The following is a 111,120-nucleotide window of genomic DNA, read 5'->3' on the forward strand; positions in this document are numbered from 1 at the left end:
CCCAACGCCGTGATGAAGTAGGCAGTGCACAATGGGCCGAGCTTGATACCGGTTCGGGACTCTGGACACTCCCAGCCACCCGGACCAAGAACCATCGCGAGCACGTGCTGCCATTGGTTCCCGCCGCGTTGGCCCTACTCCCACCCCGCCGAGATGGCCGAGACTTCCTCTTCGGTGACGGACCCCGACGCAGTGGTGACCCACCCCGTGGTTTCTCGGGCTGGTCCAAGTCGAAGACTGCACTTGATGCGCGGATCGCGGAAGCCCTGGGCGAACCACTGCCTCATTGGACCGTTCACGATCTTCGGAGATCAGCGTCCACGGTCATGGCCGACCAGCTAGGCGTCTTGCCACACATCGTAGAAGCGATCCTAAACCACGTCAGCGGTCATCGGGCCGGCGTTGCCGGGGTATATAACCGCGCTCGGTATGCGAGCGAGATGCGCGAGGCACTTCAACGCTGGGCACGGCACGTTAAGGCTCTGTCAGTCCACAAGCCGGGAAAGGCTGCAGCGTGATTGCGGGCTTTCGGCCCTCTGGTGGGCTCAGGGGGCTCTCCTCGATCAAGGAGCTAGCCTACCAACGGCCGGGATCGCCGATCGGCGGCTTGCTACCGTAGCCGGTCACGCACCGGATCAGCCGCTCGAGTACCACTCCAATCACCGATCCCACGACGACATCGCTCGCCCAGTGCGCAAGCAAGAACACGCGGGTCGATATCAGACAGGCCCCGAGCGCGCGGACCATTCGACGCTCGCCTGGGGGAAGTCGGCTCGCGGCCGAGCTGATGGCGCCGACCTGAATGGCGTGGCCGGACGGAAACGCATCCTTCGCCCTGCCCGATATCGGAACGCCATGAAGGTGCCCGACAACGGTGAGCCGGTCGGGCCGCTCCTGGTCGAAAGCCGATTTCAGCAGATGCGGAATAAGCGACGCGGCCAACGCCGTGACCAGAAGGTGGTCGCTCGCCAAGCGCTGGGGCTCGGATTTGCGGCGGCACCATAACCACCACCCCAGTGTCACGGCACAGACGACGTGCTCGTCAGCCATCCATGTCAGGATCGAGGCGGCGCGCTCGGTTGGCGGTGTCGTGTTGCGCGAGATGGTGTGCGCAATGGCAATATCGGGCGTTGTCGGCCGGACCGTGATCGGCATGGAAATCCGTGGTTAGGGGCGATGACAACATCCTCCAACGCTGGGCATCAGCCACCGTTCCAGACCGCACAAGGCTAGGGCCCCGTCAAAGGCGGGGCCCTTCGAGTACAGCCTCATTCACCATTTCTGGCGGCCGTACCAGTCGTTCACTTCCTTGGTGGCCTGGTCCTTGGCATAGCCGTAGCGCTGCTGGAGGCGGCCTTCGAGCTGGTCCTGCTTGCCGGCGATCACGTCGAGATCGTCATCGGTGAGCTTGCCCCACTGCTCCTTGACCTTGCCCTTCATCTGCTTCCAGTTGCCTTCGACACGATTCCAATCCATCGCTGTCCTCCGTTGAAAGATGAGCCCCTCCAACGGCTGCGCCGAGGCTTCGTTCCTTGACGACCTTGCGGCAAAGCTACGCGATCGCCGATGACGGATGCGCCGGCGCAGATAGGAACGAGGTCCCGGAGCGCCGGTTGTGGGTGCATATCAACCCGCAGACACGGAGCAGACCAATGCCGGAGAAAGACCTCAGCGCCCTCTTCCTCGATACCCTCAAGGACATTTACTACGCCGAGAAGCAAATCCTCAAGGCGCTCCCGCGCATGGCCAAGGCCGCTGGCTCCGACCAGTTGCGCGCCGCGTTCGAGAAGCATCATGACGAGACCGAAGGACAGATCGATCGGCTCGAACAAATCTTTGATCTGATGGGCAAGCCCGCACGCGGCAAGAAGTGCGATGCCATCGAGGGCATCCTCGACGAAGGCAAGGAGATTATGGAGGAGTACGCCGACACGCCGGCACTCGATCCGGGTCTGGTCTCCGCGGCTCAGGCGGTCGAGCATTACGAGATCGCCCGCTACGGCACCCTAAAGGCCTGGGCGGCCAAGCTCAGCATGAAGGACGCCGTCAAGCTGATCGACCAGACCTTGGCCGAGGAAAAGAAGACGGATGAAGCCCTCACCAAGCTCGCGGTCAGCGCCATCAATGCCGAAGCAGCTTGAGGAGACGCGCTATGAAGCGAACCATCATGGCGATTGCCATCGGCTGTGGGTAGCCCTCGCGGCAAGACAGTTGAAGTCCGGTTAGGCTCCGAGAGAGGACATAAGAGCCGGACGAACGCAATGCCCGCGAAGGGCCACGTGCAGAAATTCGCGACCTCGGCCGCGTCGACGCAGCCGGCGAGCTTGATGGGTTGGTTTGCCGAATTCAAAGGCGTGGCCTTCGGTTGATCGAAACAATGTTCGACAAAGGTTGCGTGAAGACCTGACGAAAATCGCAGCTCTAATTTGCTTCCCCGAGTGATCGGTGGAACCAACTCTTGGCAAGGCATTTCGTTCAATAGGCCACCCGTTATACAGATTTTAGTCTTGAGGTTGGTCCGATAGCAGTACGAACATCGAGCGGACGAAGTCGGCAGATGGTGGCGAGAATTTTAGCAAATAGTGCGCCGCCAGCGGCTATCACGTCAGACCTGTGCGGTCCGGAGCGAGCGGCCATTGCGACACAATTTTCGGTGGCCAGTTAGGGCCGCGCTGCGAAAAACTTAAAGTCTCCCTGCTGTGTATACTTTTGCACAAGGGCGGACCCAAACGGCTGGGACGTGGCTAGGCGCGCCCGAGAACTCGACCCCGAATCCCTGTTGTTTACATGACTGGAGACCCAGCAGATCAGTGACCGTCTCTCGGCGTGCCTCACAGCGTGCTATTAAATATGCCTTTCGCGCCAGCTCAGATCGTTACTGCGGTAGCGCAACTCCCCAATGCACAGCCGCCCGGCGCTTACATGACAAGATTCGCCGCTTTAACCCAGTTGCTTTACTGGGAATATCCACCAAAGCAAAGAATCCTCGCGCGTGCACCGCTTGCGCGCTGCTTTCCATGCGTGTCTCCTCCTCGTTCCTCCGTACGGACACTCAAGTTCTGCAAGCCCTCACACCTCTGAATCGCGGATTGATTCGGCCGGCATGATTTCTCCGTCTATCCAGATAAGGCACTTCTCGACCTCTTTGATATGGCGCTCGACAATCTTGTCCGGATCATCCTGCAAGGAAGTCCGGACCATCGAATCGATGTCCATGAAGGCCGAGGCGACGGATCCAGACGGAAGTTCATCGATCTCCTTTCGGCGGTCCTGCCGGCGATCGAGTTCGTGCGGATCCGCCTTTTCCAGAATTGCGAGCATCTTGTCGTAAAGTACGCCGTAGCGATCCGAGTTTCGGAAGTATGGTTCGACTACCTGCTGATCGAGGTAGTCCTGGACCGTGCCTGCGTTGCCGTACACGCCCTCCGTCTGCGGGTGCGGCGCCAGGTGCCCGAACGACTCCTCGCCTTCGGCCGAAACCCAGCGGGCGAGCGGATATATCCTGCACGCGAGCGGACGATCCGGATGCACGGAACAGCCTTGTTCGTTCAGGAAGACACAGTTGCCGTCTTCCGCCGAGCGCAAGACGGTGCCACCGGCTTCCGTCTTGCGCTCAATGAACTCGGTCGTCGAGAGTCCCAAGCGGCGCGCCAGCCGCAGGACCTCATATGGATTGACCCGGATGGCCTTGTTCCTGCAGCAGCGCTTGCAAGCGTGACAATTGTAAGAGAAGGAAGACGCGCGGGTCATATCGAAATCGACGCGCGCGACGAGGTCGCCATAAGCCATGTCGCGCTCCTCAAGCTACTTCGGTGCCTTGATCCGATCAATGATGTCGCGCGTGATGTCGGCGCAGCTCCGCATGGATTCATCGGCGGCGCAGCGCACGTCGACGGCAGTCGTGCCGTCGCTCGCGACGTCGACCTTTATGCGGCCAGCCTTGCCGTCCCAGCGCACCTCCTTGCCGCCGAACTTGCCTTCACCTTTACCTTCTCCCTTTCCCTCGCCTTTGCCTTCTCCCTTGCCCTCGCCTTTGCCTTCACCTTTACCTTCGGCCTTTCCTTCGCCCTTGGCGTCAGCCTTGCCTTCGATCTTTGCATCCGCCTTGCCTTCGCCCTTGCCGTCGGCTTTGCCCTGCGCGAACGCGGTCGAGCGCATGCCGAGCGCGACGCCTAACGCGGCGACGCCGGTGGCCAGAGCAAGAGTACGCCGAGACAGGCCGGTCCGATCGCCACGGTTTGATTCACTGGTCATGTTTTCCTCCAAATTGCACCGATCGGCCGATCGGCTCTGGTTGCTAGTCCTCGCTCCGACGAGTGAGAACGGGTGTTGCTGGAGCGTCATCGAGGCGCCACCAGCGAAAGCGAAAAAAGCGAAAGCACAAGACTCGGCGGCATCACCAGGAGGCCGAGCTTCAGAAAACGCACGGCGCTGACGTTCTCTCCTTCGCGGCGGAGCGCGATGAGCCAGAGGATCGTGGCAAGCGAACCGGTCACGGAGAGATTTGGTCCGAGGTCCACGCCGATAAGGATGGCCGCCGTTATTTCATGCGAGGCCTGAGCCGCGTGAGACGTAGTGGCCGCGATTAGGCCCATCGGGAGATTGTTGATAAGATTGGAGGCAAACGCCGATATGATGCCACTGCCCCACGCCGTCGCCTTCGGCGCATCGGCGGCCGCCTGCTTCAACATGTCGGCAAGGGCCGGAAGCACGCCGGTATGGTTCAGCCCTTCGACGAGAATGAAGAGCCCGGCGACCAGCGGCAGAACGGACCAGGCGACATCCCGAAGAACCGGCAATGGAGATTTCCGCCCGAGCACCAGAACGATCGCGGTGACGATCGCGCCACAAACGAACGTCGGCAGTCCGAGATCGCGGCCGAGTGCCGATGCGACCAAAAGCGCGACCGCCGTCGCGCCGATGCCGAGCGCGACGATCGCAGCAGTGCGCGTCAGCACAACACTCTTCGCGTCGCTTTCGACGCTGCCTCGGAGACTGTCACGCTGGCTGAAGCGGAGCAGCAGAAACGTCGCAGCAATCGCGACCACCGACGGCAGGCCGAAGTAGCGCAGCCATTCGATAAGTGTCGGCATCCGCTCGCCGAAGACGACGAGATTGGCCGGATTTGAGATTGGCAGCACGAAGCTGGCCGCATTGGCGATGAAAGCGCAGACAAATAGATATGGCAACGGCTCGACTTTGGCCGTACGGGTCGCCGCGTAGACCGCGGGCGTCAGGACCACCGCCGTGGCGTCGTTCGACAGGAAGATCGTGACCACCGTACCGACCGCATACACGATCGCGAACAGCCGGGATGCCGAATGGCGGGATTGCCGCACGGCCTGCACGGCAAGCCAGTCGAACAGACCCTCCTTGCGTGCGACCTCGGCGAGCAGCATCATCCCAACAAGGAAGAAATAGACGTCGACGCCCTTGCCGGCTGCTGTCAAGGCTTCGCGCCACGGCAGCAGGTCGAAGGCGACGAGCAGCACCGCACCCGTCACTGCCCAGATGAATTCGGGCAAATTCCACGGCCGAGCGACCACGCCGAGAGTGGCGAGTCCTGCGATGCCCCATGTCGCGGTGGCTGCGTTGAACATCAACCTGCCCCTGCGACCGCAAGTTCGGGTGTCGTGCGGCCCGGCCTCCCGGTACAGGCCGGCTTGAGCAGCGAGCCGAAAGCCAGCCAGAGCCCGACCGACACGGCGGCGAATGAGCCCAGAATGAGGAACATCGATCCGTAGCCCATCTCCTGCGCGATCCACCCGCCGATCGCCGGGCTGCTCGAGGCGCCGATGCCCTGGACGGTCATAACCGCGCCCTGGCCCGCATTGACGCGGCCGGTGCCGTCGAGAATCCGAGCCACCAGTCCGGGAACGGCGACGCTCTGCAGACCGGCTCCGATGCCGTCGAGGATCTGCACCGGGTAGACGCCCCATTTGCTCAGCAGCCAAGCCGCGATGACGCCCCGGATCGGGAGGGCGACGAAGGAGACCAGCAACACCAACCAGTAGCCTTCCTTCTCTGCCATCCGCATCGCGGCCAATGATGTCAGGATCATCACCCCCTGGGCGATCACGATCGTCATGGCGACGAAGCTTGCGGGATCCGCATGCTTGTCGGCGACCACCGCAAGTCCGTAGAGAGGCAGCATCGCGGCGTTGCCGAGGTGGAAGAACAGCAGAGCGGCCGAGAGGATCAGCAGCGGCTTAGATTCGACGAGGACCTGCAGCCCACTGACGTGGCCTTGCTGGCTGTCCTTCTGCTCGAGACCACGGGCGGCGTCATCGTCGATGGCATCGCCGGGGATCATCAGCACGGATATGATCGAGAGCACGCCGAACGCCGCCGACAGCCAGAACACGGCCGTGAAACCGTATAGCCATCCGAGCAGGCCGGACAATGCCGCGCCGACCATGTTGCCCGCGTGATTGTAGGCCTGGTTCTCTCCGTTCTGACGGTTGAAGCCGGCTTGGCGCACGATACCGAGCGTGATGCCGGCTACCGCAGGGCCGATCGCGGCGCCGGCGATCGCGGTCGCCACCTGGGATGCCGCCACCAGCCAGAATTCCTGCGACAGCAGCACGATGCCGGATGCGATGACGGTGCAGACGCCCGGAATGATCACGTACAGGCGCTTGCTGCGCGTCGAGTCGATCAACGCTCCTGCCGGCGTGGTCATCAGCATGCCGGCGACGCCGCCCGCGGTCATCACGGTTCCTATCCATCCGCTCTGCCAGCCGTGGGCGAGGAGGAAGACGCCGAGGAAGGGGCCGATGCCCGCCTGCATGTCAGCCATGAAGAAGTTCAAGGCGAGCAGTGGTGCGAGGGCTCGTTGTTGGGATTGCGCGAGCGTCATTCGGACCTCCCCTCAGAACCTCGAGATGAGGGCGATGCCGGCCACCATGAGGATGGCGCCAGCAATGCGGCCCAAGCTGAGCTCGTGGACCGTCATTCCGAACAATCCGTACTTGTCGATGATCAGCGACATCAGGATGTTCGCCGTGATGGTCAGGCCGCCGAACGTTCCGGCGCCGACCTGGCCGACGAATATGAGGCCCGCCACGACTGCGAACGCTCCGATCAGCCCTCCGAGCGGGGCCCACCATGGCATCGCAGCGATGCTTTCACGTGTCGGAAACGGATGCGGTTGGCACATCCACAAGACGGAGAGAAAGGCGACGACCGGCAGGAACGAGATGATGCTCGACAGCCAGGGGTTCTCCATCGAATTGCGCAACGCGTTGTTCATCGGCGGTCCCCACGCCTGCAGCGCGCCGCAAACGAGAATGATCGGGTAAAGCCAGGCCGGACTGATGTTCTGCATGACGTCAAATTCCACCGAGAAAATGGTTGTGGGCGATCACCACTTCCGCCCGTTTCGATTGGGACCAAGCTGCGTTCCAAATAAATGGCGTTCTGGCCATGCACCAATCGAGTTCGTATCGCTGCCGCTCGACGCGCGATCACGATTGCCGTCTGGGTCCCACTCGATAACGTCGCGTTCCTGTGAGCCGTTTTGGTCAGTTGCTCTCACTTCGAGGCGACATGGCGTGTCCGAACGGAGCGGCGCGTTGAATTGGCCGCCTTCGATGCTCGACATCCGAAGCCAGGGACCGTCGTCGATACGGAGATCCGCATGCGCTGTCGTAGCCGCGCCCCAGACCGTAGCTCTCACCTCGGCCGGGGTCGGTTGGCCATCGCCGTGGATCGAAAGGCGGCGGTCCGCCGGCGACGTGATCATCACGAACGGCCACGGCGACTCGAGCGGCTTGAACCGCCAGCTTACCGCGTTGCCATCAACGGCCATGAACGCCAAGCCGACTGGACCTTCTTCGATCTGTCCCGTCGACCTCGTCGCCGCATAGACGGTCCGGCCATCGTGCGAAATCTCGTTGTAGTGGGTATGGCCCATGGCGACGAGCAGCGTATTGCTCTCGTCGAGCACCCGCGTCAGTTCTTCCGCCTCGTCGCCGAGATCGGCGGGATAGGCGTGCATCAAGACGACGCAAGTCTTGCCCTCTTGTTTAGCGGCAGCGAGCCGAAACTTGAGCCACGTGAACTGTTGCTGACCCAGCCTGAAATCGGGGCCACCGGTTCCTTGCGAGACCACGTCGAGGAACAGACAGACGCAGCCCTTGATCTCCTCGGCGAAAGGCAGCTTCGGGACGTACAGGCCGTCGTAGAATCTGGTCAGCGACCTCGGCTTGAAGTCGTGATCGCCGGGGATCGCGCGCCACGGGAGCCGGAGCCTCTTGAGGCCGTCGCGCACCAGCGCGAACTGTTCGCTGGTCCCGTCATCGGCATTGTCACCGGGCAGATAGACGAAGTCGATCTTGCCGCCGACATTGTCGTTGAGCTCGTCGACGATCCGCAGAAAATCCCGATGGTTCTGCAGGCCATGATCCGTGGCGTGCAGATCTCCGATCTGCACGAAACGTAACGGTCGGGCGTTCGAGATGTTTTCCATTTTCAGCGCTCAAGCGTGATGGCCGGGACGATGATGCTTTTCGTGATGCTTGGGCTTCTTGTGGCCCGGGCCGTGCTTGGGCTGCTTCGGGCCGCCGACGGCCTTGAGTTCGTCCGAGGAAGGACCGATCTCCCTGGCTTCAACCACAGTTCCGAAAGATGTGGTCGCTCCTTCGCCTTTCGCCGCGATCTTGCGACCCGCGAAGAACAGGTCGGAAAACCGCTCGGCTTCGTGCGGCGGGAGACGGATGATACGACCATCCTCCAGCACCGCGCCTCTGGTCTCACCCTTCGGTCCGTGGATTGGCTGGCGAACGACACCCTGGACGTTCATGGGTCCGTGCTTGGCTTTCTCGAATTCGTCCTCGTCGGGCCGATGATCCGGACCCTCGTCCAGCAGGCGGCCCTTGGGCGTGTCGATAGCGACGGCCGCGATCATTTCGACGGCGCGCGGGCGCACGCCACGGACGCGCACCTTGCTGCCTGGGCGGACGTCGCGCAGCAGGCGTGGCGACAGATGTGGGGGGACATGAACCTCGCGGCCGTCGGTCATGAGGAAGCCGTCGGCTTCGCCGTGTTTGTTCACGAGGAATAGATCGACGGTTCCGACGACTTCCGGCAGATGATCGGGATCGATCCAATGCATGAGACGCTCCTTGCTATCGATGATGGCGTACTAGCCTTCGCAAGCCGCGTGCCAACGGCCGAGGCCTTGAAATCACTTCGCAAATTCTCACTTCGTCAGTTCCGGATCGTCGGCTTTGAAGACACCCCGTCCGCAATCACGACGCCGGTCGCGGGGTATGCGCTGGGACGGATTTCCGTTGAGGAACCGCATTTGCGCCGGGAGAAGCCAATTGGCGATGCTCCTGGTTGAAGGTTCGCCCACGGCCAGGATCCAACGATGCGCGCTACGCAGCTGCTGACACGACGACGAATGATCGCTTCCCTCCCGGTCGTGGTCGCGATCGTCATGAGCGGCGCGATCTCGTTCGGGTACAACCAACTTCTGAAAAGCTATCGCGCCGACGTGGAGCACACGTTTCGCATCATCACGGCTATCGATCAGTTGCAGATGAAGCTGCAGGACGCGGAGACCGGGCAACGCGGGTTCATCATCACCGGAGACGAAAGCTATCTAGGCCCGTTCGCGGAAGGTAGCGTGTCCATAATGGATACCGTGGCTGAAATCAGAAGGTTGGCGGAGGACAACGCCACGCAGATCGCACGGCTGTCCCGGCTGGAAGAACTTACGACGGCTATGCGTTCCTATTTCTGCGTGCGCTGACGTTGCTCAACGCCATCGCGCCGGCAGACAGCCGCGGCGGAGTTCTCTCAGCCGTCTATCTGGTCGGATACGTCTGCATGGGCATTTGCGCGCTCGCGTCAGGCGTGGTCGCGCGCAAATGGGGATTGGCCACAGCAAACGCGGCGTCGGTCGTGCTCGCTTCGCCAGGAAGTGCAATGTTCTTTTTTGGTCGCGACGCGCTGTCCGACAATGGCCGAATGATTGCCGGCCCGCTATTCGCCCAACGCCAGCTGCGCTGCCGCACAAACTCGCGCGATAGGCAACTGCGTCTGTCGTATCAAAATTACTGGCTTAATGAGCAAGCGGCCCAGCTAGAAACCAGGTATTTCGACGATGCTAGTTTCCCCCTCAGCAACCGTTGCCCACCTGATCAAGTCCGTACTTGGTTATCTTCGAATGAAGCAGTTGGCGATGAATACCCAGCTTCCGAGCCGCCTCGGCCCGGTTACCCTGACTTTGCGCAAGCGCGTTGGAGATCATCTTTCGCTCGAGCTCTTCGAGAGCGGCAGGCAACTCCGTCGTTCCAACCGTTGCATCACCGTGGGCAATGGGCATGGGCGTATCGAGGAAACCGAAATCATCGACGTCGAGGACGTCGCTATGGCTGAAGATGGCGGCGCGCTCCATGGCATTGCGCAATTCGCGGACGTTGCCCGGCCACGGATGGTCGATCAACCGCTTTTCTGCTTGGGGGGACAGCACAAGTGACCGCGCGCTCGCGAGGCGCAGGAAGTGCTTGGCCAGCGGAAGGATGTCCTCCGTCCGCGCGCGAAGCGGCTGAAGCACGATCGGGACCACGTTCAGCCGATAGAACAGGTCTTCTCGAAACCTGCCCTGAGTGACCCATTGCGCAAGGTCGCGATGCGTGGCGGCGACGATGCGCACATCGACGGGCTGCGACCGTCCTCCGACCGGCGTCACGACGCGCTCCTGGATCGCACGAAGGATTTTCGCCTGCATCGCCAGATCCATGTCGCCTATCTCGTCAAGAAAGAGCGTGCCTCCGCTTGCCTCCCGGAACGCTCCCTTGCGCTCGCTGACGGCGCCGGTGAACGCGCCCTTGACGTGTCCGAACAATTCGCTTTCCAGAAGGTCGGCCGGTATCGCTGCGCAATTGAGCGGGACGAACGGTCCGGTCGAGCGCGCCCCCGCGCGGTGGATGGTTCTGGCCACCACCTCCTTGCCGGTCCCGGTCTCGCCCGTGATCAGCACCGTTGTATCGTTGTCCGCAACGAGACCAATGGTCTTCTGCACCGTCCGCATGCCAGCGCTGGATCCGATGAGATCGCCATCCGAGGAGTCGGCTTCGACAACGCGCGCCGGCTCTCGGATGGAAGAACGAGCTCGGGTCATACGGCGCAACAGGGAGGCAAGATCGTCGCGGCCGACCGGCTTGGTCATGTGATCGAAAGCGCCGAGACGCATCGCTTCGATCGTGTTTGCTGCGGTCGCATAGGCGGTCATGATCGCGACCGGCGGCTTGGCGCTCTCCGCCCGATAGTGGCGGAGGACATCGAGGCCATTCATGTCGGGCATTCGCAAATCGAGCAGTATCGCGTCAGGTCGGCACGTGGCCGCAAGACTGATCGCCTCGCGCCCGTTGGACGCGGCGCTCGCCTCGTAACCGAGGTCTCTGATGGTTTCGCAGAGGGCCCCGCGCAGCGCCTCGTCGTCGTCGACGATCAACACTCGGGTCATCAGGACGCTCCGCCCGGCAGTTCGATGAGAAACGTGGTCCCGTCCCCTCGATGCTCAACCGTCGCGCGGCCCCCATGGGCCTCCGCTATTTCGCGGACGATCGCAAGGCCGAGGCCTGTACCGTCGGCACGCCCCGTAGTGAAGGGTTCGAACAGGTGATCACGGATTTCTGCGGCGACGCCGTTGCCGTGATCGGCTACCGCGATCTCCAAACCGGTCACCGTTGACTTGGCAAAGACCCTGATCGGCGCGCCCTCCGGGGAGTTCTGGATGGCATTCAGGATCAGATTGTCCAATGCACGCCCGATCTGCGATGGGTCTAGATGGGCCGGAGGATCGAGCGCATCAGGGGCTTCCACCGAAATCGGCCTGCGACCAGCCTGCTCGGAGAACAGTTCGGCGTGCTCCTCCAGCAGACCTTTGACATCGGAGATCGCCTCGCGACGAACGGCGGAACGTTGGACAGAGCGCAAGAGATTCTGCATCAACTGCTCCATCCGGGCGACCTGGTCGACCACCACGCGCAAGGCATCCTTCGCGCGCAACGGATCGGCATTTTCGGCCAGCGCGTTCTCAGCCTTTAACCGCATGGCAGCCATTGGGTTCCGTATCTCATGGGCGACCCCTGCAGCTACCCGACCGAGCGCGGCGAGGCGCTCGCCTTCGGCGACCCTTTGCCGGAGTTCTTCGGAGCGTTGCCGCGCCTCCGCGGCCGCGATACCGGCCCCATTGATGGCTCCGACGATGCGATCGAGGTCGCGCTGGCCCGTGAGCGCTAGGACCGGCAGATCCGCCGATCCGCTCGCAAGTGCCCGCTCGATCGAACGGAGGCGCAGCGACCACCTCCACAACACGCGGGCGAGCAGAGCGGCTGAGCCCAGCAATACGACGAGCAGCAGAGCAAGGCCCGTCGTCGCCAACAGGAATGGCCGACCACCGACCGTAACGACCCGGGTCATGGCCCACGCAGCAAGATCGGGCTTGCCCGGGATGGGACAGCCCTGCAGCATCAAAACCTGCGAGGGCGCATCTCGCTTCCAGGCGACAGGCCGATCGGCGGCAACTGTACTCTCGGCAACCTGACGGATCGTCCGCTCCTCCGCTTGCGGGAGATCCGTCTTGACGCCAGTGCCTTCGTAGGAAGGAAACGCATAGGCTATCGACCCAACGCCGGCGCGCCATATCCCACCTTCCACTCCCGCAAATGCTTCGAGCGCGTGAGACGCGCTGCGGCTCGGATCATCCGCCGAAACAGTCACGGCCGATCCGGCGGCCTCCCGCGCGACCGCGTCGCAGGCTCTCACCAGGACGGTCTCCGCACGATCTATGCGCTGGCTGTTCGTCTCTATGTAAAGGGCGATCAACATCGCCCCGACCACGACGGCCGCGATCAGGAAAAGGCCCCAGCAAAGAACGAACCATCCGACGATCGAGCGGGGAAAGGGCAGTCTGCGATCGGTAATCTGGCGCCTCCACGACTGGCGAGGGGTCTCAAAAAGTGTCGACGTAGGATCGGCACCTCTCACGCACGTCCGGGTCCACCTTCTACGCGTTCGAGGAGAGGTTTGCGACCCTGCATCGAGGCGCTTAAGTCAGATTATGTCGGCACCGACTGCGGGAGCGCGTCGGCCGGGCTTCCGGAAATCGGATAGATCGCTCCGTGTCATGTCGCGATTCCGGACTGATGGTGTGCATTGACGACGCAATTTCCCGAGCCATGAGGTTTATGGGAGAATATTCACATCTCTGCAGCGTTGTTGCCGAGCGTCGATGAGATGATGGCCATGTTGCCCCAGTCCTGCGCGACGGCGGCGCCTGCCACCGAGGCCAGCAAGCATCCGAGCAACGCACAACTCATACACTGACAATAAAACTAAGCCGCTGAACTCTGTTGCTGGCTGTCTGCTTTCGCATCAGTGGCGCAGGAGTTCGTTCCTGCTCGGGAACGGCATGCATTCCTTAGCTCGGATTGCAACTTCCTCTGGCGCGTATTTGCCGGGTTCGAGAAACCGACTAAGTTGCATGTACATTCCCAGCCATTTGCCGGTGAAGAGATAGCAACCATCTTCGGCGCTCCAGCAGAGTCGTTCGGCAACAAGGTCACGGTCGTCGAAGTACTTGCAGACGACACAAAGACGACGCAGACCTCGATTGCGCGGGCCAGGGCGCGTCAGGCGATAACCTTGATACTCGCTTCCTTTCCGGAAGGTCGGACTGCCGAGGTTCTGGTTATCAGCTTGACGTCAGAGCAGGGAAGACGCTCGAAGAACTCGATCTTCAGTACGGAGATGTCCACAAAATCAGCTGACCGGATAACGCCGCTGCGTGACGTGGGATTTAAGCTGTTGAACAGCTGATTGGGTTCCGCTCTCACCTGGCGGGCGACAATCCGACCTATCTTTCAGGATGCGAGCGCGCCTGCGAATCCGGCATCATCTTCCACTGGAAGTCATCTCCGATTAATCTGCCGGTCCATGTCAAGAGCTTTATCGGCTTGCCCCTCGCGCAGCTGCGATTCGACGGATTGCCCATCACTCGATGATGATCGGAGCCGCGATGTGCGACGGGCCAAAAGCAGACAAAGTGATCCAGTCAAGGATGCGTTGCTCTAGAAGTGCGCAAATTCGATCCGTTCGCGGACACGATTGGATGTCTTTCGCTTCTCAACCCAGATTGACCGCGGCAGCGCCCCTGTTCCGATCGACAATCGAATTCGATCGTCTCTTCGGCTTGGCAGAAAACAGATCAGCGGGCCACCGTTGGTTCACGGTCCCTTTGCCTCCGTTTGGCTCCCAGCGGACGTCTCCGCGGCCGGTCCGCTTTCACTGCTAAGGCAGATTACGTCATGAGGCTTCGCTGACAGCGGCATCGGAGCTGACGGTGACTGCTTGCCGCCCTGCATCGGCCAGCATCAGGCCGACAGCTCTGAAGCTCGACGGGCCCGCCGCCGACGCGAAGGCTTTGGTCCTCGTAGATGCTTGATGGCTTCGACCGCTATCGCGTTTTCATCCCCTCTTCTGCCCTTAACAAATTCGACTACCCGCTGTCTGGCAGCAGCTTCTTCCTCAGGGGTAAGGCTAATCATCAACCCATAAGTGCGGATGACCCGCTCGACGATGTTTTCCACGTGAACTCTCCCGAAAACCGCCTAACGCAGCCAGAAAACCATTGTTCCCTTACCGAAGAGCGGCACTTGCGGACGGCCAGCCCGTTTCCGACTGGCTCCGCCAACTCCTCGGCCCGGCTCAACAGCCCTATTTTCCGCTAGTCGAATTTTCTTTGCACCGCCCCTTGACACTGCCAAATCCCAATCTAATTCGTTGCTCGTCGGTCCATCATGGTCCGATATCCTGGGCGCCAATCGGGTCCAGGACAGGGGCACCGGTCGTGTCCGGTGCTTCTCATACCCATCTTGCTCTTTGGAGGATTTGGCTATGCGCACGTACGATTTCTCTCCTCTCTTCCGGTCGACAATCGGGTTCGATCGCCTCTTCGACCTCGCCGAAACAGCCCAGCGGGCCACCGAAGACAACTACCCTCCCTACAACATCGAACGACTTTCCGAAGACCGCTACCAGATCGCGCTTGCGGTCGCAGGCTTCTCGCCGGACGAAATCTCAGTAACCGCTGAGCAGAACGTGCTTACGATCGAAGGCAACAAGGTCGAAAAAGCTGAACGCGACTACCTGTATCAAGGTATCTCGACCCGTCGATTCCGGCGGCAGTTCAGCTTGGCTGACCATGTGCTGGTGAAGAATGCCACCTTCGACAACGGCCTGCTCAAGATCGAGCTCGCGCGCGAAATTCCGGAGGCGATGAAACCGCGTCGGATCGCAATCAACGCGACGCAGCCGAGCCGCCCTCACCAGCTCGAATCCGCCGCGGCCTGACACGCGCGAAGCCGCGTCCGCATTCGCCGCACGCGGCTTCAACCACAGCAATTTTCGTCTTGGAACGGAGGCAAACATGCGGCCGACGACCGCCAATGTCTTTTCGCTGAATGTATCTCACCGCAACGAGGCGCAATTCAATCATCCCCTCGATGTCCTGGCAGACCTGTCTATGACCAAGGAGGAAAAGCGCGCACTCCTGGCGTCCTGGGCATCTGATGCCGCCGCGGTCCCATCCTGTCCGGGCTTACGGGCGCCTGCGGATTTAAGATCACCAGTCAAGATCGACGTCATTCTCGACGCCCTTTGTCGTCTTGACAACGATCCCCACCATCCGCCGGGAGGCAAGCCCTATCGTCTTCGGTCAACCTTTCGGCCTCTGGCAGCCTAGGAGGGTGACATGGACGACATCAACCTTCCGAAACACATCGTGGACAGAATCGAGGCCCGCTGGTGTGCTCGGCGGCCCTCGACAACAAAAAGGCGCGAGATCGTGGATCGCCAACTCGAACAACTGCGGGCACGTCGCAACAACGTCCGACGTTATCGGTGGCTGCTCAGCACAAAGCTAAACGACCTTGAGCGCAACTTCATCGAACGACGTCTCTCCGAGGAATCCTCGGCGATAGAAAATCTGGTTGCTGAGATTCCCCTTCTCGTTCGTCAGCAGCCGCTGCTCGACGCCGGCATCGAACCAGAAGGTGCCTCACCATGAGCACGACGCAGTTTCTGATTCATGGAAGCGAGAAGATAATCGGCCACTATCGGTTTTTGCTCGACACGGCGAAAACGGAGCAGGAGCGGAAGGAGTTTGCGGAAAGGATCGAAGAGGAGAAGCGCAACCTGGAACGGCTGCTTGCCGAGTTCGCTCAGCCAGCGCAAGCGGCCTGATCGGTTATCATCCCACGCGAACATGGATGGCGAGGGTCAGACCATGAGAACGCCGATATCGGCAAGGGACCTGGAGTTGGTCGCTTTACGCGAGATTCGCAGCTTTCCCGGCGGCGAACATGTGTGCCACGTGGAGGTCGTTCAGGCCAATCCGGATTGGAAACTTCATGCCACAGTCAGGGACGGCGCCGATCTCGAGCGAATCCAGCACGCCACGGGAGCCACGGAGTTCAGATTGAAGCATCGGTATCAATTGCGAACCGACTGGTGAGCGAACCACGGCGCAGGCCTCTTCGGTTAAGCCCGTAGTTTTACGGAGATGCCATGGCACAAATTGCACATATTCTCGACGCCTGTCAGCGGTATTCTGAAGCGCCCACATCTCGGAGTTGAGCCATGGCAGCGAGCTCCTTAAAAACTTCTGCATCGTCCTTTTTGGACTGAGCCCCTTCGTAATCATCGGCATAGCGATGCTTGCGCAGTAAGCACGACCTGGCTCGCACGCGCCACACGAGCCGGTAGAAGGCCCAGCAACTGCCCCTAGGCCCCCATAGGTTGCTGGGGCCGCTCGCCTCCAGGACGTTGCATGTGCGAGAAATGCATTGAGTTGGATAAGGACATTGCGCGGTACACGGAGCTTTCCGGACGCACCTCGGATCAACTTGCCCTGGATGTCATTGCAGCCCTGTTGGGCAAGCTCCAGTCAAGAAAATCGAAACTGCACCCGGAAAGGCCAGACCGGGAGATAGCAAAATAAGAGGGCTCCGTTCGAGATGCACATCATCGTGCAAATCACGGTATTCGTACTGAGAAATGCTTCCACGCCTGAGCATTGGGGGCTCTGGGTGTTAACTATGAGCTCAGCCGAAGTCTTGACAGCAACAGCGCGCATTCTACGTCTTGTGGACACTTACATCGCAGGACCGATATTCCACCTTCAGAGTGACGATAATGACCGATGAGCAAACGGTGCGCCTCCGAGCGCGCGACGACAATATTGGCCGCTACCGCCGACTTCTCCAAACCCAGATATCGGATGTCGAGCAGATTTATATTCAAAGCCGCTTTGCCGAAGAACGGAAGGCATTCACGGCGGTGGGCTCGATCACCATCGCTACAAGAGCTACCCAATGAGTGATTTGACAGCACTTCCGCTTGATGAAGTCATTCGGCTTCGATGGGTATTGCGGGACATTCGAGCCAAGCGGTTTACCCTTAGCCCGGTTAGCTCGTCTGACATGGAGACCCTGCGCGATATGGGCTATGTCGAAGTTGTAGGCGAGTTGCCGGTACTGACACCCAAGGGTCAGGAGCAAATCTAGTTGCAGCATTTGCAGCGTCGGAATGAGCCTATGTTACTGCGAGAGGCCAAGCTTTGCTCGTTTTCGACACTCCCGACCAGGGGGCTTCCGATCAGCGACGCTGAGGCCCTCTCAATTCTGATCATCTCCGGCGACCGAGCCACCTGTGGATACCACTAGCCAGTCATAATCTGGATTGACGTCGCCCTAGCAAGCTTCACGGCGAACCGAGGCGACGAGGTCGTATATTGAGGAACTAATCGCATCGGCCGGCGTTACGCGGGTTCGGAGCATTTCGCGGGGGAGCGCAGTGAAACCCGAGCGCCTGCTTCAGTTCGCCATCTTTGGGCTGTTCGTTTTTTCGGCCGTCCTGGCGTCTCTGTTGGTCTTGAGTCCGCAATGAACTTAAAGCATCCGTCGATCGTCCTTAGCGTGTCGAGTCCCACCGCTGTTTCACGCGGCGGCAGCATCATCGTGCTCGAGGGCACGGCCGAGGACGACGCCATGAATGTGGCCGCTAAGATTGCTCAGGAAACCGGGCGCTCCGTCACGGTGCGCGGTGTAGATATGCGCGTGCTCGCCACGATATCGGCACCTTCGATCAATTGAACTCGTAAGGACAGAAGCCGACCCCAACTTGCACTGAGGGCGAGCTATGGCGGTTTGACTGGGCTGGGGTCGGACCACTGCCGCCCGGCCCCGGCCAAGGATCTCGCGCGCCGCGATAGACGCTTCGGCCATCAATAGGGTGCTGATGGCGAGGATTGCCCCGGCCACTTGCGCTCCTGTAACCTCTAGGAATGAACGATTTCCTACGCCTCTCCGATATAGCGGGCGACAAGCTCGGGGACCGCTCATGAACGACCCCACAGCCGAGGCAGCCCGCCTGATGAAGGTCGCCGAGGCGATCGTGTACGAAATGGACCGTCAGGGAGTTGCCGACGCCGTTGCTGATCTCGGGTTCAACGTGATGGAGCTCGCCAAGGTGGCTATCCGCGCGGCAGAGGGAGATGTGATCCCGTTTCGAAAGCCGCAACCCTGATACACCTTTTCCTCCCCCATGCCGTAGCCAGCGCCCATGCACATGACCGAAGCTGACACCGCCAGACTGATGAGGGTGACCGAGGCGATCGTCCGTGAGCTGGACCGCCAAGGCATCGCTCATACGCTGGTCAATCTCAAGTTCGATGCCCTAGAATTGGCCAAAGTTGCGATCCGCGCAGCCGATGGTGTCGTGGTCCCGTTTCGAAAGCCGCTGCCCTGATGAACCTCGTCCTCTCCGCAGTCATAGCAAGGACCTACAACTTGGCAGAGGCTGGTCGGCGCCGCTCACGCGTCTGACCGAACCGCCTGTCGTTTGATGCGTCTTTGCGCGCCGGTGGTGCCCGCGCTCGGCTTTCAGTCCTTGCAGATTCCAGCGAGTTGACGCGCGCGCTCAGCGCACCGAGTTGGTCAGATATTAGCTTTCGCTCACCCTGCTCGGCGGTAACCTTCTGCTGAATGTTACCGATGAGCTGCCTAGCTTTTTGGTCGGCTTCAATCCCCTGCACCGCCTGTTGTACGACGCTGAAGTCTGCTTCTCCGCAAGGGCGGATCCGTTGGAGGTGCGACGGCCGCTCGCTAAATGCCGCGATATGTCGCGCCGCGCAGATGGCTCCGGCCGCGGCCATGCTATTCGCGGTCATTAGACAAAGAATGAATTGCGTTACCATCGTACGGTCAAGCGGCTGAGCCGAAAGTGTGGTTACCGTTCCTTCGATCCATCTGGACCTTTCAGACAGGCTCCTCCTGCCAGCATCGCGGACTGCACCTTTTCAAATGACCGTTGCTCGATTTGGCGGACACGCTCGCGCGATATTCCGTACTTTAAAGCAAGCGCTTCGAGCTTCAGGGGATCTTCACTCAAATAGCGTGCCGTGAAGATGTGCCTTTCACGGGGGCTTAGCTTCTCAATGGCTGCTGTTAAAGCTTCGCGCCGTAGAGCCAGTTCCTGGTTCTCGGCCAACGTCACGTCATGAGTGGGCGACGGATCAACCAGCCGTTCAAGGGCATCGCCGACGTCTCCGGCATCGTGACGTAAATTCAGGGACAGGTCGCCACGCAGGCGACGGTCCATATTCACGACTACACGTTCGGGTACCTTGAGGTGAGTGGCGATCGCCTTGACCTGTTCCGGCCTCAGATCCCCCTCCTCCAAGGCGGAGATCGCACCCTTCGATTGCCTCAGTTTGAAGAATAACTTCTTCTGAGCAGCGTCCGCCGTGATCTTCACCAGCGACCAAGAGCGAAGAACAAAATCCTGGATCGTTGCCTTGATCCACCACGTGGCATAAGTGGAAAGACGGATCCCCCGCTCCGGATCGAATCGTCGTACGGCCTGCATCAGGCCGACATTGCCCTCGGAAATGATATCGGCAATGGGTAGCCCATAACCTCGATATCTCATGGCAATTTTCGCAACGAGACGCAGATGGCTTGTCACAAGGCGATAAGCCGCTTCACGTTGCCCGTGGTTTCGCAATCGGCGGCCAAGGGTGGTCTCTTCATCCTGAGTGAGGATGGGAAATTTTCTAATCTGCGCCAAATAGTTGGTCAGCCCGTTGCCGAGCAACGGCAATTTCTGAGAAACAGTTTGAGACATTTCCCCTCGCAGTGCTGAAAGATATTTCCACCCCTGCCGCGCTCTCGTCGGAGTCGCGGCAGAGCAACAATAAGGATCGATCTACGGGGCGGGACTATCGTTCGCCTCATGGCTGCCAAAACGTCGGCCTTTTTGGTTGGAGCGATCGATCTTCCGATGCGAACCCAACTCCAGAAGGCGTAAGGCGTCCACGATGTCGTCGAAACTCACAGCGCCATCGATTGTCTGGTTCGATTCTGGATCGTCTTTCACTGCGCAAGCATCCGCGGCCCAGGACGACAGAATGGCCCGTTTCTCGTACGATGTAAGGTCGCAGTCATCCACAACGTCCATTGGATGACCGAAAGCCTCGGCTGAATGTAGCAGCCCGGCCATCTCCAAGTTCGTTGTCCGGCGATCCATCTGCAGCGAGAGGCGATCGGGAAACGTCTCGTGCAAAAGAGCCTCCACGGAACGCTGCTCTTCGCTTATTCGACGTGCGATATAGGTTCGCTCCAGGTCCGAGAGCCGCGTCGCGAGCAGCCTGCGGTAGCGCCGAATATTTGCGCGATGGGCACGCAGGCGTTCGAGATTTCCCTCGATCATAATTCGTTTCCTTCCGGCTCACGCGGCCAAGGCACGTTCGGTTGAGCGCAACCGACAAGGTTTTCCACCCGGAGGATTTCGGGGGCCGCCGTCGAGTTCGCACAGCGCCTCGAGGATTTCGCCGATCGATACGGGCTTGTTCAGTCCAGCGGGCGAGCGGAGCGACGGGCACGACGCTATCGCCGATGCGTCGGACGCCCAGGCTGCCAGAATTGCCCGCTTCTCGGCCGTCGTCAGGCCAGCGTGGCACACGACATCCCGGGGACTTTCGAAAGCGGAGCCGGGATGCAAGAGCACGTTGAAGTCAAACACGTTGTCGTCAGCGGTCGTCGGCCGCATGGTAACCTCCCTTGCATTGACGACGAGCGGCAGCCGCGCGAAGCCTCGCGCGGCGCCGCTCGGAGCCCGCTCAGGCTGCCTTGGCTTCCAATTTCTGGACGTTGTCGGTCGACACGCCACTGATTGCGATACGGCGCGGCTTCATGGCTTCCGGGATTTCCCGGACCAGCTCGATCTTGAGCAAGCCATTGTCGAATGCGGCGCTCTTGACCTGAACGTAGTCCGCCAGGCTGAACTGCCGCCTGAAGCTGCGGGTGGAGATGCCGCGATAGAGGAATTCGCGCTCGGCCTTCTCCGACTTGCTGCCCTCAACGGTGACCACGTTCTGTTCGGCCGTGATCGCGATCTCGTTGGGCGCAAAACCCGCGACCGCCAACGAAATCTGGTAGCGGTCCTCAGTCAGTCGTTCAATATTGTAGGGCGGATAGTTGTCCTCGCCGGCCCGTTGGGCCATTTCCGCAAGGTCAAAAAGGCGGTCGAAGCCAACGGTCGAACGCCAGAGGGGCGAGAAATCATAAGTGCGCATAGCCAAATCCTCCAAAGAGCAAGATGGTTACGAGCGGCACCGGACACTTCCGGTGCCCGTCTCTACGGCCTGAACCCATGGGGCGCCCAGGCACCACCGTCCGGTGGTGACGGAAAAATTAGCAAAGTCGTTTTTGGTTTCAAGAGGGGATCCCAAAATTTTTAGGGCTTGGTCCCCGCTGACGTCCGCCTCCAGCGAGTACTAAGCGACTTATGCGCCCGAGCCCGCAATTCGGACAGCGAGGTTGAGCCACAGCCTCGCTGCCCTCGAGAGCCAGGGCTGAAGGCTGCATTCCCGGCTCATCCACTCAATCGAATCCAGATAGGGATGGACGGAAGCGGTGGTAGTTCGCGCGCTCGGGCATCTACTTTGAGGGACTCTCCAGGTTCTAGGCAACCGCCGGGAGCAGCATTGCCGCAAAAGCGAAGACGCCCGTTCGCAATCTCGTTGTTCATAGCCTTCACCTCCATGTCGGGACGGAGAACGAAGGCGTATCCAACTCGCAGTTCAACCACCTCGATGCGGCCGATCGAGAGAAACTGCAACCGAGGGAGCCGAGTGAGGAAGTGGGACTACTCATGGGGCAATATTCAGGGATCAGGAGGCCTTCGACGAGGCTCTCCAGCACGTTGCGAAGCGCGGCAGTCGCCTCGTCAGCCGGCACGCCTTCGGGCGGCTGTTGCCTGGCCAGATCGACGGCGCGATCGCGGGCGTGCGGGTCGCCTCGGTCCTTGGCCCCGTGCTCCTCGCATTCGTGGATGGCGCCCACCTCCTGCAGCACGTTGATAACCCAGCCTCGCACCGTTCGGATCGCTTTCGGTCGCTCTTTCGTCATCAGCACCGAGATCACTTCTGCCTGGATGAATCTTTCCGCCGCCCGCTCGTTCCGGGCGATTTGCACGCATTAGGGATTCCAGTGGGGAGGGCTCGGCGGCGGGCTTACTTTGCCCGCTTGAACACGAACCCCAACGTAATGCCGGCCGGGGTGCGCGGGTTCGTGAATTTCAATTCATCGTCGCTGATCGAGGTTATTACCCGTCGTTGATTTGGTGCTCCGACGAGATTGGGGAACGAGCTCGTCTCGATGTTGACGTGGATCGTCTTGGTGTTTTCATCCAGAGTGTACGTGCCGGTATATGCGATGACACCCGACGCGATGGCCATGGCCTCCTCCGGCGAGGGGCGCGCGGAGTCGCCCGATAAATACTTCGGAGCGTCAGAGCGCACGGTAATAAAATGAAAACGCCCTTCGGCAGTATAGGTGACGGCGCCTTGCAGCTTTGGCCGCTCTACGGCGCTACCATCCTCGCGCGTGGCGGTGCTCGATGCGTATATCCAGGTGCCTACCACCTGATCCTTGAGAGTCTTGCCTTGGCAAATTCCGTCCTTCGGGAATCCTACGATCGAAATTGTCGCCGCCGCGAAGAGGCCGAGTGTATGCCGCCTGTTCATGAGACGCTCCCGCTTCCTGACAATGCCGGCAGCTTACGTGGCGCAGCGATCTCCAGCAACGGTCCGGAAGCGACGCGACCGTAGGCCTCAGCTTGCGGTGCGTCGCCCTTCTCGCCTGCGGTGCTACGACGGCGTGACGATTGGCGACTCGGTCGCCGGAATGGTGTGGGACGACGAGCCTGACGCTGTCCTTGGCGACAACCGTGCGATGTTCTTGCGTGCCCTCAAGGCGATGCCGAGGGGAAGGACGCTCGCGCTGCGAAGGCGCTCCTCTCTCCACAGAGTCTCCGCGATTCGATCGTGGCCTTTCTGAGGTGCGCCGTCGAAAGTGCGACCGAGAAAGGGTCCGCACGGGGCTGCCTTTGATTTGCGTCGCGCCGCTCGTGGACGACGCTGAAGTCCGGAAGTTCCTGCAAAGCGCCGCCGCAGGCGGCGCGGCGCTAGTGGAAGGCCGATTCCGGGACGCGATCGCCGCCGGAGAAATTCCGTCAGACTTTCCTGTAGCCGTGCGCGCGAGCCAGACCTGGGCCGCGGTCTGACCATGCGGCGCAGATGGGTTTCTCGCGCAAGGAGCAGGTCAAGACGCCGAGGAAGCGGCCGACTTGGTGCTCCTTCCGCGGCGTGGCAATCCAGAACCGTGATGCCGATGGCGATAAGGTCGAACCGAACAACCGACCAATTGGCATCTAGCCTCCCCAGCCAATTGCAGGTGCCCTTCTCGCAAGGGAACCGGCCTTCAGCGTGCTCGCATGGTCTATGACTGATAACGATACTATAGCCCAAAGCCGAAGATTGCCGACAGGCCCGCTCCTCAGAAGTTAGAGATCCAAGCTTATGGCCTGCGGCTGCAGCAGCCGCTAGATTGAAGACGATAGCAACCAGCGTCGGGCCTCCGAATTGGAAGGCATGGCAGAGTCGTTCGGCAACAAGTTCACGGTCGTCGAAGTGTTTGCAGACGACACAAGGACGACGCAAATTTGGATTGCGCGGGCCAAGCCCCGTCAGGCGATCACGTTGATACTCGCTTCTGTTCCGGAAGGTTGGACCGCAGAAGTTCTGGACATCAGCGTGACGTCAGAGCAGCAGAAAATGCTCGAAGAACTCGATCTTCAGCCTGGAGATGTGCACAAGATCAGCTGAGCGGATAAAGCCGCTGAGTGATTTGGGCTGGGTTCGAGTCTTTCGGGGTGAAGTCGTAAAGCGCCAAGCCGTTAATGCCTGCTCGGTAGTTCGCCGTTGACCAGATGCGGATGGCTTTCGCACACCAGCCGAGACTATGGCAAATGGGGCCGTTGGGGTTGATCACAGCGTGTCGGTGTCCGCAGCGGCGAGGACTTATCCTCGTTCAATAGCTCCTGCTCGGCCAAGCACCAAAACTCTTCGTCCCGCCCTTCCGGTTTTCCCGCCTTCTCCCACAGCTCGTAAGCGCGGGCGGCAACGGCCTCATCGACCTCCTTGTTCATGCGGCCTCTCGTCTGGTCGCCCGGTAGACGTCGATGGCGCGGTTCGCCAGCATGAGCTTGCGTCGCTCACCAGTGAGCGCCATTCGGCCAACGGCGCTCACAAGAAACTGGCTGGTCTCGTAGCCATCGATGATCTCGCCAGAGCGTTCGAGGAAATCCCAAGCGATCTGGACAGATTCTTCGACCAGGATATGTAGTTCACTCATGAATAGACAACGTGGCTTGAGGTGCGCCGTTCCTAAAGCAAAAGGCCCCCGCCGGATACGGGGGCCCCTAGGACTTGGAGGAAGGAGATGCCTCGAGCCCTATTTCGGCGACTGTAGCCCCGATGAACTCATCCACTCGTCGAGGTGGGCTGCGGTGTCAGCCTGCCGGGCCTTCTTCACGAGCTGGTCTCGTTCTTCACCTGCCGGCATCTGGCTAGCTTGTTCGCGGCTATCCGCCGCGAACTTCCTGAGCCGTTCCTGGAGGGTTTCTGTTTGTTTGAAACGACGCCGCTTCTTCATGGAGCTGCTCCCTGTTGGTGTGGGGCGGGAGCGCTGTGATGGGCGATCTCATCACCGGTGGTTGCCTTGGATCTCACGGTGGTGGATCGAACGTAAGGTCGGAACACGATATTTTCCACAACCTAAGTTACTTTCTTGAAATCGCCTTGAACGAACTGGCGCGGAGCAATCCTTCCGACGTGATGTCGCGGTATTCGATTTCCACTGAAAAAACAGGCTCGACCCACGTTGCTTTCGGTTTCCTGAGTGACTTACTCAATTTGCTCTTTGGGCCAACTACGCTGTCTAATCCTTTGCGGATGCTTGCCAAGGTCATCCGATTCCAGCCCGTGCCGACCTTACCATGTAGACCGGACCCTTGCCTCTCTGCTTGCCGAGCTAAAGCGCCGCGAGACCGGACGGGTCTTTTTGTGCTGAACGGGCTTTAATTTTGAGCCATGCCTCGTTGCGGTCGGACCGGTATAGCGCATCCGTCTTCTTCGAGACGATCCCCTCCTAGTTGAGCTTGGGCAGCCATTAGGTCATGTTCACCAATCCGATGGCCTTGGCCGAGAACTTCGTCGAGGCTGGTCGCGACTAACGGACGATGCGCCCGACGCGTGCGCCGCCGGCATGGAGATAGTCCGCCGCGACACCGTGGCGCGGGCAAAGCTTAAGGACCTTCTCCCGGTCTTCGATGAAGGGTGGCGCGACGGCCTATGGAAGGATCTCGCGCTCCCGCCGAAGCCGAGGGCTGGGCGAAGGTCCACCGGCCATCAAAGATGGCGAAGCTTGGCGCTCGCCGCGCGCGTCCGAGGCTCTTCGGCCGGCCTCCAGCCTCGGCCAAACCAAGCGAGACAGTTCGGTAAAAAACGTCAGTTGGCCTCAATCCGTCATCGAAATCCAAATTAACCAAATTGTTCCCGGCGTCTCGTGGTCTGCGTTGGATGTGGGCCCCGACGTTTGCCAGCAGCGTCAAAGTCATTTTGCGTGGGATTAGCAAGTCGCGTTCTCTCCTACACCGTTGTCCGGAGTGAACATGAGCTACGTCATCTCGCTGCAATCACGCTTCGCCAGAACAGGCACGCGGATGGTTCCAGCGCCCACGGCGGCCACAGACAGGGCCCGAATGATAGCCAAGGCGGCCATCGGGACGACATTTACGAGATCGTTCTGTTCGGACCTCACGGCTGAGAACTCTGCGTAAGCGCTGGTCCCTAGCTTCCACCGACACAAGGGTATCAGATAATGACCGACGCTGCGTCGCAGCTCGCTGAGACCGGCCGCCGGCTCGATGCCATCGACCGCCAGATCCTGACGGTCCTTCAGGAAGACGCCTCGCTCTCGGTGGCCGAGATCGGCAACGGGGTCGGCCTGTCATCCACGCCGTGCTGAAGCGCATCCAGTGGCTCGAGGCCGACTGCGTGATCCTGCAACGCATTGCGCTGGTCGATCAGAACAAGATCGGCCTCGGCCTTTCGGTGTTCGTCTCGGTCGAAAGTTCCGATCACTCCGACGCCTGGCTGAAGCGTTTCGCCGCTGCCGTCAGCGCCATGCCCGAGGTGATGGAATTCTACCGGATAGCCGGCGACGTCGACTACATGCTGCGCGTCGTCCTTCCGGACATGCCGAGCTATGACGTCTTCTACAAGAGGCTGATCCACGCCGTCCCGCTCTAGAATGTCGCCTCGCGCTTTGCAATGGAGAAGATCAAATCCATCACGGCTCTGCCGGTGCCGCCGTCAGCGGACCAGGGCGGTAGTGGGAAGCGACTCCCCCGCAAGCGTAATGGCTGGGCGAACTACAGCACGGTGCCATTGCGCACGCGTGCATAATGCCTACCGGTTGTCCCACTTGTTCGTCGCAGTACCTGATTCTACGATGAGATTGCTGCAGACCTACTCGAGTGGGAGTCCGGGATCTAAATTAGGACGAAGGCGGAAGGAGACTATTTCCAAACGCGCCAAACGATTTCGTGGCGATGGGGCTGCTTATCCAGCGCATTCAGCAACTTAGCTGCTGTGGGGCGGGAGGGACCGAACAAAAGCGCAATACCGCGTCGCGACAATCACTTTGGACGGCCATGGACGATCCGACGCGAGAACATCGGCCGGCGACCCGCGGCTGCGTGTTGCCTTATCCGTTTGCACAAGACCAAGACCCTGAGCGGATAATCGCATTGCACCGGGCGTCCAATGCCACTGCGGTTGCGGCGTCTTCGGCTCGGAGTTTCCCATCCTACCCGGATGTTCACTTTTGAACCAATCCGCTCTTCCGTCTGTTGACTCATGAATGGAGAGCCCCAATGTCCCGTTACTACTTTCATCAGCATGTGCGCGGCGAAAAGACTGAAGATGAGCGTGGGGAACTATTCCCGTCAAACGCAGCGGCATGTCATCGAGCCAAACAGCGTATGCCGGCCGCCCTGAAACGAGCTGCGGTGCGTTCCCGCAATACCTATGTCGCCACCGAGGTAACGGACGGCAAGCACACCCTATTTATAGTGAGGGGAACAGTCATCGTTGAACAGCGGTAAGACCGATGTTCGCAACGTGGCTCTACGTCAGCTCCAGTTTGCTAACGCAGAATGCTGACGCCGAGATCGCCAATATTCGAAGTATCGCGGAAGCTCGAAATTCTGAACTTCGGCTGACGGGTGTTTTGCTGTTTTCCGGACGCCACTTTGCTCAGTTTCTTGAAGGCACAGAGGCTAATCTACATATCATGAAGACTTCGATTTGTCGCGATCATAGGCATACGGGCATTGTGACGCTGCCAACAGACCCTGTCGAAAAAAGAAGGTACGGGCGTTGGGCATTGGCTTATTCGGGCTGGGCCACCCATATTGACAGGGTCCTTTCTGACGCCCTGCGCAAAAATGACGCGCGAAAATTACTGCGCTACATGGACGAGTTGTAGCGAAGCGTCACTGAACTCGATGTTCCATGCCGCGGTGCATGAGTCCGGAAATGGCCCATCTCCGACGTCAAGCTCAAGCGAATTGTCCGCTTCGCGCCGAGAAGGGCCCTAGTCTTCGATAATCGGACGCAATCGACCCTCACCTCTGAGTGAGCGGCTTCAGAACGGCAATACGGCTTCTGAGCTCGCCCAATTGAGCTTCCACGTTCTTGAACGAAACCAATATGTTCAACCGAGTGATCGCGATCACCCTCTATTTGGGTTTTCGAATTCTTATCAGGGCGCGGGCGCCTCATCGACCCATGATATCCCGAACTTGTCGAGGCCCTCGGCCAAGAGATCGCCCAACAGCGGCTCCCCGAGCAGGTAACGGACGGTTTCCCACCGCGGATTGCGGTATCCGCTCCGCCTCTCGGCTGCCTGGCTACGCAGATCATCCCACTCGTTGATCGTGCCATCGTCACGTCCAAGCCACATCAACGCGACAAGGTCGATCTGTTCGTCCTCGTTCAACGCCCTAATGAAGCTCGCCACCTCGGCAGCGACAGAATCGCTGCCGTCGTCCTGCAATACGTCGACTTCAGCATCGTCAATAGGATTCGATCCAGAGTCCTCGTCGGCCGGCAGATCCTTGACATCAAACTCATGCGCTTTTTCGATCAGAAAGCCGACCTTATCGCGTGAAACGGTTAGCTCGGGCATCGCTTGCTCCTTTGTTGCGGGAGTTTCGATCAACGCGCCGGACCGCAGGATGATCCATTGTGGTCAAGAACGTGCGCCGCACGATCCAACCACCTACTACGGTCAACCGAGAAGGATGCACGGATTATCCCTCGCCAGAACAGGACCGCAGCAATGCCAAAGGCCTGTGCCGATATGCATTGGAGGTGACGTTCAGAGCGGATGGGGTGCCACGCCATGAAAAAGCCTGGGCTCGCCAGGGGCGACATAGTCGCGCGACCGACGGGGCTCATTGAACTTTGACGGCAAAACTGATGACCCTCAATGAACATCGAGCAACGATGCCCGATGCTCAGTGCCACCAAGGAGGCGCTAATCTGAGGAGCAAACCCGAGATGAGGATATTGATGGTACTAACCTCGCACAGTCGACTCGGGGACACCGGCAAGAAGACCGGCTTCTGGTTCGATGAATTCGCTACGCCCTACTACATCTTCAAGGACGCCGGCATCGTTCTCACACTTGCATCTCCCGAGGGAGGCATGCCCCCGGTCGATCCGAGAAGCGAGTGGGCCGAGGCGGAAACTGCAGCGACGATTCGCTTTCAGAGCGACAGTCACGCGCAAACTGAGTTGGCGAACACCCGGATGCTGTCGAGCATTTCGGCGCGCGACCATGATGCCGCGTTCTATCCTGGTGGCCACGGCCCGTTGTGGGACCTCGCCAATCACCCTCATTCAATCGCACTGATTGAAACCATGTTCTGCACGGGGCGTCCTTTAGCGCTCGTCTGCCATGGCCCGGGCGCGTTGCGTTACACGATGGCGCCAAATGGCCGTCCCCTCGTCGCCGGAAGATCCGTCACTGGATTTTCCAACTTCGAGGAGGCTGCAATTGAGCTGACGGACGTCGTACCCTTCCTGGTCGAAGATATGTTGAGGAGCAACGGCGGCAATTATTCCCGGAACAGGAAGTGGCAACCCTATGCGGTCTCCGATGGCGATCTGATTACCGGCCAAAATCCAGCATCCTCGGCAGCTGTCGCCAACGCTTTACTTCATCGATTACAAATCAAGCGACAGGCCCGAAAGATGGCAACCTCGGCTCGGAGCGCCTGAATAGTACTGCGGGTTGGCCGGGGTGTGGCGCGATGGTCTCGCCACCACCGCGATGAGGGCGAGTTCGACACCGCTTCACCGACGAACCGGACTCCCCATGGGCTTACTCCCTGGAGACGAAATCGATGCCGTCGACGTCTGCGCACTACGCCGCCTTGGCCTGCGCGCGAGCCTTTCCTTCGATCACACCGAGGACGTCGGCCTCCTTGAGGATGAGCCGGTCCTCACCGTCCACCATTATATCGGTGCCGGCCCATTGGCCGAATAGCACGCGATCGCCGACCTTGACGTCGAGCGGAACGATCCGGCCGTTCTGGTCACGCGTGCCGGCTCCGACCGCGAGCACTTCGCCTTCCACTGGCTTCTCCTTTGCGGTGTCCGGGATAATGATGCCGCCGGGCGTCTTCTCCTCGGCTTCGATACGTCGCACCAGGACGCGATCCTGCAACGGCCTGAATCCTTTCATGATCGAAGTCTCCTGGTTGCCGTCATTGGCGGTCAGCATGCGCCGACGCGCACACCCGATCATTGGCAGTCATCAAGAAACACGCAATCAACAAACCGCTGCGGGGAAGCCCGCAGAGCTAGACGGCAACGTGCCGGTCGATTGCCGCCGCGAAGTCGGCGAGGTTGCGCTCCAATTCATCCATCCGCAATCATCGCGATTGAACGGATTCGGACCACTCGCGACAGTCTGACAATCGGATCGAGACTTCCGGGCACGCCAGACTTGACTCCCGTCAGCGCCCCCGGCGACAGCGCGGAAGGTGGCAAGCGCCATTTGAATCGCAAAATTGACCAACGTCAGCGCCGTCGCCGGTTATCTCGTTCACGCATACCGATCTGTCAAAATGAGGACCGTCGTCATGCTCGATCGCACGCGCCGTGCCGCGCTTCCAAAGCATCATTCGATGTCTGTTCCCCGGACGATGTTCGCCGCGGCCATCGACCGTTTCGGCGGCCCCGATTTGATCACCGGTCACGCGCTGCCAGTGCCAACGTTGGATGCCGGCGAAGTTTTGATCGCCGTTGATACAGCCGGCGTCGGGGGATGGGACGCCGATATCCGCGACGGACTATATGCCCCTCGCAAGCCGCATTTTCCTCTTGTGCTGGGCTTCGACGGCGCCGGCGTTGTCGCTGCCGTCGGAGCCGGGGTTCGCCGGCTCAGGGCCGGCGATCAGGTCTATTCTTATAGCTGGCAGAATCCGAAAGGCGGATTTTATGCTGAATATGTCGCGGTGGCCGCCGATAACGTCGCGCCGATTCCGAAGCGGCTCGACCTGCGGCACGCCGGCGCTATTCCCATTACCGGGCTCACCGCCCTCCAAGGCATCGATGATGCGCTCGGATTGAAGAAGGATGAGATCGTGATCATTCACGGGGCGTCAGGAGGGGCGGGAACCCTCGCTATACAGTTTGCAAGACTGCGCGGCGCTCGCGTGTTTGCCACGGCATCCGGCAAGGAAGGCGTCGAGCTGGTGCAAGAAATGGGAGCCCATGCGGCGGTCGATGGAAAACGTGTCCACATCGACGACGCCGCAAGGCGTTTTGCACCCGATGGCGTTGATGCCGTGCTGGCGTTTGCCGGCGGCGACGCGCTGGAGCAATGCCTCAATGTGCTCCGGCCTGACGGCCGTCTGGCCCATCCGAATGGCATCGAGCCAGCGCCAAAGAAGCGGCGCGGCATGACTTTGATCCGATACGACGCAGTTGCCGGGGTTCGCGAATTCGAGCGTCTCGGCTCGGCTGTTCAAGCTGCAAGGCTCAAGATCCCGATCGCCGAATGCTATCCGCTCGTCAAGGCTGGGAAAGCGCATCAGCGCCTTGCGGAAGGCCACGTGCTGGGCAAGATTGTGCTCGCAATCCACGGCACATGAATAGGCCCACTGCGGCACAGCTGAGAATCGCGATGAAAGGCAAGAAGGAAGCGTGCCGCGGTTCCTTCGCGTGGAAACATCTGCACTATGCGCCCTCTAATCGTTGACGCTCATCAACGGAATGTCGCGGATTTCGATGTACTCAGTGTTAAAGAAGCAGCCGATCATTGTGCACGCGGTATTTCGCGCGCCTTGTCTTGTCTTCACTTATTAATGATGGAGGATACGATTGCCGAAGATCTCCCTTGTTTCAATCATCAACGACGCAGCCTCCTCGCCCGAGGCGTGGCCGGAAGCGTTAAACACGTTGACTGAGGCGGCCGGCGTCGGTGGCGCTGCATTAATCATTTTGAACAAGACCACTCGACTGGTAGAAGAGGCCTGCTTTTCCGGGCTTAGCGCCGGGTTCAGATCCGACTACGTTCGACATTACGCTGCCGTGGATCCCTACGCGCCAATGATCGACACAAATTGGACAAGGCTTTCTGAATGTCTTCCAGCCTCGACGCTGCGGATAAGCGAGTGGTACAATGATTTCGTGCTGACGTGCGGGGTATCCGATATCCTCGGCGTCCGGCTGGCGGAAACGCCGCATCATCGGGTCATCTTCGGTATTCACCAGCGGATCGGCCGCAGCTTTTCCGGCGAGGTCGAGCGGGTCATCGATCTCGTCAACGTCTCGCTGAGGCATGCGGCCTTACGTCATGTCGAACGTCTTGCGCCGCCACGATGGAAACCATTCGGTCAGTCCCAAACGAAGGCCGCAGCTGGAGCGAACAGGTACTATTTCCACATTGAGAACGGCAGCCGATACCCAGACGAGACGGGATCTACTTTTTCTTCCCTTGAAGACGCGATGGCCAATGGAGTTGCCCTTGCGACGGAACTCGCAGAGGATGGCACCTGGCATGGTTTCTACGTCGTCGTGGCTGACCGGCAGGGTCGGGAAATTGGCCGAATCCGGATAGTTCTCTAGGCACCACTTCCAGAAGCTGTTGACGGCTGTCATGGACTGAAACGGGGTCACGCGCTTGGTAAGACCCGATGAACACCAACCAGCAGGAAGCAGGCCGGACCGCCGGGGTCGAACAGAGTTCGCCGTGGCCCCATGTGCGGTTGGCAGAGACTGATCGGCTTGAGACGTTCAGCGACAGCGTTCTGTCGATCACGATTACCCTTCTTGTCGCCGAGATCGTCCGGCCCGAACACGGTCCCGGCCAGCTTTTGGAAAGGCTCGCCGCCCAGTGGGCAAGCTACATCGCGTTTCTAGCCTCGTTCTGCTACACCGGCGTCATCTGGCTAAACCATCGTGCGGTGTTTGCGCGAGTGCGCTATTGCGACCGCAGCCTTCATCTGGCTAACCTCTTCCTGCTATTCACGTCGGCGCTGATCCCCTTTCCTACAGCGATCCTTTCGACGGCTATCCAGAGTGGCAACGAATTTGACGCCAGAATAGCAGTCGCCCTCTATGCCGGCATCGCCGGAGCCATGTGTTTGGCCTGGCTCACCCTGTTTCATGTTCTAAGCATCCATCCCTACTTGGTCGAGACTGGCGTAGACCAAGGCTTCTTTCCCAGAGAGCGCGTGCGTGCCACGCTTGGTGTTATCGCCTATACGGTCGCGGGCGCGGCGGGTTGGCTATCAACGCCAAAAGTCGCCCTGCTAATCTTTCTTGCGCTGCCGGTCTTTTACGGCATTACCAGTGAGGGGCTGACCGAAACAGGCATACGCCTTCAATTCGGAAAGGCCCGCCGAGCAACTCTCATCAGTCGCAGCAAACTTTCCGAATGACCGCTGGAATGGACCGCGGTCGAACGCCCCTTCTTGCAGCTTCCACAGCCGACCGCCAATAGGCCCACATCGTTTGATCGGCAGGCGATCGCATTTGGCAGCGAGTTTATCGCCATTCCAGACCTGCCTGAGCGGCTCCGCATTGGCGCGCAGAGGCGGCGCACGACCTAGGCGCGCCTTTCAGTGTTTGGCGAGCATGACGATGTGCTGGAGCGGGCATCTCCGGCACAGCAAATATCGGCTCACGCCCGCCCTGCAAAGCTCGCCAAGACCCAAAGCCGGACAGCCTCGGCGACCTGGTGCACACCCAACCGGTCCATCATACGTGAGCGGTGAATCTCGACCGTACGCACACTGATACCAAGATCGAAGGCAATGACCTTGTTTTGCTCCCCGGCCACGAGCGCCTCAAGAACCTGCCGCTCGCGTGGGCTGAGCTTACCGATCAACGCTGCCGCCATAGCAATATCATCGATCCGGCCCGCCGCCGCGCCGGTCTTCAGCGCGGACTCAATCGCCACTATCAGGTCGTCGTCGCTATAGGGCTTTTCAATGAAGTCCGCAGCTCCTGCCTTCATCGCTCGGACCGCGGTCTGCACGTCGCCTTGAGCCGTCACCACAATGACCGGCAAGTCCGGGTTTACCAGCCGAAGGCAAGCCTGAGCCTCGAAGCCGTCCATCTCCGGCATACGAAGATCCAGCAGAACGCAGCCGCCGGGTAAGCTGCCCGCGACGTCGAGGAACGATTTTGGTGTTGCATACGATGTCACCTGGAAACCGACCGCATCCAGCAGCCGCTCCAGCGATCGGCGGATCGCCGGGTCGTCATCAATAACGTAAATGAAACGTTCGGCTGCCACCGATTGACTCATTGTTCCAGCGGGACGGGCAGCGTCATGCGAAAGATTGCTCCACCGCCGCGATTGGGTTCATACCTCAGCTCTCCGCGATGGGCCTCGACGATCGAGCGGCAGATCGAGAGGCCCAGTCCCATGCCATCGATTTTTGTGGTGTGGAATGGCTCGAAGAGGTGTTCGACAATGCCGTCCGGCAGCCCCGAGCCACGATCTGCCACAGCGACCTCAATCGACTTGTGATCGAGGCGCGCCGTGACGACTTCCAGCTCGCGCCACTCGCTCTGCGCCATCGCCTCCTGCGCATTGCGTATCAGGTTAAGCATGACCTGCTGCAGTTGAACCCGGTTTGCAAGTACCGCATCGGCGCGCGGATCGAAGCGCAGCCGGACCTGCACACCGTGCGGCCCGGTTCCCACCAAGGCAAGATCAGTGGCTTCACGGATCAGCTCGGGCAGGTTTTCGATCCGCATTTCTGTCTCGCCGCGCGTAACGAAGTCTCGCAGCCTCCGAATGATCTCGCCGGCGCGCAGCGCCTGATCGGCGGCTTCGCCAAGCACATCGCGCACAGTGTCGACTTTGTGTGGCGCACCATTTGCCATCATTCGGCGCCCGGCGTTAACCAAATTGGTCAACGCGGTCAGCGGCTGGTTCAATTCATGCGCCAACGCGCCGGCCATCTGACCCGCTGCGCTCAGCCGGGACGCATGATAGAGCTCCGCTTGTGTCTGCTGCGCGCGGACATCCGCGCGCGCGCGCTCCTCAGCTTCTAGCGTCAGTCGTTCGAGCGCTTCCGCCAATTCCGATGTCCGTTCCGTCACCCGCTGCTCCAACGACTCGTTGAGGCGTCGAAGATCGCTCTCCAGCTTTTTTTGAGGCCTCAGATCTCGGCTGACGGTCGCCATGTTGGTAGGATGGCCCGTGCGCTTGTCGTCGATGAGGAACCAATCGACCAGGAATGGAATGATCTCACCCGTTCTGAAGTGGCGGAAGTGGAGTTCGCCGAGCCAGCGTCCAGTTCCCATCACCGTTGGAAGCACCTCGTGAAGCGCCCGACGCCGCTCATGGGGCGCCATGAAATCGAAGATGCTAAGCCGCTGCGCTTCCTCAGTGCCGGAAAGCCCGAGGAGGTCCCAGGACGCCTTATTGACGTATTGCGGCGTGCCCTCTAGATCGGCGAAACCAATGAACTCGGACGACCGCTCAATCACGCTCGCCAGACGCCGTTGCTCGGCCTCCGCGTGCCAGCGTTGGATAGCGAGCGTTGCATGGTTCGCCGCAATTCCGAGAAGGAGCCGGTCCGTCTCGCTCGGAAATTGCGGATTGACGGAACCTGCGACGATCCCGGCATCTCCGCCAAAGCCCATCGGCGCCGCCACGATCCGTAACGTTCCGTTCCCGAGCGGGTTGTCGATTACGGATATCTGCTCGCGCCTTCCGCGCGACGCACCGCGGAGGATGTGCTCAATGTGACCAGACGATGCGATGGATACCGCTTGGCTCGTGCGCATGACCTCGGCTACCGGTTCGTCGCGCAGCCCCGGGACAGTCACGTAAATGACGTCGGCATTAAGCATCGAGAGCAAGGCGGCCGCCGCGCTGTCGGCGATCTGCCGCGAATTGTAGTTTTTCCAGATTGCCGGCAGCGTCGAAAGCGCGACGAGATCGCGGATGCAGCGCCTGAGCTCTTGCGGCTCGGAAAGCTTGTCGACCCAAGGCATGTCGCCCGATCCAATCCACAACCACGCCGCCGAATGGGAACTACAATTGTGCCATCGACTGATCGGTGTCGGCGCCCCCTCTGCAAAGCACGGCTTCACGGGCTGGAGATGCGACTTAATGCCCGTAAAGACCTCTGCGGGAGTGCGTTGCGAATGCGATTGGCGCACTGAGACATGACGAGGCTCCCTGTGCAAGTTTGGCGGGAGCGCAGGAGCGTCTCTCAGCCACTGATGCCATTAAAAATGATAAACGATGTTAGATCTGCTGATCCGAAATAGCTAGCCTTTAGTTCCTAACGGACAGACAGCTCCTTGGGAAACTGAGTAAGATTCAGGCACCCAGCGAGTGCTGGGGCGGTCACGCGGGGGACGACCAGCAAGATGTCGCGCAAACGCGCTTTGATGCCCGTCGGATCGCGCTGGCAGGCATAGCAAAACTGATTACGTAGAATTACTTAATCTGCTTGGCCATTATCTCCTCTTACATTTACGCATCGTTCGGTCGCGACAATGTCGCCGCGGCACGGCCCGCGGGAGCAAAGGCGATGGCGAACCTCAAGGAGCCGCTCGACGCTGCAACTGGGCAACAAATCGCCCTCCTGCAGCGGCTGAGAAACTCCAAGGATGTCGGCGCGGACCTGCTGCAGGCCCTCGATATCGCGATCGGCATAATGGGTGCCGACATGGGCACGCTGCAGCGTTTCGACGAAAGAGCCGACTGCCTGACAATTGTTGCCAGCCGCGGATTCTCGGCCGAAGCCCTGACTTTTTTCGGCGTTGTGCGCCGCGACACTAACACCACATGCGCTGCCGCGCTCATGCGGCGCATGCGTGTGTTTGTCGAGGATATCTCAACGAGCTATCTGTTCGTGGGCACGCGCGAGTTCGATATGCTGCGTTCCAGCGGCATTGCTGCCGTACAATCCACGCCACTCATCAGCAGCAACGGCCACCTCTGGGGCGTTTTCACAACACACTTTCGCGAACCGCAGATAGAGAGCGAGTTCGATCATGCTCAGCTGGATCGGCTCGCCGTCCAGGTGGCGGACAGCCTGGAGCAACGAGAAGGCCTGGTGCCGCCAGCACTTTCACGGCAAGCAGGTCCCAGAGGACTTTGAACCGGGAGGCTGACATGAATTCAACTGCCGAGCCCATTCCTTTTGGACGATCCATGCTGCGCGAGCACCGGCATGTCTGCGCGTTCTTCAGTTCGACAGTGGAGGAATACGACGCGTTGCTGCCGTTCATTTGCGACGGCATCAACTGCGGCCAGCGCGCGTATCATGTCCTCCCTTCCCAGCACAGGGAGGAGCACCTCAACTGGTTGCGCAACGCCGGTGTAGACGTGGAGAAGACGATGAAAAGTCGCCAGCTCGAAGTCGCGTTGCCGGAGGATACCTATCTCAAGACCGGACGCTTCGACAAGGACGCCATGCTCGTCCTGATCCAGGACGCCTTGAAGGCCGGCGCCGAGCTCGGCTTTCCACTGACGCGAATGATCGCGCACGCAGAAACGGCCGTGGACGACTGGAAGAGCGGCATCGAATGGGCCGAATACGAGATGCGACTCAATAGCGTGCTGCCGAATTACGACGACCCGGTGATTTGCACCTTCGACGCCAATCTGCTGACGGCGCCGCATGCCTTCGATATTTTGCGAACGCACCCTATGGTCATCCTCGGCGGCGTCTTGATCGAGAACTCGTTCTTCTCGAGCCCGCAGGATTTTATCCGCGAAGTGCAGTCGCGAACCGGACCAAACCAGTCCTATCGGGCATAGCTCGACGAAGCCTCAAGTTCATGTCTGTCGCTGAGCTGCCGTCGCTTCTTGACCATCGTCAATGACAAGAGGGCTCGCCGGATCAACCCTCCTTGCATTCCGGCCGGTACAATGGGGGCGATGATGATCAAGAACGCCCGCTCGGGACGGAACTCCACTCGGCTGTCAAGCGTTTTCGCCCGATGTTAGAAATCAACAAGCCTCGTTCTCAAGAAGTCGCGGGCGAGCATCTGCGGGGTTTCGTCCGCGTGCGTGGAGCACGCGAGCATAATTTGAAGAGTGTCGATCTCGCCATTCCCCGCGATGCCCTAGTGGTGTTTACCGGCGTGTCCGGCTCGGGCAAATCGTCGCTGGCCTTTGGAACGCTCTACGCGGAGGCGCAGCGGCGCTATCTCGAATCTGTCTCGCCTTATGCGCGGCGTTTGTTTCACCAGATGGCGGTTCCCGAGGTTGACGAAATCGATGGCTTGCCGCCGGCAGTGGCCTTGCAGCAGCAGCGCGGGTCGCCTACCACGCGCTCTTCCGTCGGCAGTGTCACGACATTATCCAACCTGCTACGAATGCTTTACTCGCGCGCCGGCGACTATCCCCGGCACCAGGCGCATCTCGATGCCGAGGCTTTTTCGCCCAATACGCCGGCGGGAGCCTGTCCCCGATGCCATGGGCTCGGTCGGGTCTACGAGGTGACCGAACGCTCCATGGTGCCGGATGATTCCAAAAGCATTCGCGAGCGGGCGATTGCAGCCTGGCCGCCCGCCTGGCATGGCGGCAACCTGCGCGACATGCTGACTTCGCTCGGCTACGACGTCGATCGTCCGTGGCGCGAATTGCCGAAGAAAGCCCGCGACTGGATCCTGTACACCGACGAGCAACCGGTGGTCCCGGTTTACATCGGGTATGACGCGGATGAGGCGCGAAGGGCCATCAGACGCAAGGAGGAGCCCAGCTACCGCGGCAATTTCTCCAGCGCCAGGCGATATGTGCTGAACACCTTTGCCACCACCGCAAGCGCGTCGATCAAGAAGCGGGTATCGCGCTATATGGTAAGTACCGAATGCCCGCTCTGTCGTGGCAAGCGGCTTCGCCGCGAATCGCTGTCGGTCAAATTCGCCGGCTTCGATATTGCCGATATCTCCAGGATTGCGCTGGCTACGCTGGCTGACCTCTTGCATCCCTATGCGGAGGCAAGCGCCCCTACCCTGACCAAGCTTAAGGCGCAGCATCCGGAGAAGGCGTTGGTGGTGCAGCGGATCGCCGAGGACTTCGGTGGCCGCCTCACGGTTCTGCTTGACCTCGGGCTGGGCTATCTTTCGCTGGAGCGGAGTACCCCGACACTTTCTCCAGGCGAACTGCAGCGCCTGCGATTGGCAACCCAGGTACGTTCCAATCTGTTCGGCGTCGTCTATGTGCTCGACGAGCCGTCCGCCGGACTTCATCCCGCGGACACCGAGGCGCTGTTGACAGCGCTCGCCCAATTGAAAGCCTCCGGCAATTCGCTATTCGTGGTCGAACACGAGATCGACGTGATCCGGCACGCGGATTGGGTTGTCGATGTCGGGCCCGGCGCCGGCGAACTCGGTGGCCATGTGCTTTATAGTGGTCCGCTGCAAGGCTTCAAGCAGGTAGAAGACTCGCAAACCCGCCGTTACCTGTTCGGCGACTACAGCGTGCCAAACCGAACGCCGCGCTCGCCCAAGGGCTGGTTGCGGCTGCGTGGCGTCAGCCGCAACAACCTCCGTGAACTCGATGTCGATTTTCCGTTGGGAGTATTCACCACCGTGACTGGCGTTTCCGGTTCAGGCAAGTCGAGCCTGGTGAGCCAGGTCCTGGTGGAATTGGTTGCAAGCCAGCTCGGTCATCCCCTCCCCTCGATCGACGATGAAGGCGACGAACTCGAGCGGACCGTCGTGACCACGCTCGGCGGCCGGATCGCGAGCGGAATGGAGGGCGTCAAACGATTGGTGGTCGTCGACCAAAAGGCGATCGGACGCACACCACGGTCCAACCTCGCGACCTACACGGGGCTGTTTGATTACGTTCGCAGGATCTTCGCGGCCACAAAGTCGGCGCGCGCCCGTCACTACGACGCTGGACGCTTTTCCTTCAATGTTGCCAAAGGCCGCTGCGAGACCTGCGAGGGCGAAGGCTTCGTTTGCGTCGAATTGCTGTTCCTGCCCAGTGTGTATGCACCGTGCCCAAGTTGTCATGGCGCTCGCTACAACGCCAAAACCCTTGAAATCAAGTACCGCGATAAGAACATCGCCGACGTACTGGGAATGACGGTCGATGCCGCCTTCGCGTTCTTTGCTGACGAAGCACAGGTGCGCCGGTCCCTCGATGTGCTGCGGCAGGTGGGCCTCGGCTATCTTCGACTTGGCCAGCCCGCCACGGAGCTTTCCGGCGGAGAGGCCCAGCGGATCAAGCTTGCTACCGAGTTGCAGAGGACTCAACGTGGTCAGACGCTCTACGTCCTTGACGAGCCCACCACGGGACTACATCCGGCAGACGTCGAGAAGCTCATCACGCAACTCGACGGGCTGGTCGACGCCGGCAATACCGTCATCGTGGTCGAGCACGACATGCGCGTTAGCGCCGGCAGCGACTGGGTCATGGATATCGGCCCTGGTGCAGGTGACGAAGGCGGTCATGTGGTGGCGTTCGGCACGCCTGCCGAGGTCGCCGGGTCGTTCATAAGCCGCACCGCGCCATACCTGTCGCGGTTCAGGGCCCGGTTCGCGGCCGACGCGTCAGCGTCCAATCGCCTCCCGGCGCCTCAGTAAAATCGCGGAATCGGCCCCAAATGCGGTGTCTGTCGGCCCGAAAGATCGAACATCACTTCCTCGACGTAGCACCAGCCCCAGCCTTCCGGCGGATCATAGGCCTCGATGATGGGGTGGCGGGTCGCATGAAAATGCTTTGTTGCGTGCCGGTTCGGCGACTGATCGCAACAACCGACATGGCCACAGGTGCGGCAGATCCGCAGATGCAACCAGGGGTCTCCCGACTTCAGGCATTCCTCACACCCCGGCGCGCTCGGAACGACGTCGCGGATTGCTGATAGATGTCTGCAAAATATCGCCATGTCTTACTTCGCCGATTTGTTCGCGATGATACCCAATTTATGAATCTCCGGCTTCTTGTCGAACATGTCGCCTGCCTTGATCTTCTCCATCAACGCCGCGGCGACCTTTCCGTTGAGGTGCGCGTCGCGTCCAGCCTCGTCGTCGAAAGTATCGAAGATTGCAAAAGAGGAGGGTCCTTCCTGAATCGCATACCAAGAGATCGTTCCAGGTTCGTCGTTCACCAATGGAAGCGCCGACCGCAGAAAGTCCGCGACCTCTTTCTCCTTGCCGGGCTTGGCTTCAAGCGGAACGTACAGCGCGAACTTTGTCATTCTGTTCTCCTGTTCTGATATTCGCGAGTGTCGGCCAGCCTCCAATCGGATTCGTTAATGATAATATCGTGAGAACACGCGCACCGCGTTGACCGATGTCAAGATATCGCCGGACGCGATCGCTTCAATATAATTGGGGCCAGATTGGTGGTCGTTGCTCATGTCATACTGCCTGGCATGAAGCAGCGAATGGAGGTTCCGAGAGATCCCTTGATAGGCCACACCATCGTCCTACCGGCCCGGTTCGGCTCTGTGATCACGGCATCGTCAGGAACTTCGATCCATTCATTGTCTATCCGTACGCGGTAATGGCCACTCTTGGATTCCCAATCCGGGTCCAGAACAGCGAAACCATCTGCATCCGAACAGCATGGCCCCTTGCCGGATCTGAGGCTGTCAAACCATGGTTTGAGCGGCGACAGGGAATAGCGGCCGTCGTCGCGGGCTTGCACCGCACCGATGAATGCCGCTGCGAGAATGCCAAAGGCGGAGCCGAGGACAGGGATCTTGATGCTCACATTCGCCGCCTGAATCCTGCGTGCGGTGCGGATTCGATCCGCATACCTATCGCACCCACGCTCTCAATTATCGCCGAATCCTTTTCCACGTCCCCAGACGATTCAGCTGCGCCATCTGCGCGAGCCACGTGCAATTCCGCCCCGACGACAGCCCCCTCGCCGATGGCCGCTCCGACTCGCTTGACCGATCCAGACCGCACATCGCCGGAGGCGAACACTCCACGCATGCTGGTTTCCAGCGGCAGCGGACGACGGGATCCGTTGTTCGACGGGCGTGCGCCGGAGGGAGCGTCCGAACCAGTCAGCACAAAATTCTTGCCATCCAGAGCGACCCCGCTATCCCTGAGCCAGCCCGTTGCCGGTTCCGCGCCGATGAAGCAGAAGACATGGCGGATCGGCTTTTCCGTCTCTTCGCCGTTCACATTGTTGCGCCAGCGCACGCGCTCCAGTTGCTTCTCGCGGGTGCCATAGAGGGCAACGATTTCCGTTCGGGTCAACACCTCGATGTTGTCAATCGCCTTAATGCGGTCGATGAGGTAATGTGACATGCTCTCCGCCAGACTCGGACCACGCACCAACATCCGGATTCTTTTAGCGAAGCTGCGCAGGAAGACGGCGGCCTGTCCCGCCGAGTTGCCACCGCCGACCAGAACGATTTCCTCATCACGACAAAGCCGCGCCTCGATCGGCGAAGCCCAGTACCAGACTCCACGCCCCTCGAAATCACTGAGGTTTGGAACGTCGAGGCGTCGGTAGCGCGCACCTGTCGCCACGACCACGGTCGCGGCCTTGACCCGCCGGCCATCCGTGAGATGAAGGCCAAGCTCCGTTTCAGTCCGATCGAGCCGTACAACTTCGCAGGGTATCATCACCCTGGCGCCGAATTTCTGCGCCTGGACGTAAGCACGGCCGGTGAGCGACTGGCCGGAAATGCCGGCTGGAAACCCGAGATAGTTTTCGATACGGGCACTGGCTCCGGCTTGCCCACCGAATGCGCGCGTATCGAAAACGATCACCGAAAGCCCCTCCGATGCGGCATAGACCGCAATCGAGAGACCGGCTGGTCCTGCACCGACGACCGCGACATCATAGGTCCGATCGCCCTCGTCAATCGGCGCCATTCCGAGCGCGCGCGCCAATTCGGTTTCGTTCGGATTTTTCAGGATGGTCCCCTTCGGACATATTGCCAGCGGCAGATCCGATGGATTCGGGGCGTATTGCTCAACCAGCTTCGCTGCGTCCAGATCCTGTGCGGGGTCGAGCAGCTGATGGGGGTAGGCATTGCGCGCCAGGAAGCCTTGCAGACGAACGACATCCGGACTGTTTTCGGCGCCAATCAGCACCGGACCTCCGGCGCCGGCCTCGATCAAGGCAACGCGGCGCAGGATCAGCGCATGCATGATCCGTTCGCCGATTTCGGGCTCTTCAATCATCAGAGCGCGCAGATTTTCCGGCGGAATCAACAGAGTCTCGACATCATCGATCGCGTGAACGTCAACAAACGCCGGCTGACCTGACAATTGCCCCACGTCGGCGACGAACTCACCCGGTCCCTGCTCCACGATCGGAGTCTTGTGACCTAGAGGATCGCGGCGAGCGACACTTACTCTTCCCTTGATCAGCACGAACATGCCGGGAGCGACTTCTCCAGTCACAAGAAGAGCTGCGCCCGCTGAATACCGCCGAATTTGCCCGAATCGGCGCAGCCGATCGATTTCACCCGGCGCGAGCTTTGGGAACATTTGTTGGCGCTTTTCATCGATCGTCGACATTTTGAGCCCGTCGTTTTGATTTGATCGTTGCGGTATTAGTGCGCCATCAGCAGCGGAACCGGCGCGTCGTGCATGAGATCATAGGTTACCCCGCCGAGCAGCCGTTCGCGCAGGCGAAGATGACCGTAGCCTCCCATCACGATCAGGTCCGCCTTTCGCCTTTCGGCTTCCTCGCGCAGTTTGGCTCCGACTTCGCGACGGCGGCTCCCGACACGATGCAGCACCGCGTCGATCCCGTGATGCTTGAGATGATGGACGGTATCAACGCCCATGACCGCCTGCTCTTCGGTCGGGTGTTCAGCCGTGACTACTACAACCGCAACCTCGGCGGCCTTATGCAAGAACGGCATGCTTTCGCCCAACGCACGGGCAGCTTCCCGGCTGCCATTCCAGGCCACAAGGATACGATCGAAGGTGATCCTGAGACGCTCCGTTTCAGGCACCAGGAAGATGCTTCGTCCGGACCCGAACAAGACGCCCTCGACCAGATCGTCCGGGTCCATTGAGCCATTGGGACGAAGAGCTACGAACGTATCTGCAGAGCGCGCCTCTCGTGCTGCTACATTGGCGAGATCGTTAGTCAACACATCGAAACGCCGGATCTCAACCGGACGATCGATCAGGCTGAGCCGTTTTGCTAAGGCGGCCTCCGTCAGATCGCCGAATTTTCGCGCGCGATCAAGAATATCAGCCGTGATATCACCCTCGATCGCTCCCGGCAGCGGCAAAGGATTCAGGTACAAGCCGATCACCACCTCGCTCTCGAGCCGCCTGGCCAGGTCTTCCACGGCCGTCAGGCGAATTTCGTCGCCGACGCCTCCGTCCAGCCACACCATGACGTCCCTGATCATCGCTGCCTCCGGCCTCAACAACGCACGCCTCGATTGATTGAACTACAGGAGTAGATCGAAAATACGAAAGCACCGCTCCCAGTGCTCGCTGCGAGGGTTCTTCAGCTTGCTGTCGAGGAGCTTGAATGTGTGCGCAAGAGCCACACTCAAGCCACCTGCGACCTCGGGCAATCGGCTTTCGGTTTCATCGCTGTAGGCGAGATCGAGCGGCGGTCGGGCTGTGAGATGATCGAGAATAGGCTGCAGCTCGATCTCTTCGTCGATTTTCCTAAAGGCGTGAATGCTTTCCTGCAGGCCCTTGGTAATCGGCAGATCGAACGGCTCGATGATGACTCGACCGTTCGCCTCTGCGCTTGCCTGCGCTCGTAGCATCAAGTCATAGATCTTGTGATTGGTGAAATCGCCGTATCGCTTGAGGTCCTGCTTATCGACGTCGAGACCTGCCGCCCGGCGGAACAAGCGTTCGAATTTCGAGACGCTCATGACGTGGCCGACGACGTTGCTGCTCGCTTCGGTGGAAATCATGAGATCCGGCTCCTTACTCAATCGTGCGGCGCACTGATCGGCGTCTCATTGATGGGTATCAGCCTTTTCCAACTTTCTTCGCGGAGACGAAGGATTGACATTCGTCAGCGTGCCTCCAGGATTTCGCTCTATCCTGCTTTCGGCTTCCCACCTGGACTTCAAACGATGCCAGATGCCGCGGTTTACGTCGTTCCTGACGCCGATTTCGACGACTGGATCGTGCGAACCGACACCGGTGATGAAGTCGCTCATTATGCGACGCGCGAAGCAGCAGAGCTTGTCGCCCAACAGATTGCGCAAGAGCGGGCGATCGACCTGGTCGTTAAACTTCCTGACGGAAGAACCACGCGCAAGAGCTTCATAAAAGGATGGGTATCCAAGCTATTCGGGCGATAACTCGGGCTCAAGCTGGCCGCGGCCTGCGCCAAATCGGCGCCATGCCCTACAGAGACCGCACCTGCCCGGCCAAAAAATTACCAGCAACGGAATGTCATTTAGGCTCACGAGGTAATCCATCATCAGTTCGACCGGCCTGGACGTGTTTGACGGAGCACTGCACAAGACGAATGCCTGGCTCAAGGAAATCGGCGAGAGGCTAGGCTCTGATCGTCGCGGTGCATATCAGCCATTGCGCGCGGTGCTGCATTGCCTACGCGATCGCTTGACAACGGACGAGTCAGCTCATCTCGGTGACCAACTCCCGATGCTGATACGCGGTATCTACTATGAAGCGTGGCGACTAGCTGGCAAGCCGGAACGGGTTCGTTCACGCGAGGACCTTCTTGCCTGGATCGAGAGCCGCCTCCCGCCGACAGCGCGCACCAACCGCGAAGATGCGGCACGCGCCGGCTTCCAGACCCTCGAAAATCATGTTTCCGCCGGAGAGATCGGCGACGTCGTTCAGTCTTTGCCAAAAGATATCCGCACACTCTGGCCCGTCACCTCGGCGTCACCTGGCCCCGCCGCAAGGTAGCCAGCCGAGGCATGAATTAGATGGTGATGGAATGCTTGATGACCGAACGTGCCTAGCTGCGCGTCTCACGGTATGGTGTTCCATTCAGCCATTTTCTGCGACCAACCCTGGGTCCGCAGATCTACTTAAGTGGCCCGGCAGGTCAGCCGGCTATGGGCGAATGGCCGCCGTTGGATGATAGGGCTCAGGACTGCTCGTCCTCGAAGCTCTCTGCCGAGAGTTGATCCTTTGAAAACGCCGGTAAACGTTCTTTAACAGGCGTATGCCGATCGTCCACGCCGATGGCCCTGTTGGCAGAGGACGGAAACATCCGCCCGTGTGTTTGGTTCCGTTGAGGTTCGCTATTCGTTACCGGTGGCCGACCCCGATCCCGCCCCGTTCTCGAAGCTCAGCATCTGTGGCGTCTTTACTTCAGCATACACCGCGCGGAATCTCGCGATCGCCTTTCGAATCGTGGCCGTCACCTCGACATTGGTGATGATTGCCTTCTCGATTCTTGGCCCATGCAGGATGAGCCGAGCGTGTTTGAGCCAATGCATGCGATCGTTCAACCCGTCAGTTCTTTCTGCTGCAGCCCCAACTTCATGAAACCTGCTAATCCCTTTCAGTATCTGGAGGAAGTGCACCTCGTCCGCGCCCGCTAAGGTGCCCTCTGCCTCATCGGCCAGAGCAATAGCACACTCGAAATCACCCCTTTCCAGATGCTCAATTGCGGCGTGTATCTGGCGCATTGAAGCAAATTGCAGGTTCGTTTCGATTCGCGGTGTACCCATAGGCTGCTTTCCATTGAGGCAGGGTGGTTCGTATCCGAATCGAGAGCGGTGCATCCGGGGACATCCGAGATTGAAGAACCAAAAAATGCGCCTGTAAGACTTGGCCCTTACGACCACGGCCCCCGCACGGCCTTGGCATTCCACGGAAAGCCTCGGGGCGCATGCTGAGCGGTCAACCATTGATCGGTTGTGAAGGCCTCGATCGCCCATCGTCCGTTGAATCGGCCGATGCCCGAGTTCTTCTCGCCACCGAATGGGCAGGTCGGAAGGTCGATCACGGGCTGATCATTGACGTGGGCCATACCTACCTGCATCCGCTGGGCAAAGTGCACGCCACGATGAAGATCGCGCGTGAACACGGCACCCGACAACCCGTAGCTTGTGTTGTTGGCGACCGCCAACGCCTGTTCGGGGCCGTCGACGCGAAGGATCGGCGCCACTGGACCAAAGATTTCCTCCCGCGCGAGTTCCATATCGTTGGAGACGTTTACGAACACGTGGGGCGGAAGCACCGATCCCTGCGGTTCGTCTCCAAGCAGTTGTCTAGCGCCCGCTGTTCGCGCGCCTCGGATGCGGTCTACGATCTTATTTAATTGCGCATCATTGATGATCGGGCCGACTATCGTTTCGCCATCGGCGGGATCACCGGCTTTGATTGTCTTAACTCGCTCGACAAAGCGATCTACGAAGGTGCCGTACACCGCGTTGTCGACGATAATGCGGTTGATGGCGATACAAATCTGTCCCTGGTGCAGGAACTTGCCGAAGACAGCAGCCTCCACCGCCTGATCCAAATTCGCATCGTCGAGTACAACGAATGGTGCATTGCCACCGAGCTCGAGGTCGACGCGCTTGATGATCGATGCTTTGGCCGCAAATTCGGCGATGGAGCGGCCGACCGGTGTCGAGCCGGTAAACGAAATCACCCGTGGAGTTGGATGGCTCACAAATGATTCGCCGATTTCGCTGCCGCCGGCGACCACGACATTGAGCAGACCAGGCGGCAACCCGGCTTCCTCGAAGACCTTGGCGAGCAATAGTCCACCAGTTACGGGCGTGTCGCTTGAGGGCTTCACCACTACCGCGTTACCGACCGCCAGCGCCGGGGCAACTGTGCGATTGCTGAGATGAAGTGGCCAGTTCCAGGGGCTGATCACACCGACCACGCCGACCGGCTTGCGCCGAACCTGATTTTCCTTGCCGGGAATGTCGGACTGAATGATCTGGCTTTCGACCGCATGCGGTACTGACGCCGCCCATAGCATGACGGCGTGGCTGATTTCCCATTCGAGGTTTGCCTTGAGCCGCGTACTGCCTGATTCTCTGATCAGCCAGTCGACGATCTCGTCCCTCCGTGCGGTCATGATTTCCGCTGCGCGCGACAGCACAGTCCCGCGCAATGCCGGCGCCGACGCGGCCCATGCCGCTTGCGCGTTGGCGGCCGCCGCATAGGCGGCATCAAGATCACTTCGATCGGCATGTGCGATCTCAAGAAGGATGTCGCCATTATATGGATTCCGGTCGACCAACCTGCTTTGGGATTTGCCACGCCTCCACTCGCCGCCAAGCGGCAGCAAGTCAAATCCCTCATATAAGGGGGGATGGGTCAATTGATTTTTCTGGAAAGCTTGCTCTGGTCCGTGCCGCCGGTCGGCATGGCGTTGGGGATTTCGCGCGATCACGTCTCCACCTCCATGTTGCGACAATTTGAGCTTTGCGCGATGCCTGCATGGGACGAAAGCCCAGCCGGTTCCTTACGCATTCCGGCTTGGGGTTGCAGCCTCAATGCCCGCTCTTCGCGCTGCGAGCCGCCCCAACCCAGACCAGTCGGCGTCGCCGTTGCCACCGGCAACGGCCTCAACAAAATGGTCTCGGATCAAGCTTGCGACCGGCATCGGAACAATCCTCGCGTCGGCGGCTGCAAGAGCTAGCCGCATATCTTTCAACGCAAGTGACATCTTGAATCCGCCGACAGGATCCTGGCCTTCGGCAATGATGGCTCCATACGTACGATAAGCGGGCGCCGAAAAAAGCGAGCTGGTCAGAATGTTGAGAAAGCGATCCGGGTCGATGCCGGACTTTCTCACCAGGGCAAACGCTTCACCGAGGCTTTCCAGCATGGACGCAATCAGGAAATTTCCGGTCAGTTTAACCAAATTTGCTTCCGAGGGTCTCGCGCCCACCACGAAGGTCGCCTGCCCTATCGCATCGAACAGCGGCTGGCACCGCGCGAGCATTTGGTCTGCCCCCGCAGCGATGACAAAAAGCTTGGCCGCCGCGGCAGCCTCCGGTCGTCCGAATACCGGCGCCGATACGTAACCTCGCCCTGACTCCTGATGCTCGTCCGCCAATCGGTCTGACAGCGCGACGCTAATCGTGCTCATCGAAATATGAATCGCCTTGCGGCCAAGCGCTGAAAGCGCACCTTCCTCACCGAAGACGACACCTTCGACCGCCGCATCATCACTCAGCATCGTAACAAGAGCATCGCCATGGCAAGCGTCGGCGATCGTCTCTGCCACTTGTGCTCCATTGGATGCAAGTTCTTGCGTCTTCGCGCGCGTTCGATTGTAGACGGTGACACGATGGCCTGCCTTGAGCAGGTTCAGCGCCATCGGCCTCCCCATGTGGCCCAGCCCGATAAAACCAACGTCCATGGATCGATCCTTCCGCCGTGGATCGAATGCTAGGACAGCAGAACGGATACCGGCCTTGACTGGCGTCAACTTCTCATGACTTTTGAATCAAAGGAGCTTGCCCGGCCACTGAGCGGCGGGAACGGTCGCTCCAGCCCGTACAATTCAAAGAGAGTGCAGGGCTTCGTTTCGAGTGTTTGCACCGATGGAGCCTGCGGCTAGCCCCTCGCTTCGAGTGGAGACGCCTCGCGGGTGAGCGCAGACGGTTCTGCGATCGCATGATCGGCCCCCGGCTTGGATTACGTTTTTGATTGCAAGTTCTGCAAGATCTATGAAGTCATCCGGTGGCTAAGCCGCTCTGCAAAGCTGCCTACACGATGACGGGTTGCCCGCCGTACTCGTGCTTGCGCCAGCCGAAGGCATTCACAGGAAAGCGGTCGGTCACTCCATTTCTTTTTAGGCAAGTGCATTACGCCGCCTCGGGAGACCTTTTGCGCCTGCCCCACGAAAACATTGCTGCATAGCCTTAACCGTCCTTCGAAGTCGGTCCAAAACCGTCGGCGGCGCGACCGCAGGCGCCGGTTGACGAATGTCAGTGCGGCCCTCGAAACTACAGTGAAAGATGCCAACAGCGATTGCCTTTGGGGCTGGTCTCGCAGGCCAAGGAAACCCCGATGAATATTGAAAAATATACCGAACGGTCGCGCGGCTTCATCCAGTCGGCGCAGTCGCTTGCCATGCGTGATGACCACCAGCAGTTCTCTACACTGCACATGTTGAAGGTGCTCCTGGATGACAATGAGGGCCTGGCTGCTGGTCTGATCGACCGCGCCGGCGGCAATTCGCGTGCGATCCTGAAAGCGACCGAGGACGCGCTGAACAAGCTGCCTAAGGTTTCCGGCAGCGGGGCCGGACAGACTTATCTCGCCCCCGAGCTCGCGCGCGCGTTCGACGCTGCCGAAACGTCCGCCGACAGGGCCGGCGATAGCTTTGTCACGGTCGAACGGCTGCTGCTTGGACTCGCGTTCGAAAAGAACAGCGAGGCCGGCAGCATTTTGGCCAAGGGCGGAGTGACCGTCGAAAACCTCAATGCGGCGATTGAATCGCTGCGCAAGGGCCGCACCGCGGATTCCGCGACGGCCGAGAACGCCTATGACGCGCTCAAAAAATACGCCCGCGACCTGACGCAGGCCGCACGCGACGGCAAGCTCGATCCGGTGATCGGGCGAGACGAGGAAATCCGCCGCACTATCCAGGTGCTTTCTCGCCGCACCAAAAACAATCCTGTGCTCATCGGCGAACCCGGCGTCGGCAAGACCGCGATAGTCGAGGGCCTGGCGCTGCGTATCATCAACGGCGATGTGCCGGAGAGCCTAAAGGACAAGAAGCTGCTTGCGCTCGACATGGGCGCGCTGATCGCGGGTGCGAAATACCGCGGCGAGTTCGAGGAACGGCTAAAATCCGTTTTACAGGAGGTCACTAGCGCGGAAGGCAGCATCATCCTGTTCATCGACGAGATGCACACACTGATCGGCGCCGGCAATGCGGACGGTGCGATGGATGCATCCAACCTTCTGAAACCTGCACTGGCGCGCGGAGAATTGCACTGCATCGGCGCGACCACGCTCGACGAGTATCAGAAACACGTCGAAAAGGATGCCGCCCTCGCGCGGCGCTTCCAGCCCATCTTTGTAAGCGAGCCCACGGTCGAGGACACCATCTCGATACTGCGCGGCCTGAAGGACAAGTATGAGCAGCACCATGGCGTGCGCATCACGGATTCCGCGCTGGTCGCAGCCGCGACGCTCTCGAACCGCTATATCACTGACCGCTTCCTCCCCGACAAGGCGATCGATCTAATGGATGAGGCGGCGGCACGGCTGAAGATGCAGGTCGATTCCAAGCCGGAAGAGCTTGACTCGCTCGACCGTGAAATCATCCGCCTGAAAATCGAGCAAGAGGCGCTGAAGAAGGAAAGCGACGCCGGCTCCAAGAGCCGTCTCAAGATGCTGGAGAAGGAGCTCGCCGAGCTCGAGGAGCAGTCCGCCGCCCTGACCTCGCGCTGGCGCGCGGAAAAGGACAAGCTCTCCAATGCGGCGAAGCTGAAGGCCGAGCTCGATGCACTGCGTGTCGAACTCGCCAACGCCCAGCGGCGCGGCGAATTCCAGAAGGCAGGCGAGCTCGCCTATGGCAAGATTCCGGCACTGGAGAAGCAACTCGCCGAGATCGAAGCCAGGCAAAGCACTGCGCAAAGAGCCGGCGAAATGCTCGAGGAGGCGGTCACCGCCGATCACATCGCGCAGGTGGTGTCACGCTGGACCGGCGTTCCCGTCGACAAGATGCTGGAAGGCGAGAAGGATAAGCTCCTCAAGATGGAAGAAAGCCTAAGCCAGCGCGTCGTCGGCCAAGCCGAAGCCGTGCATGCGGTCGCAACCGCGGTGCGCCGCTCGCGCGCAGGCCTGCAGGATCCGCATCGGCCGATGGGCTCGTTCATGTTCCTGGGGCCCACCGGCGTCGGCAAGACCGAGCTAACCAAAGCGCTTGCCGAGTTCCTTTTCAACGACGAGACCGCGCTCGTTCGCCTCGACATGTCCGAATACATGGAGAAGCATTCGGTCTCGCGCCTGATCGGAGCGCCTCCGGGCTATGTCGGCTATGACGAGGGCGGTGCGCTGACCGAAGCCGTGCGGCGGCGCCCCTACCAGGTCGTGCTGTTCGACGAGATCGAAAAAGCGCATCCCGACGTCTTCAACGTGCTGTTGCAGGTGCTCGACGACGGCCGCCTGACCGACGGCCAGGGCCGCACCGTCGATTTCCGCAACACCCTGATCATCATGACCTCGAACCTCGGTTCGGAGTTTTTGGTGAGCCAGCCGGAAGGCGAGGACACGACGGCTGTGCGCGATCAGGTGATGGGAATCGTGCGCTCGCATTTCCGGCCCGAATTCCTCAACCGCGTCGACGAGATCATTCTGTTCCACCGCTTGCAGAAGAGCGAGATGGGCCGGATCGTCGAGATCCAGTTCGCGCGGCTGCAGAAACTGCTGGAGGAACGCAAGATCACGCTCACGCTGGATAAGGACGCCCGCGATTGGCTCGCGGCCAAGGGCTGGGATCCGGCTTACGGCGCGCGCCCGCTGAAGCGAGTGATCCAGAAGTACGTGCAGGACCCATTGGCCGAGATGATCCTCACGGGCGACGTGAAGGACGGCGATCGCGTCGTCATTTCGGCGGAAGGTAACGTGCTGACCTTTAACGGCAGGGCGCCAAAGACCGCCGAGATTGCGCAGTTCGAGGCGCCACAAGCCAAACGCAAGCTGAACTGAATTGAACGATACGTTTGCCCGCCCCTTTGTGGAGCGCGCGCAAATCGGAGATGCATCATGGGGATAGCCAGTTACGAAGTTGTTGGTTCGGGCGGTATCTGGCGCGTCAAGCACGACGGTGAACCGATAGGCAGATACCACACCAAGGAAGCCGCTTTCGAGGCAGCCGTTGCTGCTGCTTCATCGGCCGTTCGGGAAGGATACCAGGTCCAACTTTCAGTACCCGGAGCTCGTATCTAACCTTGATGGGCGCGCTGGCTGCAATGGAACGAGACCGCAAAGTGCCTCGCCGCGGGAGTGCCCACCAGGAGAGCCCACGCCGCACGCCCCCTGCAACGACCGATAGGTCATTTTGCGACTTCACCGCCCGTCTCTTAGCGTCGACCTCCGACCTCGTCGATGCGGCTCAGTAGATCTGCTGGATCCTCATAGACGCGAAACGCTCCGGATTGCCGCAATTCGTCAGGCCCATAGCCACCGCTTAAAAGACCCACTCCCAACGCGCGACATCGGATCGCAGCCAACATGTCCCAGATACTATCGCCAACAACCACTGCGGTTTCGATGGGTATGCTCAGCCGTTCGGCGGCTGCCAGAAACAGGTCGGGGTCGGGCTTGGCATATTTGACCTGATCACGTGTCACAACTGGAATCAGATTCTGATCGACACCGAGCGAAGCCAGATTGACGACTGCGGTTTCCATTCGGCCGCTGGTCGCGATGGCCCACGGAATGTCGGCCTGCGACAACCAATTCAACAATTCGCGAGCTCCAGGCAAAGGTCGAATATGATCTGACTGCTTCCGATAAGCGGTCGCATGGGCTTGGCGAAGCCGCTCGACGCGTTCAACGCAAACTTCAATCCCGGTTTCGCGAAGAAGCTGACTGGTAAACAAACCTCCGCTCATTCCTATCTTGCGATGGATACGCCAAACCGAGAGTTCGATACCCTCTGCATCGAGCGCCTCCTTCCATGCAAGAACATGCTGATAGACGCTATCAACGAGGGTGCCGTCGAGATCAAACAGGAAGGCCGTACGCATGCTATCTATCCCGTTCTGGAACTAAGTTGCCATCAACAAAGATGGCGTGGGCCAATCTGCCAAGTGGGCTTTCGCTGACGAGCCGCCTGGCACTTTCTTGGCAAAACTGCCGGATTTCATCCGCGAACGACGAGCGAGGCGTTCGCTGGTCCGTAGGCCGGTTAACGAGTACGCTGATCGAGATTGCCTATCAGCCAACAAACAATGCCGAGCGCTAGGATCGCGACTGCGAATGCCAGGATGTGTAACGCGTCCGTTTCCTTGAGATCGAGAATGATCACCTTTCGACAGACGGCGAGCAGTGCAATCATGACGACTGACCGGATCTGGATGATGATGTCGCGTCGTTCGGCCAGCACCAGCAGCGATTTCTTGAACTCGAGTGCAATGATCACCGTAAGGATCATTCCGAACACGGCTTGGAAGGCTGAATAGTCGAACGGGTCGAGACTTCCGGAGAGGACAAGACCGAACAGAATCTTCAGGCTTAAGGTCCACAGGGCGGCAACAATGACGACGGCGATCAAAGCGGTCAGGAAAAGCACAACGATGTGTTCGAACCGCTGATACAGCGACAGCAGCCTGAATTGCCGCCTGGCATCTCTCAATTCTTTCATGAGCAGCATCATACTCTCCGACAAACGCTGCGGACTCACCTCGTTGCATGGCTTCCCGACGGACCTTCCTTGTCAGCCGATCGATACGGACGTTGTATCAGCAGCACCAGCGGGATCGCCAGGAACGACACGAACATCATCAGCTTGAAATTGTCGATGAACGCCACGGCTTCGGCCTGCGCGGCCACTGTTTGGGCGAGCACCGCGCGTCCGCCGAAAGTGACGAGACTGAGCTGGTGAGCGTGGTCGCGCACCACCTGCCGGTACGGCGTAACGTGCTCCACGAGCGCGGCCTGCGTAATGGCCGCATTTCGCACGAGCAGATAACTCATGATGGAGATTCCGATGCTCGCCCCGATATTGCGCATCAGATTGAACAGCCCGGTTGCCTGCGTGCGTAACGTCGGTGCGATCGTGCCGAAAGCGACCGTGCCCAAAGGCACGAAGACGCAACCGATGCCGAAACCTTGGATCAGACCGGTGCGGACCAGAGTGCCCTGAGACACGTCAGGTGTGAAGCCTGTCATCACATAGAGCGAGAGCCCGGTCGTTACAAAGCCGAAGCCGATCAGGAGCCTCGGATCAATGTAGCGCATGAGCTGCCCAACAATCGTCATCGCCGCCATGGTCCCAACGCCGCGCGGCGCGAGGACCAGGCCAGCCGTCATTACGGGATAGTTCATGAGGTTCTCAAGATAGGGCGTCAACATCGCCAGCGTGGCCAGCAGAACGAAGCCGACGATAAATATCAGGATGATGCCGATCACGAAGTTACGATCGCGGAACAGCGCGAGATCGACGAAAGGATCGGGCGTCGACAGGGAGTGGACTGCAAAGAGGTAGAAGCCGAGCACGCAAAGCGCGGCCTCGGCCTGGATTTCGTGCGAAGCGAACCAGTCCAACCGCTCGCCACGATCGAGGAAGAGTTGCATCGCGCCTATGCCGAGCCCAAGTGTTGCGAAACCCAGCCAGTCAAGCCGTGCAGCCAGGGGGCGATCGGATCGCCGTTCGAGAAACAGCAGGATGCCGAGCGCGCACAGCACGCCAAAGGGCATGTTGACGTAGAATACCCAGCGCCAGCTGTAGGAATCCGTGAGCCAGCCGCCGAGTGTCGGCCCGAGAATAGGTCCAAGCATCACGCCGATGCCGAACACCGCCATCGCGCGACCCTGCTGCTCGGAAGGATAGGTGTCGAGCAGCACGGATTGCGACAATGGAACCAGCGGCGCGCCAAAAATGCCCTGCAGCAGCCGGAAGACGACGATCTGCGTAAGTGACGTGGCTGCGCCACACAGCATCGATGTCACGATGAAGCCGATCACCGCCGTCAGGAATAACGGCTTGCGGCCGAACCTCGCTTCGAGCCAACCTGTTGCCGGGGTGATGATCGCAGCTGCCACGATATACGAAGTCAGCACCCAGTTGATCTCGTCGCTGGTCGCCGACAGGCTGCCCTGCATATAAGGCAGGGCGACATTGGCGATCGTGGTGTCGAGCGCCTGCATCAAGGTTGCAAGCATGACGGTTGCGGTAATCATCGGCCGGTTGATGACGGCGCTGGTCGGCTGTGTACTCGCCATGTCAGGCCCCGAATATCGCAGCGATATTACGCCACAGTTCCCTCAGCGAGCGCCGATGACCGGTATCGATCGAGACCTTGACGCTCATGCCGGCGCGCAATGCAAGGCCGTCAGGAAGACGATCGAAGGAAAGGCGAACCGGTATGCGCTGCACGACCTTGACCCAGTTGCCGGTGGCATTTTGCGGCGGCAACAGGGCAAATAGCGCACCACTTGCCGGGGCCAGTGTGATTGCCTTGGCATTGAGGGGCGTATCGGGATAGGCGTCGAGCGTGACGCGCGCCGGATTGCCTTGCCGCACATAGGTGAGGTCGGTCTCCCGTATGTTAGCCTCAATGTAGAGATCATCGGTCGATACCAGAGGAAACGCTGACTGGCCGGCATTCAGAAAAGCTCCGAGCGCAATACTTTCGACATTATTTGGAATGCCGTCGAACGGCGCGACGATGGAGGTGAGTCGCAAATTGCGTACCGCCGCGTCCACAGCTGACCGCGCCTGTTTCACGGTGGCCTGCTGGTCCGTCGGCATGTCCGGATTGTCACCAAGTTGCGCCTGCGCCGCCGCGGCATCCCGCTCCAGGCTTGCCAGAGTGGCTTTGGCGGTCTGAAGGTCTCGTATCGCAGTGTCGAGCGTGGCTCGGGGTGCGGCACCAGTATCAAAAAGATGTCGCTGACGATCATAGTTGGTCTGCGCATAGTCGACCGTCGCCTTGGCCTCATCGATCTGTTTGAGCCGCGAGCGATAGATCTCGATCAGATTGCGGACCTGGTCACGCGCGATGCCCAATTGCGCCTCGGCATTGGCCAGCGCGATCCGATAAGGCTCGGGGTCAATGTTGAACAGCGGGTCGTCCTTTTTGACAGCGGTATTGGATTTTGCCGCGATGGCGACGACTTGGCCCGCGACTTGCGGACTGACCGAAACGTTTACGGCTTGGACGTAGGCGTCTTCCTCCGTGACGTAGCGGCCGGTCGTCAGATAGAGGCCCAAGGCTCCGACGATCAGCGCGACCGGACCCATGATCAGTAGAGGCCGACGCCAACGACTCTGCAACGCACCCGATGCTTTCTGCCGGTCAGGCGCGTCCGCGCGGCGATTTTCCCGATCGAGCTGAGGCGAATGCCTAGAGGTCGTGCGGGCAGTGCTAGGCTCCCCAGCGTCCGATCTCGCTTTGAGGCCGCTATCGGTCACTATGCGATGCCTCCACATTAGTCTTAGTTTCTCGTGACATTGCGTCGCGCGGATCATCGGCACCATGATGGGTGTCATTGATTCCCGGCACTCGGACGGCCCGTGGCGGCATCAACTGAAGCACCGGGTGATAGCCAATCTCGCCGTCGCGAACCGGTATGTTCAAATCGGACAATTGCGGAGGATCTAGACGCGACACCATGTCGTGCGCGGCCCCTGACTTGGGCCGAATCGGCGACGGCTCATCAATCAAATTCGATCTCGGAATAGCCGCGTCTCTGAAGGACCGGGCCGGAGACGCGCGACCATGTTGCGCGGAGGCTAACAGGCTCGCGGGAGCATGCCTCCTTGAACAAGGCAATCGATCAAGCTGGAGGCTTGACACGATAGACGCCCGACGTCGTCGTCCGCCGCGGTCGTGATGCGTCCGCGCGAAATCAAAACCGACCAGAAATTGAGCCCCGTCAATGCACGTGGCACTCTGACTTGCAAGACTAAGCTGGCGGCAATCCCTTTGTCGCTGCCCTCCTCGGGCGTTTCCTCCCTGACTTGGACCGCCGGCGCAGGCCGTGCGGTCCTTTTCTTATTCGGGTTTAGTTGCGGGGGGTTGCGGACACCGGAAACAGTAGAACCCAAACGATGAGTGCTTCGACAAGCTATTCGATCATCAATTCCCGACGCCGATCCATTCACGCCACACGGTGAGCAGAGCCGCCATAATCACCGGACCAAGAAAGAGACCGATCAATCCGAACGATTGCATCCCGCCGAGAATTCCGATCAGCACCAACAGGAAGGGCAACTGCGCAGTACCCCCGATCAGTGCCGGGTGAATGAAATTGTCACCGATCAGCAGGATCGCTGCGCCGAAAACAAACAGGCCCGCTGGCGCCAGCAACGTACCGCTGTGAGCAGCCAATATGAGTGCAGCCGTGGTGAGCGCGATCCATGCGCCAAGAGGCACCATCGCCAACGCCGTCGTCAAAACCGCGAACAGAAGCGGATGCGGCACTCCCATCGCGACATACGCGATACCGTTGGCGGCGCCTTTCAAGATCGCAGCCGCCATCGTCCCGTTCACGGTGGCGCGGATTGCATCGGCGATCCTGCTTATCAAGCGTGTCCCGGGATCTCCGAGTAGGCCGCCAGCGGTGGTCAGTACGCGATCTGCCAGCCAGACGCCATCGCGGAGCACTAGAAACAGTGCGATCAACGTAATTGTAAAAAGAAGCAGACGATGCACCAACGCGCCCCCGAGCGCGCCGGTCCAAGACGTGATATTTTCGATATTCACACCGTGAAGCCATCCCACCAGAACATCGGGATTGCTGAGGTTGGTGCGCCACCAGCGATCGAGATACTGGCCGGCGATAGGCAGCTGCGCGAGCCAGCCCGGGACTGCAATTCCACTCTCACGCAGACGGTTGAGCGCGCGTATGAAGGCGTCGCTTCCCTGTGCGATCTGATGAGCCGCCAAGATCACGGGCACAAGCAGAACAAGACCGGTCAGGAGCGTAAAGAGCAACGGCGCCAAAAATGACGAACGACGACCAGAGATCAGTTGCGCGAAACGAATGTAGACCGGCCAGGTTGTGATGGCGATCAACGCTGCCCAAGTCAGCGCCACCAGGAACTCGCGCGCGACCCAGAGCGCCAAAAGAATTACTGCGATCGCAATCGCGGCTTGGGCGACGGCCCGGGCGCCTGAATCGAAAGCCGGCTCTAACTTCCCGATCGCCCGAAGTTCGCCGCCGTCATCGCTCGGTATGAATTCATGAAGTTGCATAATACCTGACGATCCTCTTGCCCCGAGGCTACAACGGATGCCCCAGCACACGTTGACGGCCATCAACTGTCAGCGCCGCCGCACACCGCCCGCCGTTCCAGGGACGAGGGAGCCTGCGAGGATAGTCCCGCAATTAACGCGTGTTGATTTGACAACTGTCATAGTGTTCTCCGCCGGTCCGAGGCTGGTTGCTCGAATGAAATATCAGGGATCGCATCATGGAAGCGTTGGTTGAACTATCTGACCTCGACCGCATCCTGCTGACTCTTGCCCGCTCCAGGGATTTTCCCGACGGCTCGTCGCGCCATGGATATGATTTTATCGCACCCCTCGATCGACAAGGGCACATCGACCCGGTGCGGTGGAGAAAGTATCGGGGCTACTGTCGCGTTCGGCGATTTTGGGAAGGCGAAGACGACGAGATCGGTTATCTCGTCCACAAGCCTGGCGGGGCCGAGCACGGTCGCTGGGTTTTTACCTACAGTTCCGTCGACGATGACGATGACGAGGCCGGATACAAGTTCGGCACACACGCATTTTTTCCGGGCGAGTACGTCTCGATCACCGGACAGGACGGCAAACTCCACACATTTCGCGTAGTCACAGTTGATCCAGTCGCACTGTCGACAGCTCTGATCAAGTCATTCGAACTCGATATCAAGGTGTGAGGTCGCCAATGACGACGATCAAGGACGTCATGGTTCAGCTGGATGGAACGTCTGGGGACGATGCACGTCTGGCAGCCGCCAACCAGATCGCCGAAATCTTCGACAGCCATATCACCGGGCTATTTTTTAACGTTCTGTCGTCGCACATCCGGGACGGGCTCGATGGTGTCGACGCCAAAGGGCTGCGCGCCGCCAAGGAAGCCGGTGACGCTTCTGAAACCATAGTGTTTCAGCGCCTCACACGGCTTGAACGGCCAACCAACCTGCGCCGGTTTGACGTAGGCAGCGATACTGACATTCCCGATGCCGCTCTGCTCGTGGCGCGTACTGGCGACGCCTTCGTGGCTCTCCGCCCGAACGGCCGAGCCAAGGAACCGGAAGAGCTGATCGAAAATCTTCTGTACGGAACCGGGCGTCATCTGTTTCTGGTTCCTGACGACTGGAAGGGACTGACGCCGCTGGACAACGCCATTGTGGCCTGGAACGGAAGCCGGGAGTCGGCGCGGGCGCTCGCCGAAGCCCTGCCCTATCTGCAGCAAGCCAGCAAGGTTGGCGTGCTGGTCATCCAAGGTAAACATCAAACCGACACCGACGCGTTGAAGGCCAATGATGCCGTGCTTCACCTCCGCCATCATGGTATAAATGCCGTAAAATATCGCGCAGTCGGCGAGGAAGACGAGACCGCCGACGTGCTGGTCGCAGAATGCCGCGCGCTTGGTGCAAACTTCCTGGTGATGGGCAGCTACGGCCACTCGCGCCTGCATGAATTGTTGCCGGGCAGCACGACCAGTCGGATCCTGCGCCGTTCGCCGATCCCCCTGCTCATCGCACATTAGTTTAAACGGCAGGCAGCTGGGCCGACTGCGTGAGGGTCGTTTCATTGAGGGCGCTCACGAAGCGCTGCTCGCTCTGGCGGGCTCTCAAAAAAAATGCTGACGACGGCTGACAACGATCAAGGCTCGATCCCTGCGCCGCGCATTCAATGATGGGACGCGCCGAAAGGAAAGGCTCGGATCCTTCACAATCAAGGAGACTACGATGAAACGACTTCTCTCTTCTGGGGCGATACTCGCCGTTCTCGGCAGTGTCGGCGCCGCCCTGGCTCAGAGCGCGAACGACGCTCAGAGCAACAACGCTCACGCGAACCTGAACCCGGCGCAGCAACAGATGGTCAGCAACAGCCTCTCCAGCACGCCGTCGCAATCTGCGCCATCGGGTGCGCAGCCGCAAGTCGGTGACAAGGTCCCGGATTCCATGTCCGCGCAATCCATGCCGCAGAACGTCGGTGACCAAGTCCCCGAGGCGAAAGAGCTGCTCTTCGTCAAACTCCCGGACCGTATCCTGCTCATCGACCCCGACACCAAGCTGATATCCGAAATTATCACCGAGCCAGCCACCACGGGGTCGACGGCCGGCAACCAGGATCGGCAGGATCGCTAATGCCTCGGCAAGCGGCCTGGCGTAATCTTGAAGGCGGAAGGACCTTTGATGAAGCCGCTCCAACTCCCGCTGCTCTTGGTAGCCATCTTGGCCGTCATAACGTTTTCAAAGCCGATCGATTACGCGGCGGCACAAGAGATCGGGCTGACGCCTCTGGAGGCGGCGGAAGTCTCCACAGGCTATAGTGCCGACGCGCTCAAACTCCGGTCGGTGGTCGGCGACAAGCGCGACAGGATAGGAAGGATCAGCGACTTCATCTTTGGCAAAGACGGCAATATTTATGTGGTCGTTGCGGTAGACGATTCGACAGGCCTGTTTGGTCATCTCGTGGCCGTTCCACTCCGTCAATTCAAGCTGGACGATTCGCACGACTATGCCGTTCTGCCGGGCGCAAGCCGCACTGCGCTCGCAAAGCTTCCGGTTTATGTCGGCCACTGAGAACGCCGGGCCCACATCGTGATGCTTTTAATGTGAAGCTGACCAAGTTGCTCGCGGAGCTTCTGCGATTGCCTAGACGTGTTGCGCCATCATGTATCGAGGTATTCAGCCGCCATTGGAAGCTGCGCCGACCGAGACGGAACGGGAAGTCCGCCTCCCTGCAACTCATGGAGCCCGCGAAAGCACTGCTGCTCCGCGCAATCTATCAGCAGCGTGGAGAGCCGCGGGCAAGCCCATCACGTTCGGTAAGCATCAGCCAAACAAAGTGGCCGTAGATAGGTCAGGCCTCACGGAGAATCGGGGAGCCCCGCTCGACTGCCGTGAGGACATCGCGCTCACGCCTGACAGCGAGCAATCACGAGACCCAAGGCGCGATGGTCCGCATGATCCCCGCACTCGGCTCGAAAAGTACTTGTCTGACCAGCCAAAACGGGCTGCGATCGCGGTTCAACGAAAGCTCTCCACTATCATCGCGCACGCCGCCATTGGCGGAGTTGATGGCCATCAACTTTGCACTTCTGACTCGGACAAACGGCCAATGGGTTGACAGTCGTCAGGGCGCAGCTAGCGGCCGGTGGGCTATGGTGTTGGCGAAGTAATCACACAAAGCAGTCGCGAGTTGGGAGAATGCCATGGCCAGCACCACAATGAATTCAGCCTTTGATACCTCATCCGTCGCTGCCAGCGATGGGCTCGCGCGGAACTGGTGGCTCTTCACGGTTCGCGGCGTCGTCGGAGTCTTGTTTGGCTTGATTGCACTGTTGTTTCCCGGACCAACCATGTTGTCCCTGGTCCTCTTGTTCTCGGCCTATATGCTGGTTGACGGAGCGGCAGGCATCGCTTCCGCGGTCCGTGCGATGCGCCGCCGGGATCAATGGGGCATCTTGATCTTCGAGGGTCTCCTCAACATCGCTGTGGGCATCGCCGCCTTCCTCTGGCCCGGCCTCACCGTGGTCGCGTTCGTGCTCTTAGTCGCCTCATGGGCCATCATTTCGGGTGGATTGATGGCGGCGGCCGGGTTCCGCCTGAACACGAGTCATGGACGGTGGTGGTTGGTGCTCGGCGGAGTGTGTTCGCTGATTTACGGGGCGCTGCTGGTCGCTATGCCGCTAATCGCTGCGGTCGTGCTCACGTGGTGGATGGGCGCCTATGCGCTCGTATTTGGTATCTCTTTGATCATTCTGTCGTTCCAGCTCCGCTCTCGGCATCAGCACGCGGTCACACCCAATGCGGCGGGAACCCCGGCATAACGTACATTTTTATGACGCACACACAGCCAACCCGGCCCGCCACAAAGACCGTCTGGCTAGTGATGCCTAGAAGGCGCATGGCGAAGAGTTTCTGGACCAAAGCATAATCCAGCTAAAGCTTCCCGGCGAGTGACCAGCCTTGGCGGTGTCAGCCCTGGTGGACCACCTTAACGCGAGGCGGCCCGCCTACCCGAAAGGGCCTTCGCCGCGGCGGCCGTTGATCGGTCCTCAGACCCAGGCGCCCATCGAGGCCGCCTTCGCCGGCGCAGACGCATCTATTCGTGCCGAAAGGATCGCCGATGCCACGCGGCGCGTCGACAGCTTTAGTCCGCGCGAACGCGAAGTCCTGGAAGGATTAATTGGCGGTCGTTCCAATACGGTGATCGCTCACCAGCTCGGGCGCAGCGTGCGCACGATCGGGATCCGCCGTGCGCGCATCATGCGTCAGCTTGCAGGGGGCAGCGCCTCGGCATCATGGCGCGGCTAAGCTCGTGGCCATCCAGCCTGAAGGGCTCGCCTGGACCGGAGTCAATCCGGAATTGCTGCCACCGAGCTTCCGCAGGAATTCGTTATCGCTTTCTTCCTCGAGACATTTCGATTGACGATCCTGACCGTGCGTTTTCCCGCCAGCTTGATCGCCCCGCGTTGTTGCAGGCTCGTGAAAGAGCGGCAAACGGTTTCGACCGATACTGCGAGATACTCGGCGATGTCGTAGCGCGTCAGTGGTAATACGACCTGACCCGCGCCATCCGACGAACGGCTCGCCAGCGCAAGCAGGAATGAGCCCACTTTTTCGACGGCCGTCACGCCGCCGATAATCAGCAACTGGTCCTGAATTCGAGACAGAGCCTGGAACGCGACATCGCGAACCTCGCGGGCAAACCCGGTGTCGTGTTGCGCCAGCTGCTCAACCCTTTGACCGGGGTAACTTGCCAGCGCCGTGTTCTCGGCGATCGCCTCAACCGTCAGATTGTCGTTTCTATTGACGACGACGAAGAAATCGCCCGGCAGCATCAAGTCCAGAATCTGCCGCCGCCCGTCTGAACGGATCGCGGAACGCCGGACCGCGCCCGAAATCACGTAGTACCAATGGGCCATCGGCTCCGAATCAATCGGAATTTCCTGGTTCCTCGCAAACAGCAGGATTTTGGCATGCTCATCCACTCGCTTCAGCGCGTGGTCCTGTACGGCTAGCATCCGCCGGTAGTAGCCCGAAGCGTGCGTTTTCGCCTTCATGGCCGCGCCCTTCCTTTTTCTGTTCTTCCGTTTCGCGTTGTTCCTACGGGCAATATCAACCTTTTCATAGCGCCGCTGATCCACCAATTCAGCAAACTTGCGTATCGTAAAATTACGTAATCGGCCGCGGCGCCGCAGCTCTACTTTCCGAAACTGGAAATTGACTGCAGTCAGTGACGCTCTGGGGCTGCACGGCTAGGAAAGAACTCGGCATCAAGCTCACGCGAGAACAACTGATGGCATCGATCCTGAGTGCCGGCACTGTCGCCCCGCGGCTATCACCCTGGTCGAGTACGGCGACTATCAGTGCCCGCATTGCGGCATGGCCCATCCTATCGTCAATCAGGTGCAGGCCCATTTCCGTGACTCACTGCGATTCGTCTTTCGCCATTTCCCTCTAGCGGAGGTGCATCCCATTGCCGGGATCGCTGCCGAGAGCGCAGAATTTGCGGGCGCTGCCGGCCTGTTCTGGGAAATGCATGACGCATTGTTCGAGAATCAGAGCATTTTGAGCGTCCCAACCATATTCATGATCGCCGAGAAGCTTCGACCTCCGGAAATCGAGCTGCGCGACGCCCTCGCAACGGGACGGTACAGAAACAAGGTTCGCGGCGATTTCATGGGCGGCGTGCGCAGCGGCGTAAACGGCACGCCGGCTTTCTTCATCAACGGCGTGCGGCACGACGGCGCCTATGATTTTGCTTCGCTCGTCTCCGCCATTCAGTTGCGCATCACCGCCGACAGCCATGTCTGAGTAATGCGCGAGCCTCGCCTTGTTAGGCATTCCATTGACAACGGTCAGCGCAACCCACGGATCGCTTGGCGTATCGCTTGGCGTAATGAACCAAAGCCAACCCAACGTCAGGAGAGAGTCATGATCGCCTTCAGCATCTTCCAACACTCGAACCGCGAACGCGAAGCGGCTTCTGCTGCATCCTGCCGTCGAGACCCCCGTTCGAGTCTCAATACGCTTGTCTGGCTCAGTCTCGCGGCCATGCTTGCTTTCGCGGCGAGCCCGGCCCTGCCGCAGGCCGGAGTTGCCCTTGTAAAAGTTGACCTTGCGGTCGTGGGGCAGGGTTATCGAATGAGCAAGCTGCTCGGCAACAGCGTTGTCAACGATAAATCCGAGAAAATCGGGACCCTTGACGACGTGATCTCCGACAAGAAGCAGCTGAATTTCGCGATCTTGCAAGTCGGCGGCTTCCTCGGTCTCGGCGGACACCTCATAGCAGTGCCTTACGAAAGCCTCGTGATTGACGACAAGGCACAAAAGATCACGCTGCCGGGCGCGTCGAAAGAGGCGCTGAAGAACCTCACCGAGTTCCACTATACTTCGTAAGCGGAACACGACGATGGCGGGAACATCGTACGACGTTCTTGACAGAACGCGAACCCGCGAAGTCACGGGCGTCTTTCATTCCAAGAAGGCGCTCGAACTCGCAGCCCAGGACCTGCTGATGACCGGCGTCGACCGAGCGGACGTCGATGTTAGCGCCTCGAGCGACGAGCTCGGACGGCGCCTCAACTATCAGGTGATCCCACCCGCCGACCTCGCCGACCTGCCGACGGCCCCGCGGCAACCGTTCACGGGCAGCGATGATCTGATCGGCGCCGAAGCCGTTGCAGGAAGTGTCGCCGGCTGCGCGGCGGCCGTCATTGTTGCAGCATTGCTCGTTGCTTGGGGGCTCGCGCCGCTGCTGATCGCTATTGTGGCTGTCCTGTGCGGCCTTGCCGCAGCGGGCATCGCCGTGTTCCGTGTGCGGCGGCGCTTGTTGCGTGAGCGATACATGGGCCTGGAGAATATCGCCGAATGGAATGGTCTTGTGATGTGGGTCCGTGTCCGCTCCCCTGAAATGGAAGCCGCCGCCCAGGAAATTCTGGTTCGGCATGGCGCGCAAGCCGTCCATATCCACGAAATCGATCTGGCGAAAACAACCGAGGATCTTCCGCTACACGCGCTTCGGCCGGATCCCTGGCTTGGAGACGAACGGCTTGGCGCCGTGCAGCTCCCACCTCATTCGCAGAACCAAGAAACTAGGAGACGCGGAAGTTGATGGTCGTCATGGCCGCCGCTCCGGACCTTCTTACAATGTTCAATCGGCGGGATCATCGGCCGAGTTGTCTTCCTCCCAGTCCACTATGGAGCCAATCATGAAGTCTGACAGCGAAATCGAACGGGACGTTCTTGAAGAATTGCGATGGGCCCCTGATCTCAATGCCGAGAACATCGCCGTCTCGGTCAAGGATGGCGTCGTTACGCTAGCGGGCTTCACCCGTAGCTACACTGATCGCCTTGAGGCCGAAGCCGCCGCGAAGCGAGTAGCCGGGGTTCATGCCGTTGCCAACGACATCGAGGTGCGCCTCCCCGAAATCGACCAGCGGCCCGATCCCGATATTGCACGCGATGCGGTTGCCGCGTTGAAATCACAACTGCCGATCTCTCATGACAAGATCAAGGTGATCGTCAAGGACGGCTGGATCACGCTCGAAGGCTCAGCCGAATGGCAATACCAGAAGACGACAGCCGAAAACGCGGTGCGGAAGATCAAGGGCGTGAAGGATGTTACCAACGTCATTCAGCTGAAGCCGGCGGTGCAACCTACCGACATTCAGCGCAAGATTCAGGAAGCATTTAAGCGCAGCGCTGAGGTCGATGCCAATCGCATTACGGTCGAAGCAAAAGGCAGCGAGGTGATCCTGAAGGGCACCGTCCGCTCCTGGACTGAGCGAGAAGAAGCCGAGCGTGTTGCCTGGTCGGCGCCCGGTGTGACGCACGTCGAAGACCGGATCGTGGTCAGCCCCTGACCACAACCTGACTACGACAAGATCCAAGCAAGACCAACCAGCAACGGAGAGCTCCATGAGACTACCATCACTTGTCCCCTTTCGTGAGACCGGCGCGCTGATGCAACCGGGCTTCGGATTGTTCGGCCTGCATCGGGAAATCGACCGCCTCTTCAACGAATTCGCGCAGGGCACGGGTGCCAATGGTGCGCCGGCGAAACTCATCCCCAATATCGACATAGCGGAAACCGACAAGGCAATCGAGGTCAGCGCGGAGATGCCCGGCCTCGAGCGCAAGGACATCGATATATCCATTGAGGACGATACCCTCACGATTCGCGGCGAGAAGAAGATCGAGGAGGACCAGAAGGACAAGAATGTCCAGCACAGCGAGCGCAGCTACGGCGTGTTCATGCGCGTGCTGCAGCTGCCCGCCGGCGTCGACCCCTCGAAGGTGGAAGCCGTGATGTCGAACGGCGTCCTGAAGATCACGATCCCGAAACCGGCCAAACCGGAGCCGAAGAAGATCGAGGTCAAGGAGGATGCAAAGCAAACCACGAAGCAAGCCGCCTGAGGCCCGGCGGGCGGTTTCTCGCGGGACGCGTCTGGCGCGCGCCCCCTCCGCGCCAAGTGCGCGTCCCGCGGGAATGCATTGCGGCGTTGCCGCGCGCGCAGAAGGCGACCGAATGGACGTTGAAGGAGAGTAGCTATGGCGAAAGCAATCGGGATTGATCTCGGAACCACAAACTCCTGTGTCGCCGTGATGGAAGGCAACAAGGCGCGAGTTATCGAGAATGCTGAGGGAGGGCGCACGACGCCTTCCATGGTCGCCTTTACGGATGATGGGGAGGTGCTGGTAGGACAGCCGGCCAAGCGCCAGAGCATCACCAATCCGGAAAATACCATCTATGCCATTAAGCGCCTGATCGGCCGGCGTTACGACGATCCGATTACCGCAAAAGACAAGACCATGGTGCCCTACCACATCGTTCCTGGCGACAACGGCGATGCCTGGGTCGAGGTCAGAGGCAAGAAATATAGCCCAAGCCAGATCAGCGCCTTCATTCTCACAAAGATGAAGGAAACCGCGGAAGCCAATCTCGGTAGCAAGGTGAGCCAGGCCGTCATTACGGTTCCCGCCTATTTCAACGATGCCCAGCGCCAGGCAACCAAGGATGCAGGTCGGATCGCGGGTCTCGAGGTGTTACGCATCATCAACGAGCCCACGGCGGCTGCCCTTGCATACGGCCTCGACAAGAAAGGGAATGCCAAGATCGCCGTGTACGATCTCGGCGGCGGCACGTTCGACGTATCCATTCTCGAAGTCGGCGACGGTGTGTTCGAGGTCAAGGCAACCAACGGCGACACTTTCCTCGGCGGCGAAGATTTCGACAAGCGCATCATAGACTATCTCGCCGACGAGTTCCGCAGGGAGAACGGCATCGACCTGCGAAAGGATCGCCTGGCGCTGCAGCGGCTCAAGGATGCGGCCGAGAAAGCCAAGATCGAGCTCTCCAGCGCGACCCAGACGGACGTTAATCTGCCGTTCATTACCGCCGACCAGAACGGGCCCAAACATCTCAACATAAAGCTTTCCCGGGCAAAGCTCGAGGCGCTCGTCGATGACTTGGTCGAGCGAACGATCGGACCGTGCCAGGCTGCTCTGAAGGATTCGGGTCTGCAGGCCTCCGATATCAACGAAGTGGTGCTGGTCGGCGGCCAGACGCGCATGCCGAAGGTACAGGATACCGTGCAGAAGTTGTTCGGCCGCGAACCCCACAAGGGTGTCAATCCGGACGAAGTCGTCGCAATCGGCGCCGCGATCCAGGCCGGGGTGCTGCAAGGTGACGTCAAGGACGTCCTGCTGCTCGACGTCACACCCTTGTCACTCGGTATCGAAACCCTGGGCGGCGTGATGACGAAACTAATCGATCGCAACACCACAATTCCAACCAAAAAGAGTCAGGTGTTCTCGACGGCAGAAGATAACCAGACCGCTGTCACCATACGCGTCTTCCAGGGCGAGCGCGAAATGGCGGCGGACAACAAGCTGTTGGGGCAATTTGATCTGGTCGGAATCCCGCCGGCGCCGCGCGGTGTTCCGCAAATCGAGGTGACATTCGACATCGACGCCAACGGCATCGTCAACGTCTCGGCGAAGGATAAGGCCAGCGGCAAGGAACAGAGCATCCGGATCCAAGCATCCGGCGGCCTGAGTGAGGCCGACATCCAGAAGATGGTCAAGGAGGCTGAGGCGCACGCCGAAGAAGACAAGCATCGCAAGGAGCTTGTCGAAGCGCGCAACCAGTGCGATGCGGCGATCTACAGCACGGAGAAGGCGCTCAAGGATGCGGAGGGCAAGATTCCTGCCGACGTCAAGCAGCAGGTCGAGCAGGCCATCGCCGACGCGAGGCAGAGCCTGAATTCCGAAAATGTCGCGTCGATCCAGCAGGCGACGCAGCGGTTGCAGCAGGCCGCCGCCAAGATCGGGGAGGCACTCAACAGGGCGGCTTCGCAGGGTGCGGGCGGTCAGGGCCCGCAAGGGAGCAGCTCTTCCGGCGGCGATGACGTGGTCGACGCCGAGTTTGAGGAAGTCAATCCCAGCGATCGCAGAGCCTCGTGATGCCAAATGCGCCGCACCTGAGGCGCGCTCACGCGAAGAGGGAGCAAGAGATGGCCGCACAGTCCAAAGTCGTTGACCAGGCTGACCCGAATGTCATCGTCCGCGACAACAAACCGGACCAGGCGAGCGAGGCCGCAAACAATGACACGAAAGGCGACCAGGGTACCAGAGACCTGGCAGCCGAAAATGCTTCATTGCGAGAGCGGTTGGTGCGCGCGCTGGCAGAAACCGAAAACACGCGTCGTCAGGCCGAGCGGCGCGCCGAGGACGCGCAACGCTATGCAATAGCCAATTTCGCCCGCGAATTGCTGGAGGTTGTTGACAATCTCCATCGGGCGATCGAGGCAAGCGGTGCGCAGCCGGCCAAGGCCGAGACGGATGGCCTGGTTAGTGGGGTCGTAGCGACCGATCAGTTGCTCGCAAAAATCCTCAAGCGTTTCGGCGTAGAGCCGATCAATGCGCTTGATGCGCCATTCGATCCGGCGAGACACGAGGCCGTCATTGAGGTGGATGCAGCCGGCAAACCACCCCGCAGCGTGGTCGGGGTGCTGGAGGACGGCTACTCGCTGCACGACCGCTTGCTGCGGCCGGCACGCGTTGCAGTCGCGAAGTCTCAGCCGTCCCCACCGCAGGCGACGGAACCATGACGTTGCGTTTGTGCGGCCTTGCAGCCGCGCGCGTAGAGACAGGAGCGGACCTTGGCCGGAGATCCCTATGCGACGCTGGGCGTGAAAAAGGATGTCAGCCAGGCCGACCTCCAGAAGGCCTATCGACGTCTTGCCAAGAAGCACCACCCTGACCTCAATCCCGGCAACTCGAGCGCTGAAGAGAAATTCAAGGGGATTACCGCCGCCTATGATCTCCTGAGCGACCCTGAAAAACGCGCAAAGTTCGACCGCGGCGAGATTGACGCATCCGGTACCGAGCGGCCGCATCAGCGCTACTACCGAGATTTTGCCGATCAGGGTAACTGGTCAGGTTATACCACGTCCTCCGGTTTTGCCGATTTCGGTGATTTCGCCAGCAGCGAGGATATCCTGTCGGAAATCTTCGGACGCTCCTCTCGTGCCCGCAGGCGTGGCCAGGACGTCCGCTATCATCTCGAACTCTCGTTCCTTGATGCCATCAATGGTGGAAAGCAATCGCTGGTCCTGCCCGACGGCAGCAATCTAGAAGTCAATATTCCGCCGGGAACGCGGGACGGACAGACCCTGCGGCTGAAGGGCAAGGGCCGGCCGGCTGCGAGCGGGGGCCCGCCGGGCGATGCGCTGATCGAGGTCAGCGTACTCCCGCATGCTTACTTCAAACGCAAAGGCGACGACATCTATTTAGATCTGCCAATCTCAATCAAGGAAGCAGTGGTGGGCGCGAAGGTCGCGGTGCCGACCCCTGGCGGCACCATTGCAGCCACGGTGCCAAAATGGTCGAACACCGGCCGCGTGCTGCGGCTAAGGGGGCGCGGAGTTCCTCGTCCCGATGGGAGCAAGGGCGACGAGTACGTGACGCTCAAGATTGTGCTGCCCAAGAAACCTGATCCGGAGCTCGAAGGCTTTGTCGCCCGGTGGCAGCCGGCGGAGGAAAGTCCGCGGCAGTCGATGGGAGTATAGGACATGGAAATGCGGCAGTTGATCGAGCGAACGCATCTCGACCCGCAGGTCGTAAACACATGGATCGAAGCAGAATGGCTGTTGCCGATGGGCGTCAGAACCGGGTTCGATTTCTCGGAAGCGGACCTCGCGCGGGCGCTATTCATCCAGGATCTCAAGGTGGATTTTGGGGTGAACGACGAAGGCATCGCCATCGTCCTGCACCTGCTTGATCAGTTGCATGGCCTGCGTTCCCTTCTCAAGAATATCCGGACAGCGGATGCATTGGCATTCGGCCGAGATGACGGCTGACTTAGCAGTCATTCCACGCGCGGGATCATTCGACAGATGAAACATTCGATCTCGGTTCCCAAGAAGGTCGGCGGATGGGTCGTTATTGCAGTGTTGTTGCTACTGCTCGGAGGTGCCGGTTTCATGGCTTATCGGGGTTTGACGTTCGATAACGCGGATGTTCCGACCTCCGCCTATGTCGCGATGGCCTTCGGCGTGATCTTCTCGCTCATCGTGGGTATCGGATTGATGGCGCTGATCTTCTACAGCAGCCGCAAGGGCTATGACGAGCCACCGGTCCTGGTACCGGAACAGCGAGCCGAAGACGGGTCAGCCGACCGCGATCAACGGAATTGATAGCGAAGGATCGCCGTGAATGGCGCCCGCTCCGGCAGTTCCTCTCGCGATGCCGCCAATACCCTTGCCCCGGTACATAGCGCCCGCCGCGCCACCTCGTCGACGACGCTGTAGACTTCCGCATCATCGGAAGCGGCGTAGGTGACGCTGCCGTCAATATCGCTGACGAGCCCCGGCACCACCGCATCGAAGTCGACAAGTAGTTGCTCGATCGCACCCGCGGTCGCCGCATGAGCTGCGTAGGAAACATCCGTCGTGGCGCGCCGCGGCTTCAGCTCCTCATATCGCGCGATCAAATCGCTGACTTCCCGGGCAGTGAGACGATCGAGGATCGGGATTGCTCGATCCTCGATCTCGGCATCGGTGATTCGATCTGGATTGCCTCCCAAGGCTTCCTCGGCCAGCCCCGGATAATCGCAGACCACGCGGAACATGGAAGCCAGCGGCTCGACGGCCGCGAGGATGAGCGGCGCCGTATGTCCGCGTAGCGCTTCTCGGACGGCGCGATCGACTTTCTCCACATATTGATGCAGGAGCACTTTCTCGCCTTCGAGGTTCTGCAGGTGTCCGCGCGGCGCTCGGACGTGAAACGATGGACGATGCGTCGCTTCCTCCGCATTCTTCGCCAATCCCGGAACCGGTACCCGCAACGGCGGGAAATTGACAAAGACGTGAATCAGCCGGACGCTTTCTTCCGCCAGCGCAAGCACGAAGGCATCGTGCCGCGAGGTCATCGACCGCAGCAGGGGCGTCAAATGGAAACGATCCGCGACCTCTGCCAGCGGCTTTGGCGCTTCCGCCAGCCGGAAGGTTCGCAACGTTTCGGGGACGGCAAGCACCGCAAGCCCGTTGGCCTGATGGTGCCAGAACGAAAGGCTCTCGTCTGGCTTCGCCCGCTGTCGCTGCCGGACCTTGTCCTGCTCCGGGTCTCGTTCGCCCCCGGCGAGTTGCTCGAAGCGCCCTTGGAACGCCTCGATGACGCGCTTGTCGGTGCCGGAATCGTTCAGCTGCGCGAGCGCCTCCTTCACAAGATCCCTAAACAACGTGCGGTTGGATTCGGCCTTCTCGCCAAGGCGGGACGTCGGCATGTACAGGGAAACACAAGACTGGACTCTGAGCTGTGCAAGGTCCCTGAAGTCCGCAATGGTTGGAATATCAATGTGAAGCATCGGGTCCTCGATGGGTGATAAACGCTTTTGCAATATTCGCGGCTTCGTTGCGGAAGAGCGTTGACGACCGTCAATCACGGTAACGGCTGGAGCGCCCATGCAAATGCGCCGCAGGCGGCCAGCCCTATCAGGGCGTAACCCCATTCGAGCACGCCCCAATCCCGCATCAACTTGCGCGCCGGCGCAGATGCCCTTTCGGGCGGAACGGCGTAGAGCCAGATGCTCAAAGGGACCAGCACGTAGTACTCATAGGGCCAGCTTGTCAGGATCGCGAGCCCCCCGATAATCCAGCGCACGTCACCGCTGATCCGAAACTGGATGAAGGCGAGAGCCGCCGAAAGCAGCGAAAGAGTGGTCAGCAAGATCGTGCCGCGGTGATCGCTCACCACCCATTCGCGGATCATGGCACGGGCGCCGAGCTTGAGCCGCGCCGGATGCTCCACCAGGCCGATATAGATCGCCGCACCCAGGAACGCCGCGGCGATCGCGAATGCATATAGACCGGTCCGCATGAAACCTCCGAGCCGGCGGATCGCTGACGGTGCATTCAGTGCGACATGAAGACCGGAACCGTCATCGACTTAAGGATGGCACGGGTGACGCCGCCGAGAATGATCTCGCGGAGCTTGGCATGACCGTAGCCGCCCATCACGATCAGGGTTCCCGATTCATCCGCGACGTGAGACAGGATCGCGTCCGCTACGTCTATATCCGGCGCTGGGATGATCTCGATCTCGACATTGACGTCGTGGCGCGCCAAATGGCTTGCCATTTGGACCCCGCGAATCTCGGTGGTTTCGTTCTTGGTCTTGTCGTTCTCGATGATCAGCAGATCGACTTTGGCCGCCTTGGCCAGCAGCGGCAGCGCGTCGTTAATCGCCCGCGCTGCCGCTCGCCCGCCGTCCCAGCAGCACACCACGCGGTCGAGCTTCAATCCGTCCTTGTGGATGTAGGGCACAACGACGACCGGACGTCCCGTCTCAAACAGCGAGCTCTCGATTATATCGTCATTGGCTGCCCCGTCCGGGCTCGACTGCAGGAATATGCTGAGATCGAAGCGCCGAGCGAGCGCTGCGAACAACGTGGGAGCTTCCACTCCTGCGGTCCGCACAAGACGATGTTCCGCCGACAACAGGCTCCGTCTTGCGGCCTCGTCGAACCGCTTGATTGCCGCCTCGGCGGCTTTCTTGCTGTCCTCCACCATTGCCGCGACGATATTGGGCGGAATCTCAAGCATCACATAGCCTGGAAATTCCGGTTCATAAGCAAAGGCCACGCCTGCAATATGGGCGTCGAACGTTTCCCCGACTGTGATCGCGAAATCGCGCGCCCGGTCCCGTGAAACGTCATGCTCCAGATTGACGATGATGTCTTTGATCATCGAAAGTTTCCTGCCAAAGAGACAAACGGTGTCCGGGTGTCAGTAGCAGTCCTCGACGCGGCGCACATGCCAGCCCCATCCATCCCAGAAGCGTTCACGCCGGAAGACGCAGCGCGGCCCGTAGTAGGCGGGCTCGTAGCCATAGTAATAATGCGGCGCAGCGAGGGCGGCGCCAAGCAATGCTCCGGCCGCCAGGCCACCTACAACGGGAGCGACGGGAAAGCCGCGATGCCATCGCGCCTGCGCGGCCGTCGGGGAAATGGCAGCGCCCGCCGCAACTGTGGCGGCCACCCCGATCGTGATTAGGTTCTTCTTCATCAAAGATCTCCACCTGCTATTGCCGCGATGAATCTCCTGACTCTCATTCTGGCTGGTCTCGGACCCATCGGAGCACCAGCCTAGTGATTCACAGCCGTTTCAGCATTGGCGTCCGTCAACGAACGTCCGGACTTTCTTCTTAAGGCCGATAAATGTCGGATCATCGCGAGCATAGTCCCGATCAGCGGTTGAGAGCCCGCAGCACCGGGCTGAGTAGGCTCTCACGAGCAGGCATGTCATCAGCGAGGAAATAGAACGACCGAGCACGATCGGAATGCGCCGCCATCTATGCCGGCTCCCGGATCAATTCTGACGCCGCTGGCCGAACAATTGCAGCAGCAGCATGAAGAGATTGATGAAGTCGAGGTAAAGCGCCAGCGCCCCAATCACGGCCTTCTTGCCAGCCAACTCCTCCGTATCGGATTCCAGATACATGGCTTTGATGCGCTGCGTATCGTAGGCGGTGAGGCCCACAAACAGGATCACGCCGACGATCGAGATCACGAACTGGACGGCGTCCGATCTGATGAAGATGTTCACCAGCGAGGCGATCACAATGCCGATCAGGCCCATGAACAGAAACGACCCGAACCTCGAGAGATCGGCACCCGTTGTAAATCCGTAGAGACTCAGTGCACCGAAGGTTGCGGCCGTGATGAAAAAGACGCGTGCGATCGAAGTTCCGGTGAAGACCAGAAAGATGCCGCCCAGCGATAGCCCCATGATGGCGGCGTAGATCCAGAACAGCAAGATCGCGGTGCCGGTACTGATGCGTTCGATCCCCAAGCTCAAAACCAGCACGAAACCGAGCGGCGCCAGCATGACGATCCAGAGCAGCGGCGTGCCGGCAATGGCCTGATAGAAACCGGAAACGGCGGCGCCATAGGCGACGAGACCGGTCACTATCAGCCCACCTGCCATATAGCCGTAGACGCGCTGCATGTGCTGGCGCAGCCCGGCTTCGATACGAGCTTCCGGCGCCATTCCGAACGATGGTCGGGGATCATTAGGGACATAATAGCTCATAGCTCGCTCCTGGAAGTTTGCTCCGTTGCTGCGGGTGCCATACGACATCGCTTTTGATCGTCTCGGCTCGGCGGGCGTGCAGAGCGCGTTCGCAGCAGACCTGATCGGCGGTGTAGAGCGCCGCGTCGGGATCGAAGGCGAGCCAGCCGGCCTTACGATAGATTCCACTCCGCTGGCGAAGATCTACCGCGTTGCGGCTCATCAGCGCTTCGATGCGGGGTGCATCTTCCCGCGCTACCCGGGTGGACACGAGCGTTCCACCGCGCCTCACGCCCTCGACCAGAACGTGCGCATCTTCTTCGTTGATTCCTGCGTTCGTCAGCACGCCCGGAAGGCTGCCGCTTGCCCCACCGATCGCCATGCTGCCCAGCATCGCCGCGGGCCAGCCGGCCCCGACCACAGGTCCGACCTCTGGCACGGCAAGTATGGTGACAAAGCTCGCGGCAATTGCCGCGCTTGCGCCGATCACAGCACCGACGGCTGCACCCTCGATCCTCAGTCCTGCGCTGCCGTGTTCGCCCTGCTTGCGCAAAGGCACCACGTTAAGCCCCGCTTGGCCGCGGTACCAGATATCGCAATTGTTGGAAATCAGGCTGGTGTCTGCAATCGGAACACCAGAAACCTCCAACAAGAGGATGATGCGGTCGGCATTGACGTAAATATCGTAGAGACGACAGATTGTGGTGAGCATCATGCGAGCCCTTGTAAGATCACAGACCCGCCACGTTCTCACATCGTCATGCCCTGCCGTACCTTGACGGCTATCAATTGATATGTCCGGAAACGCCACCATCCCAATAAACTCCAGTAGCGAGTGCTCTTGGTGAGACAAGCAAACGCCCTTTGTGCGCTGCCAGTTTTCTGATCAGCAACGAGGGTCTCACTGAGACTGGGATACGCCTGCCGTTTGGCAAGGTCCAACGCGAGGCCGAGGCCAAACGTGATGCAGACCGCGTCGGATAGACTAGGGTCGGTCGATTGCTTCTTTCGTCGCGCTGTGCACCGCCGCCAGCCAGTCCTGCCACATGGCTGGATCGACCGGCGCTCCGTCGGCCCATTTCAACCCGGCGAGCAAGAATGCGACCTCCTCCTGAGGCCTGTCCACGCGACGCCATACAGCCTCTACGAAGATCCGCATCGTATCGTAAGCCTCAACCAGCGTGATTGTGTCATTGGGCTGCATCGTGGCCAGACCAGTTGTCCTGGTGCTCCGCTTTATAGGTCAGACCCGCAGGTGACGTTGACACCTATCAAGGCACATACATCCTCGTCGCGGCACGAAATGGCTATTCATCCTCCGGAAAAGCGAGTTGCCGATAAGGGAGCGCAAGATGTCGAGGACAGTCGCGGACGTTCTGGTTGGCACGCTAGAGCAGATCGGCGTCAGGCATATCTTCGGCTTGATCGGCGACTCACTCAATCCGCTTGCCGACGCCGTGCGTCGCAGCAGGATCGAATGGATCGGAGTCAGGCACGAGGAAGGCGCGGCGCTGGCAGCCGCCGGACAAGCCAAGCTTACCGGACAACTCACGGTATGCGCGGGCACAACGGGCCCGGGCAGCAACCATCTCGTTGCCGGTCTTTATGAGGCCTGCCGCGACCATGCGCCCGTGCTGGCGCTCTCGGGTGACATGCCGCGCAGGTTCCATGGCAGCGACTACATCCAGAGTACCGAGCCCGATCTCTTGTTTCGCGACGTCTCGCTTTACACCGAAACCATCGCGTCCGCGGCGCAAGCGCCCGCGGTCATTCATCAGGCGATCGCCGCGGCCTATGCCGGGCCTGGTGTTGCGCATCTGACGCTTCCCCAGGACGTGCTAGCCGCGAAAGCCGAAGGCAGCGTCTCCAGCATCGCCACGCTCAAACGGCGGCCCGAATTTGCGGCGAGCGGGCAGGACATTGCCGAGATGGCGCGCCGCATCGATGCCGTCGACCGCATCGTGATCATGTGCGGCGCCGGCTGTCGCGGCGCCATCGACGAACTGCGTAACCTCTCGGACCATCTCAGGGCACCCCTCGTCCATTCGCTTCGCGGCAAGGAGTTGATGGCCTATGACGACCCCCGCTGGATGGGCGGGCTCGGCATGATCGGGAGCAAGCCGGTCTACGAAGCCGTCCAGGATTGCGAGCTTTTGCTGATGGTCGGCACCGATTACCCCTACTCCAATTTCCTGCCCGACCAGGACAAAGTGATTCAGATCGACGAGCGGCCGCAGGTACTGGGCCGGCGCGCGCCGACGACGCTTGGCGTCACTGGCTCGGCGCGGCCGACACTGGCGCTGTTGCTTGGCAAGGTCGCTCCGAAAACTGACGGCCTGTTCTGGGACCTAGTCACGAAAGAGCGTCGGAAATGGGACGAGATGCTCGACAAGCAGGCCGACCTGCGGCGCAGCAAGGACAATCTTCATCCACAGGCGGTAGCGCGCGCGGCCGGCGATCTCGCCCGCCCTGATGCGATCTTCGTTCTCGATACCGGGTTGAATACGCTGTGGTCGGCCAACTGGATCCGCCAGACCGGCACGCAGCGGATCATCGGCTCCTTCAACAATGCGGCCGTCGGGACAGCGCTTGGGCAGGCCAACGGCGTGCAGGCCCTGGATCGGTCGCGTCAGGTGATCGCGATGACTGGCGACGGCGGCTTCAACATGCTGATGGGCGAATTCCTCACAGCAGTCCAACACAAGCTGCCAGTCAAGATTGTCGTCTACAACAATTCAGCGCTTGGCCTGATCACGTTGGAGGCCGAGAGCGTCGGTCTGGTGCCGTTCCGTCGGGCAATCGAGTTTCCCAATCCGGACTTTGCCGCGCTGGCGCGCGCCTGCGGCGGTCATGGCTTCGTGGCCAGAACTCCAGCGCAGCTGATGTCGGCACTGGCCGAGGCGTTCACCGTCGAAGGACCAGCGATCGTGGAGGCCGTGGTGGTCGCCGACGAGATGCCCAACCTGCCTCATGTCGATTTGGGGCAGGTCGGGCGCTTTGCACTCGCCAAGATCAAAGAAGCCGTGCTCGCCGTGACGGGCGGCTGACGCGACGCAACACTCTTGCCCCTTGGCCGTGATTTGGCTCGGAGCCATTTGGTTGACGGCCGTCAGTGAGGAGCGTCTTCCGCGTGGCTAGCATCAAGCGAGATTTGCCTTTGCCAGGAGCAGCCCGATGGATGATATGGTGACCACGATATCAACGCAAGAACCGAGCCGGGAGAGGGATGCCGGACCGCTGTTCCAGCCTTACCGCCTTGGTCCATTCAATCTGCCGCATCGCGTGGTGATGGCGCCGCTGACGCGCTCGCGTGCCCGTCAGCCTGGCAACGTGCCGGGCTCGCTCGCGGCCTGTTACTATGCGCAGCGCGCCTCGGCCGCGCTGATTGTCAGCGAGGCGACGCAGGTGTCCATGCAGGGTCAGGGCTATGCCTGGACATCTGGCATCCACAGCCGCGAGCAGGTTGAGGCGTGGCGGCGCATCACCGACGCGGTGCATCAGTCGGCAGGATTGATGTTCTGCCAGCTCTGGCACGTCGGCCGTATTTCACATCCGGCGCTACAGCCAGACAACATGCTGCCCGTCGCTCCGTCAGCCATTATCCCGGCTGGAAAGGCCTTCATCGAAAATGAGCGCGGCGAAGGCACGCTCGTTCCCTTTGTACGCCCCCGCGCTCTCGATATCGAGGAGATGCCCTACGTAGTGGCGCAATACGTGCGCGCCGCAAAGAATGCGGTGGCGGCCGATTTCGACGGCGTGGAGATTCATGCGGCGAACGGCTATCTGCTCGATCAGTTCATTGAGAGCGGCACCAATCGACGCAATGACACCTATGGTGGCCCAGTGGAAAACCGCGCCCGCCTGCTGTTCGAAATCGTTGAGGCCCTGACGCCGATCTGGGGACCGGATCGTATCGGCGTGCGCATATCCCCGATGGGAAAACTGAACGACATCGGTGACCAGAACCCTGAAGCCACGTTTGGTTATGTCGCCGAACGGCTGAGCGAATACGAACTCGCCTATCTGCATATGGTCAATCCCGCTCTGGAGCAGATGCAGAACGCAAAGGACCCGGATCCGCGCGCGCTCGCCATGGCCAAGCTGGTTCGCAAGAAATTCAAGGGAACCCTGATCGCGGCAGGCGGCTTCGATGCCGAGAGCGGAGCGCGGTGGCTGCGCGAGGGATGGGCCGACCTGATCGCGTTCGGCCGGAAATTCATTGCCAACCCTGATCTGCCGGAGCGTCTGCGCCTCAGTGCGGAGCTCAACACCGACGATCCCAGCACCTACTACGGCGGTGGTGAGAAGGGATATACCGACTATCCATCGCTGGCCCAGGATCGAGGGGAACAACCCAAGCCGTGCGTCGACCAAAGCTGGCGATGACCAAGACTGCCGCCTGGCCGAGCATGATGTGAGGACAATGAGCCATGACATTTCAATCCATCAACCCGACCACTGGTGAGCCGTTTGCAACGTATGATGAATGGCCGACCGAGGTCGTGCAAGACGTCGTCGGCAAGGTTCACCGGGATTATCTCGCCTGGCGCCGAACCGGTTTCGACCACCGCGCTTCGCTGATGCGCAACGCCGCCGACATCCTCAACAGAAATGCGCGCGACTATGCAAAGCTGATGGCGGAGGAGATGGGAAAGCCCTTGCAAGAAGGCGTTGCAGAAGCCGAAAAATGTGCCAAGGCTTGCGAGTACTTTGCTGAAAACGCGGAGAACTTCCTGTCACGTCTACCGATACGGACGGAGGCACGCACGACTTTCGTAGCGTTCAATCCGATCGGCGTGGTTCTCGCGGTCATGCCCTGGAATTTTCCATTCTGGCAGGTCTTTCGCTTCGCAGCGCCGAGCCTGATGGCGGGCAATGCAGCATTGCTCAAGCACGCCTCGAACGTGCCCGGTTGCGCGCTCGCCATCGAACAGATCTTTCGCGACGCAGGCTTTCCCCAAAACCTGTTCCGCACGTTGATGATCGCAAGCAAGCAGGTCGCGGCCCTGATCGAGCATCCGCTCGTGCGCGCGGTGACTCTGACCGGCAGCGGCGCCGCCGGGCGCGCGGTCGCGAGCAAGGCCGGCGCCATGCTCAAAAAGACAGTGCTCGAGCTCGGCGGCAGCGACCCCTATCTGGTCCTCGAAGACGCCGATCCCGACTTGGCGGCCGCCATCTGCGCCAGGGGCCGCCTGGTGAATTCGGGCCAGAGCTGCATTGCCGCCAAACGATTCATTGTGGTCGAAAAAGTCAGGCCGGCTTTCGAAAAACGCTTTGTTGAGCTGATGAGCCGGACCAGAATGGGAGACCCGTTCGAGCATGGGACAGAGATGGGCCCGCTGGCGCGGCACGATTTGCGAGACACGCTACACCGGCAAGTGACCTCCAGTGTCGCGAAGGGCGCCCGCCTGCTTCTTGGTGGGACTGTGCCGAATCATCCGGGCGCTTACTATCCGCCGACCGTCATTACCGACGTGAGCCAGGGCATGCCGGCTTATGAAGAGGAATTGTTCGGCCCGGTTGCGGCCATCATTCCGACCCGAAGCGAGGTCGAGGCGATTGCGGTCGCGAACGACACCGCGTTTGGGCTTGGTGGCGCCGTGATCACCGGCGATCTTGCGCGTGGAGAAATAATCGCCGAAACCGAGATCGAAGCGGGAATGGTCTTTGTCAACGACAACGTTCATTCTGATCCGAGACTGCCGTTTGGAGGCATCAAGGAAAGCGGCTATGGACGTGAATTGTCCGCCTACGGCATCCGGGAGTTCGTCAACATCAAGACCGTGATGGTCGCGTGAAGCGCCCTCTGCGGCTCAGACTGCGGACGCTGCCGAGGGTGTGTGCTGACGCAACCATTGGCGCAATGCCTCGGCGGGGATGGCGCCTGCACGTTGCGCGACGACATTCCCTTTATGGAATAGCATCAGGGTTGGAATGCTTCGAATGTTGTAGTGGGCCGATAACTCTGCTTCCGCCTCGGTGTCGACCTTCAGGAAGCGAAGTTCAGGTTCGAACTCGCCAGCGACTCGCTCGAGAACCGGTGCCATCGCCTTGCAGGGCCCACACCACTCCGCCCAGAAATCGACCACGACGGGAATGTCGTTGCGCTGGATGTGGGTCGCAAAGGTGCTAGCGGAAGCCGGCGTCGGATGTCCCGTAAACAGGAGTTGGTGGCAGTGTCCGCATTTTGCCCGGCGCGCATCCTTCCTGGCCGGATAACGGTTGATTCTCGTGCAATGCGGGCAAACGACGTGGCGGGCCTCTTCGCTCATGGTTCGATGTCTCCCGAATCAATGCGACGCAAGAGGTTGCTTGCGGTCTGGCGGCGGAAAGGCTTTGTCGAGGTCGGCTAGATCCCGTGGCGTCAGGCGAACGTCGAGCGCCCCACGGTTCTCGCGAACATGCTCAGGCTTGCTCGACTGCGGTATCGCACAAACTCCCTCCTGGCGCAGTACCCAGGCCAGCGCCACTTGTGCCGGCGTCACGCCAAGACGCGCCGCAATTTTCAAGAGTGCCGCATGACCCAGCATGCGGCCCTGTTCGATCGGCGAGTAGGCGATGACGGGGACACCGCTGCGCTGGCACCAGGGCAGAAGATCGTACTCGATCCCGCGGCGCTCGAGATTATAGAGCACCTGATCGGCCACGACGTTCGAACCATCGGGCAAGTCGACGAGTTCCTGCATGTCATCGAGGTCGAAATTGCTGACACCCCAGTACCGGATCTTGCCCGCGCCCACCAGAGTTTCGAAGGCGTCGAGAGTCTCTTCCAGAGGAATCAGCCCTCGCCAATGCAGAAGATAGAGGTCGATCTCATTCACTCGAAGCCGAGCCAGGCTTCGGTCGCAAGCGGCCATCGTACCGTGCCGGGTACCATTTTGAGGCAACAGCTTGCTCACCAGAAAGACTTCGTCTCGCCGGCCCTTGATAGCCTCGCCGACGAGTCTTTCGGCGCCGCCGTCCGCATACATTTCGGCCGTATCGATCAGGCTCATGCCGAGATCGATCCCGAGGCGCAGCGCGTTGATCTCGTTGGTCCGGTTCAGCGGATTCTCGGCCATATGCCAAGTCCCTTGGCCAAGCATTGGAACATGCTCCCCTGAAGGGAGCACGATGGTGCGCGTGGCCTCAGTCACAGTCATGGTATGATTCCCTTGCGTTCACTGCAGACCCATTTTCACGCATAGCCCCGCGTGACGGATGTCGCAAAATTGGACGTCGCCGCTCGCGGGATCGATAAACCAGATCACCGGCAGGAACGGATTGATCGTCGCGGAGCCCGTCACGGCATGCGCCACATACGTCTCGTTCAGCGACGGCCGGCCGATCGTCGTGTCGAGCTTGACGCACGAACCATTGTTCGCCGTAAGGTCGCGATAGCTGTAGCGCACTGAACAGACCCAGAATTGATTTTCCTTCTTGTCGACCACATAGGCCGTGGCTGTTCGGTTGGACGCGGTGTCCCCCACGTCCGGCTCGGGGAACAACTCGTAGTGCATGCCTTGGGCGATCGCCGGCGGCGCGACAGTGAGCGCGAAAACAATAGCGATGTCTTGCACTAAACCTCGCATGACCAATCCAGGCATGACCAATCCAGGGTCGAATGGGGTCTTCTAGCTGCTTCTAGGCGCGCACGCCTTGACCGCTATCAATTTCAGGAATGGAGAGCGGCATTGCGGTGCCGATTGCTTGGGGCGGCTGACCGGTTGGTATCACTGCCATATGCCTCGGCCGTCAGCATGCGATCGTGAATTTGACTCGCAAGCGGCATCGGGATGAGCAGCGAGCCGGCTGCCGCAAAACTCGCGCGGCAAGGGTCCCCCGAACGACCAATTGATGACCGTCAAGGCCCTTCACACTCTTCGCATCTTAAAGATGCCCAACATGATACAAATCCTGGGTAGCACATGCAGAGAAACGTTGCTCCGATCCGCTGTCCCCTATGTGTAAGGCCGTTCCGCTTCGCGATCGCTCCGACGGGCAGGCTTGACTTGATTTGTGTCGATTGCCCGGGGAGCGATCCGCTACGTTGGCCCCATCTTTCCAGATTAATGGATGGCGAATTGCGGCCGCCGCAGCAACAGCGACTCATCCAGCGGGTAGAATAGTTAATCAGCAATCCTCCTCACATCAAAACCTGGCCCCACTGCGCATCGCTGCGGCAGAAAGCCCGCCATCGAGCATTGATAGCGTGGTAATTTTGGGCGCGCGATTATACTGGCCGTTGCCGCCGAAGCGACGTTGTCCGACATCGATGACCCCTTTCTCGGAAGGTGCAAAACATCACGTGCATCGATGAGAGAATTGGTTGATCCACAGTGAATACGACTTCGGCACAAACGGGCCATGTCGATACGGTTTTGATCGAGGAGATCGACACCCGTTGGTGCGATCCGTGAGCAGCGCGGCCGACGGTGTAGCACCCGACCTACGATAAGCTGCGGCGACGCCTCGTATCCGAATGCATCGCCGCTCCTGATTGCTTGCAAGACCCGCACGCCGGCGCTGACGACCGTCAATGCAACGAGCGCGATGGCAGCATACCTTATTAAAGTACAGGACCTCCGGAGCAAAAATTTCCGGAGCGGATGAATCCACGCTTAAACTTGCCTTGTGCAGTCACCTGGTCTGAGTCGAATCTAGGAGACAATATGGCGACTATAACGCAGCACGCACCCACCGCGGCGCGCGGAACAACGTCATCCCTGATCGCAAGTGATCGCGTCGAAGGAACTGCGGTCTATGACGCGAGCGGTAAGCGCATCGCGAAAATCGAGCAGCTTGTAATCGACAAGGCCGGCGGCCGCGTCGCGTACGCGGTCCTGAGTTTCGGAGGTTTCCTTGGCATCGGCGCCGACCACTATCCGATTCCCTGGTCGATGCTGGACTTCGATCATCGACAATGCAGGCATCTACGCTTGGGCGCGCCGGCGACGTCGTGCAGGCTCATTGTTAGCTCGCGGGGCTTATGACATGCAATTTGGCCAAGCCTCGATCGAACTGCCAGAATTTGAGATGGCATGAGATTCGCAACCTGTCTACTCTGTCGCGGCTGACGCGTGGACTCAAATCTGCGCCTTCGCATGGCGAACCGCCCTCAGTCTGACCAGTCGAAATCTCCCGGCCCTCGGCAACCGCCGGGCAGCACCATCTCCGGACACAGCGCATTTCGCCGGTCCCTTCGGTTGATCGCGCACGAGATTGCGAACGCCGCTGTGCCCACTTGATTGACGGCCGTCAAGGTGACGATCAGTCCACCGCCGTACGCTGGAAAGTATGATAGCCGAAGCGCTTGCGGTGCGGAGGGCTACCGGGTCCGGCTCCAGGATTCCGATTCAAGGAAGGCGCCTGATGGCCCAGATCGATCCGAGAACCCTGATGTGGACCAGAGCTTGCGAGCTGATCGATCGGGCCGAACGATTGCATCGCCAGTTCTTCCAGCCAAGGGTCGAGCCGGTCCGCGACCTTTATTGGGAACCGCCGGTTGATATTGTAGAAACCGAGACCGACGTTCTGGTTACTATAGCGCTTCCGGGCGTTGACGCCGGCGCAGTCAAAGTGTCGGCTCGTACCGGCGAGGTTTCGGTGGTCGGCTTGCGACGTCCAAGCAACATCCCAGCCGGCAGCATAGTCCATCGACTCGAAATTCCGTATGGCAGATTCGAGCGCCAGATAGCCCTTCCCGGCATGTTTCTTCGGCTTGGCGAATCCGAACTGGCCGATGGCAATCTCACGCTTCGCTTCTCTAAGCAGCCTTTTGAAGGCCTTTGACGGGAGGCAGATCAATGACGGATGCAACCGAGATTTCGGGCGCCGGGCCCAGTCAAAACCATCAGCCGATCCCTGCGGATGCAATAATCGTCATTCCGATCCGAAATATATTGCTCTTCCCCGGCGTGGTGCTGCCATTGACGCTAGGCCGACCTGCCTCGATCGCAGCCGCCCAGGAAGCGGTCCGTGCCGGCCGCAAGGTCGGCCTGCTGCTGCAGGACGATCCCACTATCGAACAGCCCGAGCCTCAGCATCTGCGGCGCGTCGGCGCCGTCGCCGAGATCCTCCGCTACGTAACGTCCGAACAGATCCACTATGTCATTGCCCGGGGTTTGCGGCGCTTCCGCGTCGAGCAATTTCTCGAGGGTTATCCATTTCTCGTCGCTCGGGTCAAGGAGATCGGCGTCTCCGAGGTAGTCACGCCGGAGGTCGAGGCGCGGATGCAGCTTCTAAAGACGCGCGCGCGCGACGCGATCCAGCTGTTGCCGAACCTGCCGCCGGAGATCGCTCCGGCGATCGAGAGTATTGACTCGCCCTCGGCCCTGGCCGACTTCCTCGCGGGCATTCTGGACATACCGGTGCAGGAGAAGCAGGACCTGCTCGAGACGTTCGACGTCACGCAGTTGCTCGACAAGCTGCTCGGCCTCATTGCCAAACGAATTCAAGTGCTGCAGCTTTCGAAGGATATCAGCGAGCAGACACAGCAAACCCTATCGTCGCAGCAGCGCGAGCATATCCTTCGCGAGCAGCTTCGTCAGATTCAGAAGGAGCTCGGCGACGACGATCCCAAGTCAGCCGAGTTGAAGGAACTGCGTGACAAGATCGACAAGGCAGGCATGCCTCCGGAGGTCGAGGAGCAAGCCAAACGAGAATTGCAGCGGCTCGAGCGGCTGCCGGAGATCGCGGCCGAATACGGCATGGCGCGCAGCTATCTCGAATGGCTGGTCGAACTGCCTTGGTCGAAATCGGATTCCGAACGCATCGAAATAGCCGAGGCCCGGCGTATCCTCGATGAGGATCACTACGGACTTGAGGAAGTGAAGCGGCGCATCCTCGAATATCTAGCCGTGCGCAAGCTGAATCCGGGCGGCAACAGTCCGATCCTCTGCTTCGTCGGCCCGCCCGGCGTCGGCAAGACCTCGCTGGGCCAGAGCATCGCCCATGCCACAGGCCGAAAATTCGTCCGGCTGAGCCTCGGCGGCATTCATGACGAGAGCGAGATACGCGGACATCGTCGTACCTATGTAGGCGCCCTGCCCGGCAACATCATTCAGTCAATCCACAAGGCCGGCACCCGCAATCCCGTGATGATGCTCGACGAGATGGACAAGATGGGTGCGGGGTTCCACGGCGATCCCGCGGCCGCGCTGCTAGAGGTCCTCGACCCCGAGCAGAACGCGACCTTCCGCGACAATTATCTAGGCCTTCTCTTCGATCTCTCAAAAGTCATGTTCATCGGCACCGCCAACGTCGTCGACAGTATCCCGGGCCCGGTGCGCGACCGAATGGAAGTCATCGAATTGCCCGGCTACATCGAGGATGAGAAGCTGGCGATCGCCAAGCGTTACCTGGTCAAGCGTCAATTGGCATCGGCGGGGCTGCGCGATGACCAATGCCGGATCGGCGACGACGTGCTACGCGCAATCATCCGCGACCATACCCGGGAAGCAGGTGTGAGAAACCTAGAGCGCCGAATCGGCGCGCTGTGCCGGTACGCCGCCATGCAGATTGCCGAAGGCGCTGCCAACTGCGTCACCATGAAGGTTGGGGACCTTCGCGCCGTCCTGGGGCCGAAACGTTTCGAGCCGGAGACCGCCATGCGCACCAGCGTGCCGGGGGTGGCGACCGGACTCGCCTGGACACCGGTGGGCGGCGATATCCTGTTCGTCGAGGCGTCCAGCACGCTCGGCAGGGGCAAGCTCATCCTCACGGGACAACTCGGCGAAGTGATGAAGGAAAGCGCGCAGGCCGCATTGACGCTAGTGAAATCCCGCGCCGCTGAATTCGGCGTCGATCCGAAGGAGCTGCAAAAGTCGGATATCCACATTCATGTGCCGGCGGGCGCCATTCCGAAAGATGGTCCGAGCGCGGGCGTTGCCATGTTCATGGCCCTGATGTCGTTGCTCACCAGGCGCACTGTCCGCAGCGATACGGCCATGACCGGTGAAATCTCGCTGCGCGGCTTGGTGCTGCCGATCGGCGGGGTAAAGGAGAAGGTGCTGGCGGCGATCCAGGCCGGCATCGCAACGGTGATGCTGCCCGCACGCAATCGCAAGGATCTGGAAGATGTGCCGGAAAAGGCGCGAGGCCTGATACGCTTCGTGTGGCTTGAGCGCGTCGACGATGCCCTCGAGGCATCCCTTAATCCACCGGATGCCAAGGAGTGGGATCTGGGCGAAGCAACGCAGACTGCCTCCACGGACCGGCACGCAGCGCGGTCTCGATAGGCCGTGCATCGGCGGCAGCGCATTTGATCGGAGAAATTGACCGAGGTCAGCGCGGCAGGCGCGACTACCTTGCGTAGATGCGTTTAGTTCAATTTCGGTGCAGATAGTCCGACATAAGTTCTGCCGCACAGCCTTCAGCTGTGCGCACTCGAGCAGCGTGACCGCCTACCGCCCCCTGGGTCCGGGTTGACCGCCGTCATGGTGAAACCAAACGCCGCAACTTAGTTTGCCGAATGCGAGACGGGCTGGGAACCAAGAGGAGATTCTTCCATGAGGATTAACTGGCTTTACACGACGGCAATGGCGTTGGTGATTGGCGCCGGTCCCGCCATTTCGCAATCGCCGGAAGGTTCGCAGAAGCGCGAGGAAAGCCCCCGCGCCCAGTCGCCGGCGTCTCAATCTAGGGAAATGGTCCGTCCACCCGCCCGGTCGAAGGAGATCGATCGCGGCGGCGCGGCTGATCGCATCAAGGAGCGCGCGCAGTCCGAGCCGAATGGGGGCGCCGAGGACATGCAGCGCGGCGAGGTCCCGTCGCCGGCCGAGCGCAGCAAGGAGGCGCAGGAACCGCGGGGCCGCGAGTCCAAGCAGCCGACCCGGCAGAGCCAGGATCAGCGCAGCCGCGGCGAGCGCACGCCCTCGGGCACGGCGCAGAAGGAACTGCAACAGGGCCGCGATGCCAAGCCGGCTGCCGACCGGAAGCAACAGGCTGACGAAATGCTGCGGGGCCGCGAGGATCAGGGCAAGCCGGACCGCTCTCAGGACGCCGCCAGGCCGGCCGATACGAAGCAGCAGCAGACCCAACAGCAGATCGATCGCGATCGCAAGGAACAACGCGATCAGGCCACCCAGTCCTCCAAGTCCTCCTCGCCGCAGGAGAGCGCGCGGCCGGCCGACAACGCTCGAACCCAGAGGGCCGGTCAAGCGCCGGATCAATCGAGCCGCCAGACTAGCTCGGCCGCGGTCAGCGATGATCAGCGTAGGCAAGTCGTCGATCAGCTGCGTCGCGACAGGACTGCCACCAGCCAGAATCTCAATGTTCAAGTCAATGTCGGCACGCGGTTGCCGCGAGGCGCGGAGGCGCGCCGATTGCCGCCCGAAATCGTACGGATCATGCCGCAATACCGGGACTATGAGTATACGGTCATCGACAACCGCGTTGCCATTATTGATCCCCGGCGGCGCGAGGTCGTGGATATTCTCGACGACGGGCCGGGTTACAGCAGGGCGGCCGGCGACAGGCGCGATCGTGTCGTCATCGGCGAGGACACGCGCAGGCGGCTCAGAGAATTGGTGCGGAGTTCTCCGACAACGGTCAGCTCGACCTCGCCTTCGGCCAGCGGAGGCGAAACCTCCGCGCGGAACTGTCTGTCGCTGCAGCCGATGCCGGAAGAGCTGGCGCGTAACCATCCAGAGCTCGCCAACTATCGTTATCTCGCCATCGGCGACGAGGTGGTACTTGTTGACCCCCAGCAGCCGAAGATCGTCCAGGTGATCGACTGAGGCTGCCTGTTCTCCCCTCTCGATCGCCGCTGCTCGATCAATTGTACGGGCTGCACAGCCTGGTCCGGATATTCAAGGGGTGGAAGCATCCGACCACAGCAAGGACGTCGGCTGACGGGAGTCGATGCGGCGGCGTATTTCGGCCGCGATTTCGAAAGAGCGGAGTCTCGCCGTGTGGTCGTAGATTTGCGCCGTCAACATCAGTTCATTTGCACCTGTCTGGGCGATGAAGGCTTCGAGCCCCCGCTCGACGGCGGCCGGAGCACCGACCACAGAGTAGGCCAGCGCCTCCTCGACACCCTTCCGCTCCAGCGGAGACCAGAGTTCATCCATGTTGTCGAGCGGCGGCGGCACCGGTCCGGGCGTGCCGCGTCTCAGGCTGAGGAATTGCTGTTGCAGCGATGTGATAAGACGGCGCGCCTCGGCGTCGGTATCGGCGGCGAAGACATTGACGCCGACCATCGCGTAAGGCTTACGAAGCTGTTCCGACGGCTGAAAGCGGGCGCGGTACACCCCGAGCGCCCGCAGCAGCTCCGATGGGGCAAAATGCGACGCGAACGCAAAGGGCAAACCGAGCATCGCAGCGAGCTGTGCACTGAACGTGCTCGATCCGAGCAGCCAGATCGGAACCCGCAATCCGGCACCTGGCACGGCCCGCATTATCTGGCCCGGTTGCAGCGGTCCCAGCAGGGCCTGCAGCTCCATGACATCATGGGGAAAATTCTCTGCGGTCGTGGCCAGATCCCGGCGCAACGCGCGCGCGGTACGCTGATCGGTGCCGGGTGCGCGGCCGAGCCCGAGATCGATGCGACCCCGATAAAGCGATTCCAGCGTACCGAACTGCTCAGCGATGACCAGCGGCGCATGGTTCGGCAACATCACGCCGCCCGATCCAACACGGATGATGCGGGTGCCGCCGGCGATATAGCCGATCACCACCGCAGTCGCAGCGCTGGCAATGCCTGGCATATTGTGATGCTCGGCAAGCCAGAACCGCTTGTAATTCCAGCGTTCGGCATGCTGCGCCAGATCGAGCGAATTGCGGAAGGCCTGGGCCGCATCGCTGCCTTGATTGATCGGCGACAAGTCCAAAACCGAGAAGGGAATCACCGGCATCTCCAGCTTTCAGTAATCTCGCCGCCAAAGGGAGCGCCGGCACAGGCCAGATGCGACCAAGCTTCGTCCGCCAGCCAGTGCTGCCACATCGCCGAACGACGGCACGCCGTCGGCCCATTTCAAGCCCGCCACCCTTGCCACGAAGCCGTTTCGATTCGTATCGCGTCATAGCCCTCAATCAGGGTGATGGCGTCGGCCGCGTTCATTTTGGTCACATATTCGGTCCCGTCCGCCCGCGCGAACGAACCTTGCAAGCGCCAGCCTACTAGGGAGGTTCTAATCCCGCTCCGCATTGACGGCAGTCAGTTGAGGCAGATCGCTTTGCTCCTAATATTTTCACTTGAATAGACCAAGCGGGCTGCCAATGTCCTGCGCTGCCGGAGCGAATATGAACGAGGCGACCACGATTGCGCGCAGCCCCTAGCATCCAGGCGGCGGACACGGACGTGCTGTTCATGCCGTACCGGCTTGGCCCCTACAACCTGCGGCATCGCATTGTCAAGGCACCGCTGACTCGCGCGCACGCCAGCCGGGCATTGCGCCACCACGTCCACTACTTTCACGAAGACGCGCTCACTTAGCACGACGATTAGAAAGGCACTAGATCATGGCAGAAGACACCCTCAAAGGACTCAAGGTGGCCATCCTGGTCACCGACGGCTTCGAGCAGGTCGAACTCACCGAGCCACGCAAAGCCCTGGACGAAGCCGGCGCCACGACCAAGATCGTTTCGCCCAAACATCAAAGCGTACGGGCGTGGAATTTCACTGACTGGAGCATAAAGTTGCCGGTCGATGTGGAGCTCGATCATGCCAAGCCGGAAGACTTCGACGCGCTGCTGCTGCCGGGCGGTGTTATCAACCCGGACTCGCTTCGCATAGAGCCGAAAGCAGTTGCTTTCGCGAAGGCGTTTTTCGATGCCGGAAAACCGGTTGCAGCGATCTGCCATGGTCCCTGGACGGTGATCGAGACCGGCGCGGCGCGCGGCCGGCGCATGACCTCATGGCCCTCGCTCAAGACCGACCTCAAGAACGCCGGCGCGGATTGGGTGGACCAGGAAGCGGTCGTGGACAAGGGCTTGGTCACGAGCCGCAGCCCCGATGATATTCCGGCATTCAACCGGGAAACGATCAAGTTGTTCAGCGGCGCACGTGGGCATCGTCATGCCGCATAATGCCCGGCGCTGTACGAGGACCAGCGTCCAAAAACGGCGGCTCGGTCCGCTGCCGCGCGGATCGATGCCGCCTTCCCGTGCGGTCGGCTTCGCCGCGGGCTGCCGATGCTTTGACGGTCAAACTAGCGTGGTCAGGGCGGCGCGCAGACGCAAAATCCTGCCAACGACTCAGGCTCGGCACTCCGATTTCTTTAGATTGGCGGCGCTCGCCTCCAACGCCTGCCGCTCCTCGCCCGACATCTCCGGTTCGAAGCTTTGGATGACGCCGGCGCGTCCGACCACGCTCGGAAGCGACAGGGTGACGCCAAAGCCTACATTGTAACTTCCGACCGGCACGACCGCTCGCTCATCGCGAAGCACCAACTCTGCGATCCGTGCCGCCACGATGCCAATGCCAAACTGGCTGGCATCATTGCCTTCGATGATCGTGATATTGGCGTAACGCACGCTGTCTTCGATCTGCTTGCGCAGTCCGTCAAGCGTTTCGCCGCGTCGTTCGACAAGCGCGCCAATCGGTACACCGGCGATACGCGCGCTTGACCAAAGAAATACCTGAGAGACTCCGTGTTCTCCGATCACCTGCGCCTCCACCTGATTGGCATCGAGCTCGAAATGCTCTGCTAGATGAACGCGGAAGCGCAGGCTGTCGAGGAAGGTGCCGGTGCTCAGCACGCGATCGTGCCCCGCGCTGATGCGCGTGATATCGGCGAGCGATTCCGGGGGATCGGTGACCGCCAGCAGGACCGCGCGAGGTGCTGCCCGTACAATGTGCGGAACGATCTCGCGATAGATCCCGGCGTTGGTATGGAGTAGCCGCAACCTGCCTTGCGGGTCGCTGCGGTCGGTGGCTCCCCCGGCCTTTTCGTTGATGCCGGCGGTGATCATCACCAGGTCCGAGTCGGCGAGATCATCGTAATCCCCATCGACAACCGTGGTCTTGGGACAAAGCGGGGCTCCGTAACGAAGATCGGTCGCTACTGCCTTCGCGCGGTTGCGGGTTCGGTCCACGATCACGATCGTGCGGGCGCTGCCGCGCACGACCGCCGCGAGAGCACAGGCTGATCCAACTCTTCCTGCCCCGATGATCCCGATTTTCATGATCAAGCCCATGCTAAGCGTCTGATCGAAGTATCCGTCAACCGGCACCCCGCGTGCACCCCTGCTTCACCATGCATAACAACCGCCCTACGATCGGGCGGCCAGATATTGCGAGATGTCGCTGACGCTCAGGCCGGTCAAGTCTTTTGCAAGCTCCGCAACAATGGACTTTTGGACTGTCGGAGAAAATGATCGACGCAGATCTGCGAGCGTTCGCGGCGGTGCCACGACAACAAGATGCTCTGTTTGTAGCTCTCTCAGAAGGCGATCCAGAGCACCGGCGACTGTGCGCGCGAACCTATGTTTCTCGACGTCATGCCAGTCGGTCTGTTGCACCGCGCTGCGGTTCGGCTCGGTGCCCGACAGCGCTCGCCCCGGCTTGTCCGATCCTTGTTCATGGGTCGGTGGGTTCTCATCTTTAAGCGCCTGTTGGACTTTCAGGCGTGGTTTTAGACCATCCCCTTCATTAAATAGAAAAAGGGCCTTGCAGCCGTCTCCGACAAAAACAACAGCGCGATGCGGCAACCTGATGTACGGTTCTTTGTTCGGCAAGGACTCCTCGCAAGGTTGAGCTTTCAATTACGCCCTGCGAAAGAGCTATGGATCGCAGGATAGGGGCCCGGATGGCGTACGCTGAACGCACGAAATCTTTCAGACTAACGCGTCATTGTTAGCCCCCGTTCAACTCGCAACCGTAGTTTCTAACGAAGCAGCTTAACTCTACGCAGCCATGACAACCGTCAATATTCCGGCAGGCTTTCGCGTATCAGATACAATCCAAGGCGCCTGCCTTTTCGCGAGCCACATTGTCGGGGATACTCGCTTGCATTCGATTGCGCCGAAATTCGTACCGCGATCGCGCGCCGCGAATCATTCGGCGCGACAAAAATTGACGGTTATCAAGGCAGCCGTCCTCGCCTGATGCAAAAAACGGCGCGGATGCTGGGCGCTCGATCGGCGCATGACCTTGAGCGCACTCGTTCAAGACCCGACAGAGATTGGCATGCAACGTCTGTAATACCCCCGTATCGCTCTCCCGTGGAGTCGAGGATGGTCGATACCGAAGACGGTCCGACGTTTCATTCCTTGAGCTACCCGACGCGCCGCGACGTCATCGCAGCGGGTGCCGTGGTTCCCATCGCCCTGGCGTTGCCGCCGGGCGCCGCGGCTCAGTCGCCCGCGGTGGCAGCGGCGTCCGAGCCGGTCGCGGTGAGCCTCACCATCAACGGTACGCAGCATGTCCTCACGATCGATCCGCGCACGACGCTGCTCGACCTGGTGCGCGAGCATCTCGACCTGACCGGAACCAAGAAGGGCTGCGATCAGGGCCAGTGCGGCGCCTGCACGGTGCTGCTCGATGGGCGGCGAATCAATTCATGCCTGACCTTCGCGGTCATGTTTGACGGCCGGCAGATCACCACGATCGAGGGTCTGGCGGCGGACGGCGCACTGCATCCGCTGCAGCAGGCCTTCATCGACCATGACGCATTCCAGTGCGGATACTGCACGCCGGGACAGCTCTGCTCGGCGGCCGGGCTGATGTCGGAAGGCCGGGCGAAGACCCCGGACGAGATCCGCGAACTGATGAGCGGCAACATCTGTCGCTGCGGCGCCTACCCGAACATCGTCGCAGCGATACAGCAAGCGATGGGCCGATCATGATCAGTTTTCAGTACGTGCGGGCCACCGATGTGGCGGACGCGGTGCGCCAGACCGCCAGCGATCCACGCGCCAGGTTCGTCGCCGGCGGCACCAACCTGATCGACCTGATGAAGATGGAGGTCGAGCAGCCGACGCGGGTGATCGACATCACGCGACTGCCGCTCCGCCAGGTCGAGCCCACCCCGGGCGGCGGCCTGCGCATCGGCGCTCTCGTGCCCAACACCGATCTTGCCTATCACCCGCTGATCGAGAAGCGCTATCCGATCCTAAGCAGCGCGATCATGGCCGGCGCGTCGCAGCAGTTGCGCAACATGGCATCGACGGGTGGCAACCTGCTTCAGCGCACGCGCTGTGCCTACTTCTATGATGTCGCGACGCCCTGCAACAAGCGCAAGCCGGGTACCGGCTGCGCGGCCATCGAGGGGCTCAACCGCGGCCACGCAATCCTCGGCACCAGCCAGGCCTGTATCGCGGTGCATCCTTCCGACATGTGCGTGGCGATGAGGATGCTGGACGCGACCGTGCATGTCACGGGCCCGGCAGGCGACCGCGCGATCCCGTTTGCGGACTTCCACCGGCTGCCGGGGGATGCGCCTCAGCGCGATACCAACCTCAACCCCGGCGAGATCATCACTGCGGTCGAGTTGCCGCCGAAGGGGTTCGCCAGCCACCATACCTACCTGAAGATCCGAGACCGGCTCTCCTATGCATTCGCCCTCATCGCCATCGCGGCCGGGCTCGAGCTCGACGGCGACACCATCAAGGAGGGACGCCTCGCGCTCGGCGGGGTCGCGCACAAGCCGTGGCGCAATCCGCAGGCGGAAGCCGTGCTGCGCGGCCAGCCGGCAAACGCCGAGACATTCGCCCGCGCGGCCGACGTGCTGCTGCGCGACGCCCACGGCTACAAATATAACACCTTCAAGATTGATCTTGCGCGGCGCTGCATCGTGCGCGCGCTTGGCCAGGCCGCGCGCGGCACGCCGCAGTCGCAGTCGCATAAGAAGATCGCGTGAGTACCGCCATGGCAGCCTATATCGGCACCTCCCAGTCCCGGATCGACGGCGTCAAAAAGGTTACCGGCGCGGCTAAATATGCCGCCGAGTTCAATATGCCCGGCCTGGCATACGGCAGTATTGTCGCATCGACGATCGCCAAGGGGCGCATCACGCGCTTCGATACGAGTGGTGCCAAGCGCGTCGCCGGCGTGATCGACGTGATCACGCACCAGAACCGTCCGTCCATGGCCGATAACGACAAGGCCTACAAGGACGACGTGGCCCCGCTAGGATCGCCGTTTCGTCCGCTTTACGACGACAGGGTCATGTTCAACGGGCAGCCGATCGCGCTGGTTGTCGCCGAGACGTCGGAAGTCGCGCGCGACGCGGCATCCCGGGTCTGGGTCGAGTACGCCCAGGAGCCTCACGTCACCGACCTATTCCAGCAGCTCGACGCGACCATCCCGGTTCCGCCACCCACAAACCCGAGCGAGGCCTTGTTCACGCCGCCGAGAGCGCGCGGCACGCCCGAACAGGCGCTCGCCGCTGCGGCCGTGCGCCATGAGGGGGCCTATTACGTTCCGATCGAGAACCACAATCCGATGGAGCTCTTTGCCGCGACGGCGGTCTACGAGCCAGGCGGCAAGCTCACAGTCTACGACAAGACGCAGGGCGTCCAGAACGTCCAGCGCTATATCTGCGGCGCGCTCGGCATGAAACCGGAGGATGTGCGCGTCCTGTCGCCCTTCATGGGCGGCGGATTCGGCTCGGGATTGCGCCCGAATTTCGAGGTCGTGCTGGCGGTGCAGGCTGCGCTCGCGCTGCGGCGGCCGGTGCGCATTGTACTGACCCGACCGCAGATGTACGCGCTTGGCTATCGGCCGGCGATGCTTCAGCGCATAGCAATCGGCGCCAACACCGACGGAAGTCTCGAAGCGATCACCCACGACGCGATCACCGTGACCTCGCAGAATGAAACGTTTTTCCGCCAGGAAACCGGCTGGTCGGGCCTGCTCTATAAATCCGCCACCGCGAAATACGCGCACCGGCTCGCGCGGCTCGATCGCCCGACCTCCTCCGATCAACGCGCACCAGGCGCCGCCACAGCCGTCTATGCGCTCGAATGCGCCATGGACGAGCTCGCGGTCGCCCTCAAGATCGATCCGCTCGACCTTCGGCTGCGGTGCTATTCGGATCGCGACCAGAACCGCGACCGACCCTACAGCAGCAAGGCGCTGCGCGAATGCTACGCTCAAGGCGCGGCGGCCTTCGGCTGGGGCAAGCGCAATCCGGCGCCACGCTCGATGCGCGACGAGGGGGACCTGGTCGGCTGGGGCATGGCGACCGGCGTGTGGGACGCGATGCAGATGCCGATCACGGTGCGGATCGCGCTCAGCGCCAACGGCCATGCGGAGGTCGCGTGCGCGACCTCCGACATCGGCACCGGCACCTACACCATCATGGCCCAGGTGGCGGCCGATTCGCTCGGGCTTCCGCTCGAGAACGTCAGCATCCACCTCGGCGACTCGGCCCTCCCGCAGTCGCCGGTCGAAGGCGGCTCGTGGATCGCGGCCTCGGTGTCGAACGGCATCGTGACCACGGCCGGCGCCATCTGTGACAACCTGTTGCGGATCGCCAAGACAATGCCGAACACCCCGCTTGCCAACGTGGCGCCGGACGAAGTCGTGCTCGCGGACGGCAAGCTCGTGAATCGGCAGGATGCGACGCGCGCGGTCGCGATCGCCGATGTCATGCGGCATAGCGGCATCGACCGCATCGAGCAGGAAAAGACCACGTCCCCTGTCCAGGACGAGGACCGAGCGCACAACACGCATTCGGCGGCCTTTGCCGAGGTCAAGGTAGACGAGCAGCTCGGAGTGATCCGCGTCTCGCGGGTGGTCAGCGCGGTCGCGGCCGGCCGCATCCTCAACACCAAGACCGCGGCGAGCCAGATTCTCGGCAGCGTGGTCTGGGGTATCGGCATGGCGCTGCAGGAGGAGACGCTGATCGATCACCGGTTCGGCCGTGTGATGAACGCCAACATCGCTGAATATCATGTCCCGGTGAATGCCGACGTCTATGACATCAAGGTCATCTTTGTCGACGAGCCGGACGACTGCAATCCACTCGGAGTGAAAGGGCTGGGCGAGATCGGCCTCGTCGGTGTCGCCGCAGCAATCGCCAACGCGGTCTACCACGCGACCGGAAAGCGGGTGCGCGACCTGCCGATCACGCTCGACAAGGTGATTGGCGTGGCGTGACGTGTTGTGCCCCGGGCGCAAGCGGCCGGGATCGGGGCGATCAAACTATTGCCCAGAGGAGGACTTCAACGAGGATCTCTGCGCGGCCTCGCGCCCAGTTCTCCACCGCCCTTAAGCCACGCCGCATTCATCCGATCGAATGGGTCACCCAGCATGGGGTACCTCGCAACATATGCGCGCTGAACCGGGCCGATGTTAGGTGGCTGGGCTGCGTAAGTCCAGCAACGCAGTCGGCTTACAGCCAATCTCGCGCCATCACTACGACGGTGCGAGATCCGATGTTAAGGGATGACCTTCCTGTCGCGCAGGGAGACGAAGAAGGCGCGGAGCATCTCTTCGCTGTCGATGCAGTCGGCAAAGCCCGCCTTCCGCGCCTTGATCGTGCTCGACACATTGTCAAAGCCGCTATTGAAAATGAAGTCGGCAAAGTTCCACGATACCAGCTTCTCGTAAGGGATGTCGAGCAGACCATATCTCGTGGCGATCTCACGCCACAGCTCGGCCTTGTCGGTCATGTATAAGGAGAGTGGCATCGGGACTGGCTCGGCGATCTCCATTTCAAACATGCGGGCGATGCGCGGCCACATATACTGCCAACGGAATTGGTCGCCGTTCGTGATATTGAAGATTTCGTCGCGCGCAGCCGGAGTGAAACCAGCCCAAACGGTCGCCGCAGCAAGAAGGTCTGCGGAACTGGCCTGATAGAGAGCGCGATAGGCCTCGGGCGAGCCGGGAAAGCGCAGTGGAATCCCAAGCGCCTTGGAGATTGTCGCATAGACGGCGATCGCCACGCCCAGGTTCATTGGGTTGCCGGTGGCGTAACCGATGATCGCTTCGGGGCGCAGAGCCGTCCAATGCCAAGACTTTCCGACCTGCTGGCGCCGGAGGACATCCTCCTGATCATAGTAGAAGTTCGGCGGCATCAGGCGCGGATCGTCTTCGCGGACCGGCGTCTTGAACGGCCCGAGGTCGGAGCCATACGCCTTGCCGCCCTGATAAAAGGTCACGTGGTTTAAAGCCGGCGAAGCCACCTCGACGACCTCGACGAGGTGCTTCAAAATCGCCACGTTCACTCTGGACCGCTCGGACGCAGTCGCTTTCTCGATGTAGGCCGCGAAGACGAGGTGCGTCACGCCGTCGAGTTCACCGAGCTTGCGCTCGACATCCTGCCGATCGAGCAGGTCGACCGTAATGCCCTCGACATATTCGGGAAGGTCGGCGCTGCGGCGGGAAAGGCCGTAGACCTTGGTGTCCCGTGTATTGGCCCACGCGGTGGCCGCCGCCCTGCCGGACACGCCGTGGACACCAGCGACGATGACAACGCTCTTCGAGCTCACTCGAAATTCCTTTCTGTGACTGCTCCCGCGCGATGTCCAGGGACCCGCCGCTATTATCCGAACCCGAGTATCGCGCGACAACGTGATGAAGGTAGCCGGCGCGCAAAATTACGTTCGCTCGAGACTGATCCGAGCGCTGCAAACTGGCTTTCTGCTGTTCGAAGCCACCGCTTGGTCCATATCGGCATCGCGCGCTCATTTACCGTTGACAGAGCGGCTCACTCTCCACACCGCGTTCCCGACATCGTCCGCGACGATGAGTGCACCGGTCCGGTCAAGTGCCACGCCAACCGGGCGCCCGTGAACCGTTTTTTTATCCGGCGCAAGGAAATCCGTCAGCACCGGGGTCGGCATCCCGCTCGGCCGTTCGTTCGCGAAGGGAACGAAGATCACCTGATAGCCGTTCAGCGGATCGCGGTCCCAACTGCCATGTTCACCCACGAACGCGCCGTTGGTGAACTCCGGTGACAGCGTTTCCCCTTGACTGAATACAAGGCCGAGTGCCGCAACATGGGAACTGAGGCCATAATCCGGCTTGATCGCCTTCGCTACCATCGCAGGGTCCTGCGGATGGACGCGCACGTCCACATGCTGTCCCCAATAGCTATACGGCCAGCCGTAGAAACCGCCGTCCTTGATGGATGTAAGATAATCCGGAACCAGATCGGGTCCGATCTCGTCTCGCTCGTTGACCACAGCGAACAACTGCCCTGTTCCAGGCTGAATGGCGAGGTTCGTCGGATTGCGCGTTCCAGTCGCGAAAAGGCGCTTGGCACCCGTGAGCCGATCGACTTCGTAGATCGCTGCACGCCCTTCTTCGATGTCTACCCCATTCTCAGTGATGTTGCTGTTAGAGCCGACTCCGACATAGAGCTTTGACCCATCCGGGCTGGCCACCATCGACTTGGTCCAGTGGTGATTGATCGGGCCGGCCGGCAAATCGGCAAGCTTCGTTCCGGGCGCCACAATCTCCGTCTGGCCCGGCGAGAAGGGAAAGGCGTTGATCGCGTCGGTATTGGCGACGTACAAAGTGTCGGCTACCCATGCGACGCCGTATGGCGAGTGCAGGTGGTCGAGCAGAACAGTCTTCATCTCCGGAACGCCGTCGCCATCGGCATCGCGCAACAAAGTGATGCGATTGCCGCCCTTGTCGGACGCTCCGGCCCGTGCCTTCACTTTGCCTGAGATGTAATCCTTGGGTCGGAATGGCTTGGTGCCGGGACCGTTGGCTTCAACGACGAGGATGTCGCCATTGGGCAACGGGTAAACGATGCGCGGATGCATCAGACCGGTTGCCATCGCTTGGATGCGCATGCCAGCGGGAACGGTGGGCGTTTCCCCGGTCTGCCAGCCAACCGCCTGCGGTACGCTCATGGGCGGCACGAGATATTGGTGAGCTTCAGGAAGGTCGGGATTCGGTCCATATTGCTTTGATGGATCGCCGCCTTGGTCACTACAGGCCGCGAGAAGCGCGAGAAACATCAATTCCGAAGTCGCTCGAACCCGACTTGCGATCATTCGCTTTCTCCCCGGCCCGCCGTCTTTACGGCGGTGGTGACGCACCAGCCCCGAAGACCAGCGGCGAGCAGCAGGATCGTGACGATGGTGGATAGGGTGATGCCAGTCGGGACAACGGAAGTCCACGCATCTCGCGAATGAACGAAGATGTTGACCACGGAGAGGATTGCGGCAGTCCCAATCAACCCAAAATCGAGCCAGCGGATCGGCCCGGCCCTTGCGAGCGCCACGTCAATTACCAAGAAAATCGCGGCAATGAGCGCCAGCACGAGGCCCCCTGTGATCAGCCAGACCGAGAAGTTGGCCCACTGCGGCAGCGAGTTGCTCGTATACATATAGTCGGTGAAGAGAGCGCCCATGAGCAACGCGCCCCCCAGTCCAACGAAAAACGGATGCAGTAGCACATGCGTACGGCACCCGTGAATTGGCCGCGCCATGTCCTTCCTCTCGTTTACCTCGACCAGACACTTGGCTTGTATCGTGAGCAGAAGCGCGCTGCATTGACCGATGCCAGAATATCGGCGAACGAGATCGTTCAAATGCATGGAAGAGATCGAGGGGTCGCGCTCATGCCATTCGGCAGCAGCGAATGGTCGGCAGCAGCGAATGGAGATTCCGGGATATCCCTTGATGGCCAGACATGAGCGCATGAAGATTTCTGTCCTCGGCTCCGCCTTTCAGGGCGAAAACGAAGCAGTGCCTTGGCAATATCGGCGTCAATCGGTCTCCAACATCCCTTGGTCGTGCCGGGCGAACGCCTCGGCGAAATCACTGCTCCTTCACTAAGCTGCCATGCCTGGCAAGTGTTTTGGAACGTTGGGCCTTTCACCCAAGATGTGCCAGATCTCCATTTCACCCGATCCTTTGACGTCTATCGTCCCGCGCGTTTCGCAGACGAAGTCATCCTTGATCAGTTCGTAAGTTGCGTGTGTGATCTGAATGGCTTCGCTCTGGCCGTAGGATTCCATGCGACTGGCCATGTTCACCGCATCGCCCCACAGATCATATATGAACTTCTTCCGGCCGATGATGCCGGCCACCACCTGGCCTGAGTTCATGCCGATGCGGAATGTCAGTCGCCGGCCACGGAACTCACGTTCGGCCACACAAGCTTGCATCTCGAGCGCCAAGCGCGCCAGTGCGTGGGCATGGTCGGCACGCGGGCGCGGCACACCGGCGACGACCATATAGCAATCGCCAATTGTCTTGATCTTCTCCAAGCGATACTTCTCGACCAATAAGTCGAAGCACATGAAGACCTCGTCTAGCAGCCCTACGAGTTCCATGGGCGACATTGACCGGGCCAAGGGGGTAAACTGCACCACATCGGCGAACAAGATACTCACCTCGTCATACTGATCGGCGATCGTGCGATGCTCACCTTTCAATATGTTGGAGATCTCGATTGGCAAGATATTCAGCAGCAGCATTTCGGACTGTGCCTGGAACAGGTTTTTCTTGTCGACGAAGTAGTAGAGCATCACAAAGACAATGCTCAGGACGCAGCCAATATTCAGTACATAAAAGAATGTGACCATCGAAGAAGGCAGGGAGGCGCCAGGGGATTGTTGAAGCGCACTGCCGACGAGCAGAATGAGGAAGACCCAGAACCAACGGGAGGCGCTTCGAAGATCATGGACGACAAGGGCGCCCAAAGGACAAAGCGTCGACCAAAGGATTACGGCGCTCGAATTATGGAAGCCGCCCAGACTTATCGTCATCAGCCACGGAAGTAGCAAAATCAGCATGAGCTGGGTGAACCGGTAGACCTGGTAGCGGCGAAACATGCCGAACAGGACGGTGTTGGCCAGCGACAATACGCTGTACGCCGCGGGGATGGCGCCGGCGGTCCGTGCTCCGACGGCAATGTAAACGAAGCCCCACAGTGCCGCCGCAACCGCGGATGTCAACACAACGCCGACGAGTATCATTTTCTGCAACGCAACGTCGTCGCTGTCGCGCTGGTCAATGCCTATCTGGGCGATCAGGGGAATCCGCATGCGAAGGCCGGCCTCTAAAGGCATATATGATGGAGCCGATATTAATATCGGAGACTTGCACCTTGACGCGGCGTCAATATTGGCCGATCGCGCACCTACATCAGCTTCTCCATCGTGATCGGCAGGTCGCGTACCCGCTTGCCGGTGGCATGGAACACGGCATTGGCGATGGCCGCAGCGGCGCCGACTACGCCGATTTCACCAACTGTCTTGCCGCCGAGGGCGCTGGCGTGAAAGTCGGGCTCGCCGACTGAAATGACTTCGATATCAGGTACATCGGCGTTCACCGGCACGACGTAATCAGCAAGGTTATTGTTGGTGATTCGCGCATAGCGGCGATCGATGTGTATGGCTTCGAGAAGCGCTTCTCCCATTCCCATGATCATGCCGCCCTTCCATTGACTCTCGGCGAGCTTGGGGTTGTAGAGCCTGCCGCAATCAAAGGCTCCAACCATGCGGCGGACACGCACGGTTCCATAGTCCTCGTCGACACGAACCTCCACGAATTGCGCGCACCATGCATAAGTCGCGTGGGTAGACGATGGTGGACCCATATATTTGAAGCTATCATAAGCGTCGCGCTGCTCTGCTTCGGATGACGCCTTTTCGGCCGGCATGGTGTTGCGCGTGACCTCGATCCGATCACGACCGACCATTCGCATCAGCTCAGAAATCATGACGGCTTCTGCGGAGCCATCCGTCGGCGCGATCTTTCCATCCTTGATCGTGAAGTCGTTCACTCGCTTGGCCTTGAACGGTGAACCAGCATGACTGGACGCGAGCGTCAACAGCTCCTCGCGAGCGGCGCGTGCGGTCTTGTCCACGGCGCCGGTGAGGAGATTGGCAATCTGTGAAACTCCGGCGACCGGTGCGCGCGGCAGGCTGGTGTCGCCGAGCCGAACGCGCACCTGTTCGAACGACACGCCGAGCGCGTCGGCGGCTGTCTGAGCAAGGATGGTGTAGGTACCGCCACCGATGTCCGGGCCGCTCGATGCAACTTCGATCGAACCATCGGCGGCAATCGTGACCCTCGCCTCGCCGGGCGTGTGCACGTTCGGGAAAGCTCCTCCCGCCATGCCCCATCCGATCAATTCACGGCCATCCCGCATCGAACGCGGCTCCGGCGAGCGTCGCTCCCAGCCAAACGCCCGCGCGCCGGCTTCATAGGCCTCGCGGAGCCGGCGGCTCGACCAGGGTTTCGCCGATTCAGGATCCTGGCTGGCATAGTTGCGTAGCCGCAATTCGATCGGATCGAGCTTGAGCTTGTAGGCAAGTTCATCCATCGCGCTTTCGAGCGCATAGGCACCGATCGCTTCTCCGGGCGCGCGCTTCCAACTCGGAGTAAAGGAACTGACCCGCACCAGTTTCTGCGTCGAACTCAGGTTCGGTACGGCATACATGACCCTGGCGGTGGCCGCGCCACCCTCGACATAATCGTCATCGACGGAGGTCTCACTGGTGTTCTCGTGAATGAGCACCTGCAACTTTCCGTCCTCGCTGGCGCCCAGCGTAAGCTTCTGCCGTATCGCGGGCCGTAAGCCGTTGCCAGTGAAATTCTGTGGACGCGACAGCGCCAGCTTTACCGGTCGTCGCATTTCGCGCGCAGCCATCGCCGCGAGGAGCGAGTCCGCGTGAGCTGTGACCTTGACTCCGAAGCCACCGCCCACGAATGGTGAAACGACGCGCACCTTGTTCATCGGAATTGCAAACCAGTCAGAAAATGCCCTTCGTGCACCCTCTGCCCATTGGCTCGGCATCCAGACGGTCAGACCGCCGTCATTGCCCCAGGCTGCGATTGCTCCAAGCGGCTCCATCGGACAAGAATATTCGCGCGGCGTGGTGTAGACGACGTCCATGCGCACCGCTGCCGCCGCCAGTGCACCTTTTGCGTCGCCCCGGGCCAGACCCGATGACGGCGCCCCGGGGACGTCGATCAATGTAGCCGTTGGGTCATCGATGTCGGCGACGGCCAGCTCGGTCTTGTAGTCGATGCGCACGCGGCCTGCAGCCTCGATCGCATGATCGAAGCTATCGGCGACCACAAGGGCAATCGGTTGACCGTTGTACCGGATGCGATCGTCCTGAAGCGGCAAGAAGCTCTCCATCACGCTACCTGCGGGAACCATGGGACAGCTCTTGAGCGGTAGGGCGTCGGCATGGGTCAAGATCCGCAGCACACCTGGCATCGTCCGCGCCGCGGCAAGATCGATATTTCCGATGCGCCCCGATGGCACGGTGCTCTCGACGATCACGGCATGGACTGTGCCTGCCAAATCGTGTTCGAGGGCGTAGTCGGCTCGCCCGGTCACTTTCGCGACGCCATCGGCACGCGCGATGCGACGACCAAGATACGTTCCGTTACTCTTCAGCGATTCAGAATTTGGGACAGCCATCAGGTGATCCCTCCAACGGTCAGCAGCGCACGCGCGACGACGCGGGGAGCCAAGTCGATCTTGAAACGATTTTCGCCATGGTCGACGGCGCCTTCAATGGCCAGGCGACTCGCGCCCCGCACGGTCGGCTCGTCGAAAGTACGTCCGACGAGCGCCTCTTCGGCGGTACGAGCCCGCCACGGCCTCGTGGCGATGCCGCCGAGCGCAATCCTGACGTCACGAATCGTGCGACCGTCCGCCTCGAGTTCCAAGCCGACAGCGGCGCTTGCCGCCGCGAACTCGTAAGACTCGCGGTCGCGCACCTTGAGGTAGTGCGATCGGCGCAGCGCGGAGGAGGTTGGAACCTCGACCGCGACGATCAACTCGTCGGATGAGAGCGGGTGCTCAAGATCGGGCGTGTCGCCGGGCAGGAGGAAGAAGTCATCGATCGGGATGCGACGTTGTGCCTTTCCATTTTCAACATGGACAGTAGCGTCGAAGGCGACGAGAGCAACTGCAAAGTCACCGGGATTAGTGGCGATGCAGCTTGGACTCGTGCCCAGGACGGCATGGCCGCGGTTAATGCCCTCAAGGGCTGCGCAACCCGAACCGGGATCGCGTTTGTTGCAGGCGCCGTAAACTCCTGGTTCGCGGAAATAGCTGCACCGTGTCCGCTGCATGAGATTGCCACCGATGGTGGCCATGTTGCGTAGTTGGGCCGAGGCGCCGCGCCACAGCGATTCCGACAGAACCGGGAATTCCTTTCGGATCGTGGGGTGATCGGCGACATCGCTCATTCTTGAGAGAGCGCCAATGCGCACGCTCGTCGGACCAGCTTCGATGGTATCGAGGCCGGGCAAGCGTGTAATGTCGATGAGCGCCGAAGGAAGCTCTACCCCGCATTTCATGAGGTCGACCATTGTGGTGCCGCCAGCGAGGAAGCGGGAACCAGTCTGGCGGGCAACAGCCTTCAGTGCGTCGGGAATAGCGGTGGCCCGAACATATTCGAAATTATTCATCGTGATCGCCCCTCTCCCGAATCCATCGCCTGCGCTGCGTCGCGCACGGCCGCGACAATGTGCGGATAGGCGCCGCAACGGCACAGATTGCCGGACATATATTCGCGGACGGTCGTGTCCGATTCGGTCCGACCTTCGTCAATGCAGCCGACAGCGGACATGATCTGACCAGAAGTGCAATATCCGCACTGGAAGGCATCGTGACGGATGAACGCCTCCTGCACCGGGTGCAGGCTGCCGTTGACTGCCAAACCTTCGATCGTGGTAATCGCCAGCCCTTCGACCTGCGACGCAAGCGTCAGGCAAGCGAGGACGCGCCGTCCATCGACGTGAACCGTGCAAGCGCCGCACTGGCCCTGATCGCATCCTTTCTTGGTACCGTTGAGATGCACGTATTCTCGCAGCGCATCCAATAGCGTGACCCGAGGCTCGATCTGCAGCAGATGCTCGGAGCCGTTGATGCGAAGCCGTACGCCTCCGCCCGTAATGGGTGATTTCACCATGGGTCGAACTCCTGTGATGATTGTGGCGCCCAGCGCAGTTGATCGGTTTCGAGGGCAGCAACTCACTTTCATCACACCTCGATGCAACAAGCGCCGCCTTGACGACCGTCAATTTCAGCTATTGCGCTCGGATTCTCCAGACTGGCTCCAAATTGGACGAGCGGTAGCATTGTTGCACCGAACGATCGACCCCTGGTGATCGCCAAAAGATTCAGCACGCGCACGCGTAGCAAGGTGAAAACCGTGGCGCGCGAGGGCGCGCAAATCGCCTATCGCGTTGCCGATGCCTGCCAAAAACAATTATCATCACGATGATCGCCGACGACCCCGCCGTTGAGGACGTCGTGTTCGGAGACTGCGGCGCGCTTTCCGTGCTTCGCCGGAATGCTGTCCACATTTCCACGAGCACGATCAGCGGGACCTTTCCGATCACCTGACTGAGGCGCATGGCAATACCGGCCATGGTTAGGGCGCCTCCCCTGTGTTCGGGCGTCCGAAGACTGCGGCGGCAGCCACGCTTTTCATCATCCCGGCCGGCTGAGGCGATGCTCGCGCGTTACCACCAACTGTTTGATACGACGATTCAGGAGACTTTTATCGTCAGCACCAAAGCCTCCGAGGCCAATCTGGTAAAACTTTCCGGCAATTTCCTGATCGCGTCGGTGCTGGAGTCGCTGGGAGAGGCGTTTGTGCTGGTGGGTAAAAATAGCCGGCATGCGGGGCCGGCAATTCGAGATTCATAGAATTTCCGATGATGCTCCGTGATCCCGCGTGGGCCGTTCGGTTCGTCCGTCGGCGAGGATATCTACAAGCCACGACTTTGTGGACGGGCCTATCACTTCTCGCGGGCGCCTATTTCACCGAACCAGGCGCAATAATGTCCAACGTAACGTTGCGGCATTCCACGTTCACCGAGTCGCGGACGTCCGGCACGACGACGAGTCGGCAGTCCGGCATTGCCGTTGCAGCCGGACTTCTCCTTCAGGACGTGGAGTTTCCAGATGTGAGCTGACTGCGCTTAAGGCTTCCTGCCTTCCGGAAGTCGCGCGGGAGCATACCGTACATGGCCTTGAAGCTTCGGCCGAAGTGAGTCATGTCCGAAAAGCCCCAGCCTCGCGCTATTTCGCTCACCGTCCTATGGTTTTGCAGCGGGTCTTCCAGCGCTTGTCGGCAGCGTTGGAGCCGCATGGCCAATACAAGCCGCATGATCGAGGTGCACTCCTTAGCGAGTAGGTCATTGGCGTGACGGACGCTCACTCCGGCAGCCTCGGCCACGGTCGCGGCATTGAGCTTAGGGTCGCTCAAGCGCGCTTCGATTGCTGAACGCACGCGCAATAGCGACAACGCCCACGAAGAAATGCGTGACCTTGCTGAGCCGTAGGTACCGAGCAGCGACATTGCAACTAGATCGACAATCTGATTGCTAGCGATTTCCTGTGCGGTGAACGTCAACCGATCCGAGATACTGGGCAGCATCGCCAGGAACGACGAGGTCCAACGATTTTCGGGATTGGATGGCCTCAACGCAATCGCGGTCAGATCACGGATCCTTCCCACACGGGCTTCGAGCGCGCCCCGCGCGACTTTGACAACAAGCAACTCTGAAGCCGCCGAGAATTTTGCGGCATATGGCAAGTTTGGATCAACGAGGGTTACGTCCCCCACACCAAGAATGAGTTGGCGGCCGTCCTGTTCGAGCGTGAGCAAACCGGCGGTCTGATGGCAGATAAACAAGTCGTCACTTTGCGCCTGCGCCACGTGCTTAGCCGTACGGGCTACGTCCATCGCCGAATTCTCGAACAGCACAAGTCCCGTGCCAGCCAGCATGCCGGATCGAAGTTCGGCATTGAACGTCTGTCGGCATTCAGGCGTTGAGGAATGGCCGACAAGATTGTCACAAGCGACGCTATGCCAATAGTCAAAGCGGTGCCGAGGATCAACATCCGTCGTCGAAAAGAGCTTCTTCATAAGTCGACGCCCTATTGGCCGATTCCGTTCGCCCATAGAGCCGATCCAGACTCAGCTCGATAGGATTGATTAGGAGTTTAGTTGCATTCGTTGTCGTTTCCCATTGTGATCTATTCGGAGATGATTTCAAAGGGATCGAGAAAGAATCGCTTGGATTGATTGTCATGGAGTGGACATGATGTGGCGAAGGCACCAAAACGTGCCCATCGAACTCGTTCGAACTGCCATCGCGATCGCAGAAGCCGGAAGTCTTTCCAAAGCAGGTGAACGTCTGGGACTAAGTCAGCCAGCTATAAGCTCCCAAGTAAAGCGGCTCCAGAGCTTGCTAGGCGGTGAGTTGTTTACGAAGACCGCAAGCGGAACGACGGTGACGGACTTCGGTAAGTTGGCCCTGCAACAGGCGCGCAGGATATTGGAGGCCAATGACCAATTGCTGCGCCTGAGCGGTTCCGCTGAAACCGTGGCGCCCTTGAGATTGGGTCTAAGCACGGTGTTTGTGCAAAGGTTTCTTCAAAGTCGTCCAACGGCATTTCCGGGTGACACGTTTATTCAGGCTGATCACTCCATCCAGATTGCAAAAGGTGTTTCGGCTGGCTACATCGATGTCGCCTGTTTTTACAAATACGCGGCGATCGACGAAGACATTGACCAGCTAGCAGTAAAGGAATTCAACGATCCTCTGGTGTGGATACGAGCGAGGAATTTTGTCATAAGCGCCGGCGCGCCGTTACCGATACTCGTTTGGCCAGGAGACGACTGGATGATACGAGCCCTGATCAAGCACGGGGTATCGTTTAAGATTGCATTCAAGAGCCTTGACTATCATGCCAACCTTGCAGCTGCAGAGGCGGGCATCGGCTTGACCGCTGTGCCCGAAAGCATGATCCCATCCTCTGTCATCAGAGCTAAGGAATATTATCTGCCGGCTCTTCCGACCATCAAAGCTCTATTGTGCGTACGGAACGGGCTAGACTCGAAACGGAGGGCACCGATGGTTGAACAGTTGTCGGACTTGTTCTTCGAGAGCGGGCAAAAGATGCCCGGTACGAATTGATGTCGTGTCGCGGCGCTTTACAGCGATCACTCAGCATACCGATGATGTGGTGGCCCTGCCGGGCAAAGGACGATGGCATGACGATCATTCGTCGCGCCGTTGTTAAGGATCGAGTTGTTGAACCGTGGCTGGAGCTTCTGCCGTTCTCAACCCGGCCTGAGGCCATTTTTGAAGGCTTGGTCAAAGCAAAGGCTTTCTACGGCCGCGCCTGGCAAAGCGGTGGGAGCGCGTGCTAACCGCGGTTGCCGCGATCCCTGGCCCACAGGGAGACGGATTACTATTGCGTCTCGCCCGGAAACACAGAGACTGGTCGACCAGAACAAGATCGGCCTCGGCCTGTCGGTGTTCGTGTCGGTCGAGAGCGATGATTACTCCGGGACGTGGCTGAAGAAGTTCGCAGCAGTCGTCAGCGCGATGCCCGAGGTGCTCGAGTTCTATCGCATGGCCGGCGATGTCGACTACGTGCTGCGCGTCGCCGTCGCCGACATGCACAGCTACGATCAGTTCTACAAGAGACTGATCGGTTCGATCGCGCTGAAGAATGTGGCCTCGCGATTTGCGATGGAGAAGATCAAGTCGGTGACCGCCCTGCCCGTTTCGGCGCTCGCGGTGGCCTGATCGCATTCTTCTCGTTCGATCCGCCGCTAAGGGAAGTTCAGCGAACGAGGCCGAAAGACCCCTCTCACCTGTGAGGGGGCTTACATACAGCCCATCTCAAAAGCAGACTACTTGGTATTGCGCGGCGTCCGCCTCAGCGATGGGATTTGAACCTATGTCCTTCAGGTTGCGAGCCTGATGATTGCCGAAAGGGCCATTTAACACGCTGGCCCGCGCGCCAGCCGATCTCCCAGAAGTCTGCCTCGAGTCGGGTGGCTTCCTTGAAGATCGCAATCAGCTCCGCCTCGCGGGCCGGCGTGGCGTAGAGATCGGCGAGACGTTCCATGTGCGCCCGCGCTTTTGCCGCGACCTGCTGGTACGGCGCGCCGGCGTACTCGGCGATCCAAGCGCGATAGGGGTTCGTCGCAGCGTCCGCATTGGGGCGCAAGGCGAGCCGCGTTGCGATCTCCGCGTAGCCGATCACGCAGGGGGCAAGCGCCACCTTGAGTGCCAACAGATCGCCGCGCATTCCTGCGTCGAGCACACAGCGTGTATATGCCAGCATTTCGGCCGCCGGAGGGGTCTGCTCAAGGTCGCTCAGGGATAGGCCCCAACCGGCACAGAGCTTCACATGCAGGTTCATCTCGACATCAAGGATGGCCGAAAGGCCGGCCGCTGCCTCGCGCATGTCGGCAAGTTTGAGCGACTTGTAGACTAAGAGCACGTAGGCGCGAGCAAACTCGATGAGGAACAAGTAATCCTGAACAAGACAGAGACGAAAAGCCGCTTCGGGGAGCGAGCCGTCTGCCAATCCGTTCGTGAAGGGATGCTCGGTGTAGGCCCGCCAGTCAGCGGATGCTTCTGTCTTTAAACGCTCGAAGAAACTCACGATGCTTTCGCCTGGCTTGCATTTCCATGAACGTCTTTGGCTCGCTACCGATAGCGCCTTGCGAACCCGGTGGACGCTGACTTGACAGGCAGCCGCGATCAGCCCAGCCGGGTCGGCGGCGTGGGGATCCAACGCCACGGGAGGCGCGCCAGATCTGGAAGGCGCCAAGACGGCCTTCCGGGAGGTCTGGGAGCGGTTCTATGCTGGCCTGACGCCGCACGACCTCGAGCACTGGCACCACGCCCAGGACGCGGCTAAAGGGCGTTTTGGACGAGGCAAGGATTGGGAATGAAGGTCTTTTTCAATTGCCATGATTGCGGGGCGTTATATTCGACTGTCCAGGAGCGCGACGTTGCTCCGATCAGCAAGTCAGGAAGCTTTCATTGTGAGCATTGCAAAGCGCTCGTACACCTTTGGGCTGGCATCTATGGTTACTCTGGCTGGAAATACGTAAGGCCCGATGACAAAGATGAAGGGTGACCGCCCCTACTCCGGCCCTGAGAAAGCCGCCCGC

The 111,120-nt window shown here is 60.3% G+C and carries 121 protein-coding genes, 1 tRNA gene and 4 pseudogenes; 63 read left to right on the plus strand and 63 right to left on the minus strand.

Translation table 11 applies throughout. The features are described from left to right. On the plus strand, positions 1-518 hold a 518-nt coding region (locus tag CK489_RS02675; RefSeq protein ID WP_143278079.1), incomplete at its 5' end, for a site-specific integrase. Positions 519-576: 58 nt separating this feature from the next. Here CK489_RS02675 and CK489_RS02680 read toward each other — a convergent pair. After that, the gene (locus CK489_RS02680; protein ID WP_095731219.1) at positions 577-1,155 is read right to left on the minus strand and encodes a phosphatase PAP2 family protein; all 579 of its coding nucleotides are present in this window, start codon (positions 1,153-1,155) and stop codon (positions 577-579) included. Positions 1,156-1,272: 117 nt separating this feature from the next. Continuing rightward, complete coding sequence (locus CK489_RS02685; RefSeq protein WP_050630357.1) at positions 1,273-1,476, minus strand: CsbD family protein; 204 nt, start codon at positions 1,474-1,476, stop codon at positions 1,273-1,275. Positions 1,477-1,652: 176 nt separating this feature from the next. Between CK489_RS02685 and CK489_RS02690 the strand changes: the two genes are divergently transcribed. After that, positions 1,653-2,141, plus strand: coding sequence for a YciE/YciF ferroxidase family protein (locus CK489_RS02690; RefSeq protein WP_095731220.1), 489 nt, complete (start codon positions 1,653-1,655; stop codon positions 2,139-2,141). 928 nt (positions 2,142-3,069) lie between these two features. Here CK489_RS02690 and CK489_RS02700 read toward each other — a convergent pair. The 7 genes from CK489_RS02700 to CK489_RS02730 all read right to left on the minus strand — a co-directional run bounded on the left by CK489_RS02700 (position 3,070) and on the right by CK489_RS02730 (position 9,115). Beyond that, on the minus strand, positions 3,070-3,789 hold the full coding sequence (locus tag CK489_RS02700; RefSeq protein WP_095731221.1) for a YkgJ family cysteine cluster protein: 720 nt from the start codon (positions 3,787-3,789) through the stop codon (positions 3,070-3,072). Between the two features lie 15 nt (positions 3,790-3,804). Next, a complete protein-coding gene (locus CK489_RS41205) occupies positions 3,805-4,254 on the minus strand; it encodes a hypothetical protein (RefSeq protein ID WP_158226399.1) in 450 nt (149 codons plus the stop codon). Positions 4,255-4,340: 86 nt separating this feature from the next. Further along, the gene (locus CK489_RS02710) at positions 4,341-5,600 is read right to left on the minus strand and encodes an arsenic transporter (protein WP_095731222.1); all 1,260 of its coding nucleotides are present in this window, start codon (positions 5,598-5,600) and stop codon (positions 4,341-4,343) included. Beyond that, positions 5,600-6,859 carry an MFS transporter gene (locus CK489_RS02715; protein ID WP_245350234.1) on the minus strand — a complete coding sequence of 420 codons (1,260 nt, stop codon included), beginning with the start codon at positions 6,857-6,859 and terminating at the stop codon, positions 5,600-5,602. Before CK489_RS02715 ends, CK489_RS02710 begins: the two co-directional genes overlap by 1 nt. 12 nt (positions 6,860-6,871) lie before the next feature. Further along, positions 6,872-7,327, minus strand: a complete 456-nt coding sequence (locus CK489_RS02720; protein ID WP_094194201.1) for a DMT family transporter — start codon at positions 7,325-7,327, stop codon at positions 6,872-6,874. A 36-nt stretch (positions 7,328-7,363) separates the two neighbouring features. After that, positions 7,364-8,470: a metallophosphoesterase family protein gene (locus CK489_RS02725; protein ID WP_095731223.1), complete on the minus strand. Its 1,107-nt coding sequence runs from the start codon at positions 8,468-8,470 to the stop codon at positions 7,364-7,366. A 9-nt stretch (positions 8,471-8,479) separates the two neighbouring features. Next, positions 8,480-9,115 carry a hypothetical protein gene (locus tag CK489_RS02730; RefSeq protein ID WP_095731224.1) on the minus strand — a complete coding sequence of 212 codons (636 nt, stop codon included), beginning with the start codon at positions 9,113-9,115 and terminating at the stop codon, positions 8,480-8,482. On the opposite strand from CK489_RS02730, the gene CK489_RS02735 reads away from it, so the two are divergent. Then, positions 9,110-9,346, plus strand: a complete 237-nt coding sequence (locus tag CK489_RS02735) for a hypothetical protein (RefSeq protein ID WP_095731225.1) — start codon at positions 9,110-9,112, stop codon at positions 9,344-9,346. The genes CK489_RS02730 and CK489_RS02735 overlap by 6 nt on opposite strands. 27 nt (positions 9,347-9,373) lie before the next feature. Beyond that, positions 9,374-9,757, plus strand: coding sequence for a CHASE3 domain-containing protein (locus CK489_RS02740; RefSeq protein ID WP_050630350.1), 384 nt, complete (start codon positions 9,374-9,376; stop codon positions 9,755-9,757). Between the two features lie 369 nt (positions 9,758-10,126). Here the strand turns inward: CK489_RS02740 and CK489_RS02745 are convergent, their stop codons facing one another. Then, positions 10,127-11,476 (minus strand): sigma-54-dependent transcriptional regulator, encoded by a 1,350-nt coding sequence (locus tag CK489_RS02745; protein ID WP_095731226.1) that lies wholly within the window; start codon positions 11,474-11,476, stop codon positions 10,127-10,129. Beyond that, entirely contained in the window at positions 11,476-12,843 is a 1,368-nt protein-coding gene (locus tag CK489_RS02750) for a sensor histidine kinase (protein WP_095731227.1), read from the minus strand. The genes CK489_RS02745 and CK489_RS02750 overlap by 1 nt, the downstream gene beginning before the upstream one ends. Positions 12,844-13,392: 549 nt before the next feature. Here CK489_RS02750 and CK489_RS02755 point away from each other — a divergent pair. Beyond that, a complete protein-coding gene (locus CK489_RS02755; protein ID WP_095731228.1) occupies positions 13,393-13,833 on the plus strand; it encodes a hypothetical protein in 441 nt (146 codons plus the stop codon). A 554-nt stretch (positions 13,834-14,387) separates the two neighbouring features. Here the strand turns inward: CK489_RS02755 and CK489_RS40530 are convergent. Then, positions 14,388-14,603, minus strand: a complete 216-nt coding sequence (locus CK489_RS40530) for a hypothetical protein (protein ID WP_143278081.1) — start codon at positions 14,601-14,603, stop codon at positions 14,388-14,390. A 307-nt stretch (positions 14,604-14,910) separates the two neighbouring features. On the opposite strand from CK489_RS40530, the gene hspD (CK489_RS02760) reads away from it, so the two are divergent. The 9 genes from hspD (CK489_RS02760) to CK489_RS02805 all read left to right on the plus strand — a co-directional run bounded on the left by hspD (CK489_RS02760) (position 14,911) and on the right by CK489_RS02805 (position 18,822). Then, the gene (gene hspD / locus CK489_RS02760; RefSeq protein WP_095731229.1) at positions 14,911-15,366 is read left to right on the plus strand and encodes a small heat shock protein HspD; all 456 of its coding nucleotides are present in this window, start codon (positions 14,911-14,913) and stop codon (positions 15,364-15,366) included. A 76-nt stretch (positions 15,367-15,442) separates the two neighbouring features. Beyond that, positions 15,443-15,757 (plus strand): hypothetical protein, encoded by a 315-nt coding sequence (locus CK489_RS02765; protein WP_094193607.1) that lies wholly within the window; start codon positions 15,443-15,445, stop codon positions 15,755-15,757. Between the two features lie 9 nt (positions 15,758-15,766). After that, positions 15,767-16,081 carry a hypothetical protein gene (locus CK489_RS02770; protein ID WP_095731230.1) on the plus strand — a complete coding sequence of 105 codons (315 nt, stop codon included), beginning with the start codon at positions 15,767-15,769 and terminating at the stop codon, positions 16,079-16,081. Next, positions 16,078-16,257, plus strand: coding sequence for a hypothetical protein (locus CK489_RS02775; protein ID WP_095731231.1), 180 nt, complete (start codon positions 16,078-16,080; stop codon positions 16,255-16,257). The genes CK489_RS02770 and CK489_RS02775 overlap by 4 nt, the downstream gene beginning before the upstream one ends. A 951-nt stretch (positions 16,258-17,208) precedes the next feature. Then, positions 17,209-17,391, plus strand: a complete 183-nt coding sequence (locus CK489_RS02785; RefSeq protein WP_095731233.1) for a hypothetical protein — start codon at positions 17,209-17,211, stop codon at positions 17,389-17,391. Next, entirely contained in the window at positions 17,388-17,579 is a 192-nt protein-coding gene (locus tag CK489_RS02790; RefSeq protein WP_095731234.1) for a hypothetical protein, read from the plus strand. Before CK489_RS02785 ends, CK489_RS02790 begins: the two co-directional genes overlap by 4 nt. Positions 17,580-17,957: 378 nt before the next feature. Further along, the gene (locus CK489_RS02795; RefSeq protein ID WP_095731235.1) at positions 17,958-18,167 is read left to right on the plus strand and encodes a hypothetical protein; all 210 of its coding nucleotides are present in this window, start codon (positions 17,958-17,960) and stop codon (positions 18,165-18,167) included. Between the two features lie 247 nt (positions 18,168-18,414). Then, positions 18,415-18,600, plus strand: a complete 186-nt coding sequence (locus tag CK489_RS02800; protein WP_095731236.1) for a hypothetical protein — start codon at positions 18,415-18,417, stop codon at positions 18,598-18,600. 42 nt (positions 18,601-18,642) lie between these two features. Next, positions 18,643-18,822, plus strand: a complete 180-nt coding sequence (locus tag CK489_RS02805) for a hypothetical protein (RefSeq protein WP_143278082.1) — start codon at positions 18,643-18,645, stop codon at positions 18,820-18,822. 480 nt (positions 18,823-19,302) lie between these two features. Here CK489_RS02805 and rpoH read toward each other — a convergent pair whose 3' ends face one another. The 6 genes from rpoH to CK489_RS02840 form a co-directional block, all read right to left on the minus strand. Further along, on the minus strand, positions 19,303-20,199 hold the full coding sequence (rpoH, locus tag CK489_RS02815) for an RNA polymerase sigma factor RpoH (protein WP_095731239.1): 897 nt from the start codon (positions 20,197-20,199) through the stop codon (positions 19,303-19,305). An 81-nt stretch (positions 20,200-20,280) separates the two neighbouring features. After that, positions 20,281-20,784, minus strand: a complete 504-nt coding sequence (locus CK489_RS40535; RefSeq protein ID WP_143278083.1) for a hypothetical protein — start codon at positions 20,782-20,784, stop codon at positions 20,281-20,283. 18 nt (positions 20,785-20,802) lie between these two features. Further along, complete coding sequence (locus tag CK489_RS02825; RefSeq protein WP_095731240.1) at positions 20,803-21,123, minus strand: hypothetical protein; 321 nt, start codon at positions 21,121-21,123, stop codon at positions 20,803-20,805. 70 nt (positions 21,124-21,193) lie between these two features. Then, complete coding sequence (hspD, locus tag CK489_RS02830) at positions 21,194-21,649, minus strand: small heat shock protein HspD (protein WP_095731241.1); 456 nt, start codon at positions 21,647-21,649, stop codon at positions 21,194-21,196. Between the two features lie 460 nt (positions 21,650-22,109). Beyond that, complete coding sequence (locus tag CK489_RS42750; protein WP_349626912.1) at positions 22,110-22,550, minus strand: hypothetical protein; 441 nt, start codon at positions 22,548-22,550, stop codon at positions 22,110-22,112. A 38-nt stretch (positions 22,551-22,588) separates the two neighbouring features. Beyond that, on the minus strand, positions 22,589-23,101 hold the full coding sequence (locus tag CK489_RS02840) for a lipocalin-like domain-containing protein (RefSeq protein ID WP_095731242.1): 513 nt from the start codon (positions 23,099-23,101) through the stop codon (positions 22,589-22,591). A 906-nt stretch (positions 23,102-24,007) separates the two neighbouring features. On the opposite strand from CK489_RS02840, the gene CK489_RS02850 reads away from it, so the two are divergent. Then, on the plus strand, positions 24,008-24,241 hold the full coding sequence (locus tag CK489_RS02850) for a hypothetical protein (protein WP_094193643.1): 234 nt from the start codon (positions 24,008-24,010) through the stop codon (positions 24,239-24,241). A gap of 134 nt (positions 24,242-24,375) precedes the next feature. Here CK489_RS02850 and CK489_RS02855 read toward each other — a convergent pair whose 3' ends face one another. The 3 genes from CK489_RS02855 to CK489_RS02865 form a co-directional block, all read right to left on the minus strand. Continuing rightward, on the minus strand, positions 24,376-24,564 hold the full coding sequence (locus CK489_RS02855; RefSeq protein ID WP_095731244.1) for a DUF2934 domain-containing protein: 189 nt from the start codon (positions 24,562-24,564) through the stop codon (positions 24,376-24,378). Further along, entirely contained in the window at positions 24,561-24,770 is a 210-nt protein-coding gene (locus CK489_RS02860; RefSeq protein ID WP_095731245.1) for a hypothetical protein, read from the minus strand. Before CK489_RS02860 ends, CK489_RS02855 begins: the two co-directional genes overlap by 4 nt. Before the next feature lie 99 nt (positions 24,771-24,869). After that, positions 24,870-25,070 (minus strand): hypothetical protein, encoded by a 201-nt coding sequence (locus CK489_RS02865; RefSeq protein ID WP_095731246.1) that lies wholly within the window; start codon positions 25,068-25,070, stop codon positions 24,870-24,872. 38 nt (positions 25,071-25,108) lie between these two features. Here CK489_RS02865 and CK489_RS42850 point away from each other — a divergent pair, with 38 nt between their 5' ends. The 4 genes and pseudogenes from CK489_RS42850 to CK489_RS02885 all read left to right on the plus strand — a co-directional run bounded on the left by CK489_RS42850 (position 25,109) and on the right by CK489_RS02885 (position 27,968). Beyond that, positions 25,109-25,498 carry a hypothetical protein gene (locus tag CK489_RS42850; RefSeq protein ID WP_502694097.1) on the plus strand — a complete coding sequence of 130 codons (390 nt, stop codon included), beginning with the start codon at positions 25,109-25,111 and terminating at the stop codon, positions 25,496-25,498. Between the two features lie 799 nt (positions 25,499-26,297). Continuing rightward, positions 26,298-26,884: pseudogene (locus CK489_RS02880) on the plus strand (Lrp/AsnC family transcriptional regulator). A gap of 470 nt (positions 26,885-27,354) precedes the next feature. After that, positions 27,355-27,585, plus strand: coding sequence for a DUF6894 family protein (locus tag CK489_RS40540; RefSeq protein ID WP_128089404.1), 231 nt, complete (start codon positions 27,355-27,357; stop codon positions 27,583-27,585). Between the two features lie 5 nt (positions 27,586-27,590). Then, positions 27,591-27,968, plus strand: coding sequence for a BLUF domain-containing protein (locus tag CK489_RS02885; RefSeq protein ID WP_095731248.1), 378 nt, complete (start codon positions 27,591-27,593; stop codon positions 27,966-27,968). Between the two features lie 276 nt (positions 27,969-28,244). Here CK489_RS02885 and CK489_RS02890 read toward each other — a convergent pair whose 3' ends face one another. Beyond that, positions 28,245-28,670 carry a DUF3775 domain-containing protein gene (locus CK489_RS02890; protein ID WP_095731249.1) on the minus strand — a complete coding sequence of 142 codons (426 nt, stop codon included), beginning with the start codon at positions 28,668-28,670 and terminating at the stop codon, positions 28,245-28,247. Between the two features lie 374 nt (positions 28,671-29,044). Here CK489_RS02890 and CK489_RS02895 point away from each other — a divergent pair, with 374 nt between their 5' ends. Continuing rightward, entirely contained in the window at positions 29,045-29,767 is a 723-nt protein-coding gene (locus CK489_RS02895; RefSeq protein ID WP_050626088.1) for a type 1 glutamine amidotransferase domain-containing protein, read from the plus strand. A 145-nt stretch (positions 29,768-29,912) separates the two neighbouring features. Here CK489_RS02895 and CK489_RS02900 read toward each other — a convergent pair whose 3' ends face one another. Beyond that, positions 29,913-30,233, minus strand: a complete 321-nt coding sequence (locus tag CK489_RS02900; RefSeq protein WP_095731874.1) for a co-chaperone GroES — start codon at positions 30,231-30,233, stop codon at positions 29,913-29,915. Here CK489_RS02900 and CK489_RS40545 point away from each other — a divergent pair. From CK489_RS40545 to CK489_RS02915, 4 genes are all read left to right on the plus strand, one after another. Then, positions 30,232-30,465, plus strand: a complete 234-nt coding sequence (locus CK489_RS40545) for a hypothetical protein (RefSeq protein WP_128089405.1) — start codon at positions 30,232-30,234, stop codon at positions 30,463-30,465. The genes CK489_RS02900 and CK489_RS40545 overlap by 2 nt on opposite strands. 168 nt (positions 30,466-30,633) lie before the next feature. After that, positions 30,634-31,647: an NADP-dependent oxidoreductase gene (locus CK489_RS02905; protein WP_198960815.1), complete on the plus strand. Its 1,014-nt coding sequence runs from the start codon at positions 30,634-30,636 to the stop codon at positions 31,645-31,647. Positions 31,648-31,876: 229 nt separating this feature from the next. After that, positions 31,877-32,623, plus strand: a complete 747-nt coding sequence (locus tag CK489_RS02910) for a DUF6894 family protein (protein WP_095731250.1) — start codon at positions 31,877-31,879, stop codon at positions 32,621-32,623. Between the two features lie 68 nt (positions 32,624-32,691). Next, positions 32,692-33,438: a TMEM175 family protein gene (locus tag CK489_RS02915; protein ID WP_094193610.1), complete on the plus strand. Its 747-nt coding sequence runs from the start codon at positions 32,692-32,694 to the stop codon at positions 33,436-33,438. A gap of 242 nt (positions 33,439-33,680) precedes the next feature. On the opposite strand, the gene CK489_RS02920 is transcribed toward CK489_RS02915, so the two are convergent. Further along, positions 33,681-34,298 (minus strand): response regulator transcription factor, encoded by a 618-nt coding sequence (locus CK489_RS02920; protein WP_198960816.1) that lies wholly within the window; start codon positions 34,296-34,298, stop codon positions 33,681-33,683. A gap of 8 nt (positions 34,299-34,306) precedes the next feature. Continuing rightward, positions 34,307-36,013, minus strand: a complete 1,707-nt coding sequence (locus CK489_RS02925; RefSeq protein ID WP_095731252.1) for a PAS domain-containing sensor histidine kinase — start codon at positions 36,011-36,013, stop codon at positions 34,307-34,309. Positions 36,014-36,558: 545 nt separating this feature from the next. Between CK489_RS02925 and CK489_RS02930 the strand changes: the two genes are divergently transcribed. The 3 genes from CK489_RS02930 (at position 36,559) to uvrA (ending at position 40,573) form a co-directional block, all read left to right on the plus strand. Further along, on the plus strand, positions 36,559-37,131 hold the full coding sequence (locus CK489_RS02930; RefSeq protein WP_143278084.1) for a GAF domain-containing protein: 573 nt from the start codon (positions 36,559-36,561) through the stop codon (positions 37,129-37,131). 14 nt (positions 37,132-37,145) lie between these two features. Further along, positions 37,146-37,793 carry an MEDS domain-containing protein gene (locus CK489_RS02935; protein WP_095731254.1) on the plus strand — a complete coding sequence of 216 codons (648 nt, stop codon included), beginning with the start codon at positions 37,146-37,148 and terminating at the stop codon, positions 37,791-37,793. 182 nt (positions 37,794-37,975) lie between these two features. Further along, a complete protein-coding gene (gene uvrA / locus CK489_RS02940) occupies positions 37,976-40,573 on the plus strand; it encodes an excinuclease ABC subunit UvrA (RefSeq protein WP_095731255.1) in 2,598 nt (865 codons plus the stop codon). Here the strand turns inward: uvrA and CK489_RS02945 are convergent. The 6 genes from CK489_RS02945 to CK489_RS02970 all read right to left on the minus strand — a co-directional run bounded on the left by CK489_RS02945 (position 40,567) and on the right by CK489_RS02970 (position 44,853). Next, positions 40,567-40,875 (minus strand): UBP-type zinc finger domain-containing protein, encoded by a 309-nt coding sequence (locus CK489_RS02945; protein ID WP_198960817.1) that lies wholly within the window; start codon positions 40,873-40,875, stop codon positions 40,567-40,569. The two genes, uvrA and CK489_RS02945, sit on opposite strands and share 7 nt — an antisense overlap. A gap of 3 nt (positions 40,876-40,878) precedes the next feature. Then, positions 40,879-41,187: a putative quinol monooxygenase gene (locus CK489_RS02950; RefSeq protein WP_050625882.1), complete on the minus strand. Its 309-nt coding sequence runs from the start codon at positions 41,185-41,187 to the stop codon at positions 40,879-40,881. Positions 41,188-41,345: 158 nt separating this feature from the next. Then, on the minus strand, positions 41,346-41,693 hold the full coding sequence (locus CK489_RS02955) for a hypothetical protein (RefSeq protein ID WP_502694106.1): 348 nt from the start codon (positions 41,691-41,693) through the stop codon (positions 41,346-41,348). Between the two features lie 8 nt (positions 41,694-41,701). Continuing rightward, complete coding sequence (locus CK489_RS02960; RefSeq protein WP_095731257.1) at positions 41,702-43,477, minus strand: cyclic nucleotide-binding domain-containing thioredoxin-disulfide reductase; 1,776 nt, start codon at positions 43,475-43,477, stop codon at positions 41,702-41,704. 35 nt (positions 43,478-43,512) lie between these two features. After that, on the minus strand, positions 43,513-44,328 hold the full coding sequence (locus CK489_RS02965; protein WP_095731258.1) for a universal stress protein: 816 nt from the start codon (positions 44,326-44,328) through the stop codon (positions 43,513-43,515). 42 nt (positions 44,329-44,370) lie between these two features. Next, the gene (locus CK489_RS02970; RefSeq protein ID WP_095731259.1) at positions 44,371-44,853 is read right to left on the minus strand and encodes a DUF1931 family protein; all 483 of its coding nucleotides are present in this window, start codon (positions 44,851-44,853) and stop codon (positions 44,371-44,373) included. Between CK489_RS02970 and CK489_RS02975 the strand changes: the two genes are divergently transcribed. Both CK489_RS02975 and CK489_RS02980 read left to right on the plus strand, forming a co-directional pair. Continuing rightward, positions 44,815-45,249, plus strand: a complete 435-nt coding sequence (locus CK489_RS02975) for a DUF2188 domain-containing protein (RefSeq protein ID WP_143278085.1) — start codon at positions 44,815-44,817, stop codon at positions 45,247-45,249. The genes CK489_RS02970 and CK489_RS02975 overlap by 39 nt on opposite strands. Positions 45,250-45,391: 142 nt before the next feature. Further along, complete coding sequence (locus tag CK489_RS02980; RefSeq protein WP_198960818.1) at positions 45,392-45,826, plus strand: DUF2267 domain-containing protein; 435 nt, start codon at positions 45,392-45,394, stop codon at positions 45,824-45,826. 341 nt (positions 45,827-46,167) lie between these two features. On the opposite strand, the gene CK489_RS02985 is transcribed toward CK489_RS02980, so the two are convergent. The 3 genes from CK489_RS02985 to CK489_RS02995 all read right to left on the minus strand — a co-directional run bounded on the left by CK489_RS02985 (position 46,168) and on the right by CK489_RS02995 (position 49,256). Then, positions 46,168-46,599 (minus strand): hypothetical protein, encoded by a 432-nt coding sequence (locus tag CK489_RS02985; protein ID WP_143278086.1) that lies wholly within the window; start codon positions 46,597-46,599, stop codon positions 46,168-46,170. Between the two features lie 107 nt (positions 46,600-46,706). Then, on the minus strand, positions 46,707-48,281 hold the full coding sequence (locus CK489_RS02990) for an aldehyde dehydrogenase family protein (RefSeq protein WP_245350236.1): 1,575 nt from the start codon (positions 48,279-48,281) through the stop codon (positions 46,707-46,709). A 72-nt stretch (positions 48,282-48,353) separates the two neighbouring features. Then, entirely contained in the window at positions 48,354-49,256 is a 903-nt protein-coding gene (locus CK489_RS02995) for an NAD(P)-dependent oxidoreductase (protein ID WP_050625889.1), read from the minus strand. Between the two features lie 653 nt (positions 49,257-49,909). Here CK489_RS02995 and clpB point away from each other — a divergent pair. Then, a complete protein-coding gene (clpB, locus tag CK489_RS03000) occupies positions 49,910-52,561 on the plus strand; it encodes an ATP-dependent chaperone ClpB (protein WP_095731876.1) in 2,652 nt (883 codons plus the stop codon). Positions 52,562-52,618: 57 nt separating this feature from the next. After that, positions 52,619-52,801, plus strand: a complete 183-nt coding sequence (locus CK489_RS03005; protein WP_094193613.1) for a DUF2188 domain-containing protein — start codon at positions 52,619-52,621, stop codon at positions 52,799-52,801. A 134-nt stretch (positions 52,802-52,935) separates the two neighbouring features. Here the strand turns inward: CK489_RS03005 and CK489_RS03010 are convergent, their stop codons facing one another. The 5 genes from CK489_RS03010 to CK489_RS03030 form a co-directional block, all read right to left on the minus strand. Continuing rightward, complete coding sequence (locus CK489_RS03010; protein ID WP_095731263.1) at positions 52,936-53,604, minus strand: HAD family hydrolase; 669 nt, start codon at positions 53,602-53,604, stop codon at positions 52,936-52,938. Positions 53,605-53,765: 161 nt separating this feature from the next. Further along, the gene (locus tag CK489_RS03015) at positions 53,766-54,230 is read right to left on the minus strand and encodes a phosphate-starvation-inducible PsiE family protein (RefSeq protein WP_095731877.1); all 465 of its coding nucleotides are present in this window, start codon (positions 54,228-54,230) and stop codon (positions 53,766-53,768) included. A gap of 26 nt (positions 54,231-54,256) precedes the next feature. Next, positions 54,257-55,801, minus strand: coding sequence for a DHA2 family efflux MFS transporter permease subunit (locus tag CK489_RS03020; RefSeq protein WP_095731264.1), 1,545 nt, complete (start codon positions 55,799-55,801; stop codon positions 54,257-54,259). A 1-nt stretch (position 55,802) separates the two neighbouring features. After that, complete coding sequence (locus tag CK489_RS03025; protein WP_158226400.1) at positions 55,803-56,822, minus strand: HlyD family secretion protein; 1,020 nt, start codon at positions 56,820-56,822, stop codon at positions 55,803-55,805. An 838-nt stretch (positions 56,823-57,660) separates the two neighbouring features. Continuing rightward, positions 57,661-58,842, minus strand: coding sequence for an AI-2E family transporter (locus tag CK489_RS03030; RefSeq protein ID WP_095731266.1), 1,182 nt, complete (start codon positions 58,840-58,842; stop codon positions 57,661-57,663). Positions 58,843-58,997: 155 nt separating this feature from the next. Here CK489_RS03030 and CK489_RS03035 point away from each other — a divergent pair, with 155 nt between their 5' ends. The 6 genes from CK489_RS03035 (at position 58,998) to CK489_RS03060 (ending at position 63,062) form a co-directional block, all read left to right on the plus strand. Beyond that, positions 58,998-59,447 carry an LSm family protein gene (locus CK489_RS03035; RefSeq protein ID WP_050625893.1) on the plus strand — a complete coding sequence of 150 codons (450 nt, stop codon included), beginning with the start codon at positions 58,998-59,000 and terminating at the stop codon, positions 59,445-59,447. A gap of 8 nt (positions 59,448-59,455) precedes the next feature. Further along, positions 59,456-60,283 (plus strand): universal stress protein, encoded by an 828-nt coding sequence (locus tag CK489_RS03040; RefSeq protein WP_095731267.1) that lies wholly within the window; start codon positions 59,456-59,458, stop codon positions 60,281-60,283. Positions 60,284-60,485: 202 nt separating this feature from the next. Then, complete coding sequence (locus CK489_RS03045) at positions 60,486-60,887, plus strand: hypothetical protein (RefSeq protein ID WP_095731268.1); 402 nt, start codon at positions 60,486-60,488, stop codon at positions 60,885-60,887. 48 nt (positions 60,888-60,935) lie between these two features. Next, positions 60,936-61,325, plus strand: coding sequence for a PRC-barrel domain-containing protein (locus CK489_RS03050; protein ID WP_095731269.1), 390 nt, complete (start codon positions 60,936-60,938; stop codon positions 61,323-61,325). 632 nt (positions 61,326-61,957) lie between these two features. Further along, positions 61,958-62,575, plus strand: a complete 618-nt coding sequence (locus CK489_RS03055) for an HdeD family acid-resistance protein (protein ID WP_095731270.1) — start codon at positions 61,958-61,960, stop codon at positions 62,573-62,575. 145 nt (positions 62,576-62,720) lie between these two features. Beyond that, entirely contained in the window at positions 62,721-63,062 is a 342-nt protein-coding gene (locus CK489_RS03060; protein ID WP_245350282.1) for a LuxR C-terminal-related transcriptional regulator, read from the plus strand. A 41-nt stretch (positions 63,063-63,103) separates the two neighbouring features. Here the strand turns inward: CK489_RS03060 and CK489_RS03065 are convergent, their stop codons facing one another. Then, positions 63,104-63,811 (minus strand): helix-turn-helix domain-containing protein, encoded by a 708-nt coding sequence (locus tag CK489_RS03065; protein WP_143278087.1) that lies wholly within the window; start codon positions 63,809-63,811, stop codon positions 63,104-63,106. Between the two features lie 322 nt (positions 63,812-64,133). On the opposite strand from CK489_RS03065, the gene CK489_RS03070 reads away from it, so the two are divergent. The 10 genes from CK489_RS03070 to CK489_RS03115 all read left to right on the plus strand — a co-directional run bounded on the left by CK489_RS03070 (position 64,134) and on the right by CK489_RS03115 (position 71,452). Beyond that, entirely contained in the window at positions 64,134-64,565 is a 432-nt protein-coding gene (locus CK489_RS03070) for a DsbA family protein (RefSeq protein ID WP_245350237.1), read from the plus strand. 120 nt (positions 64,566-64,685) lie between these two features. Then, positions 64,686-65,150 (plus strand): PRC-barrel domain-containing protein, encoded by a 465-nt coding sequence (locus tag CK489_RS03075; RefSeq protein WP_095731274.1) that lies wholly within the window; start codon positions 64,686-64,688, stop codon positions 65,148-65,150. Between the two features lie 13 nt (positions 65,151-65,163). Next, on the plus strand, positions 65,164-65,865 hold the full coding sequence (locus CK489_RS03080; protein WP_050625901.1) for a hypothetical protein: 702 nt from the start codon (positions 65,164-65,166) through the stop codon (positions 65,863-65,865). A 97-nt stretch (positions 65,866-65,962) separates the two neighbouring features. Continuing rightward, positions 65,963-66,616 (plus strand): BON domain-containing protein, encoded by a 654-nt coding sequence (locus tag CK489_RS03085; RefSeq protein WP_050626094.1) that lies wholly within the window; start codon positions 65,963-65,965, stop codon positions 66,614-66,616. Between the two features lie 55 nt (positions 66,617-66,671). Then, positions 66,672-67,169 carry an Hsp20/alpha crystallin family protein gene (locus CK489_RS03090; RefSeq protein WP_245350238.1) on the plus strand — a complete coding sequence of 166 codons (498 nt, stop codon included), beginning with the start codon at positions 66,672-66,674 and terminating at the stop codon, positions 67,167-67,169. Between the two features lie 135 nt (positions 67,170-67,304). Beyond that, positions 67,305-69,218: a molecular chaperone DnaK gene (gene dnaK, locus CK489_RS03095; RefSeq protein WP_050625903.1), complete on the plus strand. Its 1,914-nt coding sequence runs from the start codon at positions 67,305-67,307 to the stop codon at positions 69,216-69,218. A 50-nt stretch (positions 69,219-69,268) separates the two neighbouring features. Continuing rightward, a complete protein-coding gene (locus CK489_RS03100) occupies positions 69,269-69,865 on the plus strand; it encodes a nucleotide exchange factor GrpE (RefSeq protein WP_158226401.1) in 597 nt (198 codons plus the stop codon). 51 nt (positions 69,866-69,916) lie between these two features. Further along, positions 69,917-70,825, plus strand: a complete 909-nt coding sequence (locus tag CK489_RS03105; RefSeq protein ID WP_095731277.1) for a DnaJ C-terminal domain-containing protein — start codon at positions 69,917-69,919, stop codon at positions 70,823-70,825. A gap of 3 nt (positions 70,826-70,828) precedes the next feature. Continuing rightward, on the plus strand, positions 70,829-71,116 hold the full coding sequence (locus CK489_RS03110) for a chaperone modulator CbpM (protein ID WP_050625906.1): 288 nt from the start codon (positions 70,829-70,831) through the stop codon (positions 71,114-71,116). A gap of 36 nt (positions 71,117-71,152) precedes the next feature. Then, positions 71,153-71,452: a hypothetical protein gene (locus tag CK489_RS03115; protein WP_050625907.1), complete on the plus strand. Its 300-nt coding sequence runs from the start codon at positions 71,153-71,155 to the stop codon at positions 71,450-71,452. Here CK489_RS03115 and CK489_RS03120 read toward each other — a convergent pair. The 7 genes from CK489_RS03120 to CK489_RS41210 all read right to left on the minus strand — a co-directional run bounded on the left by CK489_RS03120 (position 71,440) and on the right by CK489_RS41210 (position 76,529). Continuing rightward, the gene (locus CK489_RS03120) at positions 71,440-72,621 is read right to left on the minus strand and encodes a baeRF11 domain-containing protein (RefSeq protein WP_143278088.1); all 1,182 of its coding nucleotides are present in this window, start codon (positions 72,619-72,621) and stop codon (positions 71,440-71,442) included. The two genes, CK489_RS03115 and CK489_RS03120, sit on opposite strands and share 13 nt — an antisense overlap. A gap of 74 nt (positions 72,622-72,695) precedes the next feature. Continuing rightward, complete coding sequence (locus tag CK489_RS03125) at positions 72,696-73,133, minus strand: DUF1772 domain-containing protein (protein WP_050625909.1); 438 nt, start codon at positions 73,131-73,133, stop codon at positions 72,696-72,698. A gap of 35 nt (positions 73,134-73,168) precedes the next feature. After that, complete coding sequence (locus CK489_RS03130) at positions 73,169-74,002, minus strand: universal stress protein (protein WP_095731279.1); 834 nt, start codon at positions 74,000-74,002, stop codon at positions 73,169-73,171. Between the two features lie 39 nt (positions 74,003-74,041). Beyond that, positions 74,042-74,320 (minus strand): hypothetical protein, encoded by a 279-nt coding sequence (locus CK489_RS03135; RefSeq protein WP_095731280.1) that lies wholly within the window; start codon positions 74,318-74,320, stop codon positions 74,042-74,044. A 303-nt stretch (positions 74,321-74,623) separates the two neighbouring features. Then, the gene (locus CK489_RS03140) at positions 74,624-75,346 is read right to left on the minus strand and encodes a Bax inhibitor-1/YccA family protein (RefSeq protein WP_095731281.1); all 723 of its coding nucleotides are present in this window, start codon (positions 75,344-75,346) and stop codon (positions 74,624-74,626) included. Continuing rightward, a complete protein-coding gene (locus CK489_RS03145; RefSeq protein WP_095731282.1) occupies positions 75,327-76,040 on the minus strand; it encodes a hypothetical protein in 714 nt (237 codons plus the stop codon). The genes CK489_RS03140 and CK489_RS03145 overlap by 20 nt, the downstream gene beginning before the upstream one ends. Before the next feature lie 270 nt (positions 76,041-76,310). Further along, on the minus strand, positions 76,311-76,529 hold the full coding sequence (locus tag CK489_RS41210; RefSeq protein ID WP_095731283.1) for a hypothetical protein: 219 nt from the start codon (positions 76,527-76,529) through the stop codon (positions 76,311-76,313). Between the two features lie 148 nt (positions 76,530-76,677). Between CK489_RS41210 and CK489_RS03155 the strand changes: the two genes are divergently transcribed. The 3 genes from CK489_RS03155 (at position 76,678) to CK489_RS03165 (ending at position 81,123) form a co-directional block, all read left to right on the plus strand. Beyond that, on the plus strand, positions 76,678-78,372 hold the full coding sequence (locus CK489_RS03155; RefSeq protein WP_095731284.1) for a thiamine pyrophosphate-dependent enzyme: 1,695 nt from the start codon (positions 76,678-76,680) through the stop codon (positions 78,370-78,372). A 136-nt stretch (positions 78,373-78,508) separates the two neighbouring features. Further along, a complete protein-coding gene (locus CK489_RS03160) occupies positions 78,509-79,711 on the plus strand; it encodes an alkene reductase (protein WP_198960860.1) in 1,203 nt (400 codons plus the stop codon). Positions 79,712-79,755: 44 nt separating this feature from the next. Then, on the plus strand, positions 79,756-81,123 hold the full coding sequence (locus CK489_RS03165; protein ID WP_095731286.1) for an NAD-dependent succinate-semialdehyde dehydrogenase: 1,368 nt from the start codon (positions 79,756-79,758) through the stop codon (positions 81,121-81,123). Positions 81,124-81,138: 15 nt separating this feature from the next. Here the strand turns inward: CK489_RS03165 and trxC are convergent, their stop codons facing one another. Genes trxC through CK489_RS03180 form a run of 3 tightly spaced genes read right to left on the minus strand, consistent with a single transcriptional unit; the run spans position 81,139 to position 82,911 of the window. Continuing rightward, positions 81,139-81,597: a thioredoxin TrxC gene (gene trxC / locus CK489_RS03170; RefSeq protein ID WP_050625916.1), complete on the minus strand. Its 459-nt coding sequence runs from the start codon at positions 81,595-81,597 to the stop codon at positions 81,139-81,141. Between the two features lie 18 nt (positions 81,598-81,615). Beyond that, positions 81,616-82,461 (minus strand): aldo/keto reductase, encoded by an 846-nt coding sequence (locus CK489_RS03175; protein WP_430649133.1) that lies wholly within the window; start codon positions 82,459-82,461, stop codon positions 81,616-81,618. 24 nt (positions 82,462-82,485) lie between these two features. Beyond that, positions 82,486-82,911: a hypothetical protein gene (locus CK489_RS03180; RefSeq protein ID WP_143278089.1), complete on the minus strand. Its 426-nt coding sequence runs from the start codon at positions 82,909-82,911 to the stop codon at positions 82,486-82,488. Positions 82,912-83,976: 1,065 nt separating this feature from the next. On the opposite strand from CK489_RS03180, the pseudogene CK489_RS03185 reads away from it, so the two are divergent. The 4 genes and pseudogenes from CK489_RS03185 to CK489_RS03200 all read left to right on the plus strand — a co-directional run. Beyond that, a pseudogene (locus CK489_RS03185) lies at positions 83,977-84,219 on the plus strand (PRC-barrel domain-containing protein); the annotation flags it as partial. Between the two features lie 457 nt (positions 84,220-84,676). Beyond that, a complete protein-coding gene (locus CK489_RS03190; RefSeq protein ID WP_050625919.1) occupies positions 84,677-85,096 on the plus strand; it encodes an Hsp20/alpha crystallin family protein in 420 nt (139 codons plus the stop codon). Positions 85,097-85,110: 14 nt separating this feature from the next. After that, a complete protein-coding gene (lon, locus tag CK489_RS03195) occupies positions 85,111-87,543 on the plus strand; it encodes an endopeptidase La (RefSeq protein ID WP_095731289.1) in 2,433 nt (810 codons plus the stop codon). Between the two features lie 270 nt (positions 87,544-87,813). Next, positions 87,814-89,043, plus strand: a complete 1,230-nt coding sequence (locus tag CK489_RS03200) for a DUF1236 domain-containing protein (RefSeq protein ID WP_095731290.1) — start codon at positions 87,814-87,816, stop codon at positions 89,041-89,043. A gap of 72 nt (positions 89,044-89,115) precedes the next feature. Here CK489_RS03200 and CK489_RS03205 read toward each other — a convergent pair whose 3' ends face one another. Then, the gene (locus tag CK489_RS03205; RefSeq protein WP_095731878.1) at positions 89,116-90,153 is read right to left on the minus strand and encodes an LLM class flavin-dependent oxidoreductase; all 1,038 of its coding nucleotides are present in this window, start codon (positions 90,151-90,153) and stop codon (positions 89,116-89,118) included. A 613-nt stretch (positions 90,154-90,766) separates the two neighbouring features. On the opposite strand from CK489_RS03205, the gene CK489_RS03210 reads away from it, so the two are divergent. Then, entirely contained in the window at positions 90,767-91,333 is a 567-nt protein-coding gene (locus tag CK489_RS03210; protein ID WP_050625923.1) for a type 1 glutamine amidotransferase domain-containing protein, read from the plus strand. Positions 91,334-91,501: 168 nt separating this feature from the next. On the opposite strand, the gene CK489_RS03215 is transcribed toward CK489_RS03210, so the two are convergent. Together CK489_RS03215 and CK489_RS03220 are read right to left on the minus strand one after the other, a co-directional pair. Beyond that, positions 91,502-92,431 (minus strand): lactate/malate family dehydrogenase, encoded by a 930-nt coding sequence (locus CK489_RS03215; RefSeq protein WP_095731879.1) that lies wholly within the window; start codon positions 92,429-92,431, stop codon positions 91,502-91,504. 87 nt (positions 92,432-92,518) lie between these two features. Continuing rightward, on the minus strand, positions 92,519-92,983 hold the full coding sequence (locus tag CK489_RS03220; protein WP_095731291.1) for a host attachment protein: 465 nt from the start codon (positions 92,981-92,983) through the stop codon (positions 92,519-92,521). Between the two features lie 498 nt (positions 92,984-93,481). On the opposite strand from CK489_RS03220, the gene CK489_RS03225 reads away from it, so the two are divergent. Genes CK489_RS03225 through CK489_RS03235 form a run of 3 tightly spaced genes read left to right on the plus strand, consistent with a single transcriptional unit; the run spans position 93,482 to position 97,349 of the window. Continuing rightward, complete coding sequence (locus CK489_RS03225; RefSeq protein WP_094193619.1) at positions 93,482-94,093, plus strand: (2Fe-2S)-binding protein; 612 nt, start codon at positions 93,482-93,484, stop codon at positions 94,091-94,093. Next, positions 94,090-95,106 (plus strand): FAD binding domain-containing protein, encoded by a 1,017-nt coding sequence (locus CK489_RS03230; protein WP_095731292.1) that lies wholly within the window; start codon positions 94,090-94,092, stop codon positions 95,104-95,106. Before CK489_RS03225 ends, CK489_RS03230 begins: the two co-directional genes overlap by 4 nt. A gap of 8 nt (positions 95,107-95,114) precedes the next feature. Beyond that, complete coding sequence (locus CK489_RS03235) at positions 95,115-97,349, plus strand: xanthine dehydrogenase family protein molybdopterin-binding subunit (protein ID WP_095731293.1); 2,235 nt, start codon at positions 95,115-95,117, stop codon at positions 97,347-97,349. Between the two features lie 281 nt (positions 97,350-97,630). Here the strand turns inward: CK489_RS03235 and CK489_RS03240 are convergent, their stop codons facing one another. From CK489_RS03240 to CK489_RS03270, 7 genes are all read right to left on the minus strand, one after another. Next, positions 97,631-98,686, minus strand: coding sequence for an SDR family oxidoreductase (locus CK489_RS03240; protein WP_095731294.1), 1,056 nt, complete (start codon positions 98,684-98,686; stop codon positions 97,631-97,633). 195 nt (positions 98,687-98,881) lie between these two features. After that, on the minus strand, positions 98,882-100,204 hold the full coding sequence (locus CK489_RS03245) for a PQQ-dependent sugar dehydrogenase (RefSeq protein ID WP_095731295.1): 1,323 nt from the start codon (positions 100,202-100,204) through the stop codon (positions 98,882-98,884). Continuing rightward, the gene (locus CK489_RS03250) at positions 100,201-100,854 is read right to left on the minus strand and encodes a DUF2231 domain-containing protein (protein ID WP_245350239.1); all 654 of its coding nucleotides are present in this window, start codon (positions 100,852-100,854) and stop codon (positions 100,201-100,203) included. Before CK489_RS03250 ends, CK489_RS03245 begins: the two co-directional genes overlap by 4 nt. 132 nt (positions 100,855-100,986) lie before the next feature. Then, a complete protein-coding gene (locus CK489_RS03255) occupies positions 100,987-102,204 on the minus strand; it encodes an adenylate/guanylate cyclase domain-containing protein (RefSeq protein WP_158226402.1) in 1,218 nt (405 codons plus the stop codon). A gap of 95 nt (positions 102,205-102,299) precedes the next feature. Continuing rightward, complete coding sequence (locus CK489_RS03260) at positions 102,300-104,597, minus strand: xanthine dehydrogenase family protein molybdopterin-binding subunit (protein WP_095731297.1); 2,298 nt, start codon at positions 104,595-104,597, stop codon at positions 102,300-102,302. Then, on the minus strand, positions 104,597-105,595 hold the full coding sequence (locus CK489_RS03265; RefSeq protein ID WP_050625929.1) for an FAD binding domain-containing protein: 999 nt from the start codon (positions 105,593-105,595) through the stop codon (positions 104,597-104,599). Before CK489_RS03265 ends, CK489_RS03260 begins: the two co-directional genes overlap by 1 nt. After that, positions 105,592-106,098, minus strand: coding sequence for a (2Fe-2S)-binding protein (locus CK489_RS03270; RefSeq protein ID WP_050625930.1), 507 nt, complete (start codon positions 106,096-106,098; stop codon positions 105,592-105,594). The genes CK489_RS03265 and CK489_RS03270 overlap by 4 nt, the downstream gene beginning before the upstream one ends. Before the next feature lie 311 nt (positions 106,099-106,409). On the opposite strand from CK489_RS03270, the gene CK489_RS42855 reads away from it, so the two are divergent. Together CK489_RS42855 and CK489_RS03275 are read left to right on the plus strand one after the other, a co-directional pair. Then, on the plus strand, positions 106,410-106,535 hold the full coding sequence (locus CK489_RS42855) for a hypothetical protein (protein WP_502694098.1): 126 nt from the start codon (positions 106,410-106,412) through the stop codon (positions 106,533-106,535). Positions 106,536-106,643: 108 nt separating this feature from the next. Continuing rightward, a complete protein-coding gene (locus tag CK489_RS03275; RefSeq protein ID WP_095731298.1) occupies positions 106,644-106,841 on the plus strand; it encodes a hypothetical protein in 198 nt (65 codons plus the stop codon). Positions 106,842-107,079: 238 nt separating this feature from the next. Here the strand turns inward: CK489_RS03275 and CK489_RS03280 are convergent, their stop codons facing one another. Further along, positions 107,080-108,066, minus strand: a complete 987-nt coding sequence (locus CK489_RS03280; protein WP_158226403.1) for an AraC-like ligand-binding domain-containing protein — start codon at positions 108,064-108,066, stop codon at positions 107,080-107,082. A gap of 199 nt (positions 108,067-108,265) precedes the next feature. On the opposite strand from CK489_RS03280, the gene CK489_RS03285 reads away from it, so the two are divergent. From CK489_RS03285 to CK489_RS03290, 3 genes and pseudogenes are all read left to right on the plus strand, one after another. Then, the gene (locus tag CK489_RS03285; protein ID WP_245350240.1) at positions 108,266-109,120 is read left to right on the plus strand and encodes a LysR family transcriptional regulator; all 855 of its coding nucleotides are present in this window, start codon (positions 108,266-108,268) and stop codon (positions 109,118-109,120) included. 77 nt (positions 109,121-109,197) lie between these two features. Continuing rightward, entirely contained in the window at positions 109,198-109,356 is a 159-nt protein-coding gene (locus CK489_RS42095) for a hypothetical protein (protein ID WP_245350241.1), read from the plus strand. Positions 109,357-109,426: 70 nt separating this feature from the next. Next, positions 109,427-109,738 (plus strand): annotated as a pseudogene (locus CK489_RS03290) (Lrp/AsnC family transcriptional regulator); the annotation flags it as partial. Between the two features lie 132 nt (positions 109,739-109,870). Here the strand turns inward: CK489_RS03290 and CK489_RS41215 are convergent. After that, a tRNA-Ala gene (locus tag CK489_RS41215) sits at positions 109,871-109,947 on the minus strand. Continuing rightward, a pseudogene (locus CK489_RS03295) lies at positions 109,935-110,606 on the minus strand (TenA family protein); the annotation flags it as partial. The gene CK489_RS41215 and the pseudogene CK489_RS03295, both read right to left, overlap by 13 nt. Between the last annotated feature and the right edge of the window lie 514 nt (positions 110,607-111,120).

Source organism: Bradyrhizobium sp. UFLA03-84 (assembly GCF_002289535.1).
GTDB lineage: Bacteria > Pseudomonadota > Alphaproteobacteria > Rhizobiales > Xanthobacteraceae > Bradyrhizobium > Bradyrhizobium viridifuturi.

Excerpts from the sequence above, each read along its gene's own strand:
- CK489_RS03260 (WP_095731297.1), bottom strand. The coding sequence starts at position 104,597 with ATGGCTGTCCCAAATTCTGAATCGCTGAAGAGTAACGGAACGTATCTT.
- CK489_RS02775 (WP_095731231.1), top strand. The coding sequence starts at position 16,078 with ATGAGCACGACGCAGTTTCTGATTCATGGAAGCGAGAAGATAATCGGC.
- CK489_RS02950 (WP_050625882.1), bottom strand. The coding sequence starts at position 41,187 with ATGACAAAGTTCGCGCTGTACGTTCCGCTTGAAGCCAAGCCCGGCAAG.
- dnaK (WP_050625903.1), top strand. The coding sequence starts at position 67,305 with ATGGCGAAAGCAATCGGGATTGATCTCGGAACCACAAACTCCTGTGTC.
- CK489_RS02865 (WP_095731246.1), bottom strand. The coding sequence starts at position 25,070 with ATGAAGAAGCGGCGTCGTTTCAAACAAACAGAAACCCTCCAGGAACGG.
- CK489_RS42850 (WP_502694097.1), top strand. The coding sequence starts at position 25,109 with ATGGGCGATCTCATCACCGGTGGTTGCCTTGGATCTCACGGTGGTGGA.
- CK489_RS40540 (WP_128089404.1), top strand. The coding sequence starts at position 27,355 with ATGTCCCGTTACTACTTTCATCAGCATGTGCGCGGCGAAAAGACTGAA.
- CK489_RS02930 (WP_143278084.1), top strand. The coding sequence starts at position 36,559 with ATGGCGAACCTCAAGGAGCCGCTCGACGCTGCAACTGGGCAACAAATC.
- CK489_RS03010 (WP_095731263.1), bottom strand. The coding sequence starts at position 53,604 with ATGCGTACGGCCTTCCTGTTTGATCTCGACGGCACCCTCGTTGATAGC.
- CK489_RS41205 (WP_158226399.1), bottom strand. The coding sequence starts at position 4,254 with ATGACCAGTGAATCAAACCGTGGCGATCGGACCGGCCTGTCTCGGCGT.
- CK489_RS03070 (WP_245350237.1), top strand. The coding sequence starts at position 64,134 with ATGGCCCATCCTATCGTCAATCAGGTGCAGGCCCATTTCCGTGACTCA.
- CK489_RS02740 (WP_050630350.1), top strand. The coding sequence starts at position 9,374 with ATGCGCGCTACGCAGCTGCTGACACGACGACGAATGATCGCTTCCCTC.
- CK489_RS02735 (WP_095731225.1), top strand. The coding sequence starts at position 9,110 with ATGCATGAGACGCTCCTTGCTATCGATGATGGCGTACTAGCCTTCGCA.
- CK489_RS03120 (WP_143278088.1), bottom strand. The coding sequence starts at position 72,621 with ATGCTTCACATTGATATTCCAACCATTGCGGACTTCAGGGACCTTGCA.
- CK489_RS03115 (WP_050625907.1), top strand. The coding sequence starts at position 71,153 with ATGAAACATTCGATCTCGGTTCCCAAGAAGGTCGGCGGATGGGTCGTT.
- CK489_RS03045 (WP_095731268.1), top strand. The coding sequence starts at position 60,486 with ATGAAACGACTTCTCTCTTCTGGGGCGATACTCGCCGTTCTCGGCAGT.
- CK489_RS03280 (WP_158226403.1), bottom strand. The coding sequence starts at position 108,066 with ATGAAGAAGCTCTTTTCGACGACGGATGTTGATCCTCGGCACCGCTTT.
- CK489_RS03180 (WP_143278089.1), bottom strand. The coding sequence starts at position 82,911 with ATGCCTGGATTGGTCATGCGAGGTTTAGTGCAAGACATCGCTATTGTT.
- CK489_RS03275 (WP_095731298.1), top strand. The coding sequence starts at position 106,644 with ATGCTCGCGCGTTACCACCAACTGTTTGATACGACGATTCAGGAGACT.
- rpoH (WP_095731239.1), bottom strand. The coding sequence starts at position 20,199 with ATGTCTCAAACTGTTTCTCAGAAATTGCCGTTGCTCGGCAACGGGCTG.
- CK489_RS03005 (WP_094193613.1), top strand. The coding sequence starts at position 52,619 with ATGGGGATAGCCAGTTACGAAGTTGTTGGTTCGGGCGGTATCTGGCGC.
- CK489_RS03160 (WP_198960860.1), top strand. The coding sequence starts at position 78,509 with ATGGTGACCACGATATCAACGCAAGAACCGAGCCGGGAGAGGGATGCC.
- CK489_RS02840 (WP_095731242.1), bottom strand. The coding sequence starts at position 23,101 with ATGAACAGGCGGCATACACTCGGCCTCTTCGCGGCGGCGACAATTTCG.
- CK489_RS03090 (WP_245350238.1), top strand. The coding sequence starts at position 66,672 with ATGAGACTACCATCACTTGTCCCCTTTCGTGAGACCGGCGCGCTGATG.
- CK489_RS02700 (WP_095731221.1), bottom strand. The coding sequence starts at position 3,789 with ATGGCTTATGGCGACCTCGTCGCGCGCGTCGATTTCGATATGACCCGC.
- CK489_RS03040 (WP_095731267.1), top strand. The coding sequence starts at position 59,456 with ATGACGACGATCAAGGACGTCATGGTTCAGCTGGATGGAACGTCTGGG.
- CK489_RS02890 (WP_095731249.1), bottom strand. The coding sequence starts at position 28,670 with ATGCCCGAGCTAACCGTTTCACGCGATAAGGTCGGCTTTCTGATCGAA.
- CK489_RS02770 (WP_095731230.1), top strand. The coding sequence starts at position 15,767 with ATGGACGACATCAACCTTCCGAAACACATCGTGGACAGAATCGAGGCC.
- CK489_RS03025 (WP_158226400.1), bottom strand. The coding sequence starts at position 56,822 with ATGGGTCCGGTCGCGCTGATCGTCGGAGCCTTGGGCCTCTATCTGACG.
- CK489_RS02985 (WP_143278086.1), bottom strand. The coding sequence starts at position 46,599 with ATGGGTACACCGCGAATCGAAACGAACCTGCAATTTGCTTCAATGCGC.
- CK489_RS03230 (WP_095731292.1), top strand. The coding sequence starts at position 94,090 with ATGATCAGTTTTCAGTACGTGCGGGCCACCGATGTGGCGGACGCGGTG.
- uvrA (WP_095731255.1), top strand. The coding sequence starts at position 37,976 with ATGTTAGAAATCAACAAGCCTCGTTCTCAAGAAGTCGCGGGCGAGCAT.
- CK489_RS02685 (WP_050630357.1), bottom strand. The coding sequence starts at position 1,476 with ATGGATTGGAATCGTGTCGAAGGCAACTGGAAGCAGATGAAGGGCAAG.
- CK489_RS03055 (WP_095731270.1), top strand. The coding sequence starts at position 61,958 with ATGGCCAGCACCACAATGAATTCAGCCTTTGATACCTCATCCGTCGCT.
- CK489_RS02925 (WP_095731252.1), bottom strand. The coding sequence starts at position 36,013 with ATGCCTTGGGTCGACAAGCTTTCCGAGCCGCAAGAGCTCAGGCGCTGC.
- CK489_RS02725 (WP_095731223.1), bottom strand. The coding sequence starts at position 8,470 with ATGGAAAACATCTCGAACGCCCGACCGTTACGTTTCGTGCAGATCGGA.
- CK489_RS03080 (WP_050625901.1), top strand. The coding sequence starts at position 65,164 with ATGGCGGGAACATCGTACGACGTTCTTGACAGAACGCGAACCCGCGAA.
- hspD (WP_095731241.1), bottom strand. The coding sequence starts at position 21,649 with ATGCGCACTTATGATTTCTCGCCCCTCTGGCGTTCGACCGTTGGCTTC.
- CK489_RS03030 (WP_095731266.1), bottom strand. The coding sequence starts at position 58,842 with ATGGCCGTCAACGTGTGCTGGGGCATCCGTTGTAGCCTCGGGGCAAGA.
- CK489_RS03265 (WP_050625929.1), bottom strand. The coding sequence starts at position 105,595 with ATGAATAATTTCGAATATGTTCGGGCCACCGCTATTCCCGACGCACTG.
- CK489_RS03165 (WP_095731286.1), top strand. The coding sequence starts at position 79,756 with ATGACATTTCAATCCATCAACCCGACCACTGGTGAGCCGTTTGCAACG.
- clpB (WP_095731876.1), top strand. The coding sequence starts at position 49,910 with ATGAATATTGAAAAATATACCGAACGGTCGCGCGGCTTCATCCAGTCG.
- CK489_RS02945 (WP_198960817.1), bottom strand. The coding sequence starts at position 40,875 with ATGGCGATATTTTGCAGACATCTATCAGCAATCCGCGACGTCGTTCCG.
- CK489_RS03210 (WP_050625923.1), top strand. The coding sequence starts at position 90,767 with ATGGCAGAAGACACCCTCAAAGGACTCAAGGTGGCCATCCTGGTCACC.
- CK489_RS03130 (WP_095731279.1), bottom strand. The coding sequence starts at position 74,002 with ATGATCAAAGACATCATCGTCAATCTGGAGCATGACGTTTCACGGGAC.
- CK489_RS03270 (WP_050625930.1), bottom strand. The coding sequence starts at position 106,098 with ATGGTGAAATCACCCATTACGGGCGGAGGCGTACGGCTTCGCATCAAC.
- CK489_RS03110 (WP_050625906.1), top strand. The coding sequence starts at position 70,829 with ATGGAAATGCGGCAGTTGATCGAGCGAACGCATCTCGACCCGCAGGTC.
- CK489_RS02690 (WP_095731220.1), top strand. The coding sequence starts at position 1,653 with ATGCCGGAGAAAGACCTCAGCGCCCTCTTCCTCGATACCCTCAAGGAC.
- CK489_RS03190 (WP_050625919.1), top strand. The coding sequence starts at position 84,677 with ATGGCCCAGATCGATCCGAGAACCCTGATGTGGACCAGAGCTTGCGAG.
- CK489_RS03145 (WP_095731282.1), bottom strand. The coding sequence starts at position 76,040 with ATGATGCTCACCACAATCTGTCGTCTCTACGATATTTACGTCAATGCC.
- CK489_RS42095 (WP_245350241.1), top strand. The coding sequence starts at position 109,198 with ATGACGATCATTCGTCGCGCCGTTGTTAAGGATCGAGTTGTTGAACCG.
- CK489_RS03200 (WP_095731290.1), top strand. The coding sequence starts at position 87,814 with ATGAGGATTAACTGGCTTTACACGACGGCAATGGCGTTGGTGATTGGC.
- CK489_RS02970 (WP_095731259.1), bottom strand. The coding sequence starts at position 44,853 with ATGATTTCCACCGAAGCGAGCAGCAACGTCGTCGGCCACGTCATGAGC.
- CK489_RS03225 (WP_094193619.1), top strand. The coding sequence starts at position 93,482 with ATGGTCGATACCGAAGACGGTCCGACGTTTCATTCCTTGAGCTACCCG.
- CK489_RS02800 (WP_095731236.1), top strand. The coding sequence starts at position 18,415 with ATGAACGACCCCACAGCCGAGGCAGCCCGCCTGATGAAGGTCGCCGAG.
- CK489_RS03245 (WP_095731295.1), bottom strand. The coding sequence starts at position 100,204 with ATGATCGCAAGTCGGGTTCGAGCGACTTCGGAATTGATGTTTCTCGCG.
- CK489_RS03125 (WP_050625909.1), bottom strand. The coding sequence starts at position 73,133 with ATGCGGACCGGTCTATATGCATTCGCGATCGCCGCGGCGTTCCTGGGT.
- CK489_RS02850 (WP_094193643.1), top strand. The coding sequence starts at position 24,008 with ATGGCAGAGTCGTTCGGCAACAAGTTCACGGTCGTCGAAGTGTTTGCA.
- CK489_RS03075 (WP_095731274.1), top strand. The coding sequence starts at position 64,686 with ATGATCGCCTTCAGCATCTTCCAACACTCGAACCGCGAACGCGAAGCG.
- CK489_RS03015 (WP_095731877.1), bottom strand. The coding sequence starts at position 54,230 with ATGCTGCTCATGAAAGAATTGAGAGATGCCAGGCGGCAATTCAGGCTG.
- CK489_RS02960 (WP_095731257.1), bottom strand. The coding sequence starts at position 43,477 with ATGTCGACGATCGATGAAAAGCGCCAACAAATGTTCCCAAAGCTCGCG.
- CK489_RS03050 (WP_095731269.1), top strand. The coding sequence starts at position 60,936 with ATGAAGCCGCTCCAACTCCCGCTGCTCTTGGTAGCCATCTTGGCCGTC.
- CK489_RS02795 (WP_095731235.1), top strand. The coding sequence starts at position 17,958 with ATGAACTTAAAGCATCCGTCGATCGTCCTTAGCGTGTCGAGTCCCACC.
- CK489_RS03255 (WP_158226402.1), bottom strand. The coding sequence starts at position 102,204 with ATGCGGATTCCCCTGATCGCCCAGATAGGCATTGACCAGCGCGACAGC.
- CK489_RS03020 (WP_095731264.1), bottom strand. The coding sequence starts at position 55,801 with ATGGCGAGTACACAGCCGACCAGCGCCGTCATCAACCGGCCGATGATT.
- CK489_RS40545 (WP_128089405.1), top strand. The coding sequence starts at position 30,232 with ATGATCGAAGTCTCCTGGTTGCCGTCATTGGCGGTCAGCATGCGCCGA.
- CK489_RS03065 (WP_143278087.1), bottom strand. The coding sequence starts at position 63,811 with ATGAAGGCGAAAACGCACGCTTCGGGCTACTACCGGCGGATGCTAGCC.
- CK489_RS03135 (WP_095731280.1), bottom strand. The coding sequence starts at position 74,320 with ATGAAGAAGAACCTAATCACGATCGGGGTGGCCGCCACAGTTGCGGCG.
- trxC (WP_050625916.1), bottom strand. The coding sequence starts at position 81,597 with ATGAGCGAAGAGGCCCGCCACGTCGTTTGCCCGCATTGCACGAGAATC.
- CK489_RS02720 (WP_094194201.1), bottom strand. The coding sequence starts at position 7,327 with ATGCAGAACATCAGTCCGGCCTGGCTTTACCCGATCATTCTCGTTTGC.
- CK489_RS03140 (WP_095731281.1), bottom strand. The coding sequence starts at position 75,346 with ATGAGCTATTATGTCCCTAATGATCCCCGACCATCGTTCGGAATGGCG.
- CK489_RS02860 (WP_095731245.1), bottom strand. The coding sequence starts at position 24,770 with ATGAGTGAACTACATATCCTGGTCGAAGAATCTGTCCAGATCGCTTGG.
- CK489_RS02935 (WP_095731254.1), top strand. The coding sequence starts at position 37,146 with ATGAATTCAACTGCCGAGCCCATTCCTTTTGGACGATCCATGCTGCGC.
- CK489_RS02825 (WP_095731240.1), bottom strand. The coding sequence starts at position 21,123 with ATGCGGCCGACGACCGCTGACGACAACGTGTTTGACTTCAACGTGCTC.
- CK489_RS03215 (WP_095731879.1), bottom strand. The coding sequence starts at position 92,431 with ATGAAAATCGGGATCATCGGGGCAGGAAGAGTTGGATCAGCCTGTGCT.
- CK489_RS02680 (WP_095731219.1), bottom strand. The coding sequence starts at position 1,155 with ATGCCGATCACGGTCCGGCCGACAACGCCCGATATTGCCATTGCGCAC.
- CK489_RS02905 (WP_198960815.1), top strand. The coding sequence starts at position 30,634 with ATGCTCGATCGCACGCGCCGTGCCGCGCTTCCAAAGCATCATTCGATG.
- CK489_RS02745 (WP_095731226.1), bottom strand. The coding sequence starts at position 11,476 with ATGACCCGAGTGTTGATCGTCGACGACGACGAGGCGCTGCGCGGGGCC.
- CK489_RS03100 (WP_158226401.1), top strand. The coding sequence starts at position 69,269 with ATGGCCGCACAGTCCAAAGTCGTTGACCAGGCTGACCCGAATGTCATC.
- CK489_RS02885 (WP_095731248.1), top strand. The coding sequence starts at position 27,591 with ATGTTCGCAACGTGGCTCTACGTCAGCTCCAGTTTGCTAACGCAGAAT.
- CK489_RS02710 (WP_095731222.1), bottom strand. The coding sequence starts at position 5,600 with ATGTTCAACGCAGCCACCGCGACATGGGGCATCGCAGGACTCGCCACT.
- CK489_RS02895 (WP_050626088.1), top strand. The coding sequence starts at position 29,045 with ATGAGGATATTGATGGTACTAACCTCGCACAGTCGACTCGGGGACACC.
- CK489_RS03155 (WP_095731284.1), top strand. The coding sequence starts at position 76,678 with ATGTCGAGGACAGTCGCGGACGTTCTGGTTGGCACGCTAGAGCAGATC.
- CK489_RS03035 (WP_050625893.1), top strand. The coding sequence starts at position 58,998 with ATGGAAGCGTTGGTTGAACTATCTGACCTCGACCGCATCCTGCTGACT.
- CK489_RS02805 (WP_143278082.1), top strand. The coding sequence starts at position 18,643 with ATGACCGAAGCTGACACCGCCAGACTGATGAGGGTGACCGAGGCGATC.
- CK489_RS02785 (WP_095731233.1), top strand. The coding sequence starts at position 17,209 with ATGACCGATGAGCAAACGGTGCGCCTCCGAGCGCGCGACGACAATATT.
- hspD (WP_095731229.1), top strand. The coding sequence starts at position 14,911 with ATGCGCACGTACGATTTCTCTCCTCTCTTCCGGTCGACAATCGGGTTC.
- CK489_RS03085 (WP_050626094.1), top strand. The coding sequence starts at position 65,963 with ATGAAGTCTGACAGCGAAATCGAACGGGACGTTCTTGAAGAATTGCGA.
- CK489_RS40535 (WP_143278083.1), bottom strand. The coding sequence starts at position 20,784 with ATGATCGAGGGAAATCTCGAACGCCTGCGTGCCCATCGCGCAAATATT.
- CK489_RS02715 (WP_245350234.1), bottom strand. The coding sequence starts at position 6,859 with ATGACGCTCGCGCAATCCCAACAACGAGCCCTCGCACCACTGCTCGCC.
- lon (WP_095731289.1), top strand. The coding sequence starts at position 85,111 with ATGACGGATGCAACCGAGATTTCGGGCGCCGGGCCCAGTCAAAACCAT.
- CK489_RS42855 (WP_502694098.1), top strand. The coding sequence starts at position 106,410 with ATGATCGCCGACGACCCCGCCGTTGAGGACGTCGTGTTCGGAGACTGC.
- CK489_RS02730 (WP_095731224.1), bottom strand. The coding sequence starts at position 9,115 with ATGCATTGGATCGATCCCGATCATCTGCCGGAAGTCGTCGGAACCGTC.
- CK489_RS03235 (WP_095731293.1), top strand. The coding sequence starts at position 95,115 with ATGGCAGCCTATATCGGCACCTCCCAGTCCCGGATCGACGGCGTCAAA.
- CK489_RS02900 (WP_095731874.1), bottom strand. The coding sequence starts at position 30,233 with ATGAAAGGATTCAGGCCGTTGCAGGATCGCGTCCTGGTGCGACGTATC.
- CK489_RS02750 (WP_095731227.1), bottom strand. The coding sequence starts at position 12,843 with ATGTTGATCGCCCTTTACATAGAGACGAACAGCCAGCGCATAGATCGT.
- CK489_RS02765 (WP_094193607.1), top strand. The coding sequence starts at position 15,443 with ATGCGGCCGACGACCGCCAATGTCTTTTCGCTGAATGTATCTCACCGC.
- CK489_RS02855 (WP_095731244.1), bottom strand. The coding sequence starts at position 24,564 with ATGAACAAGGAGGTCGATGAGGCCGTTGCCGCCCGCGCTTACGAGCTG.
- CK489_RS03250 (WP_245350239.1), bottom strand. The coding sequence starts at position 100,854 with ATGCGCTCATGTCTGGCCATCAAGGGATATCCCGGAATCTCCATTCGC.
- CK489_RS02995 (WP_050625889.1), bottom strand. The coding sequence starts at position 49,256 with ATGGACGTTGGTTTTATCGGGCTGGGCCACATGGGGAGGCCGATGGCG.
- CK489_RS02965 (WP_095731258.1), bottom strand. The coding sequence starts at position 44,328 with ATGATCAGGGACGTCATGGTGTGGCTGGACGGAGGCGTCGGCGACGAA.
- CK489_RS41210 (WP_095731283.1), bottom strand. The coding sequence starts at position 76,529 with ATGCAGCCCAATGACACAATCACGCTGGTTGAGGCTTACGATACGATG.
- CK489_RS02915 (WP_094193610.1), top strand. The coding sequence starts at position 32,692 with ATGAACACCAACCAGCAGGAAGCAGGCCGGACCGCCGGGGTCGAACAG.
- CK489_RS02790 (WP_095731234.1), top strand. The coding sequence starts at position 17,388 with ATGAGTGATTTGACAGCACTTCCGCTTGATGAAGTCATTCGGCTTCGA.